97 protein-coding genes, 1 tRNA gene, 3 pseudogenes and 1 riboswitch (1 of these 102 running past the window's edge) are annotated in these 115,343 nt (G+C 44.8%); of the genes and pseudogenes, 95 read left to right on the top strand and 6 right to left on the bottom strand.

The annotated features are described in order from the left end of the window. The first annotated feature begins 259 nt into the window (after nt 1-259). The 14 genes from NE671_RS00005 (at nt 260) to NE671_RS00070 (ending at nt 18,191) form a co-directional block, all read left to right on the top strand. A complete protein-coding gene (locus NE671_RS00005; RefSeq protein ID WP_173740459.1) occupies nt 260-1,966 on the top strand; it encodes a hypothetical protein in 1,707 nt (568 codons plus the stop codon). Nucleotides 1,967-2,016: 50 nt separating this feature from the next. After that, nucleotides 2,017-2,367: a TIGR04086 family membrane protein gene (locus tag NE671_RS00010; RefSeq protein ID WP_021650373.1), complete on the top strand. Its 351-nt coding sequence runs from the start codon at nt 2,017-2,019 to the stop codon at nt 2,365-2,367. An 82-nt stretch (nt 2,368-2,449) separates the two neighbouring features. Next, nucleotides 2,450-2,590: a six-cysteine ranthipeptide SCIFF gene (gene scfA / locus NE671_RS00015; RefSeq protein WP_015524633.1), complete on the top strand. Its 141-nt coding sequence runs from the start codon at nt 2,450-2,452 to the stop codon at nt 2,588-2,590. Nucleotides 2,591-2,733: 143 nt separating this feature from the next. Continuing rightward, entirely contained in the window at nt 2,734-4,098 is a 1,365-nt protein-coding gene (scfB, locus tag NE671_RS00020) for a thioether cross-link-forming SCIFF peptide maturase (protein ID WP_129975275.1), read from the top strand. Nucleotides 4,099-4,113: 15 nt separating this feature from the next. After that, entirely contained in the window at nt 4,114-6,540 is a 2,427-nt protein-coding gene (gene secD / locus NE671_RS00025) for a protein translocase subunit SecD (RefSeq protein WP_114002779.1), read from the top strand. Nucleotides 6,541-6,707: 167 nt separating this feature from the next. After that, nucleotides 6,708-8,426, top strand: coding sequence for a single-stranded-DNA-specific exonuclease RecJ (recJ, locus tag NE671_RS00030; RefSeq protein WP_173740460.1), 1,719 nt, complete (start codon nt 6,708-6,710; stop codon nt 8,424-8,426). 202 nt (nt 8,427-8,628) lie between these two features. After that, nucleotides 8,629-9,153, top strand: coding sequence for an adenine phosphoribosyltransferase (locus NE671_RS00035; RefSeq protein ID WP_092068853.1), 525 nt, complete (start codon nt 8,629-8,631; stop codon nt 9,151-9,153). Between the two features lie 78 nt (nt 9,154-9,231). Continuing rightward, complete coding sequence (locus tag NE671_RS00040) at nt 9,232-11,556, top strand: RelA/SpoT family protein (protein ID WP_015524639.1); 2,325 nt, start codon at nt 9,232-9,234, stop codon at nt 11,554-11,556. Nucleotides 11,557-11,578: 22 nt separating this feature from the next. Continuing rightward, nucleotides 11,579-12,208, top strand: a complete 630-nt coding sequence (locus NE671_RS00045; protein ID WP_110102456.1) for an MBL fold metallo-hydrolase — start codon at nt 11,579-11,581, stop codon at nt 12,206-12,208. Continuing rightward, nucleotides 12,180-13,709 (top strand): coproporphyrinogen dehydrogenase HemZ, encoded by a 1,530-nt coding sequence (gene hemZ, locus NE671_RS00050; RefSeq protein WP_173740461.1) that lies wholly within the window; start codon nt 12,180-12,182, stop codon nt 13,707-13,709. Before NE671_RS00045 ends, hemZ begins: the two co-directional genes overlap by 29 nt. Before the next feature lie 21 nt (nt 13,710-13,730). Further along, nucleotides 13,731-14,366, top strand: coding sequence for an HD-GYP domain-containing protein (locus tag NE671_RS00055; protein ID WP_021650382.1), 636 nt, complete (start codon nt 13,731-13,733; stop codon nt 14,364-14,366). Then, complete coding sequence (hisS, locus tag NE671_RS00060) at nt 14,299-15,552, top strand: histidine--tRNA ligase (RefSeq protein ID WP_114002783.1); 1,254 nt, start codon at nt 14,299-14,301, stop codon at nt 15,550-15,552. The genes NE671_RS00055 and hisS overlap by 68 nt, the downstream gene beginning before the upstream one ends. A 77-nt stretch (nt 15,553-15,629) precedes the next feature. Further along, complete coding sequence (aspS, locus tag NE671_RS00065; RefSeq protein WP_173740462.1) at nt 15,630-17,429, top strand: aspartate--tRNA ligase; 1,800 nt, start codon at nt 15,630-15,632, stop codon at nt 17,427-17,429. Between the two features lie 6 nt (nt 17,430-17,435). Further along, nucleotides 17,436-18,191 (top strand): sulfite exporter TauE/SafE family protein, encoded by a 756-nt coding sequence (locus NE671_RS00070; protein WP_021650384.1) that lies wholly within the window; start codon nt 17,436-17,438, stop codon nt 18,189-18,191. An 84-nt stretch (nt 18,192-18,275) separates the two neighbouring features. On the opposite strand, the gene NE671_RS00075 is transcribed toward NE671_RS00070, so the two are convergent. Further along, nucleotides 18,276-19,409, bottom strand: coding sequence for a hypothetical protein (locus NE671_RS00075; RefSeq protein WP_173759013.1), 1,134 nt, complete (start codon nt 19,407-19,409; stop codon nt 18,276-18,278). Nucleotides 19,410-19,627: 218 nt separating this feature from the next. Here NE671_RS00075 and NE671_RS00080 point away from each other — a divergent pair, with 218 nt between their 5' ends. The 18 genes from NE671_RS00080 to NE671_RS00165 all read left to right on the top strand — a co-directional run bounded on the left by NE671_RS00080 (nt 19,628) and on the right by NE671_RS00165 (nt 40,821). Continuing rightward, nucleotides 19,628-21,070 (top strand): efflux RND transporter periplasmic adaptor subunit, encoded by a 1,443-nt coding sequence (locus NE671_RS00080; RefSeq protein WP_173740464.1) that lies wholly within the window; start codon nt 19,628-19,630, stop codon nt 21,068-21,070. Further along, nucleotides 21,067-21,738 (top strand): ABC transporter ATP-binding protein, encoded by a 672-nt coding sequence (locus NE671_RS00085; protein ID WP_015524653.1) that lies wholly within the window; start codon nt 21,067-21,069, stop codon nt 21,736-21,738. Before NE671_RS00080 ends, NE671_RS00085 begins: the two co-directional genes overlap by 4 nt. Before the next feature lie 4 nt (nt 21,739-21,742). Then, on the top strand, nt 21,743-23,824 hold the full coding sequence (locus tag NE671_RS00090) for a hypothetical protein (RefSeq protein ID WP_110102462.1): 2,082 nt from the start codon (nt 21,743-21,745) through the stop codon (nt 23,822-23,824). Between the two features lie 21 nt (nt 23,825-23,845). After that, nucleotides 23,846-25,108, top strand: a complete 1,263-nt coding sequence (locus tag NE671_RS00095) for an ABC transporter permease (protein ID WP_021650388.1) — start codon at nt 23,846-23,848, stop codon at nt 25,106-25,108. Between the two features lie 269 nt (nt 25,109-25,377). After that, complete coding sequence (gene ptsP, locus NE671_RS00100; RefSeq protein ID WP_015524657.1) at nt 25,378-26,994, top strand: phosphoenolpyruvate--protein phosphotransferase; 1,617 nt, start codon at nt 25,378-25,380, stop codon at nt 26,992-26,994. A gap of 284 nt (nt 26,995-27,278) precedes the next feature. Beyond that, a complete protein-coding gene (locus tag NE671_RS00105) occupies nt 27,279-28,148 on the top strand; it encodes a DegV family protein (protein ID WP_015524658.1) in 870 nt (289 codons plus the stop codon). A gap of 39 nt (nt 28,149-28,187) precedes the next feature. Then, complete coding sequence (argS, locus tag NE671_RS00110; RefSeq protein ID WP_173740465.1) at nt 28,188-29,954, top strand: arginine--tRNA ligase; 1,767 nt, start codon at nt 28,188-28,190, stop codon at nt 29,952-29,954. Between the two features lie 250 nt (nt 29,955-30,204). After that, entirely contained in the window at nt 30,205-31,470 is a 1,266-nt protein-coding gene (locus NE671_RS00115; RefSeq protein WP_256163517.1) for a serine/threonine protein kinase, read from the top strand. Then, the gene (locus NE671_RS00120) at nt 31,448-32,356 is read left to right on the top strand and encodes a hypothetical protein (protein WP_173740467.1); all 909 of its coding nucleotides are present in this window, start codon (nt 31,448-31,450) and stop codon (nt 32,354-32,356) included. Before NE671_RS00115 ends, NE671_RS00120 begins: the two co-directional genes overlap by 23 nt. Nucleotides 32,357-32,402: 46 nt before the next feature. Continuing rightward, complete coding sequence (locus tag NE671_RS00125) at nt 32,403-33,050, top strand: HAD family hydrolase (RefSeq protein WP_059085566.1); 648 nt, start codon at nt 32,403-32,405, stop codon at nt 33,048-33,050. Nucleotides 33,051-33,082: 32 nt separating this feature from the next. Next, on the top strand, nt 33,083-33,877 hold the full coding sequence (locus tag NE671_RS00130; protein ID WP_256163518.1) for a CPBP family intramembrane glutamic endopeptidase: 795 nt from the start codon (nt 33,083-33,085) through the stop codon (nt 33,875-33,877). A 279-nt stretch (nt 33,878-34,156) separates the two neighbouring features. Further along, a complete protein-coding gene (locus NE671_RS00135; RefSeq protein WP_015524662.1) occupies nt 34,157-34,531 on the top strand; it encodes a GntR family transcriptional regulator in 375 nt (124 codons plus the stop codon). Continuing rightward, complete coding sequence (locus tag NE671_RS00140; RefSeq protein ID WP_059085567.1) at nt 34,524-35,426, top strand: ABC transporter ATP-binding protein; 903 nt, start codon at nt 34,524-34,526, stop codon at nt 35,424-35,426. Before NE671_RS00135 ends, NE671_RS00140 begins: the two co-directional genes overlap by 8 nt. Further along, on the top strand, nt 35,401-37,584 hold the full coding sequence (locus NE671_RS00145) for a DUF6449 domain-containing protein (protein WP_173740468.1): 2,184 nt from the start codon (nt 35,401-35,403) through the stop codon (nt 37,582-37,584). Before NE671_RS00140 ends, NE671_RS00145 begins: the two co-directional genes overlap by 26 nt. After that, complete coding sequence (locus NE671_RS00150) at nt 37,584-38,351, top strand: pseudouridine synthase (protein ID WP_173740469.1); 768 nt, start codon at nt 37,584-37,586, stop codon at nt 38,349-38,351. The genes NE671_RS00145 and NE671_RS00150 overlap by 1 nt, the downstream gene beginning before the upstream one ends. Before the next feature lie 179 nt (nt 38,352-38,530). Then, entirely contained in the window at nt 38,531-39,274 is a 744-nt protein-coding gene (rpsB, locus tag NE671_RS00155) for a 30S ribosomal protein S2 (RefSeq protein ID WP_044960678.1), read from the top strand. A 36-nt stretch (nt 39,275-39,310) separates the two neighbouring features. Continuing rightward, nucleotides 39,311-40,249, top strand: a complete 939-nt coding sequence (tsf, locus tag NE671_RS00160; RefSeq protein WP_021650399.1) for a translation elongation factor Ts — start codon at nt 39,311-39,313, stop codon at nt 40,247-40,249. Between the two features lie 305 nt (nt 40,250-40,554). Next, a complete protein-coding gene (locus NE671_RS00165) occupies nt 40,555-40,821 on the top strand; it encodes a hypothetical protein (RefSeq protein WP_044960682.1) in 267 nt (88 codons plus the stop codon). 189 nt (nt 40,822-41,010) lie between these two features. Then, nucleotides 41,011-41,125: riboswitch (FMN riboswitch) on the top strand. Nucleotides 41,126-41,242: 117 nt separating this feature from the next. Here NE671_RS00165 and NE671_RS15970 read toward each other — a convergent pair. Next, nucleotides 41,243-41,479 (bottom strand): annotated as a pseudogene (locus NE671_RS15970) (DUF6783 domain-containing protein). Here NE671_RS15970 and NE671_RS15975 point away from each other — a divergent pair. The 36 genes and pseudogenes from NE671_RS15975 to NE671_RS00340 all read left to right on the top strand — a co-directional run. Next, nucleotides 41,429-41,554 (top strand): annotated as a pseudogene (locus NE671_RS15975) (DUF6783 domain-containing protein); the annotation flags it as partial. The pseudogenes NE671_RS15970 and NE671_RS15975 sit on opposite strands and share 51 nt — an antisense overlap. A gap of 2 nt (nt 41,555-41,556) precedes the next feature. Continuing rightward, nucleotides 41,557-42,684: a bifunctional diaminohydroxyphosphoribosylaminopyrimidine deaminase/5-amino-6-(5-phosphoribosylamino)uracil reductase RibD gene (gene ribD, locus NE671_RS00170; protein ID WP_110102469.1), complete on the top strand. Its 1,128-nt coding sequence runs from the start codon at nt 41,557-41,559 to the stop codon at nt 42,682-42,684. After that, entirely contained in the window at nt 42,666-43,319 is a 654-nt protein-coding gene (gene ribE, locus NE671_RS00175) for a riboflavin synthase (RefSeq protein ID WP_004844978.1), read from the top strand. Before ribD ends, ribE begins: the two co-directional genes overlap by 19 nt. Nucleotides 43,320-43,337: 18 nt before the next feature. Next, nucleotides 43,338-44,555: a bifunctional 3,4-dihydroxy-2-butanone-4-phosphate synthase/GTP cyclohydrolase II gene (locus NE671_RS00180; RefSeq protein ID WP_118515669.1), complete on the top strand. Its 1,218-nt coding sequence runs from the start codon at nt 43,338-43,340 to the stop codon at nt 44,553-44,555. A gap of 29 nt (nt 44,556-44,584) precedes the next feature. Next, complete coding sequence (ribH, locus tag NE671_RS00185) at nt 44,585-45,058, top strand: 6,7-dimethyl-8-ribityllumazine synthase (protein ID WP_006427673.1); 474 nt, start codon at nt 44,585-44,587, stop codon at nt 45,056-45,058. A 15-nt stretch (nt 45,059-45,073) separates the two neighbouring features. Next, nucleotides 45,074-45,724, top strand: coding sequence for an HAD family hydrolase (locus tag NE671_RS00190; RefSeq protein ID WP_118071376.1), 651 nt, complete (start codon nt 45,074-45,076; stop codon nt 45,722-45,724). Between the two features lie 104 nt (nt 45,725-45,828). Continuing rightward, on the top strand, nt 45,829-46,908 hold the full coding sequence (locus NE671_RS00195; RefSeq protein WP_161208518.1) for a tetratricopeptide repeat-containing glycosyltransferase family 2 protein: 1,080 nt from the start codon (nt 45,829-45,831) through the stop codon (nt 46,906-46,908). A gap of 122 nt (nt 46,909-47,030) precedes the next feature. Then, nucleotides 47,031-47,618: a collagen-like protein gene (locus NE671_RS16140; RefSeq protein WP_118368380.1), complete on the top strand. Its 588-nt coding sequence runs from the start codon at nt 47,031-47,033 to the stop codon at nt 47,616-47,618. A gap of 126 nt (nt 47,619-47,744) precedes the next feature. Further along, on the top strand, nt 47,745-49,127 hold the full coding sequence (locus NE671_RS00205) for an MATE family efflux transporter (protein WP_326928966.1): 1,383 nt from the start codon (nt 47,745-47,747) through the stop codon (nt 49,125-49,127). 139 nt (nt 49,128-49,266) lie between these two features. Then, nucleotides 49,267-50,403 (top strand): flagellin lysine-N-methylase, encoded by a 1,137-nt coding sequence (fliB, locus tag NE671_RS00210; RefSeq protein WP_044962413.1) that lies wholly within the window; start codon nt 49,267-49,269, stop codon nt 50,401-50,403. A gap of 139 nt (nt 50,404-50,542) precedes the next feature. Continuing rightward, nucleotides 50,543-51,025: a LeuD/DmdB family oxidoreductase small subunit gene (locus tag NE671_RS00215; protein WP_022426042.1), complete on the top strand. Its 483-nt coding sequence runs from the start codon at nt 50,543-50,545 to the stop codon at nt 51,023-51,025. Between the two features lie 3 nt (nt 51,026-51,028). Further along, on the top strand, nt 51,029-52,279 hold the full coding sequence (locus NE671_RS00220; protein WP_118071372.1) for a 3-isopropylmalate dehydratase large subunit: 1,251 nt from the start codon (nt 51,029-51,031) through the stop codon (nt 52,277-52,279). A 44-nt stretch (nt 52,280-52,323) separates the two neighbouring features. Beyond that, the gene (locus tag NE671_RS00225; RefSeq protein WP_021653000.1) at nt 52,324-52,815 is read left to right on the top strand and encodes a LeuD/DmdB family oxidoreductase small subunit; all 492 of its coding nucleotides are present in this window, start codon (nt 52,324-52,326) and stop codon (nt 52,813-52,815) included. Nucleotides 52,816-52,834: 19 nt separating this feature from the next. After that, nucleotides 52,835-54,079, top strand: a complete 1,245-nt coding sequence (locus tag NE671_RS00230; protein WP_173740474.1) for a 3-isopropylmalate dehydratase large subunit — start codon at nt 52,835-52,837, stop codon at nt 54,077-54,079. Between the two features lie 215 nt (nt 54,080-54,294). Then, complete coding sequence (locus NE671_RS00235; RefSeq protein ID WP_173740475.1) at nt 54,295-55,734, top strand: L,D-transpeptidase family protein; 1,440 nt, start codon at nt 54,295-54,297, stop codon at nt 55,732-55,734. A 374-nt stretch (nt 55,735-56,108) separates the two neighbouring features. After that, the gene (locus NE671_RS00240) at nt 56,109-56,903 is read left to right on the top strand and encodes a CoB--CoM heterodisulfide reductase iron-sulfur subunit B family protein (RefSeq protein WP_022426047.1); all 795 of its coding nucleotides are present in this window, start codon (nt 56,109-56,111) and stop codon (nt 56,901-56,903) included. Beyond that, a complete protein-coding gene (locus NE671_RS00245) occupies nt 56,900-57,289 on the top strand; it encodes a 4Fe-4S dicluster domain-containing protein (RefSeq protein ID WP_015524685.1) in 390 nt (129 codons plus the stop codon). The genes NE671_RS00240 and NE671_RS00245 overlap by 4 nt, the downstream gene beginning before the upstream one ends. Before the next feature lie 4 nt (nt 57,290-57,293). Continuing rightward, the gene (locus NE671_RS00250; protein ID WP_173740476.1) at nt 57,294-59,282 is read left to right on the top strand and encodes a 4Fe-4S binding protein; all 1,989 of its coding nucleotides are present in this window, start codon (nt 57,294-57,296) and stop codon (nt 59,280-59,282) included. After that, a complete protein-coding gene (locus NE671_RS00255; RefSeq protein WP_015524686.1) occupies nt 59,273-59,716 on the top strand; it encodes a hydrogenase iron-sulfur subunit in 444 nt (147 codons plus the stop codon). The genes NE671_RS00250 and NE671_RS00255 overlap by 10 nt, the downstream gene beginning before the upstream one ends. After that, nucleotides 59,704-60,678 carry a 4Fe-4S dicluster domain-containing protein gene (locus NE671_RS00260; protein ID WP_015524687.1) on the top strand — a complete coding sequence of 325 codons (975 nt, stop codon included), beginning with the start codon at nt 59,704-59,706 and terminating at the stop codon, nt 60,676-60,678. Before NE671_RS00255 ends, NE671_RS00260 begins: the two co-directional genes overlap by 13 nt. 3 nt (nt 60,679-60,681) lie before the next feature. After that, nucleotides 60,682-61,719 (top strand): 4Fe-4S dicluster domain-containing protein, encoded by a 1,038-nt coding sequence (locus NE671_RS00265; protein WP_059085576.1) that lies wholly within the window; start codon nt 60,682-60,684, stop codon nt 61,717-61,719. Next, on the top strand, nt 61,712-62,566 hold the full coding sequence (locus NE671_RS00270; RefSeq protein WP_015524689.1) for an FAD/NAD(P)-binding protein: 855 nt from the start codon (nt 61,712-61,714) through the stop codon (nt 62,564-62,566). The genes NE671_RS00265 and NE671_RS00270 overlap by 8 nt, the downstream gene beginning before the upstream one ends. A 233-nt stretch (nt 62,567-62,799) precedes the next feature. Next, nucleotides 62,800-63,513: a 2Fe-2S iron-sulfur cluster-binding protein gene (locus tag NE671_RS00275; protein WP_330383239.1), complete on the top strand. Its 714-nt coding sequence runs from the start codon at nt 62,800-62,802 to the stop codon at nt 63,511-63,513. Between the two features lie 13 nt (nt 63,514-63,526). Further along, entirely contained in the window at nt 63,527-65,137 is a 1,611-nt protein-coding gene (locus tag NE671_RS00280; RefSeq protein ID WP_022426050.1) for an FAD-dependent oxidoreductase, read from the top strand. 51 nt (nt 65,138-65,188) lie between these two features. Further along, complete coding sequence (locus NE671_RS00285; RefSeq protein WP_021652988.1) at nt 65,189-66,031, top strand: fumarate hydratase; 843 nt, start codon at nt 65,189-65,191, stop codon at nt 66,029-66,031. Nucleotide 66,032: 1 nt separating this feature from the next. Next, nucleotides 66,033-66,596: a Fe-S-containing hydro-lyase gene (locus NE671_RS00290; RefSeq protein WP_022426051.1), complete on the top strand. Its 564-nt coding sequence runs from the start codon at nt 66,033-66,035 to the stop codon at nt 66,594-66,596. 248 nt (nt 66,597-66,844) lie between these two features. Then, on the top strand, nt 66,845-67,900 hold the full coding sequence (locus NE671_RS00295; protein WP_173740477.1) for a Fic family protein: 1,056 nt from the start codon (nt 66,845-66,847) through the stop codon (nt 67,898-67,900). Nucleotides 67,901-67,914: 14 nt separating this feature from the next. Then, nucleotides 67,915-69,417, top strand: a complete 1,503-nt coding sequence (locus NE671_RS00300; protein WP_173740478.1) for a class I SAM-dependent DNA methyltransferase — start codon at nt 67,915-67,917, stop codon at nt 69,415-69,417. Between the two features lie 46 nt (nt 69,418-69,463). Beyond that, nucleotides 69,464-70,582, top strand: a complete 1,119-nt coding sequence (locus NE671_RS00305; RefSeq protein ID WP_173740479.1) for a restriction endonuclease subunit S — start codon at nt 69,464-69,466, stop codon at nt 70,580-70,582. Nucleotides 70,583-70,597: 15 nt separating this feature from the next. Next, nucleotides 70,598-71,059: a hypothetical protein gene (locus NE671_RS00310; RefSeq protein ID WP_173746019.1), complete on the top strand. Its 462-nt coding sequence runs from the start codon at nt 70,598-70,600 to the stop codon at nt 71,057-71,059. 125 nt (nt 71,060-71,184) lie between these two features. Then, nucleotides 71,185-74,532 (top strand): DEAD/DEAH box helicase family protein, encoded by a 3,348-nt coding sequence (locus tag NE671_RS00315; protein WP_173740481.1) that lies wholly within the window; start codon nt 71,185-71,187, stop codon nt 74,530-74,532. A gap of 542 nt (nt 74,533-75,074) precedes the next feature. Further along, nucleotides 75,075-76,466 carry a magnesium transporter gene (gene mgtE, locus NE671_RS00320; RefSeq protein ID WP_256163522.1) on the top strand — a complete coding sequence of 464 codons (1,392 nt, stop codon included), beginning with the start codon at nt 75,075-75,077 and terminating at the stop codon, nt 76,464-76,466. A 248-nt stretch (nt 76,467-76,714) separates the two neighbouring features. Beyond that, the gene (locus tag NE671_RS00325; RefSeq protein ID WP_015524707.1) at nt 76,715-78,106 is read left to right on the top strand and encodes an alanine/glycine:cation symporter family protein; all 1,392 of its coding nucleotides are present in this window, start codon (nt 76,715-76,717) and stop codon (nt 78,104-78,106) included. 135 nt (nt 78,107-78,241) lie between these two features. Further along, nucleotides 78,242-78,844, top strand: coding sequence for a bifunctional phosphoserine phosphatase/homoserine phosphotransferase ThrH (gene thrH / locus NE671_RS00330; protein ID WP_015524708.1), 603 nt, complete (start codon nt 78,242-78,244; stop codon nt 78,842-78,844). Between the two features lie 16 nt (nt 78,845-78,860). Next, complete coding sequence (locus NE671_RS00335; protein ID WP_114002635.1) at nt 78,861-79,709, top strand: alpha/beta hydrolase; 849 nt, start codon at nt 78,861-78,863, stop codon at nt 79,707-79,709. 202 nt (nt 79,710-79,911) lie between these two features. Next, the gene (locus NE671_RS00340) at nt 79,912-81,018 is read left to right on the top strand and encodes a DUF362 domain-containing protein (RefSeq protein WP_173740482.1); all 1,107 of its coding nucleotides are present in this window, start codon (nt 79,912-79,914) and stop codon (nt 81,016-81,018) included. Between the two features lie 586 nt (nt 81,019-81,604). On the opposite strand, the gene NE671_RS00345 is transcribed toward NE671_RS00340, so the two are convergent. Next, complete coding sequence (locus tag NE671_RS00345) at nt 81,605-82,192, bottom strand: cytidylate kinase-like family protein (RefSeq protein ID WP_015524710.1); 588 nt, start codon at nt 82,190-82,192, stop codon at nt 81,605-81,607. Between the two features lie 298 nt (nt 82,193-82,490). Here NE671_RS00345 and NE671_RS00350 point away from each other — a divergent pair, with 298 nt between their 5' ends. The 11 genes from NE671_RS00350 (at nt 82,491) to NE671_RS00400 (ending at nt 94,205) form a co-directional block, all read left to right on the top strand. Beyond that, on the top strand, nt 82,491-82,865 hold the full coding sequence (locus NE671_RS00350; protein WP_173740483.1) for a hypothetical protein: 375 nt from the start codon (nt 82,491-82,493) through the stop codon (nt 82,863-82,865). 69 nt (nt 82,866-82,934) lie between these two features. After that, a complete protein-coding gene (locus NE671_RS00355; protein WP_244095955.1) occupies nt 82,935-84,980 on the top strand; it encodes a M28 family peptidase in 2,046 nt (681 codons plus the stop codon). A 20-nt stretch (nt 84,981-85,000) separates the two neighbouring features. Then, nucleotides 85,001-85,636, top strand: a complete 636-nt coding sequence (locus NE671_RS00360) for a GNAT family N-acetyltransferase (protein WP_015524714.1) — start codon at nt 85,001-85,003, stop codon at nt 85,634-85,636. 11 nt (nt 85,637-85,647) lie between these two features. Further along, on the top strand, nt 85,648-87,324 hold the full coding sequence (locus NE671_RS00365; RefSeq protein WP_173740484.1) for an alpha-glucosidase: 1,677 nt from the start codon (nt 85,648-85,650) through the stop codon (nt 87,322-87,324). A 122-nt stretch (nt 87,325-87,446) separates the two neighbouring features. Continuing rightward, a complete protein-coding gene (locus NE671_RS00370; protein ID WP_173740485.1) occupies nt 87,447-88,259 on the top strand; it encodes an FAD binding domain-containing protein in 813 nt (270 codons plus the stop codon). Then, on the top strand, nt 88,256-88,726 hold the full coding sequence (locus NE671_RS00375) for a (2Fe-2S)-binding protein (RefSeq protein ID WP_015524717.1): 471 nt from the start codon (nt 88,256-88,258) through the stop codon (nt 88,724-88,726). The genes NE671_RS00370 and NE671_RS00375 overlap by 4 nt, the downstream gene beginning before the upstream one ends. Next, a complete protein-coding gene (locus NE671_RS00380) occupies nt 88,723-91,017 on the top strand; it encodes a xanthine dehydrogenase family protein molybdopterin-binding subunit (protein WP_173740486.1) in 2,295 nt (764 codons plus the stop codon). Before NE671_RS00375 ends, NE671_RS00380 begins: the two co-directional genes overlap by 4 nt. A gap of 1 nt (nt 91,018) precedes the next feature. After that, nucleotides 91,019-92,083, top strand: coding sequence for a DUF6077 domain-containing protein (locus NE671_RS00385; protein WP_173740487.1), 1,065 nt, complete (start codon nt 91,019-91,021; stop codon nt 92,081-92,083). 34 nt (nt 92,084-92,117) lie between these two features. After that, complete coding sequence (locus NE671_RS00390) at nt 92,118-92,948, top strand: hypothetical protein (protein ID WP_015524720.1); 831 nt, start codon at nt 92,118-92,120, stop codon at nt 92,946-92,948. A gap of 207 nt (nt 92,949-93,155) precedes the next feature. Beyond that, a tRNA-Arg gene (locus NE671_RS00395) sits at nt 93,156-93,227 on the top strand. A gap of 57 nt (nt 93,228-93,284) precedes the next feature. Beyond that, nucleotides 93,285-94,205 carry an SH3 domain-containing protein gene (locus NE671_RS00400; protein WP_256163523.1) on the top strand — a complete coding sequence of 307 codons (921 nt, stop codon included), beginning with the start codon at nt 93,285-93,287 and terminating at the stop codon, nt 94,203-94,205. Between the two features lie 65 nt (nt 94,206-94,270). On the opposite strand, the gene NE671_RS00405 is transcribed toward NE671_RS00400, so the two are convergent. Continuing rightward, nucleotides 94,271-94,807 carry an N-acetylmuramoyl-L-alanine amidase family protein gene (locus tag NE671_RS00405; RefSeq protein ID WP_256163524.1) on the bottom strand — a complete coding sequence of 179 codons (537 nt, stop codon included), beginning with the start codon at nt 94,805-94,807 and terminating at the stop codon, nt 94,271-94,273. A 112-nt stretch (nt 94,808-94,919) separates the two neighbouring features. On the opposite strand from NE671_RS00405, the pseudogene NE671_RS00410 reads away from it, so the two are divergent. The 8 genes and pseudogenes from NE671_RS00410 to NE671_RS00445 all read left to right on the top strand — a co-directional run. Continuing rightward, a pseudogene (locus NE671_RS00410) lies at nt 94,920-95,570 on the top strand (pseudouridine synthase); the annotation flags it as partial. Between the two features lie 85 nt (nt 95,571-95,655). Beyond that, complete coding sequence (ligA, locus tag NE671_RS00415; RefSeq protein ID WP_256163525.1) at nt 95,656-97,617, top strand: NAD-dependent DNA ligase LigA; 1,962 nt, start codon at nt 95,656-95,658, stop codon at nt 97,615-97,617. Between the two features lie 91 nt (nt 97,618-97,708). Further along, a complete protein-coding gene (gene metA / locus NE671_RS00420) occupies nt 97,709-98,641 on the top strand; it encodes a homoserine O-acetyltransferase MetA (protein WP_173739991.1) in 933 nt (310 codons plus the stop codon). 326 nt (nt 98,642-98,967) lie between these two features. Next, nucleotides 98,968-99,783, top strand: coding sequence for a methyltetrahydrofolate cobalamin methyltransferase (locus NE671_RS00425; RefSeq protein ID WP_021650848.1), 816 nt, complete (start codon nt 98,968-98,970; stop codon nt 99,781-99,783). Between the two features lie 54 nt (nt 99,784-99,837). Then, nucleotides 99,838-100,470, top strand: a complete 633-nt coding sequence (locus NE671_RS00430; RefSeq protein ID WP_015524728.1) for a corrinoid protein — start codon at nt 99,838-99,840, stop codon at nt 100,468-100,470. A gap of 91 nt (nt 100,471-100,561) precedes the next feature. Further along, complete coding sequence (locus NE671_RS00435) at nt 100,562-102,262, top strand: ASKHA domain-containing protein (protein WP_256163526.1); 1,701 nt, start codon at nt 100,562-100,564, stop codon at nt 102,260-102,262. A gap of 16 nt (nt 102,263-102,278) precedes the next feature. Then, nucleotides 102,279-102,818, top strand: coding sequence for a DUF2284 domain-containing protein (locus NE671_RS00440; protein ID WP_049946982.1), 540 nt, complete (start codon nt 102,279-102,281; stop codon nt 102,816-102,818). 15 nt (nt 102,819-102,833) lie between these two features. Further along, on the top strand, nt 102,834-103,616 hold the full coding sequence (locus NE671_RS00445; protein ID WP_118752964.1) for an arylamine N-acetyltransferase family protein: 783 nt from the start codon (nt 102,834-102,836) through the stop codon (nt 103,614-103,616). Between the two features lie 21 nt (nt 103,617-103,637). On the opposite strand, the gene NE671_RS00450 is transcribed toward NE671_RS00445, so the two are convergent. Then, nucleotides 103,638-105,218 carry a PucR family transcriptional regulator gene (locus tag NE671_RS00450; protein ID WP_022426480.1) on the bottom strand — a complete coding sequence of 527 codons (1,581 nt, stop codon included), beginning with the start codon at nt 105,216-105,218 and terminating at the stop codon, nt 103,638-103,640. Between the two features lie 261 nt (nt 105,219-105,479). Here NE671_RS00450 and NE671_RS00455 point away from each other — a divergent pair, with 261 nt between their 5' ends. The 8 genes from NE671_RS00455 (at nt 105,480) to ybaK (ending at nt 114,817) form a co-directional block, all read left to right on the top strand. Continuing rightward, nucleotides 105,480-106,880, top strand: coding sequence for an MFS transporter (locus tag NE671_RS00455; protein WP_022426479.1), 1,401 nt, complete (start codon nt 105,480-105,482; stop codon nt 106,878-106,880). Between the two features lie 54 nt (nt 106,881-106,934). After that, nucleotides 106,935-107,945, top strand: coding sequence for a uroporphyrinogen decarboxylase family protein (locus NE671_RS00460; RefSeq protein ID WP_256163527.1), 1,011 nt, complete (start codon nt 106,935-106,937; stop codon nt 107,943-107,945). A gap of 95 nt (nt 107,946-108,040) precedes the next feature. Beyond that, nucleotides 108,041-108,463 (top strand): IS110 family transposase, encoded by a 423-nt coding sequence (locus NE671_RS00465; protein WP_256163528.1) that lies wholly within the window; start codon nt 108,041-108,043, stop codon nt 108,461-108,463. Nucleotides 108,464-108,856: 393 nt separating this feature from the next. After that, nucleotides 108,857-109,453, top strand: coding sequence for a zinc dependent phospholipase C family protein (locus NE671_RS00470; protein WP_022426477.1), 597 nt, complete (start codon nt 108,857-108,859; stop codon nt 109,451-109,453). A 263-nt stretch (nt 109,454-109,716) separates the two neighbouring features. Continuing rightward, a complete protein-coding gene (locus tag NE671_RS00475; RefSeq protein WP_256163529.1) occupies nt 109,717-111,711 on the top strand; it encodes an NlpC/P60 family protein in 1,995 nt (664 codons plus the stop codon). A gap of 85 nt (nt 111,712-111,796) precedes the next feature. Further along, on the top strand, nt 111,797-113,005 hold the full coding sequence (locus NE671_RS00480; RefSeq protein WP_256163530.1) for a transglutaminase domain-containing protein: 1,209 nt from the start codon (nt 111,797-111,799) through the stop codon (nt 113,003-113,005). Nucleotides 113,006-113,054: 49 nt separating this feature from the next. Further along, nucleotides 113,055-114,314, top strand: coding sequence for a DUF4203 domain-containing protein (locus tag NE671_RS00485; RefSeq protein ID WP_059085598.1), 1,260 nt, complete (start codon nt 113,055-113,057; stop codon nt 114,312-114,314). Nucleotides 114,315-114,337: 23 nt separating this feature from the next. Further along, nucleotides 114,338-114,817, top strand: a complete 480-nt coding sequence (ybaK, locus tag NE671_RS00490) for a Cys-tRNA(Pro) deacylase (protein WP_129974947.1) — start codon at nt 114,338-114,340, stop codon at nt 114,815-114,817. A gap of 85 nt (nt 114,818-114,902) precedes the next feature. Here the strand turns inward: ybaK and NE671_RS00495 are convergent, their stop codons facing one another. Further along, nucleotides 114,903-115,343, bottom strand: the final stretch of a protein-coding gene (locus NE671_RS00495) for an ABC-F family ATP-binding cassette domain-containing protein (RefSeq protein WP_021650411.1). Its footprint extends 1,200 nt past the window's final position; only the last 441 of its 1,641 coding nucleotides appear in the window; its start codon lies beyond the right edge, outside the window — the gene reads right to left on this strand; the stop codon is at nt 114,903-114,905.

Consider the following 115,343-nt stretch of genomic DNA (forward strand, 5'->3'; position numbering starts at 1 on the left):
AATGTCAAAACTGCTTTTTCGTTTACTCCATCATCGATTCTAACCTAAAGAATTTAGGGGTGTCGTAAAAAAAAGAATTGTGTTATAATGCATTTGACGAAAAAAGAAATATCTGTTACGAAAGATTAACAAGATATTAATTTTTGGAGAAATATTGGTTCGAGCGCATGTTACATGCGTTCGATACTTTATATAACTGAATTTTTTGATAAAAGGCAAATATGAATCTTAGATTTTGAATATAGAGGTGCAGATTATTATGAAAAAGAACACAAAGGTTACATTTAGCAGAAGCTTTTCAATACTGGCAGCAGCGGCATTGTCCATGACACTGATCGGAGGACAGACCTTTCCGGCATATGCGGAGAACTCTTCAGGTATAGAATCCGGTGCTGTGATCCCGGATAATATAACTATTGACAGCCCTACAGCTCTTGCTAACATTGCGCTCCCATCTAATGCGTATGGAACTCTTTCCTGGGCAGATAGTTCTTATGTTCCGGACAAACGTGTGCAATCCTGTGGGGTAGTGTTCAAACCTGCTGCAGGTGCTGACCTTTCAGGCCTTCCGGGGTGGGACAGTAATTCAGGAACACTTACAGGTTCCGTGACAGTTGTGGTCAGCAGCATTGACAGTACAGAGGAAAATTCCGGAAGTGAGGAAAGCTCCGATTCTTCTGATTCAGATTCAGGAGAATCCTATGGAACCGATGATAAAGAGGAAAATGGAACCGACGTTAATGAGAATGATGCAGATACTTCTGTAAAAGAAACAGAGGACAGCACTGCAGAGAATGAGGAGAAGAACGAAGGTCTGCAGGATGACAGTGCCCAGGAAAATAAAGAAGATCCGGAGACAACAGGAAAAACGGAGCAGTCTTCTTCAGATTCTTCAGATACAACAGATGCAGCAGATGCCAGTGGAGAGGAAAAAAGGGATCCGGAGATAACAGCTGCACCATCTGAGGATAATAAAACTCAGGATGGGGAAGAAGCAGAAGCTGTGGAAACTCCTGCTGTAACGATAACTCCGGCGGCAGAAGATGGTATGGATCCCGATGCAGCATCTGAGAATAGAGACGATGAGAATCATGAAAAAAATAACGATGCTGAAATTACCGCGATCCCGGAAATTACGGAGACTCCTGATACTGAAGAAAACAAGGATAATATTTTTGACAGGAAAGATGATACAGAGGATAAACGCCCTCAGAATGCAGCTACCGATCTGACAGAAACAGAAAAAGAGAAAATTGCGTCTCAAAATCATACCTGTGATGGAATAACTGTATCAGGAATCGATCTTCCGTGGTATGTACAGTTTCGTGTTTCTGGTGGTGAGGACTATCAGTTTACCAATGAAGAAGATGCAACAATCTTTAAATCCTATGAGTTTGAACTCTGGGATACACAGAATAATACAGAGTATAAAATTCCGGATGGGGAGTATATCAGTGTGACTGTACCTGTAAAGGCAGGCTATACATATTCGATTGAACACCTTCTTGATAATGGCGCAATGGAGACCATCATTCCAAGCATGGATGGTGCCACAATGACTTTCAGTACACATTCATTCAGCCCATTTGGCATCGCTGGAAGTAAATCTCTGGTAGGGCCAGATGCTGAAAGCAATACCGGTGCAACGATTACACCTGCAGCTGATGCTTCATCTTCGGATACTGCATCTTCAGGTACTGCAGATTCTGCAGAAACAGACAGTACAGACACCAATACGGCAGAGACATCTCAGAATCTGACTTCAGATAGCACAGATCAGGAACAGTCTTCTTCTCAGAACAGTGATACGGCGGAGAATGAGGCTGAAGAACAGTCTTCTGCAACAACATCCAAGAAACAGGTAAATACCGGAGATAACACTCAGATCCTTCCGTTTGTGATCTTGTTTGTGGCAGCGGCAGTTGTAGCTGGTGTAGCAGTGTTTTTTAAGAAAAGAAAGAAGTAATGAATAAGAGAAAAAGCTCTCCCATATAATGACTGTGGGAGGGCTTTTTTATGAAGGGAAAAGCAATATTACGATCATTGCTGCTAGCCTATGGAGTGACAGGACTTTTTCTTCTGATACTGGCGTTTCTGCTCTTTCAGTTTGAATTTGGAGGAGGGACGGCGGCGGTGGGGATCATTATTATTTATGTAGTATCCTGCCTGGTCGGAGGTTTTATGGCGGGAAAGATCATACGGAAAGACCGATATATATGGGGGATCGTTACCGGGCTTTCCTATTATGTTCTGCTGCTTCTGGTATCTTTTCTGGCACAGGGGAAATGGGATATGACCTTTGCCCATGCGTTGACTACTTTTTTCATGTGCCTTGGTGGCGGAGCCATTGGTGGGATGCTGTCGTAAAAGCTTACAAAAAAATGCTTTGAAAATCGATGATTTTATGCTATACTAGGCGAAGAATAGAATACATAAAGGAGGATATATCATGGAACATATCAAGACATTAAATACAAAGAACCTTCAGAACACGGTTAAGAAGGGTGGATGTGGCGAATGTCAGACATCCTGTCAGTCTGCTTGCAAGACTTCCTGTACAGTAGGAAACCAGAGCTGCGAGCATAAATAAGAAGCAGCCGTTGAATGAGTGGAAAGCAGCGGGAGATCCGCTGCTTCACTTGTTTTATCTGAAAGTAACAGGTATCCAGCAAAACGCGCCGGAGGGCGCGTTTTGTCGGGTTATAAAAGAATTTTAGAAAGGATTGCGGGAAGATGAGTCTGATTCACCGTTATCAAAGTAATGGATATAATATTGTGCTGGATATCAACAGCGGCTGTATCCACCTAGTAGATGAAGTAACCTATGAGGTGCTGCCGTATCTTGAAGAAGGCATGGAAGCGGCTGCCATTGCTGAGAAGCTTGGCGACCGTTTTAAGAAAGAGGATGTGGAAACCTCTGTAACTGAATGTAAAAAGCTTCAGGAACAGGGAATGCTTTTTACAAAAGATATTTATGAGAATATCATTGATGAATTTACCAAAAACCGCCAGACCGTTGTAAAGGCTCTTTGCCTTCATATTGCTCATGACTGTAATCTGGCATGTAGATATTGTTTTGCAGAAGAAGGAGAGTATCACGGAAGACGTGCGCTGATGTCTTTTGAGGTAGGAAAAAAAGCGTTGGATTTCCTGATCGCTAATTCCGGCTCCAGAAAGAATCTGGAAGTGGATTTCTTTGGCGGCGAGCCTCTTATGAACTGGCAGGTTGTAAAGGATCTTGTGAAATACGGAAGGGAACAGGAGAAACTTCATAACAAAAAATTCCGCTTCACACTGACAACCAACGGCGTTCTTTTAAATGATGAGGTGATGGAATTCTGCAATAAGGAAATGGGAAATGTTGTCTTAAGCGTGGACGGTAGAAAAGAAGTTCATGACTACATGCGCCCGTTCCGTAAGGGTGCAGGAAGCTATGATCTGATCATGCCGAAATTTGAGAAATTTGCGGAATCCAGAAATCAGGACAAGTATTATGTAAGAGGAACCTTTACTCATCATAATCTTGATTTCTCTCAGGATGTTCTGCATCTGGCAGATCTTGGCTTCAAGCAGATTTCTGTTGAGCCGGTCGTGGCAGCAGATACAGAAGAGTATGCGATCCGTGAGGAGGATATCCCACAGATCCTGGAACAGTATGATATTCTTGCAAAAGAAATGATCAAAAGAGAAAAAGAGGGAAAAGGATTCAACTTCTTCCACTTTATGATAGACCTTACCGGTGGTCCGTGTGTATACAAACGACTTTCCGGATGCGGCTCAGGAACCGAGTACCTGGCTGTTACTCCGTGGGGAGATTTTTATCCATGTCACCAGTTTGTGGGTGAGGAACAGTACCTTATGGGTAATGTAGACGAGGGAATCACAAAGCCTGAAATCGTAAAAGACTTTGGAAGATGTAACGTCTATACGAAACCGGACTGTAAAGACTGTTTTGCCAGGTTCTACTGCAGCGGCGGCTGTGCGGCAAATGGTTACCATTTCGGCGGAGATATCCGGGGGAATTATAAGATCGGATGCGAACTCCAGAGGAAGCGTGTGGAGTGCGCTATCATGATAAAAGCCGCTTTGGCGGAATAAGAGAGGAAAAAGAAAATGAAGAAAAGTAGAGGAATTGCAGTGCTGCTTCTGACAGCAATTGTCACAGTATTCTTCTGCTATGTGGCTGCGGTAGGCATTGGTCCTACAGGAACAGGTTCGGCTAAGAATATCAACACCGGACTTGATCTTGCCGGCGGTGTCAGCATCACATACCAGGCTAAGGACAGCAATCCGAGCAAGGAAGACATGTCCGATACTGTTTACAAGATGCAGCAGCGTGTTTCTCAGTACAGTACTGAGGCACAGGCATATCAGGAAGGTTCCAACCGTATCACCATTGAGATTCCAGGAGTATCAGATGCAAATGCGATCCTGGAAGAACTTGGAAAGCCAGGTTCTCTGTATTTTATCGATCAGACAGATGCAGACGGAAACCAGAATTTTACAACAGGAAACAGTGAGAGTGGATATGTTCTTGCAAGAAGTATTGAGGATATCCAGAAAGCCGGATCTGTTGTACTGGAAGGTACAGACGTTGCAGACGCTGAGGGAGGTGCTTATCAGGATTCATCCACAAGCTCCCAGAAATATGCAGTCAGTCTGACTCTTACAAAGAATGGAAAAACCAAATTTGCGGAAGCTACCAAGGCAAATGTTGGAAAGCAGATCGCAATCGTATATGACGATCAGGTTTTAAGCGCTCCGAATGTAAATGAGGAGATTTCCGGCGGAAAAGCTCAGATCACCGGAATGGCAAGTACAGAAGAGGCACAGAATCTTGCTTCTTACATAAGAATCGGTTCCTTAAGTCTTGAGCTTACCGAGCTTCGTTCCAGCGTAGTTGCTGCACAGCTTGGTGAAGAAGCCATCGCAACAAGTGTAAAAGCCGGAGCAATCGGTCTTGTGATCGTTATGCTGATCATGATCATCGCATACCGTATCCCAGGTCTGGTTGCATCTGTTGCACTGGTTCTTTATACAACCTTAATGCTGATCACGCTGAATGCCTTTGATATCACCCTTACGCTTCCGGGTATTGCAGGTATCATCCTGGGCATTGGTATGGCAGTGGATGCCAATGTTATTATCTACGCCAGAATCCGTGAGGAGATCGCGGCAGGCCTTTCTGTCCATGCAGCGATCAAAAGTGGATTCGGCAAAGCGTTTTCCGCTATTTTTGATGGAAACATCACAACACTGATCGCGGCTTGTGTGCTGATGTGGCTTGGCTCCGGTTCTGTTAAGGGGTTTGCCTACACGCTGGCAATGGGTATCGTGATCTCCATGTTTACAGCACTGGTTATATCCAGGCTTGTTATTAATGCGGTATACGCAATTGGTGTTCGTGACCCGAAATTCTATGGCATTGCCAAGGAACGTAAGGTTGTGGATTTCGTTGGAAAGAGAAAAATCTTCTTTGCTGTTTCCATTATCCTGATCCTTTGCGGACCTGTAGGAATGCTGGTCCACAGTAATGTGATCGGTGACAAAGCCATGAATTACAGTCTGGAGTTTTCCGGCGGTACTTCTACTAATGTAACCTTCAATAAAGAGATGGATATCAAGGAGATCGATTCCGAGGTAACACCGGTTGTTGAGGCAGTGACAGGTGATAAGAATGTACAGCCGACCAAGGTGCAGGGAACCAATCAGGTAGTGATCAAAACACGTTCTCTGGATCTTAAGGAACGAGAAGCACTGAATAAGGCATTAGAGGAAAATTTTGATGTAGATACAAGTCTGATCACATCGGAGAATATTTCCGCTACTGTCAGCAATGAGATGAGAAGAGACGCTATCGTAGCGGTTATCGTAGCTGCGATCTTCATGCTTCTTTACATCTGGTTCCGTTTCAAGGATATCCGCTTTGCAAGCAGTGCAGTACTTGCACTTCTTCATGATGTCCTGGTCGTACTTGCGTTTTATGTTATTTCCAGAACATCTGTGGGAAATACATTTATTGCGTGTATGCTGACGATCGTAGGTTATTCCATCAATGCTACTATTGTCATCTTCGACCGTATCCGTGAGAATATGAGAGGCAGAAAGAAAGTTGAGGATGAGAAACTGAAAGAGATCGTAAATACCAGTGTTACAGAAACTCTGACACGAAGCATTTACACATCCCTGACAACATTTGTAATGGTTGCAATTCTTTATGTAATGGGTGTTTCCTCAATTAAAGAATTTGCAGCACCGCTGATGGTAGGTATCATCGGTGGAGCATATTCTTCTGTATGCATCACTGGTGCTCTGTGGTACACCATGAAAACATTCAGAAAAAATCGTGTTGCAGCACCGGCAGCTGCAGCAGCTTCCGCAAAGATTTCTTCCGAGAAATCTGAGAAAAAGGTAAAACAGCCATCCGGACAGCAGACAGCTCAGCAGCAGCCGAAGAAGAAAAACCGTAAAAGAGTTGCCGAGCGCCTTGCAGCGCAGGAGGCAGCAAAGCAGCAGAATGATGAGGAGAAATCTGAATAAAATTGCTGAATAACAGAAACGTTCCGTACCGGGAAAGAATATTTCCTGGCGGAACGTTTTTTTTGTGTGGCATAAAAAACTTGCAGCTATGCAGGAGTATGAGTTACAATACGGTTATTGTGTTGCTTTGAAGAAAGAAAGCGGCAAAGCATCAAGGAGGAAACAACATGGAACGATGGGTTGTTGCTGCAAAACGGGCGGATTTTGCTGCAATTGGAAAAGAGTTCGGAATTGATCCGGTGATCGCCAGACTGATCCGAAACCGGGATGTACAGGACAGGGATGAAATTCGCAGATATCTTTATGGAAAGGTGGACGAACTGGCTTCTCCGCATTTGATGAAAGATGTGGATAAGGCAGTGGAGATCCTGCGGAATAAAATAAAGGGAAAAAAACGCATCCGTATTATAGGCGATTATGACATTGATGGGGTAGTATCGACCTTCATTCTGATCAAAGGACTGAAGCGTGCAGGAGCTCTGGCAGATACATATATTCCGGACCGTGTGGCAGATGGATATGGAATCCATGAGCACCTGATCGAAAGAGCAGTGAATGATGGGATTGACGTAATTGTTACCTGTGATAATGGAATTGCGGCGTACAATGAAATCACTATGGCTAAAGAGAAGGGAATGACGGTGATAATAACCGATCATCATGAAATTCCCTATAAAGAAACGGAAGATGGAAGAGAACTGATCCTTCCGCCGGCTGATGCCATTGTAAATCCAAAACAGCCGGACTGTAATTATCCGGAGAAAAGATTGTGCGGAGCAGTTGTTGCGTTGAAGCTGGTGACAGCTCTCTATGAGGCATGCGGGATTCCGGAAAAAGAGCTGGAAGATTTTCTGGAATTAGGAGCCATTGCCACGGTGGGAGACGTAATGGATCTTCAGGGTGAAAACCGCATCCTTGTAAAGGAAGGTCTGAAACGACTTTCCCACACTTCTAACAAAGGTCTCCGTGAACTGATCCGTGCCAATGGCCTGGAGGATGGGCCGATCACTGCCTATCATGTAGGGTTTGTGCTGGGACCATGTATCAATGCCAGTGGAAGACTGGATACCGCTGCACGTTCCCTGAAACTACTTTGTGCGGAGACGGAAGATGAAGCAGCAAAACTTGCCGGTGATCTGACTGCGCTGAATCAAAGCAGAAAAGCTCTCACAGAAGAGGGAAAGGAAGCAGCGATCCGTATTGTGGAAGAGACAGAAATCGGACAGGACAGGGTTCTTGTGATCTATTTACCGGACTGTCACGAAAGTCTGGCCGGAATTATTGCGGGACGTATCCGGGAAAAGTACAATAAACCGGTCTTTGTCCTGACAAAAGGTGAAACAATGGTGAAAGGCAGCGGACGTTCCATAGAAAGCTATTCCATGTTTGAGGAACTGGTAAAATGCGGAGATCTGATGGAACAGTATGGCGGTCATCCTATGGCGGCAGGATTATCCATTAAAGAAGAAAATGTGGAAGAGTTCCGCAGACGGTTAAACGAAAACTGTACTCTGACAGAAAAGGATCTGGCTCCAAAGATCCTGATCGATGTGCCAATGCCGGTTTCCTATATAAATAAGGAACTTGTGGAAGAGATATCCCTGCTGGAGCCTTTTGGAAAGGAAAATACCAAACCGATTTTTGCACAGAAGGGACTTCGGGTTTTAAGCAGTCGTATTCTTGGCAAAAATAGGAATGTGGCAAAGCTTCAGCTATCAGACAGTACCGGCTGTGTAGTGGAAGCAGTATATTTTGGAGAAGCAGATGAATTTGTTGATAGAATAAAAAACTGTGGAAGTATTGCGGTCACATATTATCCTGAGATCAACCGTTATCAGGGAAGAGAGACCTTACAGATCGTAATCCGAAATTATATTACAGAATAACAGGAGAAGGTATCACTAAAATGCAGATCCTGACAGCGAGTAATTGACTGTAAAACAGGAAAGAAGGCTCTATACTGGGCAATATGCAGTCCAGGGCCTGTCGTAATTCCGCGAGTTCTGTCGGGTTGCACATTGATTCCCTACAGAAAAAGTGCTATACTATCTAACATCTGATTGACAAATTAAACCATTGGAGGTTATTATGAAAAAAATAGAAGAATATGTAAGAAGTATCCCGGACTTTCCAGAGCCAGGGATTATTTTCCGTGACGTTACCAGCGTCCTTCAGGATGCGGATGGATTACAGCTTGCCATTGATTCTATGCAGGATTGTCTGGAGGGTGAGGAGTTCGATGTGATCACAGGTCTTGAATCCAGAGGCTTTATCTTTGGTATGCCGATCGCATATAATCTTCACAAACCCTTTGTTCTGGTCCGCAAAGCAGGAAAACTTCCATGTGAGACCGTTTCCAGAACCTATGATCTGGAGTATGGAAGTGCAACTATCGAGATGCATAAGGATTCCATCAAGCCGGGACAGAAGGTTGTTATTGTGGATGACCTGATCGCTACGGGCGGAAGTGTGGAAGCAGCCATCAAGCTTGTGGAGGAGCTTGGCGGCGAGGTTGTCAAGGTGGTTTTCCTTATGGAGCTTGCAGGTCTGAAGGGACGTGAGCGTCTCAAAGGTTATAATGTGGCATCTGTGATCTGTTACGACGGAAAATAATTTTTTGTCGGTGGAAGGGGATGTGAACTGTTGTAGTCATACGGCAGTATGAAATTGTGCACAGGCAGGTGGGATTTAATGGCAGAGACAAAAAATACGGAAAAACAAAACATTGAGATACAGAAGGAAGAAGAAAAAAGAGAGTCTGTCCGGAAGGCAGATGCGGCGGTGAAATCCATGCATGATTTTACAAGCCCTGAGGTTCTTTATCAGGAGCTGATAAAAAGTGTGAAGAAATATCATCCGTCTACAGATATTTCCATGATCGAAAAGGCCTATAAAGTGGCCAGTGAGGCACATAAGGATCAGAAACGTAAATCCGGTGAACCTTATATCATTCATCCTCTCTGTGTTGCGATCATCCTTGCGGATCTTGAGCTGGATAAGGAAACCATAGTGGCAGGCCTTCTTCATGATGCGGTAGAAGATACTTGGATGACGTATGAAGAAGTAGAAAAGGAATTTGGTTCTGAAGTAGCGCTTCTGGTAGATGGTGTTACCAAGCTGGGACAGCTGTCCTATTCCAAGGACAAGGTAGAGGTTCAGGCTGAGAATTTAAGAAAGATGTTCCTTGCAATGGCTAAGGATATCCGCGTCATCCTGATCAAGCTTGCGGACCGTCTTCATAATATGCGTACCCTGCAGTATATGAGACCGGAGAAACAGCAGGAGAAAGCAAGAGAAACCATGGATATCTATGCTCCCATCGCGATGCGGCTTGGTATTTCCAAGATCAAGGTGGAACTGGATGATCTTTCTCTTAAGTATCTGAAGCCGGATGTTTACTATGATCTGGTAGAAAAGGTTGCTCTTCGCAAAAGCGCCCGTGAGGAATTTGTTAATTCTATCGTGAAACAGGTAAAGCAGCATATGGAGGATGCCAATATCAGGGCACAGGTGGATGGCCGCGTGAAGCATTTCTTCAGCATCTATAAGAAGATGGTCAATCAGGATAAAACCATTGATCAGATTTATGACCTGTTTGCCGTACGTATCATTGTAGATACTGTGAAGGACTGTTATGCAGCTCTTGGTGTTATCCATGAGATGTATAAGCCGATCCCCGGCAGATTCAAAGATTATATCGCAATGCCGAAGGCCAATATGTATCAGTCTCTGCATACAACGCTTATTGGTCCTAACGGACAGCCTTTCGAAATCCAGATCCGTACATTTGAAATGCATAAAACCGCAGAATACGGTATTGCAGCTCATTGGAAATATAAGGAAACTTCCGATGGTAAGAAACCTGGAAAGAGTGAGGAAGAGAAGCTGAACTGGCTGCGCCAGATCCTGGAGTGGCAGCGCGACATGTCCGATAACCGGGAGTTCATGAGTCTTCTGAAAAATGATCTGGATCTTTTTGCGGACAGTGTTTACTGTTTCACTCCCCAGGGAGATGTAAAAACACTTCCCAATGGTTCTACACCTATTGATTTTGCATACAGCGTGCACAGTGCAGTAGGAAACAAGATGGTAGGTGCCAGGGTCAATGGCAAACTTGTTCCTATTGAATATAAGATCAAAAACGGTGATCGTATTGAGATCATAACATCCCAGAATTCTCAGGGCCCCAGCCGTGACTGGCTGAAGATCGTAAAGAGCACACAGGCTAAGAATAAGATCAACCAGTGGTTTAAGAAAGAACTGAAGGAAGATAATATCCTGAAGGGTAAGGACATGCTGAATCAGTATGCCAAGACCAAGGGCTTTAAACCAGGCATATATACCAAGCCACAGTATATGGAATCGGTAATGCATAAATATGGTTTCCGAGACTGGGATTCTGTATTGGCAGCGATCGGACATGGCGGCCTGAAAGAAGGTCAGGTGTTTAACAAGCTGGTAGAAGCCTATGAGAGGGAGCATAAGAAGAATCTTACAGATGAACAGGTCCTGGAGGCAGCTTCCGAATCACAGGAGAAGCTTCACATTGCCAAGAGTAAGAGTGGCATTGTAGTAAAAGGCATTCATGATGTGGCAGTTCGTTTTTCCAAATGCTGTAGTCCGATCCCGGGAGATGAGATCGTAGGCTTTGTAACAAGAGGAAGAGGGATCACCATTCATCGTACAGACTGTGTGAATGTGCTCAACATGCCTGAGATTGACCGGAAACGTCTCATTGAAGCAGAGTGGCAGATGCCGGACAGAGCGGATTCCGAGAAATACGAAGCGGAGATCCAGGTTTATGCAAATAACCGTACCGGACTTCTGGTGGATATTTCCAAGATCTTTACAGAGAGGAAGATCGATCTTCGTTCCATTAACAGCCGTACCAACAAGCAGGAACGCGCCACGATTTCCATGTCCTTTAATGTATGCAGCAAACAGGAACTGAATTCCCTGATCGAAAAGATCCGTCAGGTTGAAAGTGTTCTTGATGTAGAGCGAACAACGGGCTGACCCGATAAACGGAGGAATTTTTATGAGTAAACTTGAAATGCAGCAGTGTGTGCTGGGTCAGGTGTTTACCAACTGCTATTTTCTGAAAAATAAAGAGACCGGAGAACTGCTGATCGTAGACCCGGGAGACTATGCAGAAAAAGTTTTTCAGAAAGTATCTCTTATTCAGGGAAAACCGGTGGGGATCCTTCTGACACATGGTCATTTTGATCACATCATGGCTGTAAAGGAAGTGAAGGAAAAATATCAGATCCCGGTTTATGCATGCAGGCAGGAAGAAGTGATGCTGGCAGAGCCCACGATAAATATGACTGCTGTTTATGGAAGTGCCTGTTCAATTAAGCCGGAGGTTCTTCTGGATGACGGGCAGATTTTCGAAGCGGCAGGATTTTCCATCCAGATGTTCCACACACCGGGACATACCAAAGGAAGCTGCTGCTATTATATCAAAGACGAAGGTGTGCTTTTCAGCGGAGATACATTGTTTTGCGGCTCTGTGGGAAGAACCGATTTTCCTGGCGGAAGTTCTGCTGAGATCGTAAGAAGCCTTCACAAGCTTGTGGATACTTTGCCAGAGGATACAGAAGTATTTCCGGGGCATGACGCATCCACAACCATTGGTTATGAAAAGAGGTATAATCCATTTGTATAAGATTGGCATTTTGTTTCAGAACAGAGATTTTGAGCATGATGTGTATGAACTGATCAAAGCGTTTTATCCCGGAAATGAGATCGTTTCTCTTTATGAAGAGGATGATGCGGATTATGATATCCGTTTCCGGGTCTCACGTGATGAAGAAGGTTATACCATCAGTTACAACAACGGAATAGAGAAAGAAACAGCTCATGGGGCTGTGATAGAAGGGCAATCCAGTGGAGAAGCTTCGGATGCCCTTATTTCTTGCAATGATGCCCATGATATCCGCAGAAAAAATAAAGACGCGATCAAATACGCTCTGTATCAGATGCTTTCCAAAGCTACAGGAAAGACACTTCCCTGGGGAAATCTTACAGGCATCCGTCCTGTGAAAATGGCTATGGGAATGCTGGAGTCCGGAATGAAGAATACAGAGATCGCCAGATATATGAGAGAACAGTATCTGGTAAGCCCGGAGAAAACAGCTCTTGCAGTTACTATCGCAAATCGTGAGCGGGATATCCTGAAAAATATTGATTATGAAAACGGCTACAGCCTTTATGTTGGCATTCCTTTCTGTCCGAGTATCTGTCTGTACTGTTCATTCAGTTCCTATCCCCTGGAGAGATGGCGTAAATATGTGGAGGCGTATCTGGATGCGCTGGTAAAGGAAATCCGGGCTGTTTCCGGGATGATGAAAAACCGGAAGCTGGATACGGTCTATATCGGTGGGGGAACACCTACCACACTGGAGCCGGATCAGCTTCGGAGACTTCTTGGCGCGATCACGGAATATTTTCCCTGTGAGGAGCTGGAAGAATTTACGGTTGAGGCAGGAAGACCGGACAGTATAACCTTGGAAAAGCTTCAGGCGATCCGGGAGTTTCCGGTTACCAGGATTTCTGTAAATCCACAGACCATGAATCAGGAAACCCTGGATATCATTGGCAGACGTCATACAGTAGAACAGACAAAGAATGCGTTTCATCTGGCAAGAAAAGCCGGATTCGACAATATCAATATGGATCTGATCGTGGGTCTTCCCGGCGAAGATATCACAAAAGTGCAGCATACACTGGACGAGGTAAAAGCTCTCGGGCCGGACAGCCTGACCGTACATTCTCTTGCTGTGAAGCGTGCGGCAAGACTGAATATTTTCCGTGATAAATACCAGGAGATGACCTTTGAAAACAATCAGGAGATCATGGATCTGACTATGAAAACGGCCTACGAGATGGGAATGGGTCCTTATTATCTGTACAGACAGAAGAATATGAAGGGGAATTTTGAGAACGTCGGGTATTCTGAGGTTGACAAAGCAGGGATTTACAATATACTGATTATGGAGGAAAAGCAGCCGATCATCGCACTGGGTGCAGGTGGTTCCTCCAAGCTTGTGTTTGATCACGGACAGCGCATTGAGCGTGTGGAGAATGTGAAGGATGTTGTCAATTATATCACACGTATCGATGAAATGATCGAGAGAAAACGCGAGGGCATTGCAAAATGGCTGTAGACGGAAAGGAGAGACGGATCCTTGAAAAGCGTACAGAAGATAAGTGAAACTACGCAGGACCGGATCCTGGAAATGGATCTTTCCGCAGAGCTGAAACATGGGGTTGTTGTCAGTAACCTTGCCTATGATGTGGCAAAGGAGCTTGGTCTTGGTGAGAAAGAATGTTATCAGCTGGCTATTGCCGGAATGCTCCATGATATAGGCAAGCTGAAACTGGAAGGATACATTAATGGCCAAGAGCAGAATCCGATGGTCATTGAAGAACTGAAATATGTTCGCATGCACTCCACATTAGGTTATGAGATCCTGAAAGACCAGGGATATTCCGATTATGTTCTGGAAAGTATTCTTTATCATCATGAGAATTTTGACGGCAGCGGTTATCCCAGCAACAGAAGCGGAAAGGATATCCCTATGGGTGCAAGGATCCTGAGAGTATGTGATGTATATGCGGCTTTGAGTATGGACAGACCATATCGGAAAGCTCTGGAAAATGATGAAGTTTTAAGACTGATGATCGATGAGATTAAAAACTTTGACATGCAGGTGTTTCTTGCATTTCAGAGGGTGATTCATAAAGGAGGAAACTATGGCATTAAAAAAGAAACCGGTTACAGGAATGAAGGACATTTTACCGAAGGAAATGGCAATCCGTAACTATGTGATGAATATGATCAGAGAGACGTACGGAACCTTTGGTTTTTCCGCAATTGAAACTCCCTGTGTAGAACATATTGAGAATCTCTGCAGCAAGCAGGGCGGTGAAAATGAAAAGCTGATCTTCAAGATTATGAAGAGAGGCGAGAAACTGAAACTGGATACTGCAAAAACAGAGAATGATCTGACAGATTCCGGACTTCGCTATGACCTGACCGTACCGCTTTCCAGATATTATTCCAATAATGCAAACGAGCTTCCGGCTCCGTTTAAGGCACTTCAGATGGGAAATGTATGGAGAGCTGACCGTCCGCAGAGAGGTCGTTTCCGTCAGTTTATGCAGTGTGATATCGATATCCTGGGTGAGCCGACCTATCTTGCTGAGATCGAGCTTGTACTTGCAACTACAACACTTCTTGGAAAACTGGATTTCCATAACTTTACGATCCGTATCAATGACAGAAGGATCCTGAAGGCAATGGCTCAGTACAGCGGATTCCCGGCAGAGAGCTTTGATACTGTCTTTATTATTCTTGACAAGATGGATAAGATCGGCATCGAGGGAGTTGCAGAGGAGCTTGAGAAAGAGGGCTTTGCGAAAGAGAGCATTGACACTTATCTTGGACTTTTCCGTGAGATCACCAACGATGTTGAGGGTGTCCGTTATATTAAAGAAAAACTTTCTGATGTTCTGGAAGCAGGTATTGCAGAGGATCTTGAAACGATCATCAACACTGTAGAATCTGTAAAAACAGCAGACTTCAAAATGTCCTTTGACCCTACACTGGTACGTGGAATGTCCTATTACACAGGTCCGATCTTTGAGATTTCCATGGATGAGTTCGGCGGAAGCGTCGGTGGAGGCGGACGTTACGATGAGATGATCGGTAAATTTACAGGAAATAATACCTGTGCTTGTGGTTTCTCCATTGGATTTGAGAGAATCGTTATGCTGCTTCTTGAGAGAGGCTATGAGATTCCAACCAAGAATGGCAAGAAAGCATATCTGATCGAGAAGAACATGCCGGCAGACAAGCTTCTGAACATCCTGAAACAGGCAACTGAGGAAAGAAGTGCAGGTACACAGATCAATATCTCTATCATGAAAAAGAACAAAAAATTCCAGAAAGACCAGCTGGCAGCAGATGGTTATACAGAGTATGTAGAATTTTTCAACAGAGACTGAAACTGCCCGTCTGAAAACGGAGATAGCAGAGTAAATTAAAATGACTATGAAAAAAATAGTCAGAGGAGGATAAAAAGATGGCTGAAAGCATGCAGGGACTGCACAGAACTTGCCGATGTGCAGAAGTGACCACAGAGATGGTCGGAAAAGAAGTAACATTAATGGGATGGGTGGCAAAAGCCAGAAATAAAGGAGGTCTTGTATTTGTGGATCTTCGTGACCGTTCCGGGATCATGCAGCTGATTTTTGAGAATGGCAGCATTGACGAGGAAGGCTTTACAAAAGCAGGTAAACTGCGTAGTGAGTTTGTTATTGCTGTAACCGGTACCGTAGAGAAACGTGGAGGAGCAGTAAACGAGAATCTTGCAACTGGCGAGATCGAGCTTCGTGTAAAATCCCTCCGTGTTCTTGCTGAGGCAGATGTTCCTCCATTCCCGATCGAGGAGAATAGCAAGACAAAAGATGAGATCCGACTTAAATATCGTTATCTTGATTTAAGAAGACCGGATCTTCAGAGAAATATCATGATGAAGAGCAAGGTTGCCCAGCTTACAAGACAGTTCTTTACAGAAGAGGGATTTCTTGAGATTGAGACACCGATGCTTGGAAAGAGTACTCCTGAGGGAGCCAGAGACTATCTGGTACCATCACGTGTTCATCCGGGAAGCTTCTATGGCCTTCCACAGTCTCCGCAGCTGTACAAACAGCTTCTGATGTGCTCCGGATTTGATCGTTATATCCAGATCGCAAGATGCTTCCGTGATGAAGATCTTCGTGCTGACCGTCAGCCGGAGTTCACACAGATCGATATGGAGCTTTCCTTTGTTGATGTAGACGATGTTATCGATGTTAACGAGAGATATCTTGCATTCCTGTTCAAAGAAGTTCTGGATATCGATGTAAAACTCCCAATCCAGAGAATTACCTGGCAGGAAGCTATGGATCGTTTTGGTTCCGACAAGCCGGATATGCGTTTCGGTATGGAACTTCATGATGTCAGTGATATCGTAAAAGACTGCGGATTTGGTGTGTTCACAGGTGCGCTTGAGAACGGCGGAAGTGTTCGTGGTATCAATGCAGAAGGTCAGAGCGCAATGCCGAGAAAGAAGATCGATAAGCTTGTTGAGTTCGTAAAAGGTTATGGTGCAAAAGGTCTTGCATACATTGCCATTGCAGAGGACGGAACCAGAAAGTCTTCTTTCGCCAAGTTTATGACAGATGAAGAGATGGATGCTCTTGTAAAAGCTATGGACGGCAAGCCAGGAGATCTTCTTCTTTTTGCAGCAGATAAGACAAAATTGGTATACGATGTACTGGGAGCACTCCGTCTTGAGCTTGCAAAACAGATGGATCTTTTAGATAAAAATGAGTATCGTTTCGTATGGGTAACAGAGTTCCCGCTTCTTGAGTGGAGTGAGGAGGAGAACCGTTTTACAGCAATGCACCATCCGTTCACCATGCTTATGGAGGAGGATCTTCCGCTTCTTGACACAGATCCGGGAAAGGTTCGTGCAAAAGCATACGACATCGTTCTTAACGGAAATGAGATCGGCGGCGGCAGCGTGCGTATCCATCAGGATGATATTCAGGAAAGAATGTTTGAGGCACTTGGCTTCACAAAAGAAGCTGCACATGAGCAGTTCGGATTCCTTCTGGATGCCTTCAAATATGGAGTTCCGCCACACGCAGGACTTGCATATGGCCTTGACAGACTTGTTATGCTTATGGCAAAGGCAGATACGATCCGTGATGTTATTGCATTCCCGAAGGTTAAGGATGCCTCCTGTCTGATGACTCAGTCTCCTAGCCAGGTAAGTGAGGCACAGCTTCATGAGCTGGGACTTGACCTTGAGCCGCAGAAAGAAGAGGAAGAATAAAAAATCATGCAGCCGACAATCTATACATTTCTGATCGTTTGCCCACTTGTATTTCTTGCCGGATTTGTAGATGCTGTAGCAGGCGGGGGAGGACTGATCTCCCTGCCTGCTTATCTTTTGGCCGGAGTTCCTGTACATAATGCTGTTGCCACCAACAAGCTGTCATCAGCAACAGGAACATTGATCTCAACTGTCCGTCTGTGCAAAAATAAATTTGTGGACTGGATCCTGGTGCTTCCATGTATTCCAATGGCACTCTTGGGATCTTCCATAGGAGCTCACCTTGCTCTTATAGCTAGTGATAAGCTCCTGCGTTATATGCTGATCCCTGTTCTTCCGGTGGTTGCTTTTTATGTGCTGCGCAAGAAAAATATGGATGAGAAGGGTGGCGAGATCGCCAGAAAAAAACAGATCCTGCTCTGTGCCGTATGCTCTCTTGCTGTAGGATGCTACGATGGATTTTATGGACCAGGAACAGGAACTTTTCTCCTGCTTTTGTTTACAGGATTGGGAAAAATGAGTGTGGCAAAAGCATCCGGTACCATGAAGGTTACCAACCTCTCTTCTAATGTAGCGGCTCTTGTTGTATTTCTGCTCAGCGGAAAGATTGTGATCATGCTTGGAATTGCAGCGTCAGTGTTCTCGATCGCAGGACATTATACCGGTGCAGGTATGGTTATGAAAAACGGAAGCCGGATCATACGGCCTATTATTCTTATAGTCCTTGCATTGCTTTTTATAAAGATCATATCCGGAATATAAAAAAGAAGAATATAAAAAACCCGTGAAGATCACGCTTTCCTGTCAGAGAAAGCAGATATTCACGGGTTTTCTAGCTTTTATTCTTTATTCGTTATCTTCGGTAGAATCTTCAGGAACCGGTGAAGCGGTAAGAGTTCCGAAGATGGCATTGCCCAGTTCAGTACCTGCATTCTCAAGCTTCCAGGATGCACCATCGTTTGTGAGATGGAAGGTAGCAGTGGCAGTTATGGTTGCCTGATTATTCCTGATACTGTCCAGAAGCAGTTCATGTGATTTGTTGTAACGCTTCTGGGAACCGTCGATCACTGCATCAGCAGAAGCCAGATAAGTATTCAATTCTTTTTCGTACTGTGTAAGAATGGAATTACTGTCAAATGTGGTAAGCTCTGCGTCCACTTCAGCAAGATATCCGGAAACAGAGGTGCTTGATATTTTGTAGTTAAAACAGGAGTGAAACTGTTCCATAAGGGCAGAGGCAATGGCGTTTTTTGCCGAATCTGAAGTGTTCAGAATGGAATCCAGCCCCAAATAATTAGCCATCTGCTTTACATCCATTTCCTGAAGCGTTTTCAGATAGACGGTAAGCGTTTCGGCAGGCGGCACAAGATCAGGATCGGACAGATAGGTGATAAGGCCACCGACCAGATCATTTTCGAGAGAGGAACTGTGCGTAATCTCCCAGTCAGGTTCTGAAGAAGATCCAACATTGTTTAGTTGGATGGAAGTAGTGCGTTCTGCAGAACTGTACGTGTTATTCTTGAGAAGCTTGTACAGGAGCAGATAACGCTGCTCCAGGGAATTTCCGTTATCATTTTCTTTACCGGAGGCGGTTTCCAGTATTTCTTCCTGAAGGCTTGCAGAAACAAAATCACTGGCAAGAGCCTCAGCATCCAGAGTAGTAAGCTTAAGCTGCGCAGAAGCATTTTTTTCGTCGCTATCAACGGATATACCTAGGATTTTGTAATCGAAATTCTGAAAGAAGAGAGAAAATACTTCTTTTATGTCAGCAGAAAGCTTTGTGCTGTCATCAGAATCCGGAAACAGTTCCTGATAGGATATGTACTGCATGGTTGTTTCAGAGTCCAGATTTTTAAGAAGATCCAGATCTTTTTTGATCGCCTTCTCCGCATGAGCTTTGGCCGACTGGGAGCAGCTACATAAAAAAACTGAGAGAAGAATGATCATCAAGAAAGCCAGCAGATGTTTCACTGTCTTCATATTGTTCTTTCCTTTCAAAAAAGTTATATTACAACATTTTAGCAGATAAAGTACCGAAAGTCAAAATATCGCAAAAATGGAGAAAAAGGAGACTTTTTTATGAAAAATCTGTGAAATCTGCATCGTTTTCTTCAGGGACTTTTCTTTTTAGAGTGAATCTGCTATGATGTTTGAAGCAACAGATAGTTTCAGTACGATGCTGAGAAAAGGGGACAGATATGAAAAAACGTATTTTGATCGCACTTGGAGTCCTTGTACTTGCAGCCGGTATCGGAGCCGGTGGATGGTATTATTATACACATCATGCAGGGGCCGCAGGAGGCAGCGATATTGTATATGTAACAAAGATAAGCAAGCTTTCGGAAATGGATTCCGGAGTGGAAAACCGATATGCAGGTGTTGTGGAACCGCAGGAAACGGTTCAGGTAAAGATCGAAAGCGGCCGAAAGGTAAAAGAAGTTCAGGTAAAGACCGGTCAGGAAGTCAAGAAAGGGCAGCTTCTTTTTCAGTATGATCTTGGAAGCATCCAGCAAAGTCTTCAGGAAGCACAGCTGGCCTTGGACCGCCTGAAAAACGAACAGTTAAGTATATCTGATCAGATCACTACACTGGAAGCTGAGAAAAAGAAAGCTACAGCAGATAATCAGCTTTCCTATACAATAGAGATCGAAACACAGAAAATGAATCTCAAGAAGAATGAATATGATCAGAAAAGCAAACAGGCAGAGATCGATAAGCTTTCCCAGGCAACGCAGAATACCGAGGTGCGCAGTGAGATCGATGGAGTGATCCAGAAGATCGATACCTCCAAGATGGGCGGTGATGATTCTGAGGGCGTGGAGGATACGCTGACAGAAGGCACGACGGATTCCACAGATTCCAGTTCCGGAAACAGCTCCGGCAATGCATTTATCACGATCCTGAGTACAGGTGCTTATCGTGTAAAGGGAACGGTAAATGAAATAAACCGTGATTCGATTATAGAGGGAACTCCTGTGATCATTCGTTCCAGGGTGGATTCTTCAAAAACCTGGAAGGGCACCATGGGCTCTGTTGACCTGGATAATTCTACCAGCAACAGCAGTTCGGATATGGCAATGTTCGGAATGTCCAGTGCCAGTGATGATCAGACATCATCCAGTACCTATCCGTTTTATGTGAATCTGGATTCATCTGAGGGTCTGATGCTGGGGCAGCATGTGTATATTGAACCGGACGAAGGACAGGATGAGAAGAAGTCCGGTATCTGGCTGAACGATTATTTTATCGTGGATGCGGATACAGACAGCCCATATGTCTGGATCGCAAACGGTCAGAACAAGCTGGAGAAGAGAGATGTCATATTAGGACAGTATGATGAAGATCTTGGGGAATATGAGATCGCAGACGGACTTTCTGAAAAAGATAAGATCGCATTTCCTACAGACGAGCTGAAAGAAGATATGTCTGTCACAGAAGGTACTGCAGATCAGACTACAGCGGCTATGTGGGATGATTCAGAGGATGATGAAGGTTTTGATGATTCTGCGTACACGGAAAGTGATGGCTCAGAGCCTGAAATGATCGAAGATGGAGCGATCGACAGTGACATGATGGATGCGACAGACGATATTTCTTCGGGAGATGACCTTGTTCCGATGGAAGGAGCGCCGACAGAATGATTTTGGATTTAAAAGGAATATATAAGGATTATCAACAGGGGAAAATGACGGTACCTGTATTGAAAGATGTAGATTTTTCCATGGAGGAGGGAGAATATGTGGCGATCATGGGACCTTCCGGTTCCGGAAAGACTACACTGATGAATATTATCGGATGCCTGGATAAACCTACCAAGGGAACTTTTCTCCTGAATGGAGAAGATATTGCCAAATGTACAGAGAATGAGATGTCAGATATCCGTCTGAAAACGATCGGATTTGTATTTCAGAGCTTTCATCTCCTTCCAAGGCAGAGTGCGCTGACAAATGTGGAACTGCCGCTGAATTATGCAAGGGTTCCCAAAAAGGAGCGCCGGGAACGTGCACGGAAAGCTCTGGAGCGTGTAGGCCTTGCCGACAGGGTGGATTTTAAGCCCAACCAGCTTTCCGGAGGACAGATGCAGAGAGTGGCTATTGCAAGAGCAATCGTAAACAATCCCAAGCTTTTGCTGGCAGATGAGCCTACCGGGGCACTGGATACGAAATCGGGAGCACAGGTTATGGAACTGTTTCAGAAGCTGAACGATGAGGGAGTTTCTGTGCTGATGATCACACATGACCCGGAGATCGCGGCACATGCCAAACGGGTTGTTATGATCCGTGACGGTGAGCTGCAGGAAAAGAGGTGATAGAATGAAAGTGGTGAAGAGAGTGATCGTTGGTGTACTGGTTGCGGCATTGGCAGCCGGAGGAATCTACACAGGGCTTATGCATGTGAAAGAATCCAAGGTAACAGAGGTGCCGGTAACCAGCGTCAGCAATCTTCAGACGGACTGGTATTCGGAGACAACACTGGATGGAACCATCACCACGAATGTTTCTCAGAATGTAAATATGGATAAAGATATGATCATCGAGAAAATATATGTATCCCAGGGTGATGATGTAAAAAAAGGCGATAATCTGATCTCCTTTGATATGACACTTGTAGAGATGGAACTGAATATTGCAAAGCTGAAACAGCAGAAGCAGGAGCAGGATCTGACCAAAGCACAGAACCGTCTGACAAGTCTTCAGAATGGAGGTCCCATCGAAGACAGTACAGACAGTACTGATGATACGGACCTGAATCTTACAGGTGGTGATACAGGAGGTGACGGAGAAATGACAAATACCGATACACCTTCCGGAAGTGACGGAGACGAGGATATGCAGTCAACTACCGGTTCCGCGGCTACTACAGATGGTAGCTATCTTGCAGCGGCTTCCTCCAGGCCATTACTTCTCAGTGCCTTTACAGATACAGAAGGAGATCTTGAAGATTCTGCAGAGGAAGTTACCGAAGAAATGCCGTCCGGAGAAACGACGGACAGTGAAACAGAGCAGATGACCGGAGATGACACAGCGGATATGGAAGAGGATACAACTGCATCCGATGAGGATCTGATCATGGATCCGACCTACCAGGATCCTACTGCCAATGATATTACAGACGGAGAGACTACGGACTGGGGTTCCGGAGAAGATGACACCCCAACGGTATCTCCGACACCGACTCCCACACTGGGACCCAATGAGCTTCCTGATCCCAATATAACAGAACCGGAAATTCCGGGGATCACAGATGGTGAACCGGAATTTTATCAGAAGCTGGATTATACTTCTCAGCCGTTTACAGGAACCGGTACGGAAGAAGATCCCTATGTTTTTCTTGTAAGCAGTGCCAAAGGCAAAGTTACGGTGATGGGATCCTTCTTTAACAGAATGGCGGGATACAGTGAGGATGGAACCAAAGTGGTCCAGAAAGGCGGCAGCTGGTTCCAGCTGGAGTTTCATGAGAATGATACCATTGCTGATTTTCAGGACAGAACACTTTCCTGTACAGGATATTATCTGATCGATGGAAGTCTTCTTGAAAATCCGGTATATATGTATGCGGAAACAGAATTTACACTGGACGAGGCTTCCAAATATGACAAAAATGATGATGAGATACCGGATGACAGCGGTGATGGAGATGACGGTACTGATGGCACAACCATGTCAAGAGAGGATGCGATCAAGATCCAGAAAAACAAGATCGCAAGTTTGAAACTGGATATTGAGGAAAATAATCTGAAAATCACTAAGCTGGAGAACAAAATAAAAAACAAGCTGATAACAAGCAAACTGGATGGAACGGTTGCTTACATCGGAGATGAAGTCACAGGTTCTTATAATGGAGATGCTTTTCTGAAAGTAAAAAGTAAGGATGGTTTTTATGTTACCGGAACGGTCAGCGAACTGATGCTGGATCAGATGAAGGAGGGAACACTTCTTCAGTGTACCAGTTATAATTCCGGCAGCTTTGAGGCGAAGGTACTGAATGTATCCGATTACCCGGTGGATTCTTCAAATGCTTATTATGGTGGAGATTCTAATCCCAATGTATCGTATTACACCTTTAATGCAGAGATCACAGATCGTTCATTGCAGTTTACCGACCAGGATTATGTGACGGTATCTCTGAAGTCAAATAAACTTGCCGAAGGCAGTATGGTTGTGATGAAGGCATTTATCCGTACGGAAAATGGAACCAGCTATGTATACAAAGACGTGAAGGGAACACTGAAAAAGCAGCAGATCACAGTGGGAAGCATTGTGAACAGCGGATATTATGCAGTTGTAACTTCAGGTCTGAAATCCGATGATCTTCTTGCTTTCCCATATGGTGATGCCGTGAAGGAGGGAGCCAAGACAAAAGAAGTGACTTTGGATGATATGTACAATGAATAAATAACAGGAAGGAGAAATTTCATGTTTGAAAATATACGCCTGGCTTTTCAGGGAATATGGTCACATAAGATGAGATCCTTTCTGACCATGCTGGGTATTATTATTGGTATTGCATCTATTATTGCAATTGTATCTACGATCAAAGGTACCAGTGAGCAGATCAAGGAAGATCTGATCGGGTCCGGAAACAATACCGTACAGGTTATGCTCTATGACGGAGACAGTACATACGATATGGATTATGGTTCTTACGGAAGCTCGGCCACACCGCCGGTTATTTCTGATTCCCAGAAAACGGCGATCGGAGACTTGGATCATGTGATCAGTTCTACATTTTATTACAGTAGCCAGTCTGCCAGTGTTTATTATAAAAACACAAGCTTTCAGGGCGGAACCGTGTATGGGATCGACAGCAATTATCTGAAAACGATGGGATACCTGGTCCAGTCCGGGCGGGGATTTGTACAAAAAGATTATGACAGCTACCGAAAGGTTGCTCTTGTGGATTCCAATGCTGCACAGAATATTTTCGGAAGTGAGAGCCCTGTAGGGAAAACCATTGAGGTGGGATCAGAACCGTATATCATTGTAGGTGTGATCACTCAGAGTGAGGACAGCATGCCGAAGATCAATACGATTTCTGAATACGAGGAATATTCGCAGACGATCATGGGAAGCGTGATGATCCCGGATACTACCTGGCCTGTTGCATTTAAATTTGATCAGCCGCAAAATGTGACAGTCCGTGCAGACAGCACAGATAATATGAGTTCTGTAGGAAAAGCAGCAGAGGATATTCTGAATACAGGAATCCAGAATGAAAAAAACAAATCGAACTTTAAATATAAAGCGGAAGACATTATGGAGAAGGTTAAGAATCTCCAGAAGCTCAGCGAAAGTACCAATCAGCAGCTGATCTGGATCGCAAGTATCTCCCTGCTTGTTGGTGGTATCGGTGTTATGAATATCATGCTTGTATCTGTCACAGAACGTACCAGCGAGATCGGACTGAAAAAAGCTATCGGAGCAAGAAAAAAAGTGATCCTGGGACAGTTTCTGACGGAAGCTTCGGTGCTGACCAGTATCGGAGGAATCATTGGTGTGGTCCTTGGGATTATCCTGTCAAAAATGGTGTCTCAGGTGTCAGGAGCACCAACAGCCATCAGCGTTCCGGCAATTATCGGTTCTGTGGTATTTTCCATGCTGATCGGTCTGATCTTCGGACTTCTCCCATCTGTAAAGGCAGCTAATCTTAATCCGATCGATGCCCTTCGCAGTGAATAAAAAGATATACATACATATAGCATCTGCAATTGCCGGAAGGATTCCGGCGGCAGATGCTTATTTTTATATCTGAAAGTATTGTTCAGGTTTTATGAAGCTCTGCGGTCTTTATTTTGTCACTTTTGCTGTATATATGACAAAAAAAGAAAGTATAAATAGAGTTTTTACAGGTTTTTTAGAGATCATAAAAAAATCGTGGCAGAATCTTTGGATAGTGTGATATAATACATCATAAGTGGGCAAATATAAAAACAGAAGGAGATAATTTCATGAAGGTTTTGGAAGGTAAATCTGTATTTTCCGGTATTGCGATCGGTAAGATCTCAATCCTCCAGAAAGTTGACGCCAGTGTTAAACGTGTTCACGTGGAGGATCCGGAAGAAGAGGTAAAGCGTGTGGAGGCAGCCAGAGAGCAGGCTGTGGCACAGCTTCAGAAGCTTTATGACAAGGCTCTTCAGGAAGTTGGAGAGTCCGGAGCGGCAATCTTTGAGGTTCATCAGATGATGCTGGATGATGATGACTATCTGGATTCCATCCACAACATTATCCGTACAGAGTCTGTAAATGCAGAATATGCGGTTGCAACAACTGGTGATAACTTCTCATCAATGTTCGCACAGATGGACGACGATTATATGAAAGCAAGAGCAGCTGATGTAAAGGATATCTCAGACCGTCTGGTACGTGTGCTTTCCGGCCATGGAGATGGAGAGCTTGAAGCATCCGAGCCGGTGATCGTAGTTGCAGAGGATCTTGCACCAAGTGAGACTGTACAGATGGATAAGAGCAAGGTTCTTGCTTTTGTCACAAGAAAAGGTTCTTCTAACTCACATACTGCGATTCTTGCGAGAACCATGAATATTCCGGCGCTGATCAATATTGAATACGATGAGTCCATGGACGGTAAGATGGCAGTCGTAGACGGAAAGAGCGGAAATCTGATCGTTGAGCCGGATGCAGAGACCCTTAAAAAATATGAGGATATGCGTGCCGATGAACTTGCACAGCGTGCAATGCTCAAAGAACTGAAAGGTAAAGAAACTGTTACCAAGAGCGGTCGTAAGCTCCACCTTTATGCCAACATCGGAAGTACAGGTGATGTTGCGAATGTACTTGCCAATGATGCGGAAGGCATCGGACTTTTCCGAAGTGAGTTCGTATACCTGGAAAAAGAAGACTATCCTACAGAGGAAGAGCAGTTCCAGGTTTACAAGACCGTAGCTCAGAATATGGCCGGCAAAAAAGTTATCATTCGTACTCTGGATATCGGAGCGGACAAGCAGATCGATTATTTCAATATGGCGCATGAGGAAAACCCTGCAATGGGATATCGTGCGATCCGTATCTGTCTGGACCGTCCGGAAGTATTTAAGACACAGCTGAGAGCACTTTTCCGCGCAAGCATGTTCGGAAATATTTCCATCATGTATCCGATGATCATCTCTGTAACAGAGGTGAAGCAGATCAAGGCCATTGTAGCAGAAGTAAAAGCAGAGCTTAAGGAACAGGGGATCCCGTTCCGTGATGACGTGGAGCAGGGTATCATGATCGAGACTCCGGCAGCTGTTATGATCAGTGATCTTCTTGCAAAAGAGGTTGATTTCTTCAGTATCGGAACCAATGATCTGACCCAGTATACACTGGCTATTGACCGTCAGAATGCAAAGCTTGACAATATTTATGATTCCCATCATGAGGCAGTTCTCCGTATGATCCAGATGGTTGTGGATAATGCACACAAAGAAGGTATCTGGGCCGGAATCTGTGGTGAGCTTGGTGCGGACACTACACTTACTGAGAGATTTGTAGAGATGGGACTGGATGAGTTGTCCGTATCTCCGACATTTGTTCTTCCGGTTCGAAAGATCGTAAGAGAAATGAAATAAAACACAGATCATAAATAGATAAGGATATTTTTGATAAATAGTGTGACAGCTGCTGTGCATAAATATTTGTATGGCAGCTGTTTTTTTAGTTACTGTTCACTGGTAATATTCCGCGAGGTATTTTTTGTGAGCGAAGGTCACAGAAAATTTCCAATTGTGATATAGAAAAAAATATGATACACTAACATCATGGCTTTCTACAGCAGTTCAAAGAATTAGTTCATCAGGGGCTGATGCATTAATTCTTTGAACTGTGAGATAACAGACCAGGAGGAGAGAAAAGAATGGGCAAAATTGCCATTGTAACAGACAGCAACAGCGGTATCACACAGGCCCAGGCCGAAGAGCTTGGCGTTTATGTGATACCGATGCCGTTTTATATTAATGAAAAAATGTATCTTGAAGGTGTAACTCTCACACAGGAAGAGTTTTATGAGAAGCTTAAGAAGGATGAACCGATCTCCACATCTCAGCCAAGTCCGGCTGATCTCTGTGATCTGTGGGACAAGCTTCTGAGAGATTATGAGGAAATCGTTCATATTCCGATGTCAAGCGGACTGAGTGCATCCTGTTCTACTGCAATGGGACTTGCTATTGATTATAATGGTCGTGTTCAGGTAGTGGACAATCAGCGGATTTCCGTAACACAGAGACAGTCTGTAATGGATGCTAAGATGCTTGCCGAGGCAGGAAAAAGTGCTGCAGAGATCAAGAAGATCCTTACAGATCAGAAACTCGATTCCAGTATTTATATCACACTTGACACCCTGAAATATCTGAAAAAAGGTGGCAGGATCACACCGGCAGCAGCAGCCATCGGAACGGTTCTGAACCTGAAGCCTGTACTTCAGATCCAGGGAGAGAAGCTGGATGCTTACGCCAAGGTCCGTGGCAAGAAGCAGGCCAAACGTGCCATGCTGAAGGCAATGAAGAATGATTGGGAAACACGTTTTAAGGAATACGCATCTGACGGTGAGATGTGTCTTCAGGCTGCTTATACAGGAAATCTGGAAGAAGCAGAAGAATTTAAAAAAGAGATCCAGGAGGTATTTCCGGGAATGGAGATACATATGGATCCCCTTTCTTTAAGTGTTGCCTGCCATATCGGTTATGGTGCCCTTGCAGTCGCATGTTCAAGAAAAGTGACGTTATAAGCATAAAATACAGAAACAAAGATATGAGGAGTTTGAAACATGAAGAAGATTATGGAACAGATGGCGGAAGAACTTTCCGCAGCATTTGAAAAAGCAGGTTATGATCCGTCCTACGGAAAAGTTACTGTTTCCAACAGACCGGACTTATGTGAGTATCAGTGTAACGGTGCTATGGCAGGAGCCAAAGCATATCACAAGGCACCGTTTATGATCGCTGATGATGTGGTAGCACAGCTGTCAGACAGCCGGATCTTTTCCAGAGCAGAAGTTGTAAAGCCTGGATTTATCAACCTGGATGTGAAAACGGAATTTGTTGCAGAATACATGAATAAGATGGCAGAGGATGAGAAGCTTTCTGTTGAGACTGCCAAGAATCCGAAGACGATCATTATCGACTATGGCGGACCAAACGTTGCCAAGCCGCTTCACGTAGGACATCTCCGTTCTGCGATCATCGGTGAGAGCATCAAGCGTATCGGACGTTTTGTAGGACATAAGGTGATCGGTGATGTACATCTTGGAGACTGGGGCCTTCAGATGGGACTGATCATCACCGAGCTGAAACACCGGAAACCGGAGCTGGTATATTTTGATGACAGCTTTACCGGTGAATATCCGGCAGAGGCACCGTTTACTATCAGCGAGCTGGAAGAGATCTATCCATGTGCCAGTGGGAAGTCCAAAGAGGATGAGGCTTACCGTAATGAGGCACTGGAGGCAACCCACCTTCTTCAGCAGGGTAAACCCGGATACATGGCGCTCTGGAACCACATCATGAATGTATCTGTAACTGATCTGAAGAGAAACTACGCGAACCTGAACGTAGACTTTGACCTCTGGAAAAAAGAATCCGATGCACAGCCGTACATCCCGGATATGGTAGAGGATATGAAGAAGCGAGGATTTGCCTATGAGGATCAGGGCGCTCTTGTTGTAGATGTAAAAGAAGAGAGTGATACCAAGGAGATCCCTCCATGTATGCTTCTGAAATCAGACGGAGCTTCTCTCTATACGACCACAGACCTTGCTACTATCGTAGAGCGTATGAAACTCTTTCAGCCGGATGAGATCCTTTATGTTGTTGACAAGCGTCAGGAGCTGCATTTTATCCAGGTATTCCGCTGCGCAAGAAAAACCGGTCTTGTAAATCCGGAGACCAAGCTTTCCTTCCTTGGTTTCGGTACCATGAATGGAAAAGACGGTAAACCGTTTAAGACAAGAGAAGGCGGTGTTATGCGTCTGGAGAACCTGATCGCAGATATTGATGAGGAAATGTATCGTAAGATCGTGGAGAATCGCAGTGTAAAAGATAAAGATGCAAAGGATACTGCCAAGATCGTAGGACTTTCCGCAATCAAATACGGAGATCTTTCCAACCAGGCGACCAAGGATTACATCTTTGATGTTGACCGCTTTACATCCTTTGAGGGAAATACAGGTCCGTATATCCTTTATACTATCGTTCGTATTAAGTCAATCCTGAACCGTTATGTACAGGAGGGAGGAGATTTAAGTACAGGTAAGATCCTTCCGGCAGTCAATGCCAGTGAGAAGAACCTGATGCTTCAGCTTTCCGGCTTTGCGGCAATGGTTGAGAACGCTTTTGAAGAAAAAGCACCACATAAGATCTGTGCATATATCTATGAGGTATCCAATGCATTTAACAGCTTTTACCATGAGACCAAGATCTTAAGCGAAGAGGATCAGGCACAGAAGGAATCCTTCCTTCAGCTACTCCAGCTTACAAGAAGAGTGCTTGAGACAAGCATCGATCTTCTTGGATTCTCTGCACCGGATCGTATGTAAGGTATAGCTTTGCAGATACAAACATTATGAATAATGACAGACCGCCGGATAAAGAGACATTTTTGTCTGCTATATTCGGCGGACTTTTTTATATAGAAAGTTCTTTGCAAAAAAGAACAGGACGTGCTATAATAGGACTTATCCTAAACGAGGGCAGATCACGAATATCTGCCTGACTATAAGTTATCTGTTTTTTCAAACCGGAATTCACCGGATTATCCCAAATCAATAAGAAACGTAATTATAAATATTGTCTGACAGAAATGAGAGGAAGGTGATCTGTCTGATCGGAAATGTTCTGAAAGAACGTTATTGCATTGTAGAACAAATTGGACATGGCGGAGGTGGAAGTCTTTATCTGGCAAAAGATATGGAACTTGGTATCTGCCGTGCAGTGAAAGAGATACCGATCGCAAAGAAAAAAGAAGCCAGACTCATGCAGCATCTGGAATATCCTGCAATACCGAAGATTATCGATTATGTGGAAACAGGGGAGTACTGTTATCTGATCATGGAATATATCAAGGGTCAGTCGCTGGGAGAACTTCTCCGTTCAGGAAAACGGTTTTCTTTACGGGAAATCCTTGCCCTGGGAAAGGAGATTGCCAGAGTATTGGAATATCTTCACAGTCGGAAGCCACCGGTCTGTTACGGGGACCTGAAACCGGATAATCTTATGTTTTCTGAAACCGGGCATCTGTATCTGATAGATCTTGGAAGTGCCATGTTCGATCATGGAAAAAGAAAACAGATCTGTGAAGGAACGAAAGGCTATGCGGCGCCGGAGCAGTATCAGGGCTACTTAAGACCGGAAAGTGATATTTATGCTTTGGGGAAGACCCTGGAAAAGCTTTGCGGAAAAAAGAAATGGCAGTGGATTTTATATCCGGATTTTTTCTGGCTTCTGTTCCGATGTACCAGAAAACAGGAAAAATACAGATATTCGGATATGTCAGTGGTTCAGAAGAAAATCCAAAAGCTGGAAAACAGATATCGGATGATCACTTGGAGAAAACGATTTCTGGAAGCGGCAGCTGCAGGGATTCTGATAGGAACACTGATCTTGATAGCAGGATTGCTGAAAACGGAAGAATTTTCTGTGGCGATCTCAGAAGTAACTGATTTGTATTACGAAGCCAGACAGTATCCGGAAGACTCAAAAGATCGGGAAAAGTGCTGTATGGCAGCGGAAAAGAGACTCCAGAGGTTAAGTAGAAATTATGGGGAAAAAGAACAGCAGCGTCGTATTGAGCTATTGCTGGCATGGAATGCGGAGCTTTTGTGTGAACCGGAAAAAGCGGCTTTATATTATGAAAATCTTCTTCTGTATGATGCAGAATATCCTGTGGCCTACGGGGAATATGGGATGTTTCTTATTCGGACCGGTCAGAAAGAGGCCAGCAGAAAGCTGTGGGAAGATTATAAAGAGAAAGAAAAAGCGGAATTACTGGATGACAGTGAAAGCAGAAATCTGCAGCTTTGGGAGGAGATCAATGAGAAAAAGAAGAGAAAGTGATCAGAAAAAACCAAAAGAAATGAAAATTCCTAGTAGGAAAACCTGTTTTATTGTTTTGTTTCTGCTGGTCTTATGCAGCTGGATGATCCCTTCCATTGCTGTCTATGGATTTGATGTGTCAGGAATGGATAGTTTTGATACCGGCGGATTTGATATGAATGTGGGAGAAGGAACCGGACAGCTGCCGGAAGACTGGGAAGAAAGCTATGCAGGAGAAGGAAGTGATGATAGTAATTGGAACAGAGAAGAAGGAAATACTGAGGAGTATTCCGCTGCCTGGGCAGAATCGGAGAATGATCAGGAGGAGTCTGCACAATGGAATTTAGATTTTCAGACAGATGAGGTACGTTCTCAGGAAGAAAGCTTTATGGAAAATGGAAATACTGCGGCAGAAGCAGAGATAGCTGATACACCTGCGGAAAAACTGACGGAAACGCCGATACCAACAAAACTGCCAATACTGACTGAACAACCAATCCCCATACAGACAGTGACAGCAAGTCCATCTGTAACGGTGACTCAAAAACCAGTTCGAAAGTCAGTGACAGATGCATCAAAGAGGGAGAAGAAGCAAAATCCGGCATTATCTTACTATCGGACAGAACCAACAGGAACGTCGGATAGGAAAAAAGAAAAAGAGCAAAAACCGGTGATCCGAATGAAAACAGACGGTAACAGGATCCGGATAGAGATCAGTCCGGATATTCCGTTCCAGATCCTTTCATTTCGGATCAATGGAAAAGAATGTGATTTTTACTGGCAAGGAAAAAAGCTTCTGGCGGAATTACCGAAAAAAAGCAGAAATCCCTGGAAAGCAGAACTCATGGGTTTTGTGAAATCCGGGAAGCTGTACTATGAAACCATGGACTTACCAGAAAAACAGTGATACAATAGGCATACTTACTGATTATTTTATACAACAGGAGGAATTTATGTATAAGGCAATCTTTTTTGATCTGGACGGAACACTGACAGAATCCGGAGAGGGGATTACGAAATCTGTACAGTATGCACTGGAGAAGCTTGGAGTTTCGGCACCGGAGCTGGAGCCATTGAAGGTTTTTGTGGGTCCGCCGCTTCTGGAACAGTTTATGAAATATGCGGGATTTGATAAAGAGACAGCACAGAAGGGAATTGAATATTACAGAGAGCGGTATTCAGAAAAAGGAATGTATGAGAACACCGTTTATCCCGGTGTGGAAAACACTCTGGCAGAACTGAAACGTCGTGGTTACCGGCTGGCTGTGGCGTCTGCGAAACCGACCTTTTACGTAACACAGATCATGGACCATTTTAATCTGAGCCGGTATTTTGAGGTGATCGCCGGGACGGACCTCAATGGACCGAAAGTAACCAAATCTCAGGTGATCGAGGAAGCTCTGGAAAGAATGAGCCTTTCTGACCATCGTGACCAGGTGATCATGGTGGGTGACAGAGAACATGACATTCTCGGAGCCAGACGATGCGGGATCCAGTGTGTGGCTGTATCTTACGGATATGGAAGCAGAGAAGAACTGGAAAAGGCACAGCCTCTTCAGATCGTAGCTTCCGCAGATGAACTTCTGAATTTTTTCGTCTGACCCCTCTGCACAGACAGAATATTTTTCAAATAGTGTGGAGGGAGCTTTATCCGGCAGGAATCCATTATCTTATCGGACAGATCCTCGGAAGCGCCGTGCTTCTCTGGCTGGCAGGGCATGTCGGCAACGCACAGGAAAGGTACTATAGTTATACGCTGGTGATCACCGGACTTACCGGAGTGCTGGTTATGTTTCCGGCAGTATATTTTTATCGGAAGGATCGTATAGGAAGGCTGATCGGCGGTTTGACTTCCGTTGAGGAACAAAGGCTATCTATTCCTGAAATGCTGCTTCTTCTTGCTGCTGGAGCCGGATTTGCCCAGTATGCCAATGTGCTGGTGGCGATCCTGCAGAACTGGATCTCATCCAGCTATGGAGAGACGATGACGAAGATCACCTCAGGAAAGAGTTTGTTTATGATGATCTTCTGGATGGGGATCATAGCGCCTGTTGCAGAAGAAATGATCTTTCGCTGGCTGATCTATCTGCGACTTCGGGATCACTTTTCTGTACTGTTTTCCGCTGTGATCTCTGCGGCGTTTTTCGGAATTTATCACGGAAATGTCCTGCAGGCTGTGTATGCGTTTGTTCTGGGAGGGATTTTTGCGTGGTTTCTGGAGATGGGCGGTAATAAGTGGACCAGTGTGCTGATGCACATCGGAGCCAATACCTGGATACTTATTTTCAGTGAATACGCCCAGACTCTGGTGGAAAAAGCCGGAGCAGGAAGCCTTCTGATGATCTATGGTGTTTTTGCGGCAGCGATGATCGGAGGATATCAGTATTTTGCACGCCGGGGAGAAAAACGTGGCTACCGGGCTGTATGATCCAATGTGGAACACGAATGTCTGCCTGCTACTGGATCAGGCAGAGTGATAGATGAATATTTGCTTTACAGAGAATCTGTAGTGGAATCATAGTATAAGGATGCCATTACAGATTTTTTTATAAAAATATGCCGGAATCTTTTGCTGCCGGTAAATTTATATAGATTTTATATTTATTTAAGAGGCCATTTCTTGCGTACCTTTGTATCATGTGCTATCATAAGCGTATTAAAAGAATTAATACACTTAATACACAGATTACAGAGAAAGGAGCGTCGTATGTTATTCTTGGACTATCAGGACAGACGTCCCATTTACGAGCAGATCGTAGAGAAATTCCGGATGCTGATCCTGTCAGGAGCTGTGGAGCCATCTTCCAAGATGCCGTCTGTGCGGCAGCTGGCCGTGGAATTATCCATCAATCCCAATACCATCCAGCGGGCATATATGGAACTGGAGCAGCAGGGGCTGATCTGTCCGGTGAAGGGAAAAGGCAGTTTTGTCACAGACAGCAGCAGGATCAGGCAGATCGGTATGGAAGAAACCTTAAGTGAGCTGAAAAAGATCACAGAAAAGGGAATGGCTCTGGGAGTAGGGGAGGAAGAAATGATCGGTGTGATCCGCTTATGCTATAAGGAGGGAAACAATGATTGAGATAAAAAACTGCAGCAAAGCTTTTGGTAAGATACAGGCAGTAAATAAGGTCACCATGGATATCGGGGAACGGGAGGTTTTTGGACTGATCGGCTCCAACGGTGCGGGAAAAAGTACTCTGCTCCGTATCATGGCCGGGATCATCCGTCAGGACAGAGGAGAGGTGCTGATGGATGAAGAACCGGTTTTTGAAAATGAAAGGATCAAAGAGCATTTTTTCTACATACCGGACGATGCATATATTCCGGCAAATTACAATGCTCTGGACATGGCAGAATTTTACCGTTGTATTTATCCGGGATTTCAGCAGGCGCGTTTTGAGACAATGATGAAGCAGTTTCATCTGGATGGAAAACGAAAAATCAGCACTTTCTCCAAGGGAATGAAGAAACAGCTTCTGGTGATCCTGGGAATCAGTACAGGAACGAAATATCTGTTTTGTGATGAAACCTTTGATGGCCTGGACCCGGTAATGCGCCAGGCAGTAAAAAGTATTTTTGCATCGGAGATCATGAGTCGTGAATTTACGCCGGTGATCGCTTCCCATAATCTCCGTGAGCTGGAAGATATCTGCGATCACATCGGGCTTCTTCATCAGGGAGGAATTCTCCTTTCCAGAGATCTGGAGGATATGAAATTCCACATCCATAAGATCCAGTGTGTACTTACTGACAAAAAGAAAGAAGAAGAATTAAAGAAAGAGCTGGAGGTTTTGAAAACAGAGCATCAGGGCTCCCTGCTGCTTATTACTGCGAGGGGAACAAGAAGAGAAATCATGGAGAAGATACAGGCAAAAAATCCTCTTTTCTGCGAAGTGCTCCCACTGACTCTGGAAGAAATATTTATCAGCGAAACGGAGGTGGCAGGCTATGAAGTCAAAAATTTATTCCAGTGAGTATATGAAATCCTCTTCCAAAGGACAAAGATGGATCCCGGCATTTGCCATGATCGCATTTCTCCTTGCATTTCCGGTAGCGGAACTTATTCTGATGGGAAAATGGAATGAGCGCAGTTATACTCAGAGTCAGCTTTCCTATCTGTATTCCAGCCTGTGGAGCAGTGACTTTCTCACAATGGGAGCAGCTGTGGCTGCGGTAACCGCATTTTTTGCAGCAGTAAGCGGCTTCTGGTATCTGTATTCCCCGAGAAAAGTGGATTTCTATCACAGCCTTCCGGTAAAGCGAAGTGCACTGTTTCTGCACAGAGTATTGTTGGCTGTTCTTTATTATCTGGTGCCATATGTGATCATGGAATTTGCTGCGGTATGCATCGGGGCAGCCAGAGGATATTACAGCCTTTCCATTATGAAAAAGGCACTGATCCTGCTGGTGCTCCATCTCCTGATGTATCTTCTGGTGTATTTTTCCACAGTGCTGGTGATCGCCTGCACCGGTACCATGTTGATGGGAGCACTTGCATGGGCAGGGCTGTTTACCTACAGTATCGTTCTGGCAGTGATGCTGCAGTTAAGCGGACATTTATTTTTTGATACCTGGTACGAGGGCAGTTACGGAATTCTGGCAGCAGTGCGGAATCTGGGATCTCCTCTTATGGTGATCGTAAGCTTTATAGATAGATACAGCAGCGGAAGCTTTGGAAAGCATTTGCTGATACTGATCCTCACGCTGTTTATCATGGCAGCACTTTCCTGGATGGCATTTTGCAGACGAAGGTCAGAGAATACCGGAAAAGCTCTGGTATATACCTGGATGGAGCCGGTCTTAAGTGCCCTGATCACAATACCATTCGGACTGGGGATCGGTCTGATCTTTTATATGATTCCGGAAGATTCATCCAAAACAGCATGGTGGATCTTCGGAATGATACTGGGAACGATCCTGGTCCATGGAATTCTGGAAGTGATCTATGAAATGGATTTTCGCAGATTTTTCCGCAGAAAAGTGCAGCTTATGATCCTTGGAGGTGTTGTGGCAATCTGTGCGCTGACCATGAAAATGGATCTTCTGGGATATGACAGTTATTTTCCGGCTTATGACAATCTTCAGGGAGTTGTGATAAATGTAAGCAATCTTTCATATACAGAGCAGCTTTGCAATGTGGAAAAAAAAGAAAACGGAATCTATAAGATCCGGTATACTGCCACCTCAGACAATAGTTCCGGTCTGCTGGATCAGCCGGTGATGAAAAGTAAAGCATTATATAACAGTCTGAAGGATATCAGGCTTCAGAATGAAAAAGGAAAAAAATCAGGAAGGCGCATGTATGTGCGCTATATAAATAAACAGGGATTCAGTGTATGCAGAGGCTATATTGTATCCTCTGCACAGGCACAGAATCTTATGGAAGCCCTGTATGATGAGCAGACATGGAAAGAAGACAGATATTCATTTTTTCAGCTGGACAAACAGTATCTGAAAGAGGTCACCGGTATTTTCTGTGACGGAGATATTCAAACATTATTTGAGAAAAATGCAGAGAAGCGTCAGGCGCTGGCAGAGGCGTTGAGAAAGGACATTCTGGAAAACGGCGGTCAGACAGTAAAAGATCAGCCATGTGCAATGCTGATGTTCGATTATGCGGGAATTCCGTCAGAAGGCTACATGGATGAATGGGGAATGAATGTACCGGCTGTTCAGGAAGGAGAGAGTGTGTCTACCTCCGTTCTGGTGTATCCGGCATATAAGAGAACACTTGCAATTTTGGAAGAAACAGGATATCCTCTTTCTATGGATGAGCTGTCTGTTGAGTATATTGATGTTTATTACTTCAGCTCCGAAGCTGCCGGCGAAGATGATGAAGCTTTTTCCGACACTGAGCCTATTTCGGATCTTGAAGAAACAGATAACGGTTATAAAGTCCGTTACGATAAAAAGGAACAGCTGGAAGCCCTGAAAAAATGTATCCGTCCATCACAGCTGGTAAACGGATGGACTATCTGGAATGCAGATGCCACAATGGAAGTGGTTCTGGAAGGACAAGAGAGCACCGGCGGGGATTCCGGACTTTATATGACATTTGCCGGTGAGATCCCGGATTTTATCAGAGCAGATGCAAAGGCAGCCCATGTAACAGAATGGGAGGTAAATGATTAATGGAAAAACCAGTCCGGCTGGATAAATTTCTGGCAGATGCCGGCGCAGGTACAAGAAGCGAGGTAAAAAAATACATACAGAAGGGTCAGGTGCAGGTTAACGGGAAATCTGTGAAGAAACCGGAGCTGAAGGTAACAGAAGAAGATCAGGTGGTTATGAACGGGCAGGAGCTCCATGCTGCACCGGAATATGTATACTATCTTTTTAACAAGCCGGCAGGCTGTGTCAGCGCAACGGAGGACTTCAGAGATAAAACGGTTCTCGACTACATTGAAGAGAAAGACAGAAGAAAGGGTCTTTTTCCGGTGGGACGCTTGGATAAAGATACAGAAGGCTTTCTTCTGATCACAGATGACGGTCCTCTGGCACACGAGCTTCTTTCTCCGAAAAAGCATGTGGATAAGACCTACTATGCAAAAGTATCCGGGAAAGTGACAGAAGAAGATGTCGTGAAGCTGGCAGAAGGCGTGGATATCGGGGAAAAAGATCTCACACGACCGGCAAGGCTGGAGATCCTTTCTACCTGGGAGTCCGGCACAGAATCTGCAGAAGCCGGTAAGAACTGGGAATCTGAGATCCGACTTACCATCCACGAGGGAAAATTCCATCAGGTAAAACGGATGATGGAGGCACTGGGAAAAAAAGTAACTTATTTGAAAAGACTATCCATGGGGCAGCTGGCGCTTCCTTCAGATCTTCCGACAGGAAAATATCGTTCGCTCACCGAAAAAGAGCTGGAGCTTCTGAAGTCTGCCGGAAACCGCTGAAAAACAGAAAAAAATTGGAAAAATCCCCTTTACATAAGGGGATTTTCTATGCTATAATTCAGAAGTTGCAAAAATAAGCACGCACGGCGATTCTATAAGGATGGTGCCCTACGGTGTGAGGATGGGTCCAGAGAGAAGGCGACCTGTGCGGAAGAATTTAACCAAAAAGGAGAAAAGACATGAGCGTTATTTCAATGAAGCAGCTTTTAGAGGCAGGTGTTCATTTCGGACATCAGACAAGAAGATGGAACCCTAAAATGGCTCCGTACATCTACACAGAGAGAAATGGTATCTATATCATCGATCTTCAGCAGTCTGTAGGAATGGTTGACGATGCTTACAATGCAGTAGCAGATATCGTTGCCAACGGTGGACACATCCTTTTCGTAGGAACTAAGAAACAGGCTCAGGATGCTATCCGTACAGAGGCAGAGCGTTGTGGAGAGTTCTTCGTAAATGAGAGATGGCTTGGTGGTATGCTTACAAACTTCAAGACAATCCAGAGCCGTATCGCAAGACTGAAAGAGATCGAGACAATGGAAGCTGACGGAACATTCGACGTACTTCCTAAGAAAGAAGTTATCGAGCTTCGCAAAGAGCTTGTTAAGCTTCAGAAGAACCTTGGCGGAATCAAAGAGATGAAGAGAATCCCGGATGCTATCTTTATCGTAGATCCTAAGAAAGAGAGAATCTGCGTACAGGAGGCTCATACACTTGGAATCCCGCTTATCGGTATCTGCGATACTAACTGTGATCCGGAAGAGCTTGACTATGTGATCCCGGGAAATGACGATGCTATCCGTGCAGTAAAACTCATCGTTTCCAAGATGGCTGACGCTGTTATCGAGGCTAAGCAGGGAACTGCTGAGGCAGATGGCGAGATCGAGGCTGAGTCTGAGGAGTTTGCAGCTACAGAGGAATAATTCGTATAAACAGAATATTTCAGGAGGAAACGAACAATGGCTATTACAGCAGCACAGGTAAAAGAGTTAAGAGAGATGACCGGCGCCGGAATGATGGATTGTAAGAAAGCTCTTACATCTACAGATGGTGATATGGATAAAGCAGTTGAGTTCCTGCGTGAGAAGGGTCTTGCTACAGCACAGAAGAAAGCAAGCCGTATCGCAGCAGAGGGTCTTTGCAAAACTCTGGTAACAGAGGATGGAAAGAAAGCAGTCGTTGTTGAGGTTAATGCTGAGACAGACTTCGTTGCAAAGAATGAGAAATTCCAGGGCTATGTTGCAGATGTTGCAGCACAGGCACTTAACACAACAGCAGCTGATATCGATGCTTTCCTTGCTGAGGCATGGGCACTTGATACAACTAAGACTGTAAAAGAGGCTCTTGCAGCTCAGATCGCAGTAATCGGCGAGAACATGAACATCCGTAGATTTGCTCAGGTTGAGGAACAGAACGGATTCATCGCTTCCTACACTCATATGGGTGGAAAGATCGGCGTTCTTGTAGACGTTGAGACAGATGTTGTTAACGATGCTGTTAAAGAGATGGCTAAGAACGTAGCTATGCAGATTGCAGCTCTGAAACCGCAGTACACAAGCGACAAGGAAGTAAGCGCTGACTATATCGAGCATGAGAAAGAGATCCTTATGGCTCAGATCCAGAACGATCCGAAGGAGTCCCAGAAACCGGCTAAGGTTATCGAGGGAATGATCACAGGACGTATCAAAAAAGAGCTTAAAGAGATCTGCCTTCTTGACCAGACATACGTAAAAGCAGAGGACGGAAAACAGTCCGTTGCTAAATATGTAGAGCAGGTAGCAAAAGAGAACGGCGCTAAGATCCAGATCAAAGGCTTCGTTCGCTACGAGACAGGCGATGGTCTTGAGAAAAAAGAAGAGAACTTCGCTGAGGAAGTTGCAAAGCAGATGGGTAAATAATCCATTAACTTAAGTTTTCATTATATTATTTTAATAAGTCTGAATTTAAGTATTTAAAAACCTTGAAAGCCGATGGTGTAGATTGATAACAGTCAAAGCCATCGGTTTTCTTTATCCAAATATCTTGGACACTCTGTCAAATATATTCTCTGGTTCTTCCTGCCACATCAAAATAAGTATGCTCATGAATTGACAGAGATAATCGATACTTTTAAAACGCCTAAATGTCACGGCCTGCGCCTGTTTCCGCTTATAATTCCTCACTATTTGTGCCGCCAGCCAAAGGCGGCGGAATGGAGATTTTTATGAAATATACCCAGGATAATGGAAAAATTAAATTATGTGAAACTGATAATATGGATCATCTCGTGCGGTTAACACAAGCGTTGAATGAAAATAATATTCTTTACGAAACGAGATTGAAAAAAGGAACATTTATCAATAATCTTTTTTTCTTGATTTTTTATCATACTTTTGCATCGGGAATTGATCATAAGAATGAAACAACATGTATTTATGTACTAGAAAAAGATTTTGCTGCTGCCCAAAAAGCAATAGTAAACTGCAGATAAAAAAATTCATCTTCCAAGGCACAGGCTCTGTGTGCTGGCCATCGGTCTTTGCCTGCGTGCCTGTTTGTCAACCAAAGCCTGAGAATAGTAATACGACGATTGCCTGCCAGTAACTAATATTCCGCATGGAATGAGTAAAATAAAAATTTCGCTTTACAAATAACAGATAAAGTATTAAAATAAACAAAAAGATATCTTCAGGGCAGGGTGAGATTCCCTACCGGCGGTAAAGCCCGCGAGCCGAGAGGCATGATCCGGTGAGATTCCGGGGCCGACAGTACAGTCTGGATGGAAGAAGATGATAGTACAGTTGATTTTTTGAATGAATGTAGTATCAGAGCTCTGAGATGGTGATCCATTTCAGAGCTTTTTATATAGGGAATCAGACATTCATTTATCGATCATATGTAACAGATCAATTCTACCCTGCAGATATTTCTGCAGGTTTTTTTTGTATCTGGTACATCGTTTTCGAAATAAATATACCACTCACTTGTCTGTGAATCCGATTGCACAGATCTAAAAGCCTCGGCGTACCAGAGCGTGTTTGAAAAATCATTCCTGCAATCTGCACGCCCCACTTTGCGGTATATTTTGCCCGAATTCAGTTGCCGTAGCCCGCTACGGCGCCCTCATCCGGACAAAATCTCCCACAAATTGTGACGCACATCTTGCAGAAAGCCTTTTTCAAACACGCTCTAGACAAAGAACAGGAATAAGAAAGAAGGAATAAAAATGACGGATCAGGAATATATGCTTCGGGCGATTCAGCTGGCCAAAAAAGGAGAAGGCTGGACGAATCCCAATCCGATGGTAGGGGCAGTGATCGTAAAAGACGGAAGGATCATTGGGGAAGGCTATCATAAAAAGTATGGAGAACTTCATGCGGAACGTAATGCAATTGCTTCCCTCACAGAATCAGCAGAAGGTGCGGTGATTTATGTTACGCTGGAGCCTTGCTGTCATCATGGAAAAACACCTCCATGTACGGAAGCGATCATTGAACAGAAGATCAGAAAAGTGGTGATCGGTTCCCGAGATCCGAATCCGAAAGTGGCAGGAAAAGGTGTACAGATGTTAAGGGAAGCCGGTGTAACAGTAGTTGAAGATTTTATGAGAGAAGAATGTGATCAGCTGAATCCGGTGTTTTTCCATTATATTACTACGAAAACCCCATACGTGGTGATGAAGTATGCCATGACACTGGATGGGAAGATCGCAACGAAGACAGGAGCATCAAAATGGATCACCGGAGAAGCGGCAAGAAAAGAAGTACAGCATATGCGGCATCAGTACATGGGGATCATGGCAGGTATTGGAACTGTGCTTGCAGATGATCCGATGTTAAACGTCCGGGTAGAAGGCTGGAAAAGTCCTGTCAGGATTGTGTGCGACAGTAAGCTCAGGATCCCGCCGGACAGTCAGATCGTAAAAAGTGCGGAAAAGTACCGGACGATCGTGGCTTATGCAGATCAGAAAAATACAGAAGAAAAAATAAAAATATTACATACCATGGGAGTTGAGACCATTTACTGTCCGGATGAAAAGGATCAGATAGACCTTAAGAAGCTGATGACAGATCTTGGAAACAGGGGTATTGACAGCATCCTCCTGGAGGGAGGCGGTACGTTAAATGACAGTGCCCTGCGAGCCGGAATTGTAAAGGAAGTACAGGCTTTTGTGGCACCAAAGCTGTTTGGTGGTGTGGCCGGGAAGACACCGGTAGAAGGTATCGGAGTTGAATTCCCGTCTGAAGCAGTAGAACTGAAATATACAGATATCTGCCAGATCGGTGAGGACATCCGGATAAGATGTCAGGTGTGTGAGAAAAAACAGGAGGAATCATGTTTACAGGAATCGTAGAAGAGAAAGGAAAAGTCCGTTATATACAGCTGACAGGAGAATCAGGGATCCTGGCAGTGAAAGCCCGGAAAGTCCTGGAAGGGACAAGGATCGGTGACAGTATTGCTGTGAATGGTGTGTGTCTGACAGTTACGTCGATCCAGCCGGACGGATTTACTGCCGATGTGATGGCAGAGACGATCAGAAGAAGCAGTCTTGGCAGTTGTAAAGCTGGAAGCCAGGTAAACCTGGAACGTGCAATGGCTGCAGATGGCAGGTTCGGGGGACACATAGTAAGCGGTCATATTGATGGAACTGGAGTGATACGTTCCATGCTCCGGGAAGAAAATGCCATCTGGGTATCGATTGAGACATCGCCACAGATCTTGCATCTGATCGTGGAAAAAGGATCCGTTTGTATTGATGGGATCAGCCTGACAGTTGCAAGGGTTGATGAAGCTGGTTTTCAGGTGTCGGTCATTCCACATACAGGAGAAGAAACCACCCTTTTGGAAAAGGTGCCGGGGGATCTGGTTAATCTGGAAAATGATGTGATCGGAAAATATGTAGAAAAACTGCTTGGCATCAGAAAAAACGAAGAAGAGAAAAAAGAATCCGGAATTACGATGGAGTTTCTTGAAGAATTCGGGTTTTAGAACAGGAGGATATACACTATGTCACAAAATTATCAGTACAACACAATTGAAGAGGCACTTAGGGATCTTAAGGAAGGAAAAATAGTTCTGGTCACAGATGATCCGGACAGAGAAAATGAGGGAGATCTGATATGTGCGGCAGAGTTTGCGACCCGGGAAAATATTAATTTCATGGCGACTTATGCAAAGGGTCTTATCTGTACACCGATGAGTGCAGAAATTGCGGCGAGATTGAATTTTCCGCCGATGGTTGCTGAGAACACGGACAATCACAGTACAGCATTTACCGTGGCAGTGGATCACGCAGATACAACCACCGGTATCTCTGCGGCAGAACGCTCCTATACCATTATGAAGTGTGTGGATGATCAGTCAAAACCGGAGGATTTCAGAAGACCGGGACATGTATTTCCGCTTATTTCCAGAAAAGGCGGGGTTCTGGTACGAAATGGCCATACGGAGGCAACAACAGATCTTATGAGACTTGCCGGACTGAAAGAATGCGGCGTGTGCTGTGAAGTTATGAAAGAAGATGGCACTATGATGCGTACATCACAGCTATGGGAAATGGCAAAAGAGCATAACCTTACATTTATTACGATTCGTGATCTGCAGGATTATATAAGAATACATGAAAAGCATGTAAAGGAGGAAGCAGCTGCAAACCTCCCAACGCAGTACGGTGATTTTAAAATGTATGGCTATATCAATGACATTACAGGAGAGCATCATCTGGCACTGGTAAAAGGTGATCTAGGAGATGGTGAGGATGTGCTTTGCCGTGTACATTCGGAGTGCCTGACAGGAGATGCATTCGGATCGCTCAGATGTGACTGCGGCCTGCAGCTGCAGACAGCGATGCGCCAGGTAGAGGCGGAAGGCAGAGGGATCATTCTGTATATGAGACAGGAAGGCAGAGGGATCGGACTGATCAATAAGATCAAAGCCTATGCGCTTCAGGAACAGGGATATGATACCGTGGAGGCTAATGTGAAGTTAGGGTTTGCACCGGATCTCAGAGAGTACTGGGTTGGGGCACAGATACTGTCAGACCTTGGTGTGAAATCATTAAGATTACTGACCAATAACCCGGATAAAGTCTATGGGCTTGGCGAATTCGGGCTGAAGATCAATGAGAGAGTACCATTGGAGATTCCGGTACAAAAATATGACCGGAAGTATATGAAAACGAAGCAGGAAAAGATGGGTCATATTTTTAAGGAAATAAATTTATAAAAAACAGCAAATAGCAGGAGGAAGAAAAAATGAGACAGATCAATTTAGTAGAAGGAAAAGTAGTAGCACCGGAGGGAATGAAGGTTGGTATCGTGGCAGCGAGGTTCAATGAGATCATTGTGAATAAATTATTGGGAGGGGCAGTCGACGGACTGGTAAGACATGGAGTAGAAGAAGAGAATATTACTGCAGCATGGGTGCCGGGAGCATTTGAGATTCCGCTTACAGCACAGAAAATGGCACAGTCAGGAAAATATGATGCAGTTATCTGCGTGGGAGCTGTCATCCGTGGAGATACTTCACATTATGATCTGGTGTGCAATGAATCTGCCAAAGGGATCGCACAGGTTGAACTTGCAACAGGGATCCCTGTCTTATTCGGAGTGATCACGACTGAGAATATCGAGCAGGCTATTGCGCGTGCAGGAAGCAAAGCCGGGAATAAAGGCTATGACTGTGCGTTATCTGCGATCGAGATGGTCAATCTGATGAAGCAGCTCTAAAAGACAGGAAAATAAATGATGACAAAAACGATCATATTCGATTATGATGGAACGATCCATCATACCCTTGGAATCTATGAACCGGCATTTCGTGAAACCTATCAGTGGCTGACAGAGCAGAAGGCTGCAGAAGAACGGGAGATAAGCTCATCGGAAATTGCCGGCTGGCTGGGATTTAACAGTAAGGAGATGTGGAATACATTTTTGCCGGAGCTGGATCAGAGCTATAAAGAGCAGGCAAGCAGGATGGTAGGAGACCTGATGGTCAGACAGATCAGGAAACATAAGGCTGTGTGGTATCCGGGAGCAGAGGAGATGCTTACAGCTTTGAAGAACCGGGGATATCATCTTGTGATCTTAAGTAACTGTAAAGCTTCCTATCGTGAGGCGCACTGGAAGGAATTTGGGATGGAACGATGGTTCGATCATTTTTATGACTGCGAATCGTATGGATTCCGTCCAAAGACAGAAATTGTGCAGGAAATTATTCGGGAATATACAGGTCCTTATCTGGTGGTCGGAGACAGGAGGCAGGATCTGGAATGTGCCAGAGCCTGCAAAAGCCCATTTATAGGATGCCTGTATGGATATGGTGAGAGAGGGGAGCTGAACGGGGCAGATCATCTTGCAGAACATATAGAGGATATACCACAGTTGGTGATATGAGGATGAGCTCAGCTTTATCCGAAAGCAGAAGCTGTACACTGACAGAAGGTATAGGACTGATGGGAATGGCATAAATATTATAAAAATCCGAAGGATCCTGAAATATGATTTCCCTCAGTCTATGTATGATCGTAAAAAATGAAGAAGCAGTTCTTGAGAGGATCTTGAAGCCGGTTTCTCAGGTGATGGATGCGATCCTGATCGCAGATACCGGTTCTTCAGACAGAACAAAAGAAATCGCGGAGCAGTATACGTCGCAGGTGTTTGATTTTCCCTGGTGTGATAATTTTTCTGCTCCGCGTAATTTTCTTCTGGAAAAAGTCCGCACCGATTACTGGATGTGGCTGGATGCGGATGATGTCCTGGATGAAGAAAATCTGGAAAAACTGAAGAGTCTTAAAGAAACTCTGGATCCCGGAACAGATGTTGTGATGATGGAATATGCGGCAGGGTTTGACCAGAGCGGGAGAACAACATTTTCATATTTTCGGGAGCGGATAATGAAAACATCCAGAAATTTCAGATGGAATGGGGCAGTTCATGAAACTGTGATTCCGGAGGGAAATATCATTTATTCAGATGTGGTGATCCGGCACCGGAAATGTGGAAAAGGTGATCCGGACCGTAATCTTCGCATTTATGAAAAAATGCTGGCAGGAGGAGAAACGTTGGAACCCAGACATCAGCTTTATTATGGGAGAGAACTGTATTATCATCAGCGTTATCCGGAGACAGAGGCTGTGTTGGTGGAGTTCCTGAAAAATCCGTCCGGATGGCTGGAAAATAAGATCGATGCCTGTTTTGTACTTGGACAGTGCTACCGGAAAATGGGAGAAAAAAAGTCCGCACTGGAAGCTTTTCTGTACAGTCTGACTATGGATGTGCCGAGGGCGGAAATCTGCTGTGAGGTCGGTAAGATCTTTCTGGAAAGAGAGCTGCCCAGACAGGCTGCCTACTGGTACGGGCAGGCGCTTACTGTGCCTTCAGATAAGAAAAAGGGTGGATTTTTTATGGCTGAGTATCATGGATTTGTGCCATATATGCAGCTTTGCGTTTGTTATGATAAGATGGGATGTCCGGAGCAGGCATTCTTTTTTCATAAGAAAGCGATGGAACTGAAGCCGGAAGATCCGGGAGTATTGTATGACCAGAAATATTTCCGGGAAAAATATGGTCTGTCATAAAATGAAAGACATATTTATTATATTTTCCTGGCAGGGTACAGGCTTGCGGGGATCCTATGCACAGGTAAAAGCTGTTGTCATATACTGTAGGGAAAGTTATTTTCCTATGAGGTGATCGAAGAATGCTGTTCAGGCATCGAAAACGTAAGGAAATGGAAATGCAGCAGGACAGTCATGAGGATTTGTCCTGTATGTCCTGTTATGGAAATCATAGTTCCTGTGGATGTGACAGATGTGGAGCAAGAGGCTGCCCAGGCCCTGTGGGACCTACAGGACCAACCGGTCCCAGAGGCTGTCCGGGAGTTCCGGGTCCTATGGGTCCTCAGGGACCGCAGGGGGAACCGGGAATACAGGGATATACGGGAGCCACGGGCCCGGCTGGAGCAACGGGTCCAGCGGGAGTCATCGGTCCGACGGGAGCAACAGGAGCCACCGGTCCTGCAGGAGTAACAGGTCCGACGGGAGCAACGGGAGCGACAGGAGCAACAGGAGCCACGGGTCCAGCGGGAACGACGGGGGTAACAGGTCCGGCTGGTGCGATCGGAGCCACGGGTCCAGCAGGTCCAACAGGAGCAACAGGAGCCACCGGCCCTGCCGGAACAGTAACCCCGGCAGCTGCTGTTGGAAATGCAACAACGGTAGATGATATTGTGGAGGATTTTAATGCACTTCTTGCAAACCTTCGTGATGCAGGACTCCTGGAAAGATAGTGAAATGATAAACACACGTTACTGTGCGGCTGCGTATTTTATGCAGCCGCTGCATATTCTCCATAAAAATATTTCATTGTAGCTTTCCGATGAAAGGTGCTATAATATTCTTATGTAAGTATGAACATGGGGGATGAAATCGTGAAAAAAAACAAGTATGAGATCGATATGTGTAATGGGTCGATCATGGACAAGCTGATTTCGTTTTCACTGCCGCTGATGCTGTCCGGTATCCTGCAGCTGATGTTCAATGCAGTGGATATCGTGGTAGTGGGACGTTTCAGCGGAAGTGAGGCGCTGGCGGCAGTAGGCTCCACTACCGCACTGATCAATGTGTTTACCAACCTTTTTATCGGGATTTCTCTTGGTGCCAATGTGCTGGCAGCCAGATTTTATGCTGCCGGTAAGGACGAAGAAATGTCAGAAACAGTACATACATCGATCCTGCTGGCTCTGATCAGCGGGATCATCATGGCAGTTCTGGGAGTGATCTTTGCCAGAATCTGCCTGGAACTGATGGATACACCGGACGATGTGATCGATCTTTCTACTCTTTATATGCGTATTTATTTCCTGGGAATGCCGTTTTTTATGCTGTATAACTATGGTGCGGCGATCCTGCGTGCTGTGGGAGATACCAAGCGGCCGCTGGTCTTTCTGATCATTTCCGGCTGTGCCAATGCGCTTTTGAATCTGTTTTTCGTGATCGTGTGTCATTTAAGCGTGGCCGGTGTGGGAATCGGAACGGTGATCTCTCAGCTGATCTCCTGCATTCTTGTCCTTCGGTGTCTGTATCAGACAGAGGGAAGCTATCAGCTGCGTTTTTCAAAACTGTCCATAAAGGGAGAGTACCTGAAGCAGATCTTCCAGGTGGGACTGCCTGCCGGGATCCAGAGTACAGTGATCAATTTTTCCAATGTACTTCTTCAGTCTTCTGTAAACTCCTTTGGTTCCATTGCTATGGCAGGATATACAGCAGCCAATAATATTTTTGGATTTCTGTATGTGTCCGTGAATTCGGTTACCCAGGCCTGCATGAGCTTTACCAGTCAGAATTATGGTGTGCGAAAACCGAAACGTATGGACCGGGTGCTTGTTGACTGTATGATCCTGTCCTTTGTCGTATCCTTTGCCATGGGCTGTGGTGCATACTTTTTCGGTCCGCAGCTTCTGAAGATCTATACGGAAGACCCTAAGGTTATCCAATGCGGAATGGAGATTCTTGCCTATACCACAGTTACCTATTTCCTCTGCGGACAGATGGATCTGTTTCCGGGAGCACTGCGCGGAATGGGACGCTCCGGTGTCCCCATGATCCTGTCTATTATCGGAACGGTCGGCCTTCGAATTGTGTGGATTTTCGGAATTTTCCCGGCTCACAGATCACTGAAAGTACTGTTTATTTCTTATCCGGCATCCTGGATCCTTACGATCATCATGCAGGTGACCTGTTTCTGGTTTGTAAGGCGGAAAGTTCACAGGCAGCTTCTGGGAGAGACTGCAGAATAAAAACGAATACACAGAATATCAGAAAAAGCGGATAGAATTCCGCTTTTCTGTGTTTACGGGGAAAATAAAACAGGTCAACTCATGTCCATTTTGCAAACAGGAGACATTGGAGCTGGAAAATAAAGAATATGGAGGAAACATGGAATTATTAAAACCTGATTATTACGACGAATTTACCTGTATTGCAGACAAATGCACCATCAGCTGCTGCAGGGAATGGAAGATCAACATAGATGATGAAACCTACAGAAACTGGAAAACCATCCAGCCGCCGTCAGAGGTGCCCGGACACAGAAGCTGCCTGCAGGCCTATACCATGAAAAAGGACGGCAGCCGGATCATGAAGATGACGGAAGAGCACGATTGTCCTTTTCTTGCAAAGAACAGACTGTGCTATCTGGTAAGTGCTTATGGGGATTCGATGCTTTCAGAGACCTGCCAGATTTTTCCAAGGGAGATCCATGAATTTCAGGATCATAAGGAAGCGACCATGATGCCCTGTTGCCCGGCTGTCCTGGACATCTGGAAGGGGAAGAAAAGAATCGCTTTTCCGGAAACTCCAAAAGAAAAGGAACAGCCGCTTTTTCTTGTGCGCCGGAAGGTTATGGATCTTATAATGGATCCTGAAAAAACACCGGAGGAAATCCTTCTTGAAAGTTTTTATGTTCTGAAGGAACTTCACTGGAACATGCCGCTTACCACAGAGCTTGTGGAAGATTATTTTTCAGAGAAAACGATTCGCCAACTGGAACATGCTATTAATGAAATAGAGCTGCCTGTTCTGGATACCATGGACGAATGCAATGAACTTTTGCAGGACCTGGCTGTAAATTACCGGAAAGAGGGACTTTACCGGAAATATCTGGAGCCGGTGATGGAACTTGCGGAGGAATTGTCCGAAGAATATGAGGAAAAGGAACTGGTGGAAGCCCGGGAGGATTTTTATCGGAAATTTCGTGTATATGAAGACCTTCTCCGGAGCTTTCTTGCCAACGAAGTATATTCAGATCTTCTGACACCGGAGGGAGATCTGGAAGATGCCCTGGTCCATATGCAGTGGATCGGTATGGAATATGCCACCATCCGCCAGGCTGTTTTTCTTCGGTGGCAGAAAGATGGACGGGGATCTCTTCCCTACGAAACACTCCGGGATTATATGGTAGTGATCTCCAGAATGACCGGATATGAGGAAGACGATATCCGGGAATATCTTGAGAACAGTTTTGAAGAGCTTCTGTGGGAGTGGGGATATTTTGCGCTGATCACAGGGAAATGACTTTATAACTTAAAGTTATATTAAGTATTAAAAATATACATTTTAATTATATGATGTTTTGTGTTAGAATATAGGACGAATAGGGCAGCGGAGGAATGACTGCCCTGAAATGGATAACGATCAGAAAGGAACTTGTTTTATGGATAAGGGAACAATTTTTAAATTTCATAATGACCTTGATACCGATCAGATCATTGCATCCCAGTATCTGCTTCTGCCGAATCTGGATGAAATGAAAGGCCACACATTTGAATCACTGGATCCGGATTTTTCCAAAAAGGTTAAACCGGGAGATTTTGTAGTTGGAGGAGAGAACTTCGGATGCGGATCCTCCAGAGAGCAGGCACCGGGTGTTCTTAAGGCACTTGGAGTAAAGGCAGTTATTGCGAAATCTTTTGCCCGTATTTTTTTCCGCAATGCCATTAATATCGGACTTCCGGCAATTGTCTGTAAGGATCTTCCGGATGCTGTGAAGACAGGAGATACCCTGGAGCTTCATATGTCCGAGGGAACTGCTGTTGCCAATGGTAAGACTTATTCCTGCACAAAACTGCCGGAATACATGCAGAATATACTGAATCAGGGCGGCCTTATCGCTTCTCTGAACCGTGAGGAGGAATAAGAGATGGGAATGACGATCGCAGAAAAAATCATCGCGGCAGCGGCTGGAGTGGACAGTGTAAAACCCGGAGATATCTATACAGTTCAGCTGGATCATCTGATGAGCAATGACGGAACCACACATCTGACTGTTGACATGTACAACAACAAATTAAAAAATCCACATATCGCAGATACAAAGAAACTGGTATTTATCGTAGACCACAATGTACCGTCTGACAGCCCGAAAACAGCAGCATCCCAGAAAAAAATGAGAGATTTTGCAAGAGAAAACAACATTGATTTCTGGGAAGGAAAAGGCGTGTGTCATCAGATCATGATCGAGAATTATGTCCGTCCGGGACAGCTGATCTTTGGTGCAGACAGCCATACCTGTTCTTATGGAGCACTTGGCGCTTTCGGTACTGGTGTAGGATGTACAGACTTTCTTTATGGAATGGTAACCGGAACTTCCTGGGTTATGGTACCGGAAACTGTGAAATTCAACCTGACAGGGAAACTTCCTGAGGGTGTTTATGCAAGAGATCTGATCCTTACCATTATCGGAGAGATCGGAGCAAACGGATGTAATTATCAGGCAATGGAGTTTACCGGCGAAGGCGCCAAAACATTAAGCATCAGCGACCGTATGGCTCTCTGCAACATGGCTGTTGAGGCCGGTGCGAAGACCGGAATCTTTGAGGCAGATGACAAGGCTCTGGAATATCTGAAAGAGCATGGCCGTGAACCAAAAGCTGTATATCACAGCGATCCGGATGCTGTTTACGCAAGAGAGTACACCTTCGATCTTTCCAAAGTACGCCCGGTTGTAGCGAAACCGGACTTCGTTGACAATGTAGTTCCGGCTGAGGAAACCTGCGGCATCAAGATCAACGAGGCATTTCTTGGCTCCTGTAACAACGGCCGTATTGAAGACCTCCGTGTAGGCGCAGAGGTGATCAAGGGTAAAAAAGTTGCAGAAGGCGTTCGTTTCCTGGTCGTTCCTGCAAGCCAGACCATCTACCGCCAGGCATTAAAAGAAGGCCTGATTGATATCTTCATGGAAGCAGGCGCTATTGTGATGAACCCGAACTGCAGTGTATGCTGGGGAAGCTGCCAGGGTGTGATCGGTGAGAACGAGGTTCTTATCAGCACCGGAACACGTAACTTCAAGGGACGTGCCGGACATCCGAGCTCCAAGGTTTATCTGGGATCTGCGGCAACGGTTACCGCATCTGCCATTGCAGGTGAGATCGCAACTGCAGACAGAGTATAAAAACCTCAGAAAAGATATTCAGGAATAAACAGGAGAATATACATATGGAAGCATTTACAGGAAAAGTGTGGGTATTGGGCGATGATATTGACACCGATATCATCATTCCGACCGAGTATCTGGCGCTGAAAACCATTGACGATATGAAACAGTACGGATTCAGTCCCCTTCGCCCGGAGCTGGCAGGACAGATCCAGAAAGGTGACATTATTGTAGCAGGAAAGAACTTCGGCTGCGGTTCCTCCAGAGAGCAGGCACCGGAGATCATTAAAGCACTGGGCGTACAGTGTGTTATTGCGAAATCTTTTGCACGGATCTTTTTCCGCAACTCCATCAACAACGGCCTTCTTCTTATCGAACAGCCGGATCTTCACGACAATGTGAAAGAGGGAGATGAAGTTACAGTTGTGATGAACGAGCATGTAGACCATAACGGAAAACAGTACCCGATTGCTTCTCTTCCGGAGAATCTGATGGATATTATTCAGGCTGGCGGACTTGTAAAAGCCATGCGCAAACTGAACGGTCTGGACTAAGACGGAAAGGAGAGAAATAATGGGTGAGACGATCATTGAGAAAATTATCAGACATAACACAGGCAAAGCAGTAAAGCCTGGCGATATCGTGACGGTCAATGTTGACAGAGTGATGATCCATGATATCTTTATTCCGTTTGTAGCGGACAAATTTGAGGAGATGGGCTTTCAGAAGCTGTGGGATCCGGACAAGGTTGTTCTGATCTATGACCATCTTGTACCGGCAAGTCAGCAGGATGATACCAGACATTTCCATGTGGGAGATGCTTTTGCAGCTAAATATGGCATGAAAAACGTACACAGAAGTGACGGTATCTGTCATCAGCTTATGACTGAGGCAGGTTATGTTAAACCCGGTAATATTGTATTTGGCACAGACAGCCATACCACGACTTATGGATGTGTCGGTGCGTTTTCTTCCGGCATCGGTTACACAGAGATGGCCAGCATCCTGGGAACAGGAACCATGTGGATCAAGGTTCCGGAAACCATAAAGGTTGTGATCGATGGAGAACTTCCGGAGAATGTCATGTCCAAGGATATCATCCTCCGCCTGATCGGTGACCTTCGTGCAGATGGAGCTACTTACCGTGCTCTGGAATTTTGCGGAAGCACCATTGAAAATATGTCTGTGGCAAGCCGTATGACTATGGCGAATATGGCAATTGAGGCCGGTGCGAAATGTGCACTTTTCACACCAGATGAGAAGACAGCTGCTTACTGCAACGTAGAGCTTGATGATTATCAGAAGAGTCTTGTGGGAGATGAGGATGCTGTCTACATGAAGACCATAACTTATAAAGCAGAGGATTTTGTGCCGGTAATGGCATGTCCGTCTCAGGTGGACAAGATCCGTGATGTCAGTGAGCTTCAGGGTGAGACCATCGACCAGGTATTCATCGGTTCCTGCACCAACGGACGTCTGGAGGACCTTATGGCGGCAGCAGAGGTGCTGAAGGGCAAAAAGGTTGCAGACTTTGTAAAGCTGATCGTGACTCCTGCCAGCCGCAAAATTTACCGTCAGGCTATTGAGCTTGGCATTCTGGATACTCTTGCGGAAGCAGGGGCTGTCATTACACATCCGGGCTGCGGACTTTGCTGCGGAAGGACCGGCGGAATCCTGACAGACGGTGAAAAGGTCGTGGCAACCAACAATCGTAATTTTCTGGGACGTATGGGAACTTCCAAGGTTCAGATCTATCTGGCATCTCCGAAAACAGCAGCAGCCTGTGCCGTTGCAGGCAAGATCGTAATGCCGGAATAAGAAGCAGAAGATCCCTGGAGAAATATTGCCGGAAGAAACAGATAAAGAAACGTATGAGAAAGACAGATTTTCGCAGAGGCGTCAGTCTGTCTTTTTTTACCGGATCAGAAGGATCCGGGATAAGTCATTTTTACAGAAAATGGGATTTATTGTATTATAATAACAGCCAGTGTGACAACATAACATATATTACATAAGACTCGAGGGATAAGGGTATGGAGAAAAGATCAACCATCAGTAAAAAGACACTGAAGATCATACTTGGAATCTGCATTGGCGTAACGATCCTGGCAGTGGCAGGGTTATTTGTCTATACATACTTGGCAGATCACAATACGCTGGGACGGAAGATTTCCATATGGGGAGTGGATGTTTCCGGACTGGATGCAAAGCAGGCAGAAGAAAAGATCACTGCGGAATTTGCAGATCGTCCGGTATCCTTTCAGGAAAATGATCAGGAAGTTTACAGTACTACTTTGAAAGAGCTGGGCTACAGTCTCAATGAAGAAGCCCTTCTGAGTAAGCTTACAGAAATTCAGAAACAGCGGGAAGAGAGCCGGAAGCTTTTTCCAAAGGAAGAAAATATAGAACCGGAATGTCAGATCGAGGAAGATGAGGAGCAGGAAAAGCAGGCTCTCGATCTTTCAAATTTCGGTACGGAAGAAAGAAAAGCTTCTGTTGATGCCGCCATTCAGTACGATAAGGAGAAAAAAGAATTCACCCTTGTGAAGCAGGTACAGGGGACGGAGATCGATCCGGATAAGTTGGAGACTACTGTGGACACAAATCTGAACGCAGCATTTGATACGGCTCTTCTTGGAGATATCATTACAGTACCGATCAACAAGCATGTGTATGTAAGTCCGACTGTCACTGCAACAGAGGATATGAAAAATAAGGTTACAGACCTGAACAGCCAGCTGAAGAAATACCGCAGCAGTACAGTAACTTATACATTCGGAAGTGAAACGGCTGTTCTGGATTCCGATACGATCACATCCTGGCTGAAGGCTGAGGGGGAGGCGCTGACTTTGGATGAAAAAGCCATTAAAGCCTACATCAGTGAGCTTGCCAACAAATACAATACCATTTATGTTCCCCGCACCTTTCATACATCTGCGGGAACGGATGTGACCATTGAGGGAAATGAGTACGGATACCGGATCGATCAGGACGGAGAATATGCTCAGCTTCTGGAAGACCTGAAAAGTGGTACTGCTGTAACAAGAGAGCCTGTTTACAGCAAAAAAGGATACCAGAGAAACGGAACAGACGATCTGGCAGGCAGTTACATAGAGGTCAGTCTGGATGCACAGCATTTGTGGCTGTATAAGGACGGAAGCCTTGTGACGGAAACAGATATTGTCAGCGGTAAGCCGGTGAAGGGGCGTGAAACATATCGTGGTGCATGGCCGATCGCCTACAAGGCGAGTCCCTATAATCTGTCAAGCTCTGAGTATGGATACAACGTAAAGGTTAATTACTGGATGCCTTTTGTCTACGGACAGGGACTTCATGATGCGTCCTGGCAGTCATCCTTTGGCGGGAACCGTTATAAAACCAACGGAAGCCACGGCTGCATCAATCTGCCTAAGGATCAGGCAGCACTGATCTATAACACCATTGATGCAGGTTATCCGATCATTATTTACTAATAGGAGCAAAAAAGCTTCGGAGAGATCCGGAGCTTTTTTTATGCCCGAAAATGAAAATTATCATGGAAGCAGGATCGTAAATGATAAGGTTTTTCAAAAGTACGTTAAAAAAAACACAAAAAATATCGAAAAAGCCTTGTCGAAACAGAAATAACGTGATATGATGATTTCGGAAATCGAGCTAATACACTTCTTAATTGCGGAGGAAGAGTGTTTTTCTCTTTTATTTGGGTGCAAATTGATAAAAAAACTCAAATAAGTGTTAGTTGAGATTTCATTTTTTTATTCATGTATCGTTAAAAAAAAGACAATATATGAACAAGAATATCTACTATAAACGTCAGATTTTAGACTAAGAAAGGATAATGAAAGGTATGAAGTACAGTTATTATCCGGGTTGCACCCTGAGAACAAAGGCCAAAGATCTGGATGAGTATGCCAGAGCCAGTGCCACAGCCCTTGGGTTTGAGCTTGAGGAGATCGAGGACTGGCAGTGTTGTGGTGGTGTTTATCCGCTTGGCACAGACGAGATCGCCACAAAGCTTTCTTCCGTCCGTGCGTTAAACCAGGCAAAAGAAAAAGGCCAGGATCTGGTGACGATCTGTTCAGCCTGTCATCATGTGATCAAGCGTGTCAATGATGATATGAAAAATGTGGAAGATATCCGGACCAGAGCCAACAATTATATGCAGTTGGAAGCTCCCTATGAAGGAGAGACAACCGTTCTCCATTATCTGGAGGTTCTCCGGGACAGAGTCGGTTTTGATAAACTGAAAGAAAAAGTAGTAAATCCTTTTACCGGAAAGAAGATCGGAGCCTATTACGGATGTCTGCTTCTGAGACCTGGAAAGATCATGGCATTTGATGATCCGGAAAATCCAAGGATCATGGAGGATTTTATCCGTGCCCTTGGCGCTGAGCCTGTGATCTATCCTTACAGAAATGAATGCTGTGGAGGATATATATCCCTGAAAGAAAAAGAAATGTCACAGAATATGTGTGAAAAGATTGAAGAAAGCGCAGCAGGCTTTGGCGCAGATATGCTGATCACTGCCTGTCCGCTCTGCAAATACAATCTGAATAAAAATTCCGGAAATAAAATGCCGGTTTACTATTTTACAGAGCTTCTGGCAGAAGCCCTTGGCGTCAAAGAGGAGGTGGCAAAATGAGAGATAACCATTCTGCTGCGGAAAAAATAAAGGAGATCAGCGGGACCAATCCTCTGAAATGTATGAAGTGTGGCAAATGCTCTGCTACCTGCCCATCCTTTGACGAGATGGATATCAAGCCTCATCAGTTTGTGTCCTACGTGATCAATGAAAATATCGAAGCACTTGTAAATTCAGCATCCCTGTGGAAATGTCTTTCCTGTTTTGCCTGTGTGGAGCGCTGTCCGCGAGACGTAAAACCCGGAAAGATCATTGACGGGGCAAGACAGCTGGTTGTTCGGGAAAAAGGCGGAGACTATCTTTCACCAAATGAAATTCCGGAGCTTCTTGATCCGGAGCTTCCTCAGCAGCTGCTTGTAAGTGCGTTCAGAAGATACAGGAGGTGAGAAAGTGCAGAGAATCGGTGTATTTGTCTGTCATTGCGGAAGTAATATTGCCGCTACGGTAGACGTGAAAAAGGTTGTGGAGATCATTGCAAAAGAGCCAGGAGTTGTCCATGCAGAAGATTATCAGTATATGTGTTCTGAAGCAGGACAGTCCAGGATCCAGGAAGCCATCCGTGAAAAAAATCTCACAGGAGTGGTTGTCTGTTCCTGTTCTCCGCGTATGCATGAGGCAACTTTCCGTAAAGCAGCGGAAAAGGCCGGCCTGAATCCATATATGGTGGAGATCGCAAATATCCGTGAGCACTGTTCCTGGATCCACAAGGATATGCAGGAGGCTACGGAGAAGGCCGTGATCCTTGCAAGAGCAGCAGTAGCAAAAGTTAATTTAAATGCTCCTCTTCAGCCGGGAGAAAGCCAGGTTACAAAGAGAGCCCTGATCATCGGAGGCGGTATCGCCGGAATCCAGACGGCTCTTGATATTGCCGATGCAGGCTATGAAGTTGATATTGTGGAAAAAACACCAAGTATCGGCGGAAGAATGTCACAGCTTGACAAAACCTTCCCTACTCTGGATTGCTCCGCATGTATCCTTACTCCAAAAATGGTGGAGGCTGCAGCTCACGAAAAGATCAATATCTATACATACAGTGAAGTAGAAAAAGTTGCAGGTTTTGTAGGAGATTTTACTGTTGATATCCGCAAAAAAGCGCGAAGTGTCAACATGGACAAATGTACAGGCTGTGGAGTCTGCCAGGAAAAATGTCCTTCCAAAAAGATTCCAAATGAGTTCAACAGAGGGCTGAACAACCGGTCAGCTATTTATACTCCGTTTGCACAGGCGATTCCAAATGTTCCTGTGATCGACAGAGAGCATTGCCTGAAATTTAAGACAGGCAAATGTGGTGTCTGCTCCAAAGTATGTCAGGCAGGAGCCATTGATTACGATCAGCAGGATGAGATCGTAACACAGAAATACGGAGCAATCGTGGTGGCAACCGGATTTGATACCATCAAGCTTGACAAATATGATGAATACGCATACAGCCAGAGCAAGGATGTGATCACATCTCTGGAGCTGGAGCGTATCATGAATGCTGCAGGACCTACAAAAGGACATCTTGAGCGTCTTTCCGATGGAAAAGCACCGAAGGAGATCGTATTTATCCAGTGTGTTGGAAGCCGTTGCTCCGATGACCGTGGAAAGCCATACTGTTCCAAGATCTGCTGTATGTACACAGCTAAGCATGCCATGCTGATCCGTGATAAATATCCGGATACCAATGTGACGGTATTTTATATTGATGTCCGTACACCTGGTAAAAACTTCGATGAGTTTTACAGAAGAGCAGTTGAGCAGTATAACGTAAACTACATCAAAGGTCAGGTAGGAAAAGTAATTCCGCAGCCGGATGGAACACTTCTTGTTCAGGGCTCGGATCTTCTTGATAATAAGCAGATCTTCAAGAAAGCAGATATGGTAGTTCTTGCAACAGCCATTGAGCCAAATCCGGATGTACGTAAGATCGCTACCATGCTTACTGCAAGTATTGACACCAACAATTTCCTTACAGAAGCTCATGCAAAGCTTCGTCCTGTAGAATCACCGACAGCAGGAATTTTCCTTTCCGGTGTATGCCAGGGACCAAAGGATATCCCGGAGACAGTTGCCCAGGCAGGAGCTGCGGCTGTTAAGGCCATAGGACTTCTTGCAAAGGACAAGCTGACAACCAATCCATGTACGGCAAAATCCGACGAGCTTCTCTGTAACGGATGCTCTACCTGTGCAAATGTATGTTCTTACGGAGCGATTTCCTATGAGGAGAAACAGGTCAACGATCACGGTATCCGTGAGACAAGAAGAGTTGCGGTTGTCAATACAGCACTTTGCCAGGGCTGCGGTGCCTGCACAGTAGCCTGCCCGTCAGGAGCCATGGACCTTCAGGGCTTCTCCAACAGACAGATTATCGCGGAGGTGGATGCAATATGTCGATAGAAACAAAGGAAGAATTCAGACCAAAGATCGTGGCATTCTGCTGTAACTGGTGCAGCTACGCCGGAGCAGACCTTGCCGGAAGCAGCCGTTTGAGCTATCCGGCGGATGTAAAGATCATCCGTGTTCCATGTTCCTGCCGTGTCAATCCCATGTTCATCCTCCGTGCCTTTGAAAAAGGAGCCGATGGTGTGATCATGTGCGGATGCCATCCGGGAGACTGCCATTACAGTACCGGAAACTATTATGCAAGAAGACGTATGACACTTCTGTTTTCAATGCTGGATTATATTGGGGTGGAAAACGGAAGAACACGTGTGGAATGGGTATCTGCCGCAGAAGGCGTGAAATTTTCACAGACTATGAATGAGTTTGTTGAGAAGATCCATTCACTTGGTAAAAACGTGAGATTGGAGGATATAAGATGCAGGAGCTGATAAAACGTGCAAAAGAACTGCTTGCAGATGGCACGGTAGTCCGGGTTCTTGGGTGGAAAGCCGGAGATCTTGCCTTTAATCCGGAACCAGCCTATTTTGAAACACCGGAATCTCTGGAGGATTTTGTCTATGATGGATTCTGCGGTGCCAATTTAAGCAAATATATGATCGAAGCTTCCAAGCTGGAAGGAAAAACCATGGTCTGTCTGAAGCCCTGCGATACATATAGCTTTAACCAGCTTTTGAAAGAGCATCGTGTAGACAGAGAAAAAGCCTATATCGTAGGTGTTGGCTGTAAAGGAAAGCTGGATATTGAAAAGATCCGCAAAATGGGGATCAAGGGTATCCGGGGAATTTCCGGAGCAGAGATTACCGGAGATGCAGAGACATTGACTGTGGATACTGTTTACGGAGAAAAAACCTGTGCATACAAAGATGCCATGCTGGAACGCTGCCATGTATGTAAAGGAAAAGAGCATAAAATTTACGATGAACTGATCGGTGAGTCAAAGGAGACAAAGGACGCTGACCGTTTTGCAGAAGTTGAGCGGATCGAGGCAATGAGTCCGGAAGAAAAATTTGCATTCTGGCAGAGCGAGCTGAGTAAATGTATCCGCTGTAATGCCTGCCGTAATGTATGTCCGGCCTGCAGCTGCCGCAAATGCGTTTTTGACAGCAACAAGTTCGACAGCGCCCAGAAGGCAAATGTGGATTCCTTTGAGGAAAAGATGTTCCATGTGATTCGTGCCTTCCATGTAGCCGGAAGATGTACGGACTGTGGCGAGTGTAGCAGAGTCTGCCCGCAGGGAATTCCCCTTCATCTGTTTAACCGTAAGTTTATCAAGGATATTGATGCGTTTTACGGTGAGTATCAGGCAGGCGAGGATGCGGAGTCAAAGGGTCCGCTTACCAGCTTTACCTTTGAGGATGTAGAGCCAGGGATCGTGGCAGAAAGGGGATAATGTATGTATAAGATCGCAGTAGAAAATCTGCCGGCATTATTCCGGAAAATTGCCGCAGACCAGGAATTATATTTACCGGTAAAGGTAAGTGAACAGGTGAACTTCAAGGCATGGAGCGAGGATGCAGAAGTTTCCCTTGAAACACTGAAAACCGTGAAATCACCGAAGGATGCTTTCTTTCCGCAGAGTGAAAATCTCTATACCTGTAAAAAGGACGGAAAAAATATCAGCATTGAGCCTCAGGCGCTGAAAGACCAGAATTTTGTCGTATTCGGAATGAGAGCCTGTGATGTACAGGGGGTGAAGGTTCTCGACAAGGTATTCCTTGGGGATCCGGTGGATACTTTTTACCAGGCAAGAAGAGAACATGGAACTATTGTAGCGCTTGCCTGTCATGAACCGGAGGAAAGCTGCTTCTGTAAAGTATTTGGCATTGATGCTGCAGATCCGGAAGCAGATGTTGCAGCCTGGATCATCGAGGGAGAGCTTTTCTGGAAGCCTCTCACAGAAAAGGGAAATGCTCTGACAGAAGCTGTGAAGGAGCTTTTGGCAGATGCTGATGAGACAAAGGTAGAAGAGGAGAAGAAGGCGATCCGTGGTATTATCGAGCTTCTTCCATATACACATCTTTCACTGGAAGGATGGGCGCAGGAAGAATACATGGACCGTTTCAATTCTCCTGTATGGGAGAAACTGTACAAGCCTTGTCTTGCCTGCGGAACCTGTACCTTCGTATGTCCGACCTGTCAGTGCTATGACATTAAGGATTACGACACAGGGCACGGTGTTCACCGTTACCGCTGCTGGGATTCCTGCATGTACTCTGATTTTACCATGATGGCTCACGGAAACAACCGTACCAGCCAGATGCAGAGATTCCGTCAGAGATTTATGCATAAGCTTGTTTATTATCCGTTAAATAATGACGGCATGTTCTCCTGTGTTGGCTGCGGCCGCTGCGTGGAGAAATGTCCGGAATCTTTAAATATCGTAAAAGTCATCAAGGCCTTTGAAAAACAGGGAGGTGAAAAGAATGAGTGAATGTACCTGTCATAAAAATTATACACTGGATACGCTGATCCCAAAGGTTGGCGTGATCACCGATATCCGTCAGGAGACACCGGATGTAAAAACCTTCCGTGTGGAAGCTCCGGAGGGTGGAAAGCTTTTCGAGCATATGCCAGGACAGTGTGCCATGGTCTGTGCACCAGGCGTCAGTGAAGGTATGTTTTCCATTACTTCTTCTCCGACTGTAAAGGATTATCAGGAATTCAGCATCAAAAAATGCGGATCCCTTACCGATTATCTCCACAGCCTTCAGGTTGGAGATGAGATCGCAGTCCGCGGACCATACGGAAATCATTTTCCGGTGGAAGATAAGTTAAAGGGAAAAAATCTCCTGTTCATCGCAGGTGGAATCGGTCTGGCACCTCTTCGTTCTGTGATCAATTATGTGCTGGATAACCGTGAGGATTACGGAACAGTAGATATTCTCTATGGTTCCCGTTCCGCAGATGATCTGGTGCAGCTTAAGGAAATCCAGGAAGTATGGATGAAAACAGAAGGTGTAAATGTATATCTTACCATTGACCGCGAGCAGGAAGGCTGGGACGGTCATGTAGGATTTGTTCCGAATTATCTGAAGGAGATTGGTTTTGATACCAATAAGACCGCTCTGGTCTGCGGTCCGCCGATCATGATCAAATTCGTTCTGGCAGGACTGGAAGAGCTGGGCTTCTCCAGAGATCAGGTATATACCACACTGGAGCTTCGTATGAAATGCGGTGTCGGAAAATGCGGCCGCTGCAACATCGGAGACAAATACGTCTGCAAAGACGGCCCAGTATTCCGATGTGATGAGGTGGATGAATTACCTAATGAGTACTAAGTTATAGATTGCACCTTAAGAAACTTTCAAATATATGCGCTGGTTATAGCCAGTACACAGCCATGTGGAACAGCCATCTCGCTAAGATGCCCATTTTAGGAGCGGTTTTAGCGGCGCTGAAATCCAGTACTTACGAAGACTTAGGAGTGAAGGCTCTCCTGAACTCCTTAGTCGCAGTTAGTACTTAGTTCAGCAGAGCGTTGCGACGGGCACGTGTGAGATGGCTGTTCCACATGGCGTACGATTTGGATAAAAGAAAGGACACCAACATGGAAAATAATATGGTAAATGTATATTTTTTCGGTAAAAAATACAGCGTTCCCGGTGATCTGACCATTATGACAGCTATGGAATATGCCGGTTATACATTAAAAAGAGGATGCGGCTGCAGACACGGATTCTGCGGTGCCTGCGCGACCATCTACAGGATCAAGGGACAGAATGAGCTGAAAACCTGTCTCGCCTGTCAGACACAGGTGCAGGAGGGAATGTATGTGGCAAGTATCCCGTTCTTCCCTACAGACAAGAGACTTTATAATATAGAAGATCTTAAGCCGAATCAGCAGGTAATGATGGAGCTTTATCCGGAGATCTACAGCTGCATCGGATGCAATGCATGCACAAAGGCCTGTACACAGGACTTAAATGTCATGCAGTATATTGCATATGCTCAGAGAGGCGAGCTTGAAAAATGTGCAGAGGAATCCTTTGACTGTGTAAGCTGCGGCTGCTGTTCCGTAAGATGTCCGGCAGGAATTTCCCATCCGATGGTAGGTCTTCTGGCAAGACGTCTCACCGGAAAATATATTGCGCCGAAAAGCGAGCATCTGGAGAAACGTGTGGAAGAGATCCACGAGGGCAAATTTGATGATATGATCGAGAAGATCATGCAGAAGCCGATCACAGAGATGCAGGAACTTTACAACAGCAGAGAAATCGAGAAGTAGGAGGGCGTAAAACATGTATGCACCATATCCAGAAAATATGATGGAATCCATCAAAAAGGTAGAGGCTACAAGAGCGGAGCGTATGGCAACAGAGCCAAGACGTCTGAGTGCAGATGAGAAAGATGCTCTTCTCAAAAAATTCCATCCGGACTATAACCCGGATGCATTTGCAGAGATCAAGGTAGGACCGAACAAGGGACAGAAAGCACCACTGGAACTGACAAAAATGCTCCATTCAGAAAGCCGTCTGCTCAACGAAAAAATCGATCTTACAAAAATCGATTATGATGTAGATGTACTGATCATCGGCGGTGGCGGAGCAGGCTCTTCCTGTGCCATCGAGGCCCACAACGCAGGTGCCAACGTTATGATCGTTACAAAACTCCGTATCGGTGATGCCAACACCATGATGGCAGAAGGCGGGATCCAGGCAGCAGATAAAGAAAATGATTCCCCGGTACAGCATTATCTGGACTGCTTTGGAGGAGGACATTTTGCCGCAAAACCGGAGCTTGTAAAAAGACTGGTAATGGAAGCCCCGGATGCGATCAAATGGCTCAACGACCTTGGTGTTGAGTTTGATAAAGCAGAAGACGGAACCATGGTCACTACACATGGTGGCGGTACATCCAGAAAGAGAATGCATGCTGCAAAGGATTATTCCGGATCAGAGATCATGCGTACTATCCGTGATGAGGTCTTAAATCTTAAGATCCCGGTAGTGGAATTTACCTCCGCTGTAGAACTTCTGAAGGATGAAAAAGGTCAGACTGCCGGTGCAGTTCTTCTCAACATGGAAACCGGAGACTATTCCGTTGCAAGAGCAAAAACAGTTGTAATTGCAACCGGTGGTGCAGGAAGAATGCATTATCAGGGATTCCCGACCTCCAATCACTACGGAGCAACTGCTGACGGACTCGTGCTTGGATACAGAGCAGGCGCTTCCCTTCTTTACCAGGATTCTATCCAGTATCATCCAACAGGTGCGATCTATCCGTCACAGATCCTTGGTGCCCTGGTAACAGAGAAGGTTCGTTCCGTTGGTGCACAGCTTGTAAATGCAAACGGAGAAGCTTATATCCATCCGCTGGAAACTCGTGACGTAAATGCTTCCGGTGTTATCCGTGAGTGTGAGGAAGGCCGTGGCGTGGAAGTTCCAGGTGGACGAAAAGGTGTATGGCTGGATACTCCGATGATCGAGATCCTGGGCGGTGAGGGAACTATCGAAAAGAGAATCCCTGCCATGTTCCGTATGTACATGAATTACGGCATTGATATGAGAAAAGTTCCGATCGTGATCTACCCGACCCTTCATTATCAGAACGGTGGACTTGAGATCAACGGAGACGGATTTACAAAAGAAATCCCGAACCTTCTGGTTGCAGGAGAGGCAGCAGGCGGAATCCACGGAAGAAACCGACTGATGGGCAACTCTCTTCTTGATGTAATTGTATTCGGACGAAATGCAGGTAAAAAAGCAGCTGCCAAATGCAAAGAGGTAGAGCTTGGCACCATGAATCTGGATCATATCAGAAAATATGAAGAGGAACTGAAAAATGCAGGAGTTGATACAGGAGACGTATCTCCTATGCTTCTGCCGAAATATGCCCGCCACGAACGTTAACAATATGTTATGAATAATAAAAACATATGAGATAAGCGAAAGGAGTCTATTATGAGAGAAATCGAAGTAAGCAGACTTACAGAGGTTATCGAAAAACTCTGTATCGAAGCCAATGAACATCTCCCGGAAGATGTGAAGGATGCTATCAAAACCTGCCGTGCCTGCGAGGACGGTGAGATCGCAAAAGGTGTCCTTGATAACATTATCGAGAATTTTGATATCGCAGACAGTGAGAATGTTCCGATCTGTCAGGATACCGGAATGGCATGCGTATTCCTTGAAATTGGTCAGGATGTCCACTTTACAGGCGGAGATTTAAATGATGCCATCAATGAAGGTGTACGCCGCGGATACGATAAAGGTTACCTGAGAAAATCCGTTGTCAAGGATCCGGTACGCCGTGGAAACACAGGTGACAATACACCGGCTATGATCTATACAGAGATCGTTCCTGGAGATCAGGTGAAAGTAACTGTAGGACCAAAAGGCTTCGGAAGCGAGAATATGAGCCAGATCCGTATGTTCAAGCCATCTGCAGGCCTTCAGGGAATCAAGGATTTCATTCTTGAGGCTGTAGAAACTGCAGGTCCGAACCCATGTCCGCCTATGGTAGTTGGTGTTGGTATCGGAGGAACTTTTGACAAATGTGCACTTCTTGCAAAGAAAGCGCTGATGCGTCCTCTGAATACAGAGAACCCGGATCCTTACTATGCAGATCTTGAGAAAGAGATGCTGGAGAAGATCAACAAGCTTGGTATCGGACCTCAGGGCTTTGGCGGAAAGACCACAGCTATCGGTCTGAACATTGAGACTATGCCTACCCATATCGCAGGTATGCCATGTGCAGTTAACATCAACTGCCATGTAACACGTCATAAAACGGAGGTGCTTTAATATGGAAAGAAGAAAGATCACACTGCCTCTGACAAGAGAGCTGGCAAGAACTCTCCATGCGGGCGACCAGGTTTTACTGACAGGAACCATCTATACATCCCGTGATGCAGGTCACAAGAGAATGTGCGAGGCCCTTGCAAAAGGAGAAAAAATTCCTTTTGACCCTACAGATGCTACCATTTACTATGTAGGTCCGACTCCGGCAAAACCAGGCGAAGTCATCGGCTCCGCAGGCCCTACAACCAGCGGCCGTATGGATGCTTATGCACCGACCATGATGTCCGTAGGCGCCAGAGGAATGATCGGAAAAGGTGCCCGCCTTCCGGAAGTCGTAGATGCAATGAAAAAATATGACGGCGTATATTTCGGAGCCATCGGCGGTGCGGGTGCACTTCTTGCAAAATGCATCAAAAAAGCAGAGCTTATCGCTTACGAAGACCTTGGAGCAGAAGCACTCCGCAAGCTTTATGTGGAAGACATGCCGCTTGTAGTCATCATTGACAGCGAGGGAAATAACCTCTACGAAGAGGGGCGTGCAGAGTACCTGAAAGACCATGCAGAATAATCTTTTGCTCTACAATATGACATTGTGATATATTTCAAAAAGGAATAAAAAGGATAAAAGTCCGACAGTAAATGCTGAAGATCCGTGCAGAAGCATTTGTTGTTGGACTTTTTAATTTTATCATTTCACTTTCAATTTAATCATTCTTGCGAAAATGATCAAATTAAAGTTGACATTGATAAGATTGATTTATATACTTGAAGTAAATAAAATCCAAAAAGAGTTATAAAGAAGGTGATGGAAAATATATGAGACGGTTTGATTATCGGGAAAAGTGGAAAAATCTGTTGACTCCTGAAATTGTATCTTATCTGACACAGATACATGAATTTAAGGGAGAACAAACTCTTTTTATTGAGGCCAAAGCAGATACTCTTACACAATTAGTTGAAATCGCTAAAATTCAAAGTACGGAAAGTTCCAACAAAATAGAAGGTATTTATACATCAGATATCAGATTGCGGGAATTGGTAAAAGACAAAACAAGGCCAAGGACAAGAAATGAACAGGAAATTGCCGGATACAGAGATGTATTGAATACAATTCATGAAAGCCATGACCATATCCCACCAAAGTCTGCGATTATTTTACAGCTTCACAGAGATTTGTATAAATTTGAAAGTTACAATATTGGAGGGAAATATAAAACTGCAGATAATGTCATTGAGGAAGAAGATTCCCGGGGAATAAAAAAAATACGGTTTAAACCAGTACCGGCCTGGGAAACACCGGAAGCAATGGAAGAACTATGCAGAGCATTTGAAGAGGCAATGGCAACAGGAGAAATAGATCCACTTCTTTTGATTCCAATGTTTATTCTGGATTTCCTATGCATACATCCGTTTAATGACGGCAATGGAAGAATGAGCCGTTTACTTACACTGTTACTTTTGTACAGATCCGGCTATATTGTGGGAAAATATATCAGTATCGAGAGAATGATAGAAAATTCAAAGGAATTATACTATGAATGTTTAAGGGAAAGTTCTGAGAACTGGTATGAGAATAAGAATGATTATATACCATTTATAAAATATATGTTTGGCGTTATCGTAGGAGCATACAGAGAGTTTTCTTCAAGGATAAAATTGCTGATAATGCAGAATATATCAAAACCGGAGCGAATAGAAGAGATTATAAAAAACACTCCGGGAACAATTACAAAAAAGGAAATCGCAGAAAAGTGTCCGGATATCAGTGTGGTAACGATACAGAGAACACTGGCAGAATTACTGACAGCAGAAAAAATTTTAAAAATCGGCGGCGGCAGGTATACGAAATATACCTGGAATAATGAACGATAGATGGGAGATAAAAAATGATCACTGGTGAATTAAAAAATAAAATAGATGGTTTATGGGATATATTTGCGGCAGGAGGACTGGTAAATCCACTGGAAGTAATCGAGCAGATTACATACCTGATGTTTATTCATGATCTGGATGATTCCGATAATATGCGTGCAAGAGAAAGTGCAATGCTTGGTTTGCCATTTCAGAGTATTTTTTCCGGAGAAGTAAAAATAGGTGAGAGAACAATTGATGGAAGCCAGCTGAAATGGTCCGTATTCCATGACTTTCCGGCAGACAGAATGTATATGATCATGCAGGAATGGGTGTTCCCGTTTATAAAAAATCTTCATAATGATAAAAACAGTGCATATTCCAAATATATGGATGATGCGATCTTTAAGATTCCGACACCACTCCTTTTATCCAAAGTGGTGGATTCTCTGGATGAAATTTACAAACTTATGAATGAAATCCAGACAGCAGATGTCAGAGGAGATGTATATGAATATCTTCTTTCAAAAATAGCTCAGTCCGGACGAAACGGACAGTTCCGTACACCAAGACATATTATCCGGATGATGGTTGAGATGATGGACCCGTCCAGCGATGAAATTATCTGTGATCCGGCATGTGGAACCTCAGGTTTTCTGGTTGCAGCAGGAGAATATCTGAAGGAAAAAAGAAAAGAAGAAATTTTTTATGATAAGCAGAAAAAAGATCATTACATGAATCATATGTTTCATGGATACGATATGGACCGCACCATGCTTCGTATTGGAGCCATGAATATGATGACTCACGGAATAGAAAATCCTTATATTGAGTATCGGGATAGCTTATCTGATCAGAATGCAGATAAAGATCAGTATTCTCTTGTGCTGGCAAACCCACCTTTTAAAGGAAGCCTGGATGCAGAGTCCGTTTCTGGAGATCTTCTTAAGATTTGTAAGACAAAGAAAACAGAACTTTTATTTCTGGCTTTGTTTTTGAGGATTATGAAAATTGGAGGAAGATGCGCTTGTATTGTACCAGATGGTGTACTTTTTGGATCATCACGGGCACATAAATCCATCCGAAAAGAAATTGTTGAAAATCAGAGACTGGAAGCTGTAATATCCATGCCTTCCGGTGTATTTAAACCTTATGCAGGAGTATCCACAGCAATCCTTATTTTTACAAAAACAGAACATGGCGGAACCGATCAGGTGTGGTTTTATGACATGAAAGCAGATGGCTTCAGTCTGGACGATAAACGTACTCCGGTCACAGAGAATGACATTCCAGATATTATAGAGCGTTTCAAAAACCTTGATAAAGAAGTGGAACGGAAACGAACAGATCAGTCATTTATGGTACCGAAAAAAGATATTGTGGAGAATGATTATGATCTCAGTATCAATAAATACAAAGAAATCGAATACACTCCGGTGGAATATCCGCCAACATCAGAAATCATGGCCAATATCCGGGAACTGGAGCTGGAGATTGGAAAAGAAATGGATGAGTTGGAACGGTTGTTGGGATTATAGAAGAAAGGATAGCAGATTCGAAAATTCGGGTTTGTGGTGGGAATAAATGATGGAACAAAAACGGTTGGGTGATATTGCTACATATATAAATGGATATGCATTTAAGCCAGAAGATCGTGGTACTGAAGGACTTCCCATTATTAGAATTCAAGATCTTACAGGGAATTCTTATGATGTGGGTTTTTATAATGGAGAATACCCTAAAAAAGTTGAAATTAATAATGGAGATGTCTTGATTTCTTGGTCAGCTAGTCTCGGAGTATATATTTGGAACCGAGGAAAAGCCCTCTTAAATCAGCATATCTTTAAAGTCGCGTTTGATAAGATTGAAGTGAATGAGCAATATTTCGTATTTGCTGTTGAGTATAATTTGAAAGAGATGGAAGCTAAAATGCATGGGGCTACCATGAAGCATATTATAAAGAGAGATTTTGATAATATTAAAATTCCTTTTCCTTCAGCTGAAAAACAGAAAGAAATAGCAGATATACTCTTGAAAGTAGTTAATATTATTGAAAATCGAAAACAAGAATTAAAAAAATTTGATACATTAGTTAAAGCCCGATTTGTCGAACTGTTTGGAAATCCAGTTTATAATACGAATGATCTTCCGATTAGAAGTCTTAATGAGTTAGGTAATTGGGCAAGTGGTGGTACGCCTTCTAGAACAGTACCAGAGTACTTTGAAGGCAATATAGATTGGTATTCAGCAGGCGAATTAAATACACTCTTTCTCGAAGGTTCTGTTGAAAAAATAACTGAAGAAGCAATTGAAAAGAGTGCTACAAAATTATTTAAAGCAGGAAGTTTACTAATTGGAATGTATGATACTGCAGCATTCAAGATGGGAATTTTGAAGGAGGATTCAGCGTCGAATCAGGCGTGCGCATGTATAACCCCAAACGATGAGGTAAATATTATTTGGTTATATTATGAATTGCAGATGATGAAAGAATACTTTTTATCGCAGAGGAGAGGTGTACGTCAGAAGAATCTTAATTTGGGTATGATTAAAGCATTTAAAATTCCAATTGCAAAGAGAGACCAACAAGATGAATTCTCTGATTTCGTCAAACAAGTCGACAAATCAAAAGTTAAAGTGCAAAAAGCACTGGATGAAACACAAAAATTATTCGACAGTCTCATGCAACAGTACTTTGGATAGAAAGGGGAAGTGGTAGTGATAGGAGAAGGACGGGAAAGCAAAAAAGATAACGATTTATTTTACACATGCAGCCTGATCGATTACATTGCACGGAAAACAAAGAATACACGGGCAGACGTTGTAAATAAGCTTGGAAAGCAGAGAATTGATAAAATCTATGACCTCGCAGATGTCTACCATTGTGATAACATTGACAGAGTCAGTGATGATTTTATTGAAGAAGCAGGAATACAAGAAGGAAATTTTGACAATGTAGGTGAGTGTAAATACAGCATCCCATCACATTGGGACATTGGAAAGGTATATAAGCGGCTGATAAAAATGGTTGCTGCAGATGAAAATATTGGAATCGTAGATGCTTTAATAAAAGTATACAATTCCTTCATCAGTGCAAAAATTGATGACTACAACAGCAGTGTATATTACGAAAATCCGTCATATATATTTGAATCGTATCGGGAAAACAGAATGTTGTAAACGAAATGGCTGAAAGATGTTGGCATATCTTGAGACAAAAATAAAGTCAGTTATCAAGGATTCCTTGATAACTGTAGTTGATAAGTACAATTATAAAATAAAACGCTAAAGAGGGAGGTTTCACAATGGTAACAAACTTTGATTACTTAAAAAATGAATCAAAATTCTCTGCATTTGCGAATGTTGCCATCTCTGCGGAGAAAATCATATTGGCAGATCCGGATGCGAGTATTCTTAACAGTCGCCGGGCTATGGAATTTGCTGTGAAATGGTTGTATTCTGTGGAAAACAGTTTGCAGATTCCGTACCAGGATAATCTTCATACTTTGATGAATACAGAGGAATTCAGACAGTTAGTGGGACCGGATCTTTGGAAACGGATGGATTATATCCGCAGATGTGGAAACAGTGTGGCACATAGCAATAAAAAACCTGGCAGAGATGCAGCGATGCTCTGTCTTGAAAATCTGTCGATTTTTTTAGATTACGTTGCATATTGTTATGGGGAACAGTATCAGGAGCATTCGTTTGACAGGTCGATGATTGATGGCAGAATTGAGAAGGCAAAGGCATCCAGGGAAACAGCCAGAAAAGTAAAGGAAACACTTCTGAAAGAACAGGAAAAAACTGCCCAGCAGGAACTGGATCTACAAAAACTGATGGCAGAAAATACTTTCCTCAGGGAAGAACTGTCCGCACGCCACGAGAAACAGCAGCAGACATATGTTCCGAAACCTCTGGATCTGTCTGAATATGAAACCAGAAAACTTTACATAGATTCCATGCTTATTGATGCAGGATGGACACAGGGAAAAGACTGGTTAAATGAAATGACTGTGACAGGAATGCCGAATAAATCAGGGATTGGACGTATTGATTATGTTCTCTATGATAATATGAATAAACCTCTGGCAATTATAGAAGCAAAACGTACCTGCAAGGATATTGCTGAGGGCAGGCAGCAGGCGAAACTTTACGCAGATCTGCTGGAAAAGAAATATGAACGGCGTCCGGTAATTTTCCTTACCAATGGTTTTGAAACCCGGATCATAGACGGACAATATCCAGAAAGAAAATGTTCAGTTATTTATTCCAAACGGGATCTGGAGAAATGGTTTAACCTTTTGAGTATGCGTACAAGCCTGCAAAATATTTCTGTAGATAAAAAGATAGCAGACCGCTATTATCAGGAAGCCGCGATAAAAGCAGTATGCCAGAGCTTTGATGAAAAGAATCGGAGAAAAGCCCTGCTTGTTATGGCCACAGGTTCCGGAAAAACCAGAACAGTAATGGCTTTGTGCAAGGTACTGGTTGATGCGGGCTGGGTAAAGAATATACTTTTTCTGGCGGACAGAAATTCACTGGTAACACAGGCGAAAAGAAGTTTTGTAAACTGGATGCAGGATTTTTCCTGTACAAATCTGGTTGAAGAAAAGAATAATTATATGTCGCGATGTGTTTTCTCCACATATCAGACCATGATAAACTGTATTGATACGATAAATGACAAAGAAGGAAAAGTTTTTACCAGTGGTCATTTTGATCTGATCATTTGTGATGAAGCGCACAGATCCATTTATAATAAATATAAAGATATTTTTACATATTTTGATGCACTGCTTGTAGGACTTACCGCAACACCGAAAGATGAGATTGACAAAAATACATATGAAGTATTTGAACTGGCAAACGGAGATCCCACTTATGGATATGATCTGGCACAGGCGGTTAAGGATGGATATTTGGTTGATTATCTTTCGGTGGAATCCAGGGTGAAATTTATTGATCAGGGAATTGTATATGATGAACTTTCAGAAGCAGATAAAGAAATCTATGAAAATACTTTTGAAGACGAAAATGGAAAACTTCCGGAAGCGATAAATTCGGCTGCATTGAATACCTGGATTTTTAACGAAGATACCATTAAAAAAATTCTTCATGTCCTGATGAGAGATGGAATTAAAATTGAATACGGACAGAAGATTGGAAAAACAATTATTTTTGCGAAAAATCATGATCATGCGGAAAAGATCCTTGAGATTTTTAATAAGGAATATCCGCATTTAAAGAATTATGCTATGGTGATCGATAACAGAATAAAATATGCACAGAGTGCAATTGATGAGTTTTCAGATCCGAAAAAACTACCGCAGATCGCAATTTCTGTAGATATGTTAGATACCGGAATTGATGTACCTGAAGTTCTTAATCTTGTATTCTTTAAGAAAGTTATGAGTAAAGCAAAATTCTGGCAGATGATCGGACGAGGAACAAGACTATGCCCGGGATTGTTGGATGGGGAAGATAAGAAAAAGTTTTACATTTTTGATTTTTGTGGAAATTTTGAGTTTTTCCGAATGAATAAAGGAAAAGCAAGCGCAAATCTGATGGCGTTGCAAAGTGCAGTTTTTAATCTTCAGTTTGAGATTTCGTACAAGCTTCAGGATATTAAATATCAGACAGATAAATTAACTGCGTACAGGACTGCACTTGTAAAGCACATGACTGAAAAAGTAAAAGAGCTCCCAAGAGATAGTTTTACAGTTCGCCAACATTTGAAATATGTAGAATTATATTCAGAAGAGTCGAACTATCAGATGCTTACTTATGAAGATACTTTACTTGTACGGGAAGAGGTTGCACCCTTGATTTTGCCTGAAAGTGATGAAGTAACAGCAGTACGTTTTGATGCACTTATGTATGGAATAGAACTTGCATCTCTGGTTGGAAAGAAATATACAAGTGCGCGAAAAGATCTTTTAAAAAAGGTTTCCGGAATTGCCGGAGTGGCAAATATACCGGAGATTCAGGCACAGACAGAGCTGATCAATCAGATTTTGCATACAGATTATGTGGAAAATGCAGGAATTGATGAATTTGAAAATATCAGGAAAAATCTGAGAGATCTTATGAAGTATATTCCGGATAAGAGCAGGAATAAATATATGACCAATTTTACAGACGAAATTCTTTCAACGGAATGGAAAGAAGCAGAATTGGAAAACAATGATCTGGAAAATTATAAGGTACGAGTAGAATATTATGTCCGACAGCATCAGGATAACCATGTAATAGCTAAGCTGAAAAAGAATCAGTCACTTACAGAAAAAGATGTAGCTGAACTGGAAAAAATTCTCTGGAGCGAGCTTGGTACAAAAGAGGATTATGAAGCAGAATTTGGCAGAAAGCCATTGGGAGAATTTGTCAGAGAAATGGTAGGTCTTGATATGAATGCAGCAAAGGAAGCTTTTTCAAAGTATCTTGAGGATGTAAATCTGGACAGCAGGCAGATTTATTTTGTAAATCAGATCATTGAGTATATTGTTCATAATGGAATGATGAAGGATCTTTCTGTTTTGCTGGAATCTCCGTTTACGGATCGTGGAAGCATTTCGGAAATCTTTACAGATATGGGTGTTTGGCTTGGAATAAAAAAAGTCATTGATACGATCAACGCAAATGCTGCTGCATAAACATCTACCTCTGTAAAACATAAAAATTTACCCGGATTTACAATAAATTTAACCATAAATCCGGTTGACAAAACCCGGCCGGGAACGTTATAATGGCCGGGTTGATAAAAAAATTTAAGAAAAAAAGGCAGGTGAACAGAATGGACAGTTGTGATTCTCATGGGCGAAGTTGTAGCTCTCGGAGTGAAAGATGGAAAGAACAGAGAAGGATGAGAATGTTCCATTCTGTTTTAAGTGTACAGAATATCTGTGAGAATATTATGTCTGTATATCAGAAGGATATATATGACAGGATATATAGGTGACACCAGAATCTGTACGGTATTATTACATTATAATTGTAGCAGGATTATAATATATATCTTTTTCATTCTTCTCATTCTGAGAATCTTACAGTAAGGCGATCATGTATAAATTCATTTCGCTTTATACTCAAATCCCAAGGAAACACAATCGAAAATCAAACAGCACATAGACATGCTTTAACATGTCTGTTTTTGGTGTGCGTGTTTTGTGCGAAACTATGTGAGGAGGATGAGAAAATGACAAAAAGAAATCAGGATTTTTCAAAAGATATTCTGAGTCTGATCCGAAGCAGTGTTTCTCCGGCAGTTTTAAGTGAAAGGCTGCAGGATTTCCACGAAAACGATCTGGCGGAAGTATTAAGAGAATTAAGCACTGCGGAGCGCAGCAGACTATACCGTATCCTGGAAAGCAGTATGCTGGCAGATGTTTTTGAATATCTGGAGGAAGAAGAAACTGTACAATATCTGGAAGAGATGGATGTAAAAAAAGCGGCAGCCATTCTTTCCAAAATGGAAACCGATGCCCTGGCAGATGTTTTAAAGCAGATCGATAAAGAAAAACGCAAGCTTCTGATCCAGCTTCTGGATGAACAGGTGCGGAAAGATATCGAAATGATCCGCTCCTTTGATGAGGATGAGATCGGAAGCAGAATGACAACGAACTGCATTGTGATCCGTGAAAATCTGACCGTAAAGCAGGCCATGAGTGAGCTGGTTTCCCAAGCGGCAGATAATGATAATATTTCTACGATCTTTGCAGTGACGGATAGAGGGGAGTTTTATGGAGCCCTGGATCTGAAGGATCTGATCACAGCAAGACAGGACCACCCTATGGAAGAGCTGATCGTAACTTCCTATCCATATGTGTATGGCACTGAGCAGATCGACGACTGTATGGAACGGCTGAAGGATTATTCTGAAGATTCCATTCCTGTACTGGACGATGACAATCGTTTCCTTGGAGTGATCACATCCGCAGGGATCATCGATCTGGTAGACGATGAGATGGGAGAGGATTATGCAAAGCTGGCCGGTCTGACTGCAGAGGAAGATCTGAAAGAACCTCTTTTTGAAAGCATGAAAAAAAGAATGCCCTGGCTGATCGTTCTTCTGGGCCTTGGTATGGTGGTATCTTCTGTTGTGGGAATGTTTGAAAAAGTAGTTACCTGTCTGCCGATCATCATGTGCTTTCAGTCTCTGATCCTGGATATGGCAGGAAATGTTGGAACCCAGTCCCTGGCTACCATCCGTGTACTGATGGATGAAACGCTGACGGGCAGACAGAAAGCAGAGCTTGTGCTGAAGGAAATGCGGATCGGTCTTTGCAACGGTGGTCTGCTCGGTATTCTGTCTTTTGTACTGATCGGATTGTATATTTTCTTATTCAAAGGAAAAACACTCGTATTTGCCTATGCGGTATCCGGCTGTATCGGATTATCCCTGCTGGTGGCCATGCTGGTATCCAGTGCAGTGGGAACCTGCATACCGCTGTTTTTCAAAAAGGTTGGTGTGGACCCGGCAGTAGCCTCAGGTCCTTTGATCACTACGATGAATGACCTTGTAGCCGTGATAACATACTATGGAATGAGCTGGATATTCCTGATCGAGATGTTCCACCTGGCTGGCTGAGAGTAAAATGCAGCTATGCTCATAAAAATAGACAGATATCAGAAATCTGTCGAATAACAGAAAAGTTACCAATACAAAAAAATTCCGGATCGAAAGATTCGGGATTTTTCTTTACATACAAACAGAAAGCTATTATAATGAAAGACACGCTTTGCCCGTTTAAAACGTTGCAGAAATAAATACAAACAACGGGCAGAAAAAGAGAACAAAACGATCACATGGGGTGATTGGGGAAAGGAAACAGTAACATGATAGTAACAATGATCGAAAAGGTCTATACATTTCTGTGGGGAGATCTGATAAGGATCCCGCTTCCGGGAGGAAGTACGCTGGGAATCTCACTTCTGATCCTGCTTCTGATTCCGACCGGTATCTATTTTACCATCAGGACAAAGCTTCTGCCAATCCGTCTTTTTCCGGATATGGTACGAGCCCTGTCAGAAAAGAAAAGTGACAAAAATAATCTTTCAGCATTTCAGACGCTGATCGTATCTACAGCTACCCGTGTGGGAATGGGAAACCTGGTCGGTGTGGTAGCTGCGATCTCGGCAGGAGGTGCAGGAGCGGTATTCTGGATGTGGATCACGGCGCTGATCGGTTCCTCCACTGCTTTTATCGAAGCGACCCTGGCACAGCTCTATAAAGAAAAGGATCCTCTATATGGTGGCTACAGGGGCGGTCCTGCCTACTATATCCACCGCTACTGGGAAGAAAAACAGGGCAGAAAACGAAAAAAGGTTCTGCTTTCCGTTCTGTTTGCCATTTCCGGCTTGATCTGCTGGTGTGGGATCAGTCAGGTTATCAGCAATTCCGTCACAGCGTCTTTCAAAAATGCTTTTGATATTCCGCCGCTGTATACTACCATCGTGCTGGTAGTGATCGCAGCTGTGATCGTGCTTCGGAAGAATGCAACGGTTAAAGTTCTGGATCTTCTGGTACCGGTGATGGCAGTGCTTTATTTTGTGATCACGCTGTTTATTATATTTACAAATCTTGGAAGTATGCCGGGAGTATTTAAGCGGATTTTTGAAGAAGCTTTCGGATTTCGTCAGGCTGTTGCCGGCGGATTTGGCGTCGTGCTGATGAACGGAGTAAAAAGAGGCCTTTTTTCTAATGAGGCGGGAAGCGGCTCCGCTCCCTGTGCAGCAGCGGCAGCAGAATGTGACAGTCCGGTAAAAGCCGGATTTGTCCAGGCCCTGGGTGTATTTGTGGATACGATCGTGATCTGCAGCTGTACAGCTATGATCATGCTTCTGGCCCCGGAAGATCTGGTACAGGGGCTTTCCGGAATGGAACTTCTTCAGACTGCCATGCATTATCATATGGGGCAGTTTGGAGTGATCTTTATTGCTGCAACACTGTTTATGTTCAGCTTTTCCACATTTCTGGGAATCCTGTTTTATGCAAGAGGCAATGTGGCTTATCTTTTCGGTGATAACTGGGGTTCACAGACAGGATATAAGGTGCTGGCACTGGTGATGCTGTTTATCGGTGGGATCGCGGCTTACACATTTGTATGGGATCTGGGAGATGTAGGAATCGGCCTGATGACGATCTTTAATATTTTCATGCTGTATCCTCTTGGGGAAAAAGCACTGAAAGAGCTGAAGATTTATGAATCGGAAAAGAAGAAAAAATAAAACTGTTTACAGACCTTGAGAGCATATGGTAATATCAGGGTAAAGCACTAAAAGATTAAAGAGTTCTGACAGCCGGAAGGAGTCAGACTCTGTGAAATATCAACGGTAAGTTGGATCAAGAGGAGGATATGAAAGATGTATATTACATGTCTGGACGTAGAAGGTGTACTGGTACCGGAGATCTGGATCGCATTTGCAGAGGCAAGCGGAATCCCGGAGCTCAAGAGAACAACCCGTGATGAGCCGGATTATGATAAGCTGATGAACTGGAGACTTGGAATTCTGAAAGAACATGGTCTGGGACTGAAAGAGATCCAGGAGACTATTGCAAAGATCGATCCCCTTCCGGGAGCAAAGGAATTTCTGGATGAGCTGAGATCTTTTTCCCAGGTGATACTGATCAGTGATACCTTTACACAGTTTGCAACTCCGCTGATGGAGAAGCTTGGACGGCCGACACTTTTCTGTAATTCCCTGGAAGTAGCAGAGAACGGAGAGATCACAGGCTTTAAGATGCGCTGTGAGAAATCCAAGCTGACAACTGTGAAGGCACTGCAGTCCATGGGATTTGAGACTATCGCAAGCGGAGATTCCTACAATGATCTCGGAATGATCCAGGCAAGCAAAGCAGGCTTCCTCTTCCGCAGTACAGAACAGATCCGTGCAGATCATCCGGAAATTCCTGCTTACGAAGAGTACGATGAACTTCTTGCAGCGATCAGGGAAGCAATGAAATGAAGAAGGGAAAGTCGGAATGATCAACGAAAGAATTGTGATCGAAGAAAAAACAAAGGACTATAATGAGGCATGGATAGAGACCTATTTCTGGCAGGAGTCGGAAGAACTCTATCCGGGGCAGAAGCGTCCGGTCATAGTGATCTGTCCGGGCGGAGCTTATGGCATGACTTCAGACAGAGAGGCAGAAGCCATTGCTGTCCGGTTTATGGGAATGGGCTATCACGCAGTGGTGCTTCGTTACAGTGTGGCACCTGCCAGATATCCGGTGGCCCTCCGTCAGCTGGCAAAAACAGTAGCTCTTCTCAGAGAGAACAGCGATAAGTGGCATATTGAAAAGAATAAGATCATTGTGTCCGGTTTTTCGGCAGGTGGCCATCTGGCAGCTTCTCTGGGAGTATTCTGGAATACGGAGGAGCTTGCCGGGATCACGGGAATGGAAAACGAGAGGATCCGTCCCAATGGCATGATCCTGAATTATCCGGTGATCACTTCAGGGGAAGTTGGTCATGAAGAAAGCTTTCGAAATCTTCTGGGAGATCGTTATGAGGAGCTGAAAGATCGGATGTCTCTGGAATTTCAGGTTACGGAAGATACACCCAGAACCTTTATCTGGCATACCTTTGAGGATCAGACGGTGCTGCTGGATAATACACTTCTCTTTGTTCAGGCACTCTATAAAAAGGGCATTCCAGTGGAGTATCATGTTTTTCCGCAGGGACCCCATGGGATCGGCCTGGCAAATGAGCTGACTGCCAACGAAAACGGCAGAGGGATCGCAAGAGCCTGTGAACCATGGAGTGAGCTTGCAGGAAAATGGCTGAACCGAGAATTCCCATGGTGGAACGGGGCAAAGATCGAAAGATAATACGAGACTGCTGTGTCGGATAAAATATCCTTTTTACCGGGAAACCGGTAGAGAGGGTATTTTTTATGATTGTGATGCATGTGATGACTGCTGTATTTGTCGGCTGTTTTGTCTGGCTCATCTGATGATAAAAGCTTTGCAGGGCTTTGGTGTGGATCTGGATCAACATTCACATTGCAGAAAGAAAGGAATTTTGATAATTATGGATAAAAATCAGATTTTTATTACCAGTGGTACGGAATATAAAAGAATGACAAAGGAGCTTCTGGAAAAAGCGGATCTTCAGTCTCATATCGGGGACAGAAAGAAAAAGATCGGGATCAAGCCGAATCTGGTTTCTCCTTCAGAGGCTTCCTGGGGTGCAACGACTCATCCGGAAGTGGTTGCAGGAATTATCGAGTATCTGAAGGAGCATGGCTTCCGGGATATGGTGATGCTGGAGGGATCCTGGGTAGGAGATAAGACAAGGGAGGCCTTTGAGACCTGTGGCTTTGACAGGCTTGAGGAAGCGTATCAGGTGCCGTTCTGGGATATGCAGAAGGATAAGGGGATTTCTGTGGACTGCGGCGGCATGGAGCTGAATGTCTGTGAGCGGGTAAAGGAGCTTGATTTTCTGATCAATGTGCCGGTTCTGAAAGGCCATTGTCAAACAAAGATCACCTGTGCTCTTAAGAATATGAAGGGGTTGATCCCAAATAAGGAAAAGAGACGGTTTCATTTGCTGGGGCTTCATAAACCCATTGCTCATCTGAATATGGGGATACAGCAGGACTTTATTGTTGTGGATAATATCTGCGGGGATCTGGATTTTGAGGATGGCGGAAATCCTGTCGTGATGAACCGGGTGATGGCTGCCTGTGATCCGGTTCTTGTGGATGCATATGTGTGTCAGATGATGCATTATGAGGTAGCTGAGGTTCCTTATGTGAAGCTGGCAGGTGAGCTTGGCGTGGGCTGCTCAGATATTTCCAAAGCAGATGTCAGATTTCTGGAGGATGGTGCGGATCAGAGGATGCCGATATCCAGAAAGGTTGTGGAGCTTGCGGATGCCGTAGAGGAAGTGGAATCCTGCAGTGCCTGCTACGGGTATCTGATCCCGGCATTGGAGATGCTGAAGGAAGAGGGGCTTTTTGAGAAGCTGGATGAGAAGATCTGCATCGGACAGGGGTATCGTGGTAAGACGGGAGTGCTTGGTGTGGGACACTGTACCTGTAAGTTTCAGAATTATGTGGAGGGGTGTCCGCCGTTGGAGGGGGATATATATGAGTTTTTGAAAGAGTATATTGGTGAACGGACGCCGGGGAAGTGACAGTCCTCCGGGCCGGACTCCGTCGGGGGATGCTGCTAAGGTTCCGTGAGCCGGCTAAAACCATTGCGGAAGGGCCCAGAACTCGCCTTCGGCTCAAACAGCTGGGCCCTTCCGCAATAACGCCGTCTCCCGCAGCCTAACCATCATCACCCCTCCTCCGTAGCAGCCCGGAGGACTGTCACTTCCCCGGCTGACGTTTCAGCCGGAGAGGTGGAAGCGGACGCGTGGTGTCCTGTCCTTACGTTTTGATGAGTTGAGCGTCCGCAGTTGGAGGTGTGGAAAGAATAGCGTCTGGTCAATAAATATTTTGGTGTTGCTCAATGTGTTGGAATGGTGGGAAGGATACGTCTTCTTGTTGAAAGGTGTTATGCCGATGGGATCGGCACAGCCTGGTGTTTTAAACAAACGCAGAATCCATCACCCTGTTAACAAAGTAACATAACCAAAACGTACGGTTCATAGCGGGGCCTGAGGGAAGGGGTGCAGGGGAGGGGAAACGGCCTTTCGCAACTACGAGTGCTTCCCCTCCCCTGCGGTTTCACTTACGCTTCCAAAGCGTAAAAACATTTTTCAGAAAAAAAGAATCCTAAAGACATCTCTTTACAATCTCAATAATCTGCTCCATAGAAAACCGGCTGCTGTCAATACAGAGATCATACTGTGTCATATCCAGCCATTTGCTGTCTGTAAAGTATTCATAGTAAGCCTTTCTCTCTTTATCCATTTTTTTGACCAGCTTCCGTGCGCTGGCTTCTTCTCTGCCGGTACGGCGTATCACATTCTGAACTCTTTCCTCAAAAGGTGCATGGATAAAAAGTTTAAGTGATTTATCCTTCAGGATACTGGTCGCACAGCGGCCGACAATTACGCAGTCCTCTCTCTGCGGAAGGGACAGGATGATCTTTCTCTGGAGATCATAGAGCACATCGTTCATTGGTACAAAAGAGAAATTATCTGTAAACTGCAGCTCACTGTCAACGGGAAATACCCACTGACTGGCTTTTTTCTCGTCTACCTTTGCCAGGGTGTCGAAGGGGATATTGTTTTTCTTGGCAGCCATGTCGATCAGTTCTTTATCATAAAAACCGATGTCCAGGTTTTCAGCCAGAGTCTTGCCGATAAGGCGTCCGTTGCTTCCAAACATACGATTGATGGTGATAATACGTTTTGCCATAAAGATACCTCCTTTATCTCGGACCGGAAGCAGGAATATCTGATTTCCGGTAGTTTTTCTTATTTCTTTTATAACATATTTCGGTAAAAAATACCAGAAAATAATATATAATTTTTAAAATAATATTTAATATATACAAAAAATAATGGTAGCAGACAGAAAATATAATTAATTATTTGTATTTGTATATAAAAAACAGGATGCCTTTTTCACAGATCACACAAAGACTTTACACATTTTTTTTAAAATATTTTTAAAACAGAGAGAACATACACAGCATATTTGGAGGTTAAGGAAAATGAAACGACGGTGTAAAAGGCTTATGGTGATCATCCCGGTGGCGGCTGTCTGTGTGGCAGGTGCGGGAACTGTGGGATATTTTAAAGTGGCGCATACGAAGCTGGCGCAGAAAACAGCAGCGAAAACGCAATCGGCGGAGGCGAAAAAAGGGAACCTTTCCAAGACGAGTGTGGGTACCGGTAAGCTGGATCTGGCAGAAAATGCGTTTACAGAGCTCCTGATGGAACGCTTTGAGCAGGACGAAGACGCTTTTTCCATTGTGGATCAGTCAGAGATCATGGAAGCCATGTTCGGTGTCACCAACACCATGTCTCTGATGATCAGAACAAATCGCGTTTTTTTATCTGGAAATCCGCACATTGATAAGGTATAATCTATAACAGTTAGAGGAATATCTCTGCCGGGAGGACGGAACTGCCGGCAGGGAACTGCCGAGAAAGGGATGACAGTAAATTTGAACATCGTGGAGAAATGTGTTTCATGCCTGAATATAAAAGAATCTTATGATCTGGCCAGGCGCATGGAACAGGAAAAAACAAATCCGGTTCTGGGATACCGTACAGCAGGCTCCCTGGCAGAGCGAAAAACCGGAGATATGCTTTTGGAAGAAATGAAAAAAGCCGGTCTCACACAGGTAGAAAAAGATAAGATCCGTGTGGATGCATGGGAATTTAAAAAAGCTGTGATGCGCTGCCATGACAGAGAGGGAACCTGCCGGGAGATCCAGCTTGGCGCATATCAGACAGATTTTAAGACCAATGGCTTTCAGAGGTTTGATCTTGTATATCTTGGAAAGGGTACAGCTGACGAATATAAGGATATCAATGTGAAAGGAAAGCTGGTTCTTATCGAGATCAATCAGAGAGAAGAATGGTGGATCAACTACCCGGTGTATCAGGCACACCTGAAGGGTGCAGCAGCTCTGATCGCTGTACAGAGCAGAGGATACGCACAGATCGATGATACGGCTTTGAATGCACAGGATATCGCAGGACCTTCCTGTGCGCCTGCATTTTCCATGTCACGGGCAGATTTTCTTATGATCCGTCAGCTGATGGAGGAAAAAAATGAGAATGGGAATCGTGTTCCGGAGCTTTCCGTGGAATTTGATGCGGACACAGAGGTGATCAAAGACCAGTATACCTACAATATCGTTGGCAAAATCCCGGGAACCGATTCGGATTCCATGATCCTGTTAAGTGCTCACTATGATTCCTATTTTGAGGGATTTCAGGACGATAATGCGGCAGTGGCCATGATCATTGGAATTGCCAGGGCGCTGCTCCGTGGTGGCTATAAACCTCGCCATACTATTGTGGTATGTGCTCTTGCAGCAGAAGAATGGGGGATTTCCGACACAAAATATGACTGGTCCACAGGTGCTTACCGCCAGGTATTTGAGGCGAGACCGGAGTGGCAGGGGCACGTGATCGCAGATCTGAATTTTGAGCTTCCGGCTCATGCACACAGTACCAGAGATGCAGTACGATGTACCTATGAGTATGCGGATTTTGTGCGCAGCTTCGTGGATGCTGTGCAGATGCCGGAGGGGATTTATCCGGAGGGCATGACCACGTTGTATCCCATTGAAACCTGGTCTGATGATTTTACCATGGCTATTTCCGGGATCCCGTCCATGGTCAATGATTTCAGCGGTGGCCCGTTTATGGAAAATTATTATCATTCCCAATACGATAACCAGGATGTTTATGAGGAAGAGGTATACAGATTCCATCATGAATTTTATCTGAAACTTCTTCTGGCTATTGACAGCCTTGCTCTGCCGCCAATGGATTTCGGGCGGGTACTGGACCAAAGTATTAAGACCCTGGATACGGATCTGTGTATGCAGACCGGCGCCGACAGTACACTCCTTCTGAAAAAAACAGAAGAGGCAAAAAAAGCGGCTGCCATCCTTGCAGAGCAGGTACGGCACTTCAACAGCCTTCCGGAAGAAAAACGTGACTGGAAAAAAGCCGATGCCATTACCGAAAAGCTTCTCGGTGTATTCCGGAAATCCCAGGATTATCTGGTACGTCTGGACTGGGATGACAATGTGATCTTTCCGCAGCAGGCAGTGCAGAACAATCTTTATGCACTGAAGAAAGCGATGGGATATCTGGAAAAAGGAGAGATCGCCCTTGCGCTGGAGGCTTTTTACAGTATTGACAACAACTGTTATGCCTTTCAGTTTGAGCGGGAAGTCTTTTATCATTTTACGGAATATATCTTGAAGCAGTCCCCGGATCGCCTGATGTGGGGAAAGGGCAGGATCATCCATCATGAGAACCTTTATGATCTTGTGGAAAGGCTGAAGGAAAAGAAGCCGGGTGACAGTCTGGAGGCGGAAAAGCAGAGCCTCAAGGAAGCCTGGGAAAGACAGAAGCGTTATTATGCGGATGATATTGAATATCTGATCCGTGCAGCGGAAAAGCTCAGGAATCTGATCTGCGAGGTCAGTGATATGTTTGAAAAAGGAACAGAATAAAACCATACCTGGAGGAAAGAATGGAAAGCCATAATTTATACCGAGTGAAAGAAGAAGATCTGGATAAGCTGATCCGGATATTGACCGTATGTTTTTCGGAGGATCCTCTGTATCATGCACTGATCCCGGACAGGGATACCAGAGAACGGCTGATGCCGGAGCTTTTTACCTGTGATCTTACGGAGTTTTTTGAGACCTGCGAGATCTATGCAGACAGCAGTGAGCTGAACAGTATCCTGGTAGTATCCGACGGAACGGAGCATGAAGCAGCCTTACATAATCTGATGGTGGATTTTTTTGCCCTTCTGAAAACAGATGGCTATCTGATCAAAGAGGATCCAAGTCTTGCGACCCTGCGGAAATTCATCCAGGGAAAAGACTATCTGAATTCCAGCTGGACTTCCCAGCTTCATACAGCAGAAAGGCTTCATGTGATCTATCTGGCAGTGGCGCCGAAGATGCAGCATCACGGTCTTGCTGAAAAGCTGATGGATGAGGTGATCGATTATGCGGACAGGCATAAGCTGATGATCTCTCTGGAAACCCATAATCCGGCAAATGTTTCCATGTATGAGAAATTCGGATTTAAATTATACGGCATTGTACAGAAAAAAGGATTTGATCTGAAGCAGTACTGCATGATCAAACAGGCATAGGAGGAATTACGATGAAACGAAAATGGTGGCATGACAAAGTGGTATATCAGATATACCCCAAGAGCTTTTATGATTCCAACGGAGACGGGATCGGAGACATCCCGGGAATCATCAGCAAGCTTGATTATCTTAAGGAACTGGGAGCAGATATCCTCTGGCTTTCCCCAATCTATAAATCTCCCCTTGCAGACCAGGGATATGACATTGCAGATTATTATGCGATTGATCCGAGGTTTGGGACCATGGAGGATATGGATCGTCTGATCGCAGAAGCAAAAAAAAGAGAAATGTACATCCTTATGGATCTGGTGGTAAATCACTGCTCCGATGAGCATGAGTGGTTTCAGCAGGCCATTAAGGATCCGGACGGAAAGTATGGAAATTTCTTTTATATCCGGGACAAAAAGGATGATAAAGCTCCCTGCAACTGGAGAAGCTATTTCGGTGGTCCGGTATGGGAAGAGCTTCCGGGACATCCTGATAAACAGTATCTCCATGTATTCCACAAGAAGCAGCCGGATCTCAACTGGGAGAATCCTGAAGTAAGAGAGGAAGTCTACAAAAACATCCGCTGGTGGATGGAAAAAGGGCTTGGCGGATTCCGTATTGATGCCATTATCAATATCAAGAAGAAGCTTCCGTTTTCCGATTATCCTGCCGATCGTGCAGATGGGCTCTGCAGCGTCGGGAGGATGCTGGAGGAGGCAGAAGGGATTGGAGAATTTCTGGGAGAGATGGCTGAGAAGTGCTTTCATCCCTATGATGCTTTTACTGTAGGAGAGGTCTTCAATGAAAAGGAAGATGAGATCAAAGATTTTATCGGAGAAAACGGATATTTTTCATCCATGTTTGATTTTGAAGAAACCTGTTACGGAAAGAGCGAGGATGGCTGGTATGCATCCAAACCGTACCTGACTCCGGAAGAGTACAAGAAGTGTATTTTCCATACGCAGAAAAAGATTGGGGATACCGGCATGATCTCCAACATTATTGAGAATCATGATGAGCCAAGAGGTGTCTGTCACTATATTTCTCCGGAAGACCGCTGTCCGGATTCAAGGAAGCTCCTGGCAGGTGTTTATTTTCTGCTGAAGGGAATTCCGTTTATTTATCAGGGGCAGGAGATCGGTATGGAAAATATGGAGTTTACTTCTATGGATCAGATCGATGACATCAGTACCATCGATGAATACCAGGTAGCGCTCCGTGCCGGATGCAGTGAAAAAGAAGCGCTTGATGCTGCTTCCGCATTTTCCAGAGACAATGCCAGAACTCCGGTACAGTGGAGCGCAGAGAAAAATGCGGGATTTTCAGAAGGAGAGCCGTGGCTTGGGGTTAATCCGAATTATAAGGAGATCAATATAGAGTCTCAATTAACGGATAGTAACTCCCTCCTTTCTTTCTACAAAAAGCTGACTGCATTGAGAAAAGCTCCGGAATATAAAGAAACGCTTGTATACGGAACATTCGCTCCATATCAGGAAGAACAGAAGAATCTGATCGCATATACAAGAAACGGTGAGAAAAATCTTCTGATCCTGGGAAATATGCAGGCACAGTCACAGAAGGTATCTTTGCCGGGAGAAGTAAAAGAGGTGCTTCTGAATAATCAGAAAGCTGTGGAGATCACAGAAAAAGAAATCATTTTGAAACCGTATCAGTTTATCGTTCTGGAGACCGCTGACTGATGCGGCATCAGAACAGCAGAGAAAAAAACAATAGCTATTTAGCTGACAGTCTGTTAAAATAAATGCTCGGCTGAAAAAACAGCCGTAAAGAAAGAGAATGAGAATTCAGAAGGGAATAAAGTATGCTGAAGATAAAGAATTACATAAAGGCAGAAAGCCTTGAACAGGCATATGAACTGAACCAGAAAAGAACAGCCTGTGTGCTGGGCGGTATGGTCTGGCTGAAAATGGGAAACAGGAACATCATGACAGCCATTGACCTGTCAGGTCTTGGGCTGGATACTATTACAGAAACAGAAGAAGCATTTGTGATCGGCTGCATGACACCACTTCATGCGCTGGAAACCCACAAAGAGCTGAATGCCTATACAAACAGTGCTATCCGTGAAAGTGTACGGCACATTGTGGGTGTGCAGTTTCGAAACTGTGCCACAGTGGGCGGAAGTATTTTCGGAAGATTCGGATTTTCCGATGTACTGACCATGTTTCTGGCACTGGATACCTGGGTGGAGCTGTACAATGGCGGAACCATTCCGCTGGCACAGTTTGCATCCATGGAAAAGGATAACGATATCCTGGTAAATATCATTGTAAAAAAACAGCCGCTGAACAGTGTGTACTTAAGTCAGCGGAACAATTCCACAGATTTTCCCGTGCTCACCTGTGCGGCCGCTCTTATTGACGGAAAAGCAAGAACTGTCATTGGGGCCAGACCCGGAAAAGCAATGATCGTGGAAGATGAAGAGGAAATCTTAAAAGATTTTGTACAGATGAATGCACAGCAGAAAAAGGATGCAGCAGCATCTTTTGCCGCATATGCGGCGGAACATGTTCCTACAGACAAGAACATGCGTGCTTCAAAAGAATACAGAAGTCTTCTTGTGAAAGTCCTTACAAGAAGAGCCTGGGAAGAGATCGGAGGGAGAGCAGAATGAATATCACTTTCTGGCTGAATGGTGTAAAACGGCAGGCAGAGGTACGTCCGGATGAACTGCTTCTGGATTTCCTGCGGAAAAACAGCTGTTACAGCGTAAAACGTGGCTGTGAGACTGCAAACTGTGGTCTCTGTACTGTGCTGATGGATGAACGTCCGGTACTGTCCTGCTCCATGCTGGCTGCCCGCGCAGACGGGAAACGGATCGTGACTCTGGAGGGAATGCAGGAGGAAGCAAAGGAATTCGGCGCTTTTATGGCAAATGAGGGAGCAGAGCAGTGTGGCTTCTGCAATCCGGGATTTATCATGAATGTATTTGCCATGTTAAAGGAACTGGAAGATCCCACAGAAGAGGATATCCTGGAGTATCTTTCCGGAAATCTGTGCCGTTGCTCGGGATTTGTGGGACAGACCAGAAGTATCCTGAAATTTCTCGACTATAAAAAAGGACAGGAGGAAGGAAAATGAAATACGTAAACAAGCCGGTGCCAAAAACAGATGCAATGTCGCTGGTAACCGGAAAACCGGTCTATACCGATGATCTTGCACCTTCTGACTGCCTGATCGTCAAGATCTTAAGAAGTCCTCATGCCAATGCCTGGGTGGAAGAGATCAAGACAGAGGCTGCAAAGAAGATCGAGGGGATTGCCTGTGTTCTGACCTATGAGGATGTTTCCCACAAAAGATTTACTCTGGCCGGGCAGACAGCGCCGGAGATCAGTCCATGGGATCGTTATATCATAGATAAGCATGTGCGTTTTGTAGGGGATCCGGTTGCCATCGTAGCCGGTGAGACAGAAGAGGCAGTAGATAAAGCCCTGAAACGCATTAAGGTAAAATATCGTGTGGAGGAAGCGGTTCTGGATATCCACACAGCCAAGGATAATCCCATTCTGGTGCACCCGGAGGATGACTGGTATATGCCGATCCCGGCCGGCGGAGATAATAAGCGTAATCTCTGTTCCTCCAATGTAGAAGAAGTGGGTGATGTGGATGCCATGCTGGAAAAATGTGCGTATACAGTAGATCAGGTTTACCACACAAAGGCAAATCAGCAGACCATGATGGAGACCTTCCGTACCTACTGTTATATGGACCATTTTCAGAGACTGACGGTGGTTTCTTCCACCCAGATCCCGTTTCATATCCGAAGGATCGTAGGAAATGCGCTGAACATTCCGTCTTCCAAAGTTCGTGTGATCAAGCCTCGTATCGGCGGGGGCTTTGGTGCAAAACAGTCTTCTGTCAGTGAGGTTTTCCCGGCACTGGTAACATGGGTTACCGGGCGTCCGTCCAAGATCGTTTTTTCCAGAAAGGAATCCATGATCGCGTCTTCTCCGCGTCATGAGATGGAAGTCCATATCCGTATGGGTGCAGACGAAAACGGTATTGTAAAGGCAATCGATCTTTATACTCTTTCCAACACCGGTGCCTATGGAGAGCATGGGCCTACAACCGTAGGACTTTCAGGCCATAAATCCATTGCGCTGTATCGTCATACGGAAGCCTACCGTTTTGCTTATGATGTTGTTTACACCAATATGCAGGCAGCTGGCGCTTATCGTGGCTATGGTGCCACACAGGGTATTTTTGCTGTGGAGTCCGCAGCAGATGAGCTGGCTCATAAGATGGGGATGGATCCGGTAAAATTCCGTGAGCTGAACATGCCTATGGAGGGAGAGGCACTTCCGGGATATCCGGATGTACCGATCAACGGCAGCTGTACCATGGATAAATGCCTCGCCCGTGCAAAGGAAATGATCGGATGGGATGAGAAATATCCGTTCCGTGATATGGGTAACGGCAAAGTACGGGGTGTCGGTATCGCTATGGCTATGCAGGGCTCATCTATTGCAGGAATCGATGTCGGCGGAGCAGACATTAAATTAAATGAGGATGGTTCCTATACCCTGGCACTTGGATGTTCTGATATGGGAACCGGCTGTGATACCATTCTTGCTCAGATGGCAGCAGACTGTCTGGATACAGATATGAAAAATATCGTGGTATTCAGTGTGGATACAGATATTTCTCCCTATGATTCCGGTTCTTATGCATCTTCCACAACCTATGCAACCGGAAATGCCGTGATCCAGGCCTGCGGAGAACTCAGAAAGAGAATCCACGCTTTTGGCGCACAGATGCTTGGAGTATCTGCAGAGGATTCTGATTTTGACGGAGAAAAAGTCCGCACAGAAGACGGAAAAGAGGTAACGCTGCAGCAGATCGCAGGAAAAGCGACCTGTGGAGTCTGCAGTGAGCTTCAGGTTGTAAAAGAATATTCTTCTCCGATCTCTCCGCCACCGTTTATGGTAGGTGCCGCTGAAGTGGAGGTCGATAAAGAGACCGGACAGATCGATGTCATTGATTATGTGGGCGTGATCGACTGTGGAACTCCGATCAATCCAAATCTTGCCAGAGTGCAGGCAGAAGGCGGTATCGGTCAGGGAATCGGAATGGTTCTGTATGAGGATGTGCAGTATACAGATAAGGGAAAGATCCGTAACAATTCTTTTATGCAGTATAAGATCCCCAACCGTATGGATATTCCGAAGGTGCGGATCGAGTTTGAGAGCAGCTACGAGAAGACAGGTCCTTTCGGTGCAAAATCCATTGGTGAGCTTGTGATCGATACACCTTGTCCGGCTATTGCCAATGCGGTTTATAATGCAACAGGTGTACGTGTCAGAGAGCTCCCGATCACTCCGGAGAAGGTTGCAATGGGAATCCTTGCCAGAGAAGCCGGAGAGAAGGTGTGAAATGCAGGAGCTGATACTGGCAATTGCCGGACTGATCCTGGAGCTGCTGGTATTTTTCTGTGCAGGAAGTCTGCTGACACGGATACTGAAAATGAAGGCGGAAGTAACCATGGAACTGGTCTTGGGATATCTTCTGTATTTTGCGGCTTTTGAGATACTTGCAGTTCCTATGACACTGAAATGGGTAAAACTGAGTACCTTTTCGTATCTGTGGATGGTGATCATGGCAGCTTGTGTACTGGCAGCATGTCTGTTTGCGCATAAACTTTGGAAGGGACAGCTGGACCGGATAGGAGAAACATTTCGGAAGCATTCACTGCTGCTGCTTTTGACCGTTGCGGCAGTGATCCTGCAGTGTTTTCTGGTGGCTGCATATCAGGACGTTACTGCAGATGCAACACATTATATTGGTGCAGTAAGCACTTCTGTGTATACAGACACTCTTGCCCGATACAGTCCGCTTACCGGTGTTATCCAGAGAAATTTTAATCTCCGCTATGATCTTTCTGCATATCCGATGAACAATGCGGTGTGGTGTGTCCTTCTGGGCATCCACCCGATCGTTCAGTCCAAGGTCGTGATGTCTGTGATCAACATGCTGATGATCAACCTTCTGATCTACCAGATCGGAAAAAGCTTTTTTCGTGGAGATGAAAAAAAAGCAGACCTGATGGTTCTTTTTGTGTGTCTGATGCAATTGTTTTCTTTTTCTATCTATACAACAGGAACCTTTGCGTTTATGCGGGTTTATGAAGGGAAGGCCCTGCTGGCAAATATTTCCATTCCGGCAGCGCTTCTGGTAAGTATACGGCTCTGGCTCAACAAAGATGGCAGAAATAAAGAGAGCTGGGTGCTGCTTTTCATTGCTGCAGTCAGTGCGTTGACGTTTTCAGGATCCTCCCTTATTTATCCTGCAGTAGTCAGTACGGCGATCCTTCCGGTGATGGTGCTGAAGAAAAAGCTTTCCTACGCGATTCCCTATGCGCTTTGTATGCTGCCGGGATTTTTGTATGCCCTGGTTTATTTTTCGGCGAAGCTTGGATGGATCGCATTTCCGGCATCATAAGAAACTGGGAAGATACCATAGATAGGAGAAGAAAATGGCGGGAGTAACGATCGAAGAACTGGGATTGCGTTTTGTGCAGATCTGTATGGAGAATTACTGGAGTGGCTGTCTGCTGCCTGTATTTTTTCTGGCAGGTATACTCTGGGATATTTTTTACCGCAGGAGAAAAGAATCCAGAGTGTTCCTGTATTATCTAGTCTTTCTGGCACTTACGGTATATAATCCGGTTCTTGTAAAATATGTGATACCAAAGGTACATTTTGAAAGTGAATATTATCGTTTTATCTGGATCCTTCCGGTGATCCCGGGTGCTGCCTATTATGCTGTACGGATCGTAGAAGCGGTAAGGTTTCGATGGCTGAAGGCTGTAACAGCGCTGATCCTTGCGGCAGTGATCGTCACTACGGGGACACCTGTTCCCGGCATTGCAAAAGATTATGTGATGGCGGAAAACATCTATAAAGTCCCGAATGAGCTGCGCTCAGTATGCGATGTGATCCATCAGGACTGCGATAAAGAACAACCCAAGGTTGTTTTTGACAATGAGCTGAATCTGGTGGCTAGACAGTATGATCCGTCACTGATCCTTGTTCTGGATCGTAATTTTATCCTGTATCGTGCAGGAAGTACCGTGGTAGGAAACTACGAAAACAGCAAGGCCTACCAGATCCAGAAAGTGATCATGGATGTGATCAGTTATCAGATGGATGTAGGGATTGATAAGTTCCGGCAGGTATTGAAAAGAACGGAAACCGATTATCTCGTTCTTCCGGTAGATCTTACAAATCATGACTATATCCGTCAGGCAGGATGTACCCCTATTGCACAGACAGAAAAATATGTGGTATACAGGTTTGAAGGGTGAATGTGTTCGCCCTTCTGGCCTGGAAAAATGACCAAAGTGCGTAAAATGATACGGAGAACGGAGTGAACAGCAACCATAAAATGTGTGATGAATATGTACTGTTTAAAAAAATCTTTACAATTTCATGGATTTGTGTTAAAATCATAAACAGTGTAAACCTACTTTGATAATTTCATACCTGAATTTAGAAGTTATGTTTTTCATTATGCACCTGTAGCTCAGTGGATAGAGCAGTGGTTTCCGGTACCATGTGCGGGGGTTCGATTCCCTTCAGGTGTGTTACCCGGAACAGTGGGAATTGTTCCGGCGTGTTGTTATGATAAGGAGGACAAGAACTTGGATGATTTCAGAGAATGGTTATCAGATAACCTTCGCTATTTTATGTTAGGCGGAGCCATTCTGGTGATCGTGCTTGTTCTGATCTTTGGCGTCCGCGCCTGTGTTGGAGGTAAGAAGGGGAATTCCAATAAAGATCAGACAACAGCCCAAAGTAACCAGGAAAATGATCCTTCTTCTCCGGCAAATGATGGGGAGACAGACGAGAAGAAAGACGCCAGTTCCGCGGCAGATACGGATGCGGAGACAACCATGGAAAAAGCCAGCACGGAAGTAACCGAGCTGATTCAGAGCTATTATAAAGCTTTTTGGGAAAAAGACATTGCAACACTTAAGACGATTGAGGACGGATTTACGCCGGCTGACGAGTCGCAGATTAATTCAAGGGATTATATTGATGGGTATGAGGTACAGAATGTTTACGCTAAGAAGGGACTGACGGACGATTCGTATGTCGTTTATGTAGTCTTTAATTATATCTGTACTGGAATTGAGACTCCGGTTCCGGCACTGAGCCAGTTTTATGTGGAGACGGGCAGTGACGGCAATCTGAAGATCAAAGGTGGTGCTGATGACGATGCAGATATCAGTGCCTATGTGAAAAAACTGGAATCTGAGAAGGATGTGCAGGAGCTTATCACAAAGGTAAAGACGGACTATGAAGCTGCGCAGGAGAGTGATCCCTCTCTGGCAGAATTCCTTCAGGGCCTTGGTGAAGATGCCAGTGCTTCCGCAGATGCAGGAACAATGCTTACAGTTACAGAGGATTGTAATGTTCGTGCTTCCGCAGATTCAGAGGGTGAGGTTATCGGTGGTTTTTCTGCAGGAACGGAAGTTGAAAAGAAAGGGCAGGAAGGCGACTGGATACAGGTTGATTATGATGGACAGACCGGTTATGTCTATAGTGGTCTGTTAGAATAATAAGGGTTAATAAAATGCAGGTTCCGGAAGAACCTGCATTTTTGTTGCTCTGATATAACGAAAGATCATTTTTTGAGTGAACCGTCTGCTGCCAATGTGTATTTTTTTCCATTTACGGTGATGGTTCCGGTCTGCATGATTCCGTCTTCGTCCAGATAATAACGTTTTTTGCCTAGGGTGATCCAGCCGGTCTGCATGATTCCGTCCTTATTGAAATAATATCGATGACTATCTGTGTCGGTAAGCCATCCGGTATAGGCGGTTCCGTCAACCATAAATTTCCAGTTGGTGCCATCCGGTGTCCAGACTCCGTTTTCTGCCTCCGGCGAAACCTTTTCTGCTTCGGGAATCTCTGTGGGAACAGGAGACGGTGTGGCGGAAGGTGAGGGAGCGCCGGAAGATATCGATGCATCTGTATGGTGATCGCGATCTGAACTTGGTTCAATAGTCGAAATATCGCTGGTATTTATGGAAACTACGGAAGTACTGCTGCTTTCAAAAGGACCGGCCGATGACTGGGTAAAGAGAATACCGCAGATCAGACACAGGAAAACAGCGACAAAGATCAGCAGCCGGTTCATACGTGGAGTATGCTCTGACATGTTTTTCCTCCTGATATTTAAGTATATTTCTGTTTATCATACAATAATGAGAAAGAAAATACAAGAAAAATAACCGGTTGCGAACACGTGGGAAAAAATATATAATAGAACAATGGACGAAAAAATCAGAATCAATAAATATTTAAGCGATATAGGAGTCTGCTCAAGAAGAGAGGCAGACCGACTGACAGAAGCGGGGAGAGTTACTGCTAATGGAGAACTGGTTTCCACAGGAATGAAGATCCTTCCGGATGCGGAGATCTGTATTGACGGAAAGCCTGTAAAAAAACAGGAAAAAAAGATCCTGCTTCTTTTTCATAAACCAAAAGGGATTGTCTGCAGCACCAGACAACAGCGGAATGAGATGACAGTAACAGAATATCTGGATTATCCGGTGCGGATCTATCCCATAGGACGGCTGGATAAAGATTCCGAAGGACTGCTTCTCCTTACCAATGAAGGAGATCTGGTGAACCGTATCATGAAGGCGGGGAACTACCATGAAAAGGAATATCAGGTGACCGTGAATAAACCGGTGACAGAAGAATTTATCCGTGGTATGGGCGGCGGAGTGCCGATCCTTGATACGGTCACACGTCCCTGCAAGGTTACAAAAACAGGGAAAAACAGTTTTCGTATCATCCTTACCCAGGGTCTGAACCGCCAGATCCGTCGTATGTGTGAATATTTCGGATATAAAGTCGTAACACTGAAACGTGTTCGGATCATGAATCTGTATATTAATGGCCTGGAAGAGGGGAAATATCGTGAGATCCGGCCGGAAGAACGAAAAGAATTGGAGGAGATGCTTTCCTCCGAAAAATCAGAAAAAAGGACGGGAGGAAGCCATGAACGAATCATCCATAAAAAAAATGAAGGAGCTGGGAGAAAAGCTCCGGGAAGCGTCCAGGGCCTATTATCAGGAAGACAGGGAGATCATGTCCAACGTGGAGTACGACGCCCTGTACGACACTCTGAGCGCACTGGAGAAAGAAACAGGGATCGTTCTGGCAGACAGTCCAACCGTTAATGTAGGATATGAGGCAGTGGAGCAGCTCCCCAAGGAGGAACATGAGAGACCGATGCTGTCTCTGGATAAGACCAAAGAGAGAGAAGCTTTGAGAGAGTTTATCGGGGAACATCCTACACTTTTATCCTGGAAGCTGGATGGCTTAACGATCGTGCTTACCTATGAAAACGGAGAGCTTATAAAGGCAGTTACCAGAGGAAATGGTATTGTGGGAGAGGTTATTACCAATAATGCCAGAGTATTTAAGAACATACCTCTGAAAATTTCTTTTAAAGGGAGACTGGTACTTCGCGGAGAAGCCATCATTACCTATTCGGATTTTGAAAAGATCAACGAAACTATCGGAGATGCAGATGCCAAATACAAAAATCCCAGAAATCTCTGCAGTGGTTCTGTCCGCCAGCTGAATAACGAAATTACAGCGAAGAGAAACGTTCGGTTTTATGCTTTTTCTTTAGTGAGTGCGGAAGGCGTAGATTTCCGGAATTCCAGGGAGGTGCAGTTCCGGTGGCTGAATGAACAGGGCTTTGATGTTGTGGAATATCGAAAAGTCACAGCGGAAACTCTGGATGAAGCGATGGATTACTTTGCGGAAGCAGTTACGACCAATGATTTTCCGTCAGATGGGCTTGTGGCATTGTATGATGATATTGCTTACGGAGAATCTCTGGGAACTACGGCCAAGTTTCCAAGGAACGCCATGGCATTTAAATGGGCCGATGAGATGCGTGATACGAGACTTCTGGAGATTGAGTGGAGCCCGTCCAGGACCGGACTGATCAATCCGGTAGCAATTTTTGAGCCGGTGGAACTGGAAGGAACCACAGTGAGCAGGGCCAGTGTGCATAACATCAGTATCATGAAGGAACTGAAGCTGGGGATTGGAGATACCATTCGTGTATACAAAGCAAATATGATCATTCCTCAGATCGCGGAAAATCTGACCGGAAGCGGTAATGCACCGATCCCGCATACCTGCCCGGCCTGCGGACAGGAAACGGTAGTGAAGAAAGAAAACGATGTGGAATGTCTTTTCTGCGTCAATCCGGGGTGCCCGGCCAAGAAAATCAAATCCTTTGGGCTTTTTACAAGCAGGGATGCCATGAATATCGACGGACTTTCCGAGGCAACACTGGAGAAATTTATTGCCAGGGGATTTATCCATGACTTTGGCGATATTTTTGAGATCAGCCGGTATAAAGATGAGATCGTGGAAATGGAAGGCTTTGGGCAGAAATCCTATGATAATCTTATGGAAAGTCTGGAACGGGCGAAAGAGACTACACTTCCAAGAGTGATCTACAGTCTTGGGATCGCAAATATCGGTCTGGCTAATGCAAAAGTGATCTGCCGCCATTTTGACAATGATCTGGACAGGATACGTCATGCCAGTCTGGAAGAGGTCAGTGATATTGATACCATCGGGCCGGTCATTGCCGGAAATCTGGTAGCTTATTTTAGGGATGAGGATAATGATCACCGCCTGGATCATCTGATGAGCTTTCTTCATATTCAGGAGGACAGTCCCAAACAGGAACAGATCTTTGAAGGAATGAATTTTGTGATCACAGGAAGTCTGGTGCACTTTGGAAATCGAAGTGAGGCCAAAGAGCTGATCGAATCCCTGGGAGGCAAGGTTACCGGTTCAGTTACCAAAAAGACCAATTATCTGATCAATAACGACATCCAGTCCAATTCATCCAAAAACAAAAAGGCAAGAGAACTGGGGATTCCGATCCTTTCAGAAGAAGATTTTCGGAAACTTGCCGGAGTGCAGTAAAGGCCGTACAGACTGGAGATACTTTTTATCTGAAGAAAAAAGCCGAGCGGCTCCTTTATAAGAGACGCTTTATATATAAGGAGGGCAAACAATGCCGATCAAAACACAGGGGGATCTTCCGGTAAAGGAGATCCTGGAGAGAGAAAATATATTTGTAATGGACGAAAAACGTGCCATGCACCAGGATATCCGTCCGATCCATATTCTGATCCTGAATCTGATGCCGCTGAAAGAAGAAACAGAGCTGCAGCTTCTGCGTTCTCTTTCCAATACACCGCTGCAGGTGGATGTGACATTTATGGCTGTGGAGAGCCATGAAGCCAAGAATACATCTCTCAGCCATCTGAACAAGTTTTATGAAACATTCACCGATATAAAGAAACGTAAATTTGATGGAATGATCATCACAGGAGCACCGGTGGAGCAGATGCCTTTTGAGGAAGTGGATTACTGGAATGAGCTGACTGAGATCATGGATTGGACTGAGAAGCATGTGACTTCCACGATCTTTCTCTGTTGGGCAGCGCAGGCCAGTCTTTATCATTTTTATGGCCTGAAGAAAAAACCTCTGGATAAGAAAATGTTCGGACTTTTCCAGCACAGGGTACTGAACCGTAAGATTCCGCTGGTCCGGGGCTTTGATGATGTATTTCTTGCGCCGCATTCCAGACACACAGAAGTTCCTATTGCAGATATCCATGCATGCAAAGACCTTACGGTCCTGGCGGAAAGCGAAGAGGCTGGTCTGTTCCTTGCAATGGCAGAGGGAGGACGTAAAATCTTTGTTATGGGACATCCGGAATACGACCGCGTGACTTTGGATGGCGAATATAAGAGAGACCTTGCCAAGGGTCTGCCTATTGAAATCCCGAAGAACTATTACAAAGATGACGATCCAAACAACAAACCACTCCTCACCTGGAGGGCCCATGCCAACAACCTGTATACGAACTGGTTGAATTATTACGTATACCAGAGTACTCCGTATGACCTGTACGGGACACCGGATTTCAGGGAAATTTAAGGAATATGAAATAAGTGTTAGCATAAGCTCATAAATCGTAGACAAAGCTATGATTTATGGGCTTATTTTAGATTGCTGCTTACGAAGGTCTTTCCTGAAAAACATTCCTACAAAATGTAGGAATAAATGCAATGTTTATGGTATGAAATGCGGCTGGTTTTTTGCATTTATTTTGATACAATCATTATATGAAAGACATGGAACTGAAATAAGAATTCTTGGTTACTGTTCATTGGTAATATTCTGCGAAGCGTGTTACTGAGAATGAAATGAACAGTAACAATTCTTGATGCAGGCCAGAATATGTTAACGGGAGGATAAATAATATGATAATCATAGGTGAAAAAATCAATGGATCCATCCCCTCTGTGGCGGAGGCGATCGCAAACAGAGATGCAGAATTCATCAAGCAGCGGGCACTTGCTCAGGCAAACTCAGGAGCAAGCTATATCGATTGTTGCGCATCTGTTCCGGAAGCAGAAGAAGTAGAAACCTTGAAATGGATGATCGACTGTATTCAGGAAGTGACAGATCTTCCGATTTCCGTAGACAGTCCCAGTGCAGATGTTCTTACAGAAGCTTACAAATTCTGCAGAAAACCGGGTATTTTTAACTCTGTATCCGGTGAAGGGGATAAGATCGATAAGATTTTTCCTCTTATGGCACAGCCTGAAAATAAAGGGTGGCAGGTTATCGCACTTCTAAGCGATGATACAGGTATCCCCAAAAGTGCGGAAGACAGGCTGAAGGTATTTGACAAGATCATGGCAAAAGCGAAAGAGTACGGAATTTCACCGGATCGTATCCATATTGATCCATTGGTTGAGATGCTCTGTACATCTGAAGATGGTATTGCGATGAACGTGGAAGTAATTTCAAGTGTCCGTAAACAGTATCCGATGATCCACATTACAGCGGCGATCAGCAACATTTCCTTCAATCTGCCGGTACGTAAGCTTATCAATTTCGGATTTGTGGTACTTGCAATGAATGCCGGCCTTGACAGTGCAATCATGGATCCTACAAACAGAGATATGCTTGGACTTGTATATGCAACAGAGGCATTGCTTGGTCTGGATGATTACTGTATGGAATACATCGGAGCATACAGAGAAGGTCTGATCGGACCTGTAAAAAAATAAATAAAACGCATATGCGGAATGCGGATAAAAAATAAAAAGCGGAGGTGTTTGATTATGTCAAAAATCACAGAAGTAGCAGAATTGGTAGAAAAAGGAAAAGCAAAACTTGTAGGTGCAGCTGTACAGTCAGCTCTTGATGAAGGCTGTGAGGCAACAGAGATTCTTAACAGCATGATCGATGCAATGGCTGTTGTAGGTGAAAGATTTAAGAACGGAGAAATCTTTGTTCCGGAAATGCTGGTAGCAGCCCGTGCAATGAAAAAGGGTGTTGAGGTTCTGAAACCGCATCTTGCATCCGGCGCTACAGGAAGTATGGGAAAACTTATCATCGCTACTGTAGCAGGAGATCTTCATGATATCGGAAAGAATCTTGTTGCTATGATGATCGAAAGTGCCGGCTTTGAAGTTATTGATCTCGGTGTTGATGTACCTGCATCGAAGGTTATTGAATGTTACAAAGAAAATCCGGATGTTAAGGTAATTGCACTTTCAGCGCTGCTCACAACTACAATGCCGGCTCTGAAGGATACAGTTGCAGCACTTAATGCGGAAGATTTCAGAAGCAATGTTAAGATCATGGTTGGAGGAGCACCGATCACGAAGGAATTTGCAGATGAGATCGGCGCAGATGGATATTCAGAAGATGCAGCAAGCGCAGCAGTTCTTGCAAAAGCTTTGGCAGCATAAGGGAAAATAAAACGGGCCGCTCTGTATTGTCTGTGCATGGCATAGACGGCAGAGCGGCTTTTGCTTTACAGTGACCATCGGAGGGATGAAAATGTACCGAATAAAATTTATCAGGGAGGAAAAGGAGATCCTGGTGGAACCGGGTACCAGGATCCTTGAGGCGGAAAGAAAAGCAAAGCTGGTTCCTGATGCACCCTGCGGAGGCCGGGGAAAGTGCGGGAAATGTCGTGTTAAAATAGAAGATCACATGGTGCTTGCATGTCAGACGGAAATCCACAGTGACCTTGAAGTAGATACATTGTCCGGATGCCAGGAAGAGGAGATCCTTACAGAAGGAATGCAGAGACCGGTTGCGTTCAGGCCTGATCTGAAACAGAAAAAAGTGATTCTTAAGAAACCGGAGACAGGAGACAACCGCTCTGAATGGGAGCGGCTGACAGAACAGCTGGATGTGGAAAGACCTGTTCTGCCTGATACTGAAATTGCATCGAAGCTTTATGGCTGCAGAAAAGAAGCAGAAGAATGGTATGTGATCTGTGCAGGAAATAAGATCCTGGATATCAGCAGAGAAGAGAAAAAAATCTGTTTTGCGGCTTTTGATATAGGTACAACGACGGTGGTCGGCTATCTTATGGATGCATTGACCGGGAAGCAGCTGGCTCTCAAGAGCAGAATGAACCCACAGACTCAGTATGGCGCAGATGTGATCATGCGGGCGGATCATGCTCTGGAGCATGGCGTAGAGCAGCTGACCGGCTGCATACGGAATGCGGTTGATGAAATGCTCCAGGAACTGGCAGAGGAAGCAGGAAGAAGCACATTAGATATCTGTCAGGTATCTGTGGTAGGAAATACCTGCATGCATCATCTTTTTCTTGGGATTTCTCCGGCATCGCTGGTCCATGCACCGTATAATCCGGCGATCAGTCAGGGGCTTACACTGAATGCAGAGCAATATGGGCTCCATATCCACAGAAAGGGGCAGCTGCTTATGCTGCCTGATATAGCCGGGTATGTAGGGGCAGATACCTGTGGCTGCATTTTGGCGCTCAGACAGGATCAGCAGAACGAGATCAGCCTTATGATCGATATTGGAACGAACGGGGAGATGGTCCTTGGAAATAAAACGAGATTAGCCTGTTGTTCAACAGCTGCCGGTCCGGCATTTGAAGGTGCAAAGATCGAGTGCGGGATGCGTGGAGGAGCAGGAGCAGTAGATCATGTAGTATACAAAAATGGAAAATGGGAATACACGACTATAGGAAATAAGGCTCCGGCAGGCTTATGCGGTTCAGGTCTGATCGATCTTGTGGCACAGCTGTACCTGGCTGGCTTTATTGATGAAAGTGGTCATCTGGAAAGCGGCCAGGAAAAGGCGGGAGTGTTTGTGCTGGTACCTCCGGAAAAGTCGGGAAATGACAGGGGCGTTTATCTGACACAGAAGGATATCGGAGAGGTACAGCTGGCAAAAGCGGCTATCGCAGCGGGAATCTTTCTTCTTATGAAAAGACTGGAGATCACAGAAAAGGATATTAAACGGGTCTATCTTGCCGGTGCATTCGGCAATTACATGAATCCGGAAAGTGCGGCAGCGATCGGGATGTTCCCGGCCGGACTGCTGCCCAGGATACAGCCGGTGGGAAATGCGGCAGGCGAAGGTGCAAGGATCGCGCTTCTGAATGAAGAGGAAAGAAAAGAAATGGATCGGACTGTCAAAAATATGGATTTTGTGGAGCTGGCAGCTTCGCCGGAGTTCCAGGACTGTTTTGTGGATGGCTTATGCTTTCCGTAATGCGAGGAGAATGGATATGCTTAATATAAAAGAACTGGAAGAGATGGGAAAAAAGGCAGGATTTTCTCATGTAGCACTTCTGAAGAGCGATTCGATCCAGCTTATGCCGGAGGTAAGGGAAATGTGCAAAAATAATACCTGCCATATGTATGCAAAACGCTGGAGCTGTCCTCCCGGATGCGGAGATCTTGAAGTATGCAGAAAAAAGATAGAAAAGTACAGGGAAGGCATTATTGTCCAGACAGTGGGGAAACTGGAGGATCCTTTGGACGGAGAGACGATGATGGAGACCGAAGCGGTTCATAAACAGAATTTTTATGAATTTGAAAAAATGCTCAGAGAAAGATGGCCGGGCATGCTCCCCATAGGGGCCGGGTGCTGTACAAAATGTAAAACGTGTACATATCCGGATGCTCCATGCCGTTTCCCCGAACAGGCATTTTCTTCGATGGAAGCCTATGGAATGCTGGTAACACAGGTATGCCAGGCAAATGGTCTGGAATACTATTATGGTCCCTGTACGATCGCCTATACCAGCTGTTATCTTCTTGAATAGAACAGGAGTGAAAAAATGAATGACAGAGAACGGGAGGCATATCTGAACAGGATCGGATATGAGGGTGAATTAAGAACAGATAAAAAATGTCTGGAAAAGATAATGGACCTTCATCTTTGCAGTATTCCCTTTGAAAATCTGGAAGTTTTTGACGAGGGAAGGATTCCTTCTCTGAGGTCGGAAGATATTTATGAGAAGATCATTGTCAGAAAACGAGGCGGATATTGCTTTGAGCTGAATAAATTGTTTTATGAGCTTCTGAAAGCTTTGGATTTCCGTGTGATCCCTGTGGCGGTAAGGATATTGTGGAACCGGGAAGAGCTTCCGCCGGTCCTGCACCGGGCAACCCTTGTTATTTTTGAGGAAGGAAGCTATTACTGTGATGTAGGATACGGAGGTCCCGGTCCCAAGAAGCCGGTTCTTATGAAGGATGGTATCCACAGAGAAAAAAACGGATGGTACCGTGTTAACATGAAGCCGGGAAATACAAACGGAGAGATACTTGTTGAACGAAGGAAAGAAGAAAAATATCTGCCAATACTCAGATTTTCACAGACTCCTACAGTAGAAGCAGATTTTGAACTGCTGAATTTCTATTGTGCAAAATCTCCAGATGTATTATTTACCAGAAAAAGAGTGGTGAGCATCTGCAGACCGGAAGGAAGTGTTGCGCTGACTGGGGATGTTCTTACGATCCAGAAGGAAGATGGATCCATTGAAACGAAAATAAGTGATTCGGAAGAAACCATCAGGCTATGGATGGAACATTATTTCGGATTGGAGTTTTTACAGATATAAACAGAAAAAAGGACCAGGTTGTCAGGTGACAGTCTGGTCCTTTTCCTGCAGAAGAAAGCAGAGCTGCAGAAGAAGCCGGTCTTTCGGATTATCCAGATCAACCTTTGTGAGCTTCTGGATGCGCTCCAGACGGTAGGTCAGGGAGCTTCTATGTATAAAAAGCTCACGGGCTGTCTGAAGAGAATTGCGTTCATGCTCCAGATAGACCTTGAGTGTGTGATACAGCTCAGTATTGTTTTTTCGGTCATAATTCTGCAGTGCATCCAGCCGTGAAGAGACCAGAAGCTCGGGACTGATCTGATGGCTGATCTGGGAAAGCATATATTCCAGAAGATAAGCATCAAAATGATAGCACCAGGCCATGCTCTGACTTTTTTTGCCCAGGCGCAAGGCGGAAACAGCCTGAATATAGCCCTGAGGGATCAGGAGAAAATCACGAAATTCAGAGCTTACTCCCATTTTAAAAAGCCCTTCGCGCAGGATGATCGCAAGTGAACTGATAACATCGGAAGATACAGAGTGCTTAAAGGACAGATTAACGATCACAACGATTCCCTGCTGATAGGTAAAAGCCAGACCTTCCGGGATCTGGGCTTCAATGTGTCCCAGTGTGGCGATGGAAGAGTGCATACGGTCATCCTGCTGCTGGGTTTCCAGACGAAGTACAAGATACCGGTCATGGCGATTCCAGTTCAGATACTGGATCTGATCGGTAACTGCTTGTAGTTCTGTGAGCTTTCCGGAAAGATACTCCGTGAAAAACTGCCGGGAGTCATTTCCCATTGAAATTTGGAACAGATTGTGCCGACGAATGCACAGCTCGATAAAGGAGCCAAGATACTCAAGAGCAGAAAAATGTCCGGGCTGTATCTCCGTCTGGAGCTCATCCACACAAAGCCGGCCCTGATAATTGCCGCTGACCCAGAGATTCATGTAGAGGATACGGTAACCGCGGAGCTCTTCGGAATAAATATTGGCGCCGTGGGTGATAAGTGTGCGCTGGTATTCGGCGTCAAGCTTGAAATCCTGAATCAGGCTTAAAGGTGCGATGAGTCTTCCTGTACGCTGGTCATGGACCCATTCGGACATACCGGTTACGTGCCGGGGAGAAGAAAGGATATAAAAGTTGGTGTCGTGGGCAAAAACCGGATTATGAAATATATCCAGACTGGCTTCCAGCATCTCATTCAGCGGATCGATACTTCCAAGTGCAAGCTGGAGTTTACTGTCCCAGTCAGAATATCTGTCAAAGGTCTGCTGTATTTGGTTGAAGACCTCAGAAAAAGAAAGGGTTCCCTTAATGTGAAGGATCCTGCAGCTTTCGGAAAAGCAGGAAAGATCACCGGAGCCCACCACTACAAATGCGATGTTCTGGTATCGCAGGAAGCTTTCGGAAAGAGAATTGCCGAAGACAAGATAAAGGTAGCATGGCTTCAGCAGGGCTCCTGCCTGATATATGCGAAGACCATCCAGCGTCAGGGGGTCTTCACGGCAGAGGATGGAAACATCCTCTTTTTTCTCCGCAAAATCGTCAGCAATGATCTGGAGATTAAGATGGAAGCCTGTATGCGGGCTATTCACAAAATGCTCTCTTTTATTCAAAATATTTCCTCCAATTCATAAAAGCCTTGTATTTATAGGAAATTATAACATATTAGACGGAAAATAAAAAGAAAACGGAGGGGAAATTATTTGTGCATATTTACAATAATAACTGTACAAAAAGTATGAAGCATTGGAGAAAGAATGAAGAAGTGTGCGGATTTACGAACAAGAAAAAAACAACTATACTATAACCATCAAAGGTAACGTGAAGTTGTGGAAATGGCCGGCCCCACAAAAAACAGCGAAGGGGGAAAGAAAATGAGTAAAAATGAAATACCGAAACAAGATCCGAAACAGAAAAAGGGTCTTACAAATGCCCTGAAATATTTCTTTGGTGTTGGTGATGCCGGATTTGTTCTTATGAGTAATATCGAGACATTTTACTTTATGACATTTCTGACGGATCTGGCAGGCTTTGCAGCTGGTGTAGCTGGTGTGATCAATTCCGTATTTACCATTGTTGATGCATGTCTGTCCTGGCTTTACGGAGGAATCATCAATGGCACAAAAGCAAAGAAATGGGGGCGTTATCGTTCCTGGCTGATCATGGTTCCGTGGATGGTGCCGTTTCTGTACGCATTCATGTTCATACGTGTCAGTGATAATGAATGGCTTTCGGCAGTGGTGATCATTGCCGCATCCATCGCATCTCATGTGGCATGGAATTTCAGCTATGTTGCCAATGCAACCCTGATCAGTATTGTTGGCAAAACACCGGAAGACAAAGCAACGCTTGCATCCTCCAGGGCAACCTGGAATAACATAGGCGGTCTATTGTTTTCCTATATGGGTCTTCCATTTGCAACACTTCTTGCCGGATATGTCGGTGAGAAAAATAAATTTGCAGCAGCAGCTTTCTGCCTGGGTATTCTGATGGTCGTAACCTATTTTGCCCATTTCAAGATGACGGAAGGCTATGAAGAGATTGAAACAGAAACAGCAGGAAAGAAAAATGACAAAACAAAGATCACGATCAGAGAGATGTTTGCTTCCCTGTTTCAGAATCCGCCTCTTATGGTCCTGATGCTGGCAGACCTTGCAAAATGGTGTGTGAAATTTGTAACAGCAGCATCTGCTATTTACTATTTCAGGGATGCAATGGGAAATCCGGGACTGATGACCACTTATCTTCTCTGTGTTGCCATCGGTGCCATCATCGGAGCTTTTTCCATGAGATACATTGCAAAAGCAATATCGTCCCGTACAACTATGATCATTGCTTATGCAGGAATGGCAGTATCACTGTTCCTTGTATATATTTTCTATGGAAATGCAATGACAGTGATCGCCCTTATGACACTTGCCCAGTTCTTCTATGGTATGGCTTTTGCAGCTTCACCTGCACTTTATGCGGACACTGTAGTGTATGCAACATGGAAGAGCGGAAAAGATGCATCCGGATGGATCATGGGATTACAGAATCTTCCGCTGAAGATTGCCGTATTCTTAAGAGGAACGATCCTCAGCGCCTGTCTTGTGGCGGTAGGCTGGAAATCCGGAGTTGTTCTTGAGGGAACGGCCCGTCAGGGAATGACGATTTCCTTTGCACTTGTTCCAGCTATTTTCTGTCTGGCAGGTCTTCTGCTTCTGGTGTTTGGATTTAAGATCACAAAGGAAAAGGTTCTTCAGTATCAGGCTGAGATTGACGCAAGATCATAAAGATAAGTGATCGGGTATTTTGAAAGATCACAGGATAATAAAGGAGGAAGCATTATGTTGAAAGCATCGGAGATTTTACTTGAAACGATAAAAAAGGACGGCAGGCCGGAACGACTTCTGAGACAGTATGAGGGTGCGACCTTTTACCCGCCGAACCCGGCAAATAATTATGTGCGTGGAAACCGTCACCGTGGTATGGAGCCTATGAAGGATCTTTTCGGGACTGAGATCCTCTGGCCCCAGGAACAGCTGGCTGCAATGCCACATGTAACAGAGGACAACAAGGTCATTGATGATATCACAGAATGGAAAGAGCAGCTGGTGATCCCGGATATTGTCGGTCAGTGCTCGGATCCGGCTTTATGGGAACCATTTAAACAGAAGGCACAGGAGATAAAGGATTCAGGAAGCCTTTTCATGGCATTTATGCCTACAGGTGTTTTTGAGAGGCTTCACTTCCTGATGGGATTTGAGGATATGCTGGTGAACTTCCTTCTTGAGCCGGAGGATATGATGGATCTCTGCAATGCCATTGGGGAGTACCGTTTTCAGCTTACAAAGCTGATCGTTGATAATCTCCACCCGGATATCATCCTTTCCCACGATGACTGGGGTTCCAAGCAGTTCCTGTTCATCAGTCCGGACACATGGAGAGAATTTATCAAACCACAGTATGAAAGATCCTATAAATATATGAAAGACCATGGAGTGATCGTCATGCATCACGCAGATTCCTTCATGGAACCGATCATAGAGGATATGGTTGATCTTGGGATTGACATCTGGCAGGGAACACTTCCGCAGAATGATATTCCGAAGCTCCAGAAACAGCTGAACGGAAGAATGACACTTATGGGCGGAATCGATGCTTCGATCGTAGACCGTGTGGATTCCACAGAAGAAGAGATCCGTAAGGAGGTCAGAAGAGCATGTGAGGAGTATGCACCACACGGACATTTCATTCCATGTATTACCTATGGAGGTCCCGGTTGTCTGTTCCCTCATGTAGATTCAATTATTGATGACGAGATTGAAAAATATAATAAGGAGCATTCCTGTAATTAATTAAAAGCGCCAATTGAATAAAAAAGAACCTCAAGGTATGATTGAGTTGCATCTTGGCGGATGTAAACAAAACAATCAAGCACTGGAGGTTCCAAATGAATTATACACAGAATGAAAAGATTGAGCAAGTAACAGATTCAACAATGGTTGTCGGAGTTGATATCGGAAGCCAGATACATTATGCAAGAGCTTTTGATAACAGAGGACGCGAACTTACAAAACGTATTTTTTCTTTTCATAACGATCTGGAAGGGTTCAATTCTTTCAGCCTTTGGGCAGAGACACTTAAGACTGAGAATAAAAAGATTGCAGTTCTGATAAGAGACCTGGTATACAGCCGTGACGGGATCATGAAGCAGCACAACATATCTGCAAACAGGATTCAGAGATGGCTTGCAATACATTTCTCGGAATATCTGGGATTATATACACGATTTGATGCAATAAGCGGCCTGGCAGTGCTTGAAAAAGCACCATTGCCAAAAGATGTGATTGCGCTTGGAGCAAATGGGATCTGAAAGATCTGGCATGATAAAAAGATGCGTGGCAGAGGAGTTACTGAAGATAGGGCAAAGACCCTGGTTGAAGCTGCGCACAACAGTGTTGGACTTGACGGAGGGATTGGAACAAAAAGTGAATTATATATGCTGCTCAGGTTTCCAGCACGGTTTATCTTTACGGAGAACCGAAGACAAGTACCGTCTGGGCATCTATTGATCTGAAGCAGCGGCAGCTTTTTGATCTGGATTAAAATTTACATAATCTTTATTTGATTATTTGAAAAAACAGTGCTATAGTAAAGTTGGTTCCGGTAAACGGATGATTTATGGATCCCAGAAGAGGACCGGGCGGAACCAAATTACTGTTGGCCGGTCAGGATCTGGATCAGGAAAGAAGGAAGAGGGAAAAAATTGCGTAAAAAATCACATATACTGTTAGGCAGATACCTGGCTGACCAGATGTCTGAGGTGTACAGTCTCCAGCAGCACAGAAAAGCGTTTTGCCTGGGCAATATCATGCCTGATCTGAAACCATCGTTTCTCACCACCAGACATGAGTTTTTCGGAACATTCGATCACCTCCAGAATAAGATGAGGGCGCTTGTCGAGAAGAACCCGGAGGAAGAGAATGCCAGAGTATACTGGAGAAGATTCGGTGAGGTCATGCATTATATGGCTGATTATTTTACTTTTCCTCATAACAAAACATACAAAGGAAATCTTGCAGCACATAATTCTTATGAAGCTGAGCTGAAGAACCGCCTGAGAGAATGTATCCTCAGCGGCGCAGCAGACAGCCAGCTGGAAGAAGCGAAGCAGTTTGAAAGCTTTGAGGAACTTGTGGAATATATCCGTGAGCGTCATGCATATTATCTGGAAAGCCCGCGGTGCATTGCCGATGACATCCGTTTTATCCTTCGGGTGTGCTATCAGGTTGTACAGGGGATTTTTCAGCTCTGTGTCAGAAAACAGTTTCATATGGGCGGACAGCCGGCAGTGACTGTCTGACAGTATATAAAAAGCCGCAGTGTGTGAGAGCACTGTGGCTTTTTTACGTTATGGTAAACTCTAAAAAATCTTACAAAAATGTGAATAAAAAGTGAAAAATAGATGAATTGAAGGAGATATCCTACCAGAACAGTTGATTTCACGATTTTCGTATGCTAAAATAAATTGAATTAAACTTTAAGTTATCAAACGGTTTAAGGCAGACCTTTATTATAGGGGAAGTAAAGGGATGTTCAAGGAAAGAAGGGAGCATCTTAATAAATATGAAGAACAAGTACCTGAATAAGTTTTTTTGCATCACGATGTTATCAGCTATGGTACTGGCAATTCCAACCGGAGTAAAAGCCGCCGAGGAAGCAGATAATGTTGTTGCTGAGGAAGGTGTTTCAGGAGACGGGAGCGAGGTAAGTGAACCGGAACCAGAAGTTCCGGCAGAACCGGTGCCGACAGCTGCACCGGAACCGGAAATAACTGCTGCACCGGAACCGGAACCAACTACAGCGCCGGAGCCAACAGATACACCGGCACCTGCGCCGACGGAAACACCGGAGCCAACTGCAACACCTGCGCCGACAGCGACACCTGCACCAACGGCAACACCGGAACCGACAGCGACACCTGCACCAACGGCAACGCCGGAGCCAACCGCAACACCTGCACCGACGGCAAGACCGGCCAGGGATGACTCTGCAAAGGTACAGGCGGTGATCCGGAAGATCAAAGCACTGGCAGGCAGAACGATCACAGCAGCAGATAAAGCGGAGATAGATAGCGTACGTGCAGCTTATGAGGCACTGTCTAATACAGAAAAGGCCAAGGTTACGAATTATAAGATCCTGACTGAGGCAGAAGCCAAGCTTGCAGCTGTCGACAAGAACGACAGTGATAACAAAAAAGACAACAAAAAAGATGATAGCAGCACGGAAGATAACAAGAATACAGAGATCACAGATGGAAATAACGCCACAGCAACACAGATCGGAGATCCTGTTTATGTGACAAATATGGTATCCAATCTCCATGCGGGCAAGGATTTTTATCTGGATAGTCTTAAGAGCAATTATCATCTGTCCTTCTCTGATGATTTTGCTTCTGTCATGGAAGAGATCGAAAGAGAATATAAAGAGAAGAACAAGCTTACCGATACGGAGAATACACTTCTGGTAAGAAACTGGCAGGATATCCTTGCTGTTTATATTTACGAAAAGAGCAAAGCAGGAGCAACGTCATTTACATTGGATGCATCCTGCAAGGATGATCTGGCAAGGATTTTTGCGGAGATGAACCCCATCGTCAGGGACAAGCAGGATATTACCAAGATATCCTACGGAAATCGCAAGATCAACTACTACATCAAGAAGAACAATATTGCAAAGGAAGACAGAAGCGTCCTTAAGAAATATGTGGAAACAGACTGTAAGCTTCTCTGTGCGGTAGTTACCGCATCCAAGGGCTTTGTCCGTGAAAGCGTGGGAGACAATGTTTCTGAGGATCGTGTAGATGTTATCACCGCAGCGTATTCACTGGTTGGTAAGGTCGGATATTTCTGGGGCGGTAAATCTACGGTGATCGGAGAAGATCCAAGCTGGGGCTCCGTTGAGAAGGTATCTGCAGACGGCAGCAGAAGCTCCGGTACGCTCCGTGCATATGGTCTGGACTGCAGCGGCTTTGTTACCTGGGCAGTGATCAATGGATATAAGGATCAGGGAATGCAGGCAGCAGTTGGAGATGGAACCTCTGACCAATGGGAGAAGGCCGGTGTTGTCAGCGAAGCAGATGCACAGCCAGGAGATCTGGTATTCCAGAGAGGACCGGAAGCAGGAAGCAACAACCACGTTGGTATCCTGTGCGGAAAGACGGATTCCGGCGACTGGATTGCAGTACATTGTTCCTCAAGCAAGAATGGTGTAACGGTTGGTGAGGCATACAGTGCAAGCTTCCGTTATATCAGAAAGCCATCCTTCTATCAGGATACAACAGCGGAGGAAAATAAGACCACAGCTACAGAGAATGATGTTCTGACAGAAGAGAGTGCAGAAAAGCTCCTCACGGATGTGGTTAGATCTGATGCACTGAAGGATGCACTGGCATCCGGTGATACTGTTTCCAGTGACCTTCTTGCAGATTTTAAGAATAAGGCTTTGCAGGAGGATGAGGAAGAAGATGAAGTTGAGACGCTGACTCTGGATCAGGAGACCATGGACGATGCAGTGGATACATTTGATGATGATGTAGAAACACTGGAAATGGAAAACTAAGGGACAGCGATTGAAGATAAGGGCAGTCTCCCACGGGAGGCTGCCTTTTCTTACAATCGCTGCTTCAGACATAGGACATGATATTATGAAAAAAAGAAATTTCTGCCCCATGGCAGCCGCAGTGCTTACAGCCGCAGTGATCCTTCAGCCCTTTAGCGCTTCGGCAGGGGCACTGGATCAGATCCAATCCATAGCAAAGAGCATTATTTCAGGGGAACCAAAGGAAGTAGAGGAACTGCGTCAGATGGAGGTTGCCCAGAGTGAAGAAGGACATCAGGAATATTATTTCAAACAGCTTACGGAAGAAGAGCAGAGAGTATATCGGGAGCTGCTGAAAGGAATCCGTGCCCGGGAAAAGGAGTTTTATCTGACAATCTCCGATGATGACAGTATTGACAGAAGCTATCATGCAGTATTGAAAGACCACCCGGAGATATTCTGGGTCCACAATCGTGAAAAAATCTACAAAACTACGTATTCAGACAGTGATTACTGCGTTTTTACTCCGGGCTATACTTATACAGACGGCGAGATCGATGAGATACAGACGGCGATGGAGCAGAGCTTTCAGGAGGTCAGAGCCCTGATCCCGGAGGATGCCAGTGACTACGAGAAGGTACGCATTGTTTATACGTATGTTATTGACCATACCCAGTATCAGACCGGGGAGGATGATCAGAGCATAGCAGGTGTTTTCTGGAAAAAATCCGCAGTCTGTGCCGGATATGCAGGAGCTGTCCAGTATCTTCTGGAAAGGCTGGATATTCCCTGTATTTATGTGGACGGAAGCACAAAAGGAAGTACAGAGGGTCATGCATGGGATATTGTAAAAATAGGCCAGGAGTATTATTATGTAGATGCTACCAATGGGGATCAGCCGGATTTTTTAAATGGAGATGCCGCACAGCTGGAAGAACATAAGACGATCATTTACGATTATCTCTGCCCTTTCCCGGAAGAATATGAAAAAACCTATACACCATCGGAAGAACTGACAGTTCCGGCATGTACTGCGAAGGATCTGGATTTTTATGTGCTGAACCAGGGGTACTTTGAAGATTACAGCTGGCAGGACATATATGATTATTGTAAGATGAGACTGGATAATGGTGCGGCTGTAGTGCGTTTCAAGTTTGGCAGTCAGGAGGCTTTTTCCGAAGCCTGTCAGGAACTGCTGGATGATGGTGTGGTACAGAATGTGGCACAGTATTATATGAAACTTCACGGACTTGGTCAGGTGGAGTATCATTATGGAGTGATGGATAATTTTTATACCATATATTTTATTTTCTGAAACATCTTCGGGAAGATTTCCGGAGGTTTTGGAAAGAGAGGAGTAAGTTATGAATATGGATATGTTGTCAAGAGGATTTGACATACTGCAGAGAGCAGGAGGTATGGAACAGATCAGCCAGCTGATGGTGATCGTATATGGAGTGCTCTGCGTTTTCGGGCTTTTGAACTGTATCCTGGGATATCGTATCCTCCGGTTCTGGATGATGATCTTTGGATTTATCATCGGAGCAGGCGCCGGCTTTGGTGTAACCTATATGTCCGGTGTTCAGGATAAAATGGTGATCGCAGGTGCCATGGCGGGACTGGGGATCGTACTGGCTGTTGTTTCGTTTCTGATCTACAGGGCAGGAATCTTTGTACTGGGATTTGGTATCGGAATAACATTGAGTATCTATCTGGTCCATCCGACCAGTTCTTTTTCTTTTTTCCTGTGCATCCTTATCGGCGTGGGACTGGGAGTACTTGCTATGCGTTATGCGAAAGGAGTGATCATTGTCGGAACCAGTATACTGGGTGGTGTTCTGGCAGGATTATCCATTGCAAAGATCGCAGGGCTGGCGCAGTTTCCATATGGTGTCGGTATGGCAGCGGGAATTGCGATTCTTGGTATGCTGATCCAGTTCGCCATCAACAAAGACCGATACGATGAGGAAGATGACGAAGAAGAGGATGACGACGATGGAACTCTGCCGGAGGAGACCAGGAAGCCGGCAGGAAGGGACCGTAGAGGAAACAGTCGTGAATACACCTCTGACCGTAACAGGGACGATCACAGATATACATACGAAAACCGGGCAAACGATGACCGGGAAAGCCGGGGTGAAAGACGTTCCCGCAGACCATCTGACAGAGAAGGACGCAACTCTGACAGACGAGAAAGAAATTATGCAGACAGCCGAAAAAGATCCGGAAGCGAAAGAAACAGCAAAGGCAGTTCCACTGAAAGAAGAAGCACTTCCGGAACCTCCGGCAGAAACAGAACCTCCGACAGAAATTATGCTTCGGATGACAGAAGAGGCCGCAGATACAGCCAGAGCAGCAGCACCAGGGAACGAAGGAATGCAGGAACGGGAAGCAGATCCCGCTATGCAGATCCGGAGGATCATGAAGACTATGATCGTTTTGATGAGTCGGAAAACAGGGACAGCTATGAAGATTTTGAAAAACTGCAGCAGAAAAGACGCCGGATGGATATTGAAAATATGGCGGATTTTGATGAGCAGGAAGAATATGGAAATTACAGGAATGACCCGGATCTGATGAATGATGAGGATCTGGATGAGCTTGATGAGTGGAAAGACAACTGAGAAAAATCCGAGGAGTGACAGAAATGGGAAAAGAAGCCAAAACAAACGCGATGAGAATGCTGGATCGAAAAAAAGTAAAATATGAAGCACTCACATATGACTGTGGAGAGTTCATAGATGGGATCCACTGTGCAGACATTACAGGAGCCCCTCATGATCAGTCCTTTAAGACCCTGGTCATGGAAGGGAAAAGCGGCGGCTACTATGTGTTTGTAGTTCCGATCGAGAAAGAGGTGGACCGTAAGGCAGCCGCAAAGTCTGTAGGCGAAAAAACAGTAGATATGATCCATGTAAAGGATCTTACAAAGATCACGGGCTATATCCGCGGAGGCTGCAGCCCTCTTGGAATGAAAAAAAATTATCCGGTGGTGTTTGACCAGTCTGCCGAAAACTTTGATGAGATCTATGTAAGTGGTGGAAGAGTAGGCCTTACCCTGAAGGTACCGCTTAAAGATCTTCTGGATGTAACACAGGGCAAGCTTGCTCCGATCACCATGGAGTAAGCGCATATAAAACAGATAAAAAAACTCCCCTGACTGCCTGTAAAGGCGGAAGCAGGGGAGATTTTTTGTTACAGAAGCATGGGATTTAGTTATCCTGTGCGTCCTCTTCGTTAACCTGGAATACGTGACGCTTCTTGGCCATTTCGTCGCTGGCAAGATACTCGTCGTAAGTGGTGATCTTGTCTACCAGCTTGCCGTTAGGAAGGATCTCCATGATGCGGTTTGCAGTTGTCTGTACAAACTGGTGATCGTGTGAAGTGAAAAGGATCACTCCCGGGAATTTGATCAGTCCGTTGTTCAGTGCTGTGATAGACTCCATATCCAGATGGTTGGTTGGCTCATCCAGGATCAGGATATTGGCACCTGAGATCATCATCTTGGAAAGAAGACAGCGAACCTTTTCACCACCGGAAAGAACACGGACACGTTTTACACCATCCTCACCAGGGAAAAGCATACGGCCAAGGAATCCACGGACGTAGGTTGCGTCCTTGATCTCGGAGTACTGTGTCAGCCAGTCGGTGAT

Origin of the sequence: Blautia sp. DFI.9.10 (genome assembly GCF_024461705.1) — a bacterium.
Classification (GTDB): Bacteria; Bacillota; Clostridia; order Lachnospirales; family Lachnospiraceae; genus Blautia_A; species Blautia_A fusiformis.

Coding starts and splice junctions, on each gene's coding strand:
- NE671_RS00220 (WP_118071372.1), top strand. CDS start 51,029: ATGGGAATGACGATCGCAGAAAAAATCATCGCGGCAGCGGCTGGAGTG.
- NE671_RS00460 (WP_256163527.1), top strand. CDS start 106,935: ATGTTGAAAGCATCGGAGATTTTACTTGAAACGATAAAAAAGGACGGC.
- NE671_RS00085 (WP_015524653.1), top strand. CDS start 21,067: ATGATTTTGGATTTAAAAGGAATATATAAGGATTATCAACAGGGGAAA.
- ribH (WP_006427673.1), top strand. CDS start 44,585: ATGAGACAGATCAATTTAGTAGAAGGAAAAGTAGTAGCACCGGAGGGA.
- NE671_RS00090 (WP_110102462.1), top strand. CDS start 21,743: ATGAAAGTGGTGAAGAGAGTGATCGTTGGTGTACTGGTTGCGGCATTG.
- NE671_RS00380 (WP_173740486.1), top strand. CDS start 88,723: ATGAAATACGTAAACAAGCCGGTGCCAAAAACAGATGCAATGTCGCTG.
- scfA (WP_015524633.1), top strand. CDS start 2,450: ATGGAACATATCAAGACATTAAATACAAAGAACCTTCAGAACACGGTT.
- NE671_RS00165 (WP_044960682.1), top strand. CDS start 40,555: ATGAAATATACCCAGGATAATGGAAAAATTAAATTATGTGAAACTGAT.
- NE671_RS00465 (WP_256163528.1), top strand. CDS start 108,041: ATGAATTATACACAGAATGAAAAGATTGAGCAAGTAACAGATTCAACA.
- NE671_RS00455 (WP_022426479.1), top strand. CDS start 105,480: ATGAGTAAAAATGAAATACCGAAACAAGATCCGAAACAGAAAAAGGGT.
- NE671_RS00190 (WP_118071376.1), top strand. CDS start 45,074: ATGATGACAAAAACGATCATATTCGATTATGATGGAACGATCCATCAT.
- NE671_RS00290 (WP_022426051.1), top strand. CDS start 66,033: ATGGAAAGAAGAAAGATCACACTGCCTCTGACAAGAGAGCTGGCAAGA.
- NE671_RS00095 (WP_021650388.1), top strand. CDS start 23,846: ATGTTTGAAAATATACGCCTGGCTTTTCAGGGAATATGGTCACATAAG.
- NE671_RS00205 (WP_326928966.1), top strand. CDS start 47,745: ATGGGGGATGAAATCGTGAAAAAAAACAAGTATGAGATCGATATGTGT.
- NE671_RS00370 (WP_173740485.1), top strand. CDS start 87,447: ATGCTGAAGATAAAGAATTACATAAAGGCAGAAAGCCTTGAACAGGCA.
- NE671_RS00005 (WP_173740459.1), top strand. CDS start 260: ATGAAAAAGAACACAAAGGTTACATTTAGCAGAAGCTTTTCAATACTG.
- NE671_RS00275 (WP_330383239.1), top strand. CDS start 62,800: ATGGCGTACGATTTGGATAAAAGAAAGGACACCAACATGGAAAATAAT.
- metA (WP_173739991.1), top strand. CDS start 97,709: ATGCCGATCAAAACACAGGGGGATCTTCCGGTAAAGGAGATCCTGGAG.
- NE671_RS00195 (WP_161208518.1), top strand. CDS start 45,829: ATGATTTCCCTCAGTCTATGTATGATCGTAAAAAATGAAGAAGCAGTT.
- NE671_RS00430 (WP_015524728.1), top strand. CDS start 99,838: ATGTCAAAAATCACAGAAGTAGCAGAATTGGTAGAAAAAGGAAAAGCA.
- NE671_RS00245 (WP_015524685.1), top strand. CDS start 56,900: ATGAGAGATAACCATTCTGCTGCGGAAAAAATAAAGGAGATCAGCGGG.
- NE671_RS00295 (WP_173740477.1), top strand. CDS start 66,845: ATGAGACGGTTTGATTATCGGGAAAAGTGGAAAAATCTGTTGACTCCT.
- ptsP (WP_015524657.1), top strand. CDS start 25,378: ATGAAGGTTTTGGAAGGTAAATCTGTATTTTCCGGTATTGCGATCGGT.
- NE671_RS00315 (WP_173740481.1), top strand. CDS start 71,185: ATGGTAACAAACTTTGATTACTTAAAAAATGAATCAAAATTCTCTGCA.
- NE671_RS00240 (WP_022426047.1), top strand. CDS start 56,109: ATGAAGTACAGTTATTATCCGGGTTGCACCCTGAGAACAAAGGCCAAA.
- NE671_RS00300 (WP_173740478.1), top strand. CDS start 67,915: ATGATCACTGGTGAATTAAAAAATAAAATAGATGGTTTATGGGATATA.
- NE671_RS00345 (WP_015524710.1), bottom strand. CDS start 82,192: ATGGCAAAACGTATTATCACCATCAATCGTATGTTTGGAAGCAACGGA.
- NE671_RS00280 (WP_022426050.1), top strand. CDS start 63,527: ATGTATGCACCATATCCAGAAAATATGATGGAATCCATCAAAAAGGTA.
- ribE (WP_004844978.1), top strand. CDS start 42,666: ATGTTTACAGGAATCGTAGAAGAGAAAGGAAAAGTCCGTTATATACAG.
- fliB (WP_044962413.1), top strand. CDS start 49,267: ATGGAATTATTAAAACCTGATTATTACGACGAATTTACCTGTATTGCA.
- NE671_RS00435 (WP_256163526.1), top strand. CDS start 100,562: ATGTACCGAATAAAATTTATCAGGGAGGAAAAGGAGATCCTGGTGGAA.
- NE671_RS00105 (WP_015524658.1), top strand. CDS start 27,279: ATGGGCAAAATTGCCATTGTAACAGACAGCAACAGCGGTATCACACAG.
- NE671_RS00285 (WP_021652988.1), top strand. CDS start 65,189: ATGAGAGAAATCGAAGTAAGCAGACTTACAGAGGTTATCGAAAAACTC.
- NE671_RS00375 (WP_015524717.1), top strand. CDS start 88,256: ATGAATATCACTTTCTGGCTGAATGGTGTAAAACGGCAGGCAGAGGTA.
- NE671_RS00390 (WP_015524720.1), top strand. CDS start 92,118: ATGGCGGGAGTAACGATCGAAGAACTGGGATTGCGTTTTGTGCAGATC.
- NE671_RS00445 (WP_118752964.1), top strand. CDS start 102,834: ATGAATGACAGAGAACGGGAGGCATATCTGAACAGGATCGGATATGAG.
- ribD (WP_110102469.1), top strand. CDS start 41,557: ATGACGGATCAGGAATATATGCTTCGGGCGATTCAGCTGGCCAAAAAA.
- NE671_RS00305 (WP_173740479.1), top strand. CDS start 69,464: ATGATGGAACAAAAACGGTTGGGTGATATTGCTACATATATAAATGGA.
- rpsB (WP_044960678.1), top strand. CDS start 38,531: ATGAGCGTTATTTCAATGAAGCAGCTTTTAGAGGCAGGTGTTCATTTC.
- NE671_RS00440 (WP_049946982.1), top strand. CDS start 102,279: ATGCTTAATATAAAAGAACTGGAAGAGATGGGAAAAAAGGCAGGATTT.
- NE671_RS00180 (WP_118515669.1), top strand. CDS start 43,338: ATGTCACAAAATTATCAGTACAACACAATTGAAGAGGCACTTAGGGAT.
- NE671_RS00365 (WP_173740484.1), top strand. CDS start 85,648: ATGAAACGAAAATGGTGGCATGACAAAGTGGTATATCAGATATACCCC.
- NE671_RS00080 (WP_173740464.1), top strand. CDS start 19,628: ATGAAAAAACGTATTTTGATCGCACTTGGAGTCCTTGTACTTGCAGCC.
- aspS (WP_173740462.1), top strand. CDS start 15,630: ATGGCTGAAAGCATGCAGGGACTGCACAGAACTTGCCGATGTGCAGAA.
- NE671_RS00135 (WP_015524662.1), top strand. CDS start 34,157: ATGTTATTCTTGGACTATCAGGACAGACGTCCCATTTACGAGCAGATC.
- ligA (WP_256163525.1), top strand. CDS start 95,656: ATGAACGAATCATCCATAAAAAAAATGAAGGAGCTGGGAGAAAAGCTC.
- NE671_RS16140 (WP_118368380.1), top strand. CDS start 47,031: ATGCTGTTCAGGCATCGAAAACGTAAGGAAATGGAAATGCAGCAGGAC.
- argS (WP_173740465.1), top strand. CDS start 28,188: ATGAAGAAGATTATGGAACAGATGGCGGAAGAACTTTCCGCAGCATTT.
- NE671_RS00405 (WP_256163524.1), bottom strand. CDS start 94,807: ATGTCAGAGCATACTCCACGTATGAACCGGCTGCTGATCTTTGTCGCT.
- NE671_RS00480 (WP_256163530.1), top strand. CDS start 111,797: ATGAAAAAAAGAAATTTCTGCCCCATGGCAGCCGCAGTGCTTACAGCC.
- hisS (WP_114002783.1), top strand. CDS start 14,299: ATGGCATTAAAAAAGAAACCGGTTACAGGAATGAAGGACATTTTACCG.
- tsf (WP_021650399.1), top strand. CDS start 39,311: ATGGCTATTACAGCAGCACAGGTAAAAGAGTTAAGAGAGATGACCGGC.
- NE671_RS00355 (WP_244095955.1), top strand. CDS start 82,935: ATGACAGTAAATTTGAACATCGTGGAGAAATGTGTTTCATGCCTGAAT.
- NE671_RS00265 (WP_059085576.1), top strand. CDS start 60,682: ATGTATAAGATCGCAGTAGAAAATCTGCCGGCATTATTCCGGAAAATT.
- NE671_RS00325 (WP_015524707.1), top strand. CDS start 76,715: ATGATAGTAACAATGATCGAAAAGGTCTATACATTTCTGTGGGGAGAT.
- secD (WP_114002779.1), top strand. CDS start 4,114: ATGAAGAAAAGTAGAGGAATTGCAGTGCTGCTTCTGACAGCAATTGTC.
- hemZ (WP_173740461.1), top strand. CDS start 12,180: ATGAAAAGAGGTATAATCCATTTGTATAAGATTGGCATTTTGTTTCAG.
- NE671_RS00040 (WP_015524639.1), top strand. CDS start 9,232: ATGGCAGAGACAAAAAATACGGAAAAACAAAACATTGAGATACAGAAG.
- NE671_RS00070 (WP_021650384.1), top strand. CDS start 17,436: ATGCAGCCGACAATCTATACATTTCTGATCGTTTGCCCACTTGTATTT.
- NE671_RS00120 (WP_173740467.1), top strand. CDS start 31,448: ATGAGAAAAAGAAGAGAAAGTGATCAGAAAAAACCAAAAGAAATGAAA.
- NE671_RS00145 (WP_173740468.1), top strand. CDS start 35,401: ATGAAGTCAAAAATTTATTCCAGTGAGTATATGAAATCCTCTTCCAAA.
- NE671_RS00215 (WP_022426042.1), top strand. CDS start 50,543: ATGGATAAGGGAACAATTTTTAAATTTCATAATGACCTTGATACCGAT.
- NE671_RS00270 (WP_015524689.1), top strand. CDS start 61,712: ATGAGTGAATGTACCTGTCATAAAAATTATACACTGGATACGCTGATC.
- NE671_RS00425 (WP_021650848.1), top strand. CDS start 98,968: ATGATAATCATAGGTGAAAAAATCAATGGATCCATCCCCTCTGTGGCG.
- thrH (WP_015524708.1), top strand. CDS start 78,242: ATGTATATTACATGTCTGGACGTAGAAGGTGTACTGGTACCGGAGATC.
- NE671_RS00045 (WP_110102456.1), top strand. CDS start 11,579: ATGAGTAAACTTGAAATGCAGCAGTGTGTGCTGGGTCAGGTGTTTACC.
- NE671_RS00140 (WP_059085567.1), top strand. CDS start 34,524: ATGATTGAGATAAAAAACTGCAGCAAAGCTTTTGGTAAGATACAGGCA.
- NE671_RS00150 (WP_173740469.1), top strand. CDS start 37,584: ATGGAAAAACCAGTCCGGCTGGATAAATTTCTGGCAGATGCCGGCGCA.
- recJ (WP_173740460.1), top strand. CDS start 6,708: ATGGAACGATGGGTTGTTGCTGCAAAACGGGCGGATTTTGCTGCAATT.
- NE671_RS00475 (WP_256163529.1), top strand. CDS start 109,717: ATGAAGAACAAGTACCTGAATAAGTTTTTTTGCATCACGATGTTATCA.
- scfB (WP_129975275.1), top strand. CDS start 2,734: ATGAGTCTGATTCACCGTTATCAAAGTAATGGATATAATATTGTGCTG.
- NE671_RS00235 (WP_173740475.1), top strand. CDS start 54,295: ATGGAGAAAAGATCAACCATCAGTAAAAAGACACTGAAGATCATACTT.
- NE671_RS00010 (WP_021650373.1), top strand. CDS start 2,017: ATGAAGGGAAAAGCAATATTACGATCATTGCTGCTAGCCTATGGAGTG.
- NE671_RS00260 (WP_015524687.1), top strand. CDS start 59,704: ATGCAGGAGCTGATAAAACGTGCAAAAGAACTGCTTGCAGATGGCACG.
- NE671_RS00225 (WP_021653000.1), top strand. CDS start 52,324: ATGGAAGCATTTACAGGAAAAGTGTGGGTATTGGGCGATGATATTGAC.
- ybaK (WP_129974947.1), top strand. CDS start 114,338: ATGGGAAAAGAAGCCAAAACAAACGCGATGAGAATGCTGGATCGAAAA.
- NE671_RS00350 (WP_173740483.1), top strand. CDS start 82,491: ATGAAACGACGGTGTAAAAGGCTTATGGTGATCATCCCGGTGGCGGCT.
- NE671_RS00340 (WP_173740482.1), top strand. CDS start 79,912: ATGGATAAAAATCAGATTTTTATTACCAGTGGTACGGAATATAAAAGA.
- NE671_RS00125 (WP_059085566.1), top strand. CDS start 32,403: ATGTATAAGGCAATCTTTTTTGATCTGGACGGAACACTGACAGAATCC.
- NE671_RS00035 (WP_092068853.1), top strand. CDS start 8,629: ATGAAAAAAATAGAAGAATATGTAAGAAGTATCCCGGACTTTCCAGAG.
- NE671_RS00255 (WP_015524686.1), top strand. CDS start 59,273: ATGTCGATAGAAACAAAGGAAGAATTCAGACCAAAGATCGTGGCATTC.
- NE671_RS00335 (WP_114002635.1), top strand. CDS start 78,861: ATGATCAACGAAAGAATTGTGATCGAAGAAAAAACAAAGGACTATAAT.
- NE671_RS00230 (WP_173740474.1), top strand. CDS start 52,835: ATGGGTGAGACGATCATTGAGAAAATTATCAGACATAACACAGGCAAA.
- NE671_RS00485 (WP_059085598.1), top strand. CDS start 113,055: ATGAATATGGATATGTTGTCAAGAGGATTTGACATACTGCAGAGAGCA.
- NE671_RS00385 (WP_173740487.1), top strand. CDS start 91,019: ATGCAGGAGCTGATACTGGCAATTGCCGGACTGATCCTGGAGCTGCTG.
- mgtE (WP_256163522.1), top strand. CDS start 75,075: ATGACAAAAAGAAATCAGGATTTTTCAAAAGATATTCTGAGTCTGATC.
- NE671_RS00360 (WP_015524714.1), top strand. CDS start 85,001: ATGGAAAGCCATAATTTATACCGAGTGAAAGAAGAAGATCTGGATAAG.
- NE671_RS00075 (WP_173759013.1), bottom strand. CDS start 19,409: ATGAAGACAGTGAAACATCTGCTGGCTTTCTTGATGATCATTCTTCTC.